This is a genomic window from Streptomyces sp. DT224, assembly GCF_049844595.1.
Taxonomy (GTDB): domain Bacteria; phylum Actinomycetota; class Actinomycetes; order Streptomycetales; family Streptomycetaceae; genus Streptomyces.
This window is the reverse complement of record NZ_JBNCLI010000010.1, coordinates 1-113,919: the sequence shown is the minus strand read 5'-3', so window position 1 is coordinate 113,919 and position 113,919 is coordinate 1. Positions and strand designations below refer to the sequence as shown.

Annotated in this window: 98 protein-coding genes, 1 pseudogene and 1 riboswitch (1 of these 100 only partly in view); of the genes and pseudogenes, 60 read left to right on the top strand and 39 right to left on the bottom strand. The window is 72.3% G+C overall.

The window, feature by feature from the left end:
* The 15 genes from ACLQ2N_RS24990 to mmuM all read left to right on the top strand — a co-directional run.
* Positions 1-851, top strand: the 3' portion of a protein-coding gene (locus ACLQ2N_RS24990) for an ABC transporter permease (RefSeq protein WP_425816381.1). Its footprint begins 157 nt before the window's first position; 851 of the gene's 1,008 nt are visible here — the last part of the coding sequence; its start codon lies beyond the left edge, outside the window; it ends in the stop codon at positions 849-851.
* Positions 848-1,795, top strand: coding sequence for a carbohydrate ABC transporter permease (locus ACLQ2N_RS24985; RefSeq protein ID WP_425816380.1), 948 nt, complete (start codon positions 848-850; stop codon positions 1,793-1,795). Before ACLQ2N_RS24990 ends, ACLQ2N_RS24985 begins: the two co-directional genes overlap by 4 nt.
* Before the next feature lie 51 nt (positions 1,796-1,846).
* Positions 1,847-3,487 (top strand): hypothetical protein, encoded by a 1,641-nt coding sequence (locus ACLQ2N_RS24980; protein ID WP_425816379.1) that lies wholly within the window; start codon positions 1,847-1,849, stop codon positions 3,485-3,487.
* Positions 3,488-3,527: 40 nt separating this feature from the next.
* The gene (locus tag ACLQ2N_RS24975; protein ID WP_425816378.1) at positions 3,528-4,703 is read left to right on the top strand and encodes a Gfo/Idh/MocA family protein; all 1,176 of its coding nucleotides are present in this window, start codon (positions 3,528-3,530) and stop codon (positions 4,701-4,703) included.
* A 280-nt stretch (positions 4,704-4,983) separates the two neighbouring features.
* Positions 4,984-5,982, top strand: a complete 999-nt coding sequence (locus ACLQ2N_RS24970; protein WP_425816377.1) for an MBL fold metallo-hydrolase — start codon at positions 4,984-4,986, stop codon at positions 5,980-5,982.
* Between the two features lie 62 nt (positions 5,983-6,044).
* On the top strand, positions 6,045-7,397 hold the full coding sequence (locus ACLQ2N_RS24965) for an ATP-binding protein (protein ID WP_425816376.1): 1,353 nt from the start codon (positions 6,045-6,047) through the stop codon (positions 7,395-7,397).
* Positions 7,394-7,819, top strand: a complete 426-nt coding sequence (locus ACLQ2N_RS24960; protein WP_073966247.1) for a roadblock/LC7 domain-containing protein — start codon at positions 7,394-7,396, stop codon at positions 7,817-7,819. Before ACLQ2N_RS24965 ends, ACLQ2N_RS24960 begins: the two co-directional genes overlap by 4 nt.
* Entirely contained in the window at positions 7,816-8,169 is a 354-nt protein-coding gene (locus ACLQ2N_RS24955) for a DUF742 domain-containing protein (RefSeq protein WP_018105822.1), read from the top strand. Before ACLQ2N_RS24960 ends, ACLQ2N_RS24955 begins: the two co-directional genes overlap by 4 nt.
* Positions 8,147-8,761: a GTP-binding protein gene (locus ACLQ2N_RS24950; protein WP_018105821.1), complete on the top strand. Its 615-nt coding sequence runs from the start codon at positions 8,147-8,149 to the stop codon at positions 8,759-8,761. The genes ACLQ2N_RS24955 and ACLQ2N_RS24950 overlap by 23 nt, the downstream gene beginning before the upstream one ends.
* Positions 8,758-10,032 carry a cytochrome P450 gene (locus tag ACLQ2N_RS24945; RefSeq protein WP_425816375.1) on the top strand — a complete coding sequence of 425 codons (1,275 nt, stop codon included), beginning with the start codon at positions 8,758-8,760 and terminating at the stop codon, positions 10,030-10,032. The genes ACLQ2N_RS24950 and ACLQ2N_RS24945 overlap by 4 nt, the downstream gene beginning before the upstream one ends.
* Positions 10,033-10,136: 104 nt before the next feature.
* On the top strand, positions 10,137-10,535 hold the full coding sequence (locus ACLQ2N_RS24940) for a cell division protein SepF (protein WP_425816374.1): 399 nt from the start codon (positions 10,137-10,139) through the stop codon (positions 10,533-10,535).
* Positions 10,536-10,544: 9 nt separating this feature from the next.
* A complete protein-coding gene (locus ACLQ2N_RS24935; RefSeq protein ID WP_425816373.1) occupies positions 10,545-10,904 on the top strand; it encodes a nucleotide pyrophosphohydrolase in 360 nt (119 codons plus the stop codon).
* A 146-nt stretch (positions 10,905-11,050) separates the two neighbouring features.
* Positions 11,051-11,587, top strand: a complete 537-nt coding sequence (locus ACLQ2N_RS24930) for a DUF6099 family protein (protein WP_425816372.1) — start codon at positions 11,051-11,053, stop codon at positions 11,585-11,587.
* Between the two features lie 96 nt (positions 11,588-11,683).
* Positions 11,684-12,607 (top strand): LLM class F420-dependent oxidoreductase, encoded by a 924-nt coding sequence (locus tag ACLQ2N_RS24925; RefSeq protein WP_425816371.1) that lies wholly within the window; start codon positions 11,684-11,686, stop codon positions 12,605-12,607.
* A 13-nt stretch (positions 12,608-12,620) separates the two neighbouring features.
* Positions 12,621-13,565, top strand: a complete 945-nt coding sequence (gene mmuM / locus ACLQ2N_RS24920) for a homocysteine S-methyltransferase (RefSeq protein WP_425816370.1) — start codon at positions 12,621-12,623, stop codon at positions 13,563-13,565.
* A gap of 57 nt (positions 13,566-13,622) precedes the next feature.
* Here the strand turns inward: mmuM and ACLQ2N_RS24915 are convergent, their stop codons facing one another.
* Entirely contained in the window at positions 13,623-14,477 is an 855-nt protein-coding gene (locus ACLQ2N_RS24915; RefSeq protein WP_425816369.1) for an RCC1 domain-containing protein, read from the bottom strand.
* Positions 14,478-14,566: 89 nt separating this feature from the next.
* Between ACLQ2N_RS24915 and ACLQ2N_RS24910 the strand changes: the two genes are divergently transcribed.
* The 5 genes from ACLQ2N_RS24910 to ACLQ2N_RS24890 all read left to right on the top strand — a co-directional run bounded on the left by ACLQ2N_RS24910 (position 14,567) and on the right by ACLQ2N_RS24890 (position 22,643).
* A complete protein-coding gene (locus ACLQ2N_RS24910) occupies positions 14,567-16,045 on the top strand; it encodes a 3' terminal RNA ribose 2'-O-methyltransferase Hen1 (RefSeq protein ID WP_425816368.1) in 1,479 nt (492 codons plus the stop codon).
* On the top strand, positions 16,042-18,615 hold the full coding sequence (locus tag ACLQ2N_RS24905; protein ID WP_425816367.1) for a polynucleotide kinase-phosphatase: 2,574 nt from the start codon (positions 16,042-16,044) through the stop codon (positions 18,613-18,615). The genes ACLQ2N_RS24910 and ACLQ2N_RS24905 overlap by 4 nt, the downstream gene beginning before the upstream one ends.
* Before the next feature lie 78 nt (positions 18,616-18,693).
* Positions 18,694-19,926 (top strand): arginine deiminase, encoded by a 1,233-nt coding sequence (locus ACLQ2N_RS24900; protein ID WP_164402028.1) that lies wholly within the window; start codon positions 18,694-18,696, stop codon positions 19,924-19,926.
* Between the two features lie 110 nt (positions 19,927-20,036).
* A complete protein-coding gene (argF, locus tag ACLQ2N_RS24895; protein ID WP_425816366.1) occupies positions 20,037-21,038 on the top strand; it encodes an ornithine carbamoyltransferase in 1,002 nt (333 codons plus the stop codon).
* Between the two features lie 183 nt (positions 21,039-21,221).
* Positions 21,222-22,643: an amino acid permease gene (locus ACLQ2N_RS24890; RefSeq protein ID WP_425816365.1), complete on the top strand. Its 1,422-nt coding sequence runs from the start codon at positions 21,222-21,224 to the stop codon at positions 22,641-22,643.
* Here ACLQ2N_RS24890 and ACLQ2N_RS24885 read toward each other — a convergent pair.
* The gene (locus tag ACLQ2N_RS24885; protein ID WP_425816575.1) at positions 22,640-23,065 is read right to left on the bottom strand and encodes an ATP-binding protein; all 426 of its coding nucleotides are present in this window, start codon (positions 23,063-23,065) and stop codon (positions 22,640-22,642) included. The genes ACLQ2N_RS24890 and ACLQ2N_RS24885 overlap by 4 nt on opposite strands.
* A 241-nt stretch (positions 23,066-23,306) precedes the next feature.
* Here ACLQ2N_RS24885 and ACLQ2N_RS24880 point away from each other — a divergent pair, with 241 nt between their 5' ends.
* Together ACLQ2N_RS24880 and ACLQ2N_RS24875 are read left to right on the top strand one after the other, a co-directional pair.
* Positions 23,307-24,134, top strand: a complete 828-nt coding sequence (locus ACLQ2N_RS24880; protein ID WP_425816364.1) for an enoyl-CoA hydratase family protein — start codon at positions 23,307-23,309, stop codon at positions 24,132-24,134.
* On the top strand, positions 24,131-26,470 hold the full coding sequence (locus ACLQ2N_RS24875) for a bifunctional salicylyl-CoA 5-hydroxylase/oxidoreductase (protein ID WP_425816363.1): 2,340 nt from the start codon (positions 24,131-24,133) through the stop codon (positions 26,468-26,470). Before ACLQ2N_RS24880 ends, ACLQ2N_RS24875 begins: the two co-directional genes overlap by 4 nt.
* Here the strand turns inward: ACLQ2N_RS24875 and ACLQ2N_RS24870 are convergent.
* Genes ACLQ2N_RS24870 through ACLQ2N_RS24860 form a run of 3 tightly spaced genes read right to left on the bottom strand, consistent with a single transcriptional unit; the run spans position 26,457 to position 29,383 of the window.
* Entirely contained in the window at positions 26,457-26,888 is a 432-nt protein-coding gene (locus tag ACLQ2N_RS24870) for a hypothetical protein (RefSeq protein ID WP_425816362.1), read from the bottom strand. The genes ACLQ2N_RS24875 and ACLQ2N_RS24870 overlap by 14 nt on opposite strands.
* Positions 26,881-27,726, bottom strand: a complete 846-nt coding sequence (locus tag ACLQ2N_RS24865) for a PaaX family transcriptional regulator C-terminal domain-containing protein (protein WP_425816361.1) — start codon at positions 27,724-27,726, stop codon at positions 26,881-26,883. The genes ACLQ2N_RS24870 and ACLQ2N_RS24865 overlap by 8 nt, the downstream gene beginning before the upstream one ends.
* Positions 27,727-27,730: 4 nt before the next feature.
* Positions 27,731-29,383 (bottom strand): AMP-binding protein, encoded by a 1,653-nt coding sequence (locus ACLQ2N_RS24860; RefSeq protein WP_425816360.1) that lies wholly within the window; start codon positions 29,381-29,383, stop codon positions 27,731-27,733.
* 130 nt (positions 29,384-29,513) lie between these two features.
* Between ACLQ2N_RS24860 and ACLQ2N_RS24855 the strand changes: the two genes are divergently transcribed.
* On the top strand, positions 29,514-30,641 hold the full coding sequence (locus ACLQ2N_RS24855) for an acyl-CoA dehydrogenase family protein (protein WP_425816359.1): 1,128 nt from the start codon (positions 29,514-29,516) through the stop codon (positions 30,639-30,641).
* A complete protein-coding gene (locus ACLQ2N_RS24850) occupies positions 30,638-31,039 on the top strand; it encodes a RidA family protein (RefSeq protein WP_425816358.1) in 402 nt (133 codons plus the stop codon). Before ACLQ2N_RS24855 ends, ACLQ2N_RS24850 begins: the two co-directional genes overlap by 4 nt.
* Before the next feature lie 68 nt (positions 31,040-31,107).
* Here ACLQ2N_RS24850 and ACLQ2N_RS24845 read toward each other — a convergent pair whose 3' ends face one another.
* From ACLQ2N_RS24845 to ACLQ2N_RS24825, 5 genes are read right to left on the bottom strand one after another with little or no spacing between them, the layout of a single operon-like run.
* Positions 31,108-32,241 (bottom strand): FAD-dependent monooxygenase, encoded by a 1,134-nt coding sequence (locus ACLQ2N_RS24845; protein ID WP_425816357.1) that lies wholly within the window; start codon positions 32,239-32,241, stop codon positions 31,108-31,110.
* Positions 32,242-32,298: 57 nt separating this feature from the next.
* The gene (locus ACLQ2N_RS24840) at positions 32,299-32,868 is read right to left on the bottom strand and encodes a GTP-binding protein (RefSeq protein WP_425816356.1); all 570 of its coding nucleotides are present in this window, start codon (positions 32,866-32,868) and stop codon (positions 32,299-32,301) included.
* Positions 32,869-32,874: 6 nt separating this feature from the next.
* A complete protein-coding gene (locus ACLQ2N_RS24835) occupies positions 32,875-33,297 on the bottom strand; it encodes a DUF742 domain-containing protein (RefSeq protein WP_425816355.1) in 423 nt (140 codons plus the stop codon).
* Positions 33,294-33,731: a roadblock/LC7 domain-containing protein gene (locus ACLQ2N_RS24830; RefSeq protein ID WP_425816354.1), complete on the bottom strand. Its 438-nt coding sequence runs from the start codon at positions 33,729-33,731 to the stop codon at positions 33,294-33,296. The genes ACLQ2N_RS24835 and ACLQ2N_RS24830 overlap by 4 nt, the downstream gene beginning before the upstream one ends.
* Positions 33,728-36,457, bottom strand: a complete 2,730-nt coding sequence (locus ACLQ2N_RS24825; RefSeq protein ID WP_425816353.1) for a nitrate- and nitrite sensing domain-containing protein — start codon at positions 36,455-36,457, stop codon at positions 33,728-33,730. Before ACLQ2N_RS24825 ends, ACLQ2N_RS24830 begins: the two co-directional genes overlap by 4 nt.
* Positions 36,458-36,794: 337 nt before the next feature.
* Here ACLQ2N_RS24825 and ACLQ2N_RS24820 point away from each other — a divergent pair, with 337 nt between their 5' ends.
* The 6 genes from ACLQ2N_RS24820 to mnhG are packed head-to-tail and all read left to right on the top strand — an operon-like array spanning position 36,795 to position 43,326.
* Positions 36,795-39,740 carry a Na+/H+ antiporter subunit A gene (locus tag ACLQ2N_RS24820; RefSeq protein ID WP_425816352.1) on the top strand — a complete coding sequence of 982 codons (2,946 nt, stop codon included), beginning with the start codon at positions 36,795-36,797 and terminating at the stop codon, positions 39,738-39,740.
* The gene (locus tag ACLQ2N_RS24815; protein ID WP_425816351.1) at positions 39,737-40,351 is read left to right on the top strand and encodes a Na(+)/H(+) antiporter subunit C; all 615 of its coding nucleotides are present in this window, start codon (positions 39,737-39,739) and stop codon (positions 40,349-40,351) included. Before ACLQ2N_RS24820 ends, ACLQ2N_RS24815 begins: the two co-directional genes overlap by 4 nt.
* Positions 40,348-42,003: a Na+/H+ antiporter subunit D gene (locus ACLQ2N_RS24810; protein ID WP_425816350.1), complete on the top strand. Its 1,656-nt coding sequence runs from the start codon at positions 40,348-40,350 to the stop codon at positions 42,001-42,003. Before ACLQ2N_RS24815 ends, ACLQ2N_RS24810 begins: the two co-directional genes overlap by 4 nt.
* Positions 42,000-42,644 carry a Na+/H+ antiporter subunit E gene (locus ACLQ2N_RS24805; protein ID WP_425816349.1) on the top strand — a complete coding sequence of 215 codons (645 nt, stop codon included), beginning with the start codon at positions 42,000-42,002 and terminating at the stop codon, positions 42,642-42,644. Before ACLQ2N_RS24810 ends, ACLQ2N_RS24805 begins: the two co-directional genes overlap by 4 nt.
* Positions 42,641-42,976 (top strand): monovalent cation/H+ antiporter complex subunit F, encoded by a 336-nt coding sequence (locus tag ACLQ2N_RS24800; protein ID WP_425816348.1) that lies wholly within the window; start codon positions 42,641-42,643, stop codon positions 42,974-42,976. Before ACLQ2N_RS24805 ends, ACLQ2N_RS24800 begins: the two co-directional genes overlap by 4 nt.
* Complete coding sequence (mnhG, locus tag ACLQ2N_RS24795; RefSeq protein WP_425816347.1) at positions 42,973-43,326, top strand: monovalent cation/H(+) antiporter subunit G; 354 nt, start codon at positions 42,973-42,975, stop codon at positions 43,324-43,326. Before ACLQ2N_RS24800 ends, mnhG begins: the two co-directional genes overlap by 4 nt.
* An 18-nt stretch (positions 43,327-43,344) precedes the next feature.
* Here mnhG and ACLQ2N_RS24790 read toward each other — a convergent pair whose 3' ends face one another.
* On the bottom strand, positions 43,345-43,989 hold the full coding sequence (locus ACLQ2N_RS24790; protein WP_425816346.1) for a hypothetical protein: 645 nt from the start codon (positions 43,987-43,989) through the stop codon (positions 43,345-43,347).
* A gap of 175 nt (positions 43,990-44,164) precedes the next feature.
* Here ACLQ2N_RS24790 and ACLQ2N_RS24785 point away from each other — a divergent pair, with 175 nt between their 5' ends.
* Complete coding sequence (locus tag ACLQ2N_RS24785) at positions 44,165-48,238, top strand: molybdopterin-dependent oxidoreductase (RefSeq protein WP_425816345.1); 4,074 nt, start codon at positions 44,165-44,167, stop codon at positions 48,236-48,238.
* 7 nt (positions 48,239-48,245) lie between these two features.
* Here the strand turns inward: ACLQ2N_RS24785 and ACLQ2N_RS24780 are convergent, their stop codons facing one another.
* The gene (locus ACLQ2N_RS24780) at positions 48,246-50,153 is read right to left on the bottom strand and encodes an ABC transporter permease (protein ID WP_425816344.1); all 1,908 of its coding nucleotides are present in this window, start codon (positions 50,151-50,153) and stop codon (positions 48,246-48,248) included.
* Between the two features lie 18 nt (positions 50,154-50,171).
* A complete protein-coding gene (modA, locus tag ACLQ2N_RS24775) occupies positions 50,172-50,939 on the bottom strand; it encodes a molybdate ABC transporter substrate-binding protein (protein ID WP_425816343.1) in 768 nt (255 codons plus the stop codon).
* 174 nt (positions 50,940-51,113) lie between these two features.
* Here modA and cbiE point away from each other — a divergent pair, with 174 nt between their 5' ends.
* Both cbiE and cobM read left to right on the top strand, forming a co-directional pair.
* Positions 51,114-52,379 (top strand): precorrin-6y C5,15-methyltransferase (decarboxylating) subunit CbiE, encoded by a 1,266-nt coding sequence (gene cbiE / locus ACLQ2N_RS24770; protein ID WP_425816342.1) that lies wholly within the window; start codon positions 51,114-51,116, stop codon positions 52,377-52,379.
* Positions 52,376-53,125 (top strand): precorrin-4 C(11)-methyltransferase, encoded by a 750-nt coding sequence (cobM, locus tag ACLQ2N_RS24765; RefSeq protein ID WP_164399711.1) that lies wholly within the window; start codon positions 52,376-52,378, stop codon positions 53,123-53,125. The genes cbiE and cobM overlap by 4 nt, the downstream gene beginning before the upstream one ends.
* 16 nt (positions 53,126-53,141) lie before the next feature.
* Here cobM and ACLQ2N_RS24760 read toward each other — a convergent pair whose 3' ends face one another.
* On the bottom strand, positions 53,142-54,257 hold the full coding sequence (locus ACLQ2N_RS24760) for a cobalt-precorrin-5B (C(1))-methyltransferase (RefSeq protein ID WP_425816341.1): 1,116 nt from the start codon (positions 54,255-54,257) through the stop codon (positions 53,142-53,144).
* Positions 54,258-54,268: 11 nt separating this feature from the next.
* On the opposite strand from ACLQ2N_RS24760, the gene ACLQ2N_RS24755 reads away from it, so the two are divergent.
* Complete coding sequence (locus tag ACLQ2N_RS24755; protein WP_425816340.1) at positions 54,269-55,027, top strand: cobalt-precorrin-6A reductase; 759 nt, start codon at positions 54,269-54,271, stop codon at positions 55,025-55,027.
* Here the strand turns inward: ACLQ2N_RS24755 and ACLQ2N_RS24750 are convergent.
* Genes ACLQ2N_RS24750 through cobG form a run of 3 tightly spaced genes read right to left on the bottom strand, consistent with a single transcriptional unit; the run spans position 55,012 to position 58,579 of the window.
* On the bottom strand, positions 55,012-56,568 hold the full coding sequence (locus ACLQ2N_RS24750) for a precorrin-2 C(20)-methyltransferase (RefSeq protein ID WP_425816339.1): 1,557 nt from the start codon (positions 56,566-56,568) through the stop codon (positions 55,012-55,014). The two genes, ACLQ2N_RS24755 and ACLQ2N_RS24750, sit on opposite strands and share 16 nt — an antisense overlap.
* Entirely contained in the window at positions 56,565-57,191 is a 627-nt protein-coding gene (locus ACLQ2N_RS24745) for a precorrin-8X methylmutase (protein ID WP_425816338.1), read from the bottom strand. Before ACLQ2N_RS24745 ends, ACLQ2N_RS24750 begins: the two co-directional genes overlap by 4 nt.
* A 56-nt stretch (positions 57,192-57,247) precedes the next feature.
* Positions 57,248-58,579, bottom strand: a complete 1,332-nt coding sequence (cobG, locus tag ACLQ2N_RS24740; RefSeq protein ID WP_425816574.1) for a precorrin-3B synthase — start codon at positions 58,577-58,579, stop codon at positions 57,248-57,250.
* Positions 58,580-58,707: 128 nt separating this feature from the next.
* A riboswitch (cobalamin riboswitch) is annotated at positions 58,708-58,784 on the top strand.
* An 84-nt stretch (positions 58,785-58,868) separates the two neighbouring features.
* Here cobG and cobN point away from each other — a divergent pair.
* Positions 58,869-62,528: a cobaltochelatase subunit CobN gene (gene cobN / locus ACLQ2N_RS24735; RefSeq protein WP_425816337.1), complete on the top strand. Its 3,660-nt coding sequence runs from the start codon at positions 58,869-58,871 to the stop codon at positions 62,526-62,528.
* A 4-nt stretch (positions 62,529-62,532) separates the two neighbouring features.
* On the opposite strand, the gene ACLQ2N_RS24730 is transcribed toward cobN, so the two are convergent.
* From ACLQ2N_RS24730 to ACLQ2N_RS24720, 3 genes are all read right to left on the bottom strand, one after another.
* Entirely contained in the window at positions 62,533-63,228 is a 696-nt protein-coding gene (locus ACLQ2N_RS24730; protein WP_425816336.1) for a L,D-transpeptidase, read from the bottom strand.
* 101 nt (positions 63,229-63,329) lie between these two features.
* The gene (locus ACLQ2N_RS24725) at positions 63,330-65,489 is read right to left on the bottom strand and encodes a SpaA isopeptide-forming pilin-related protein (RefSeq protein ID WP_425816335.1); all 2,160 of its coding nucleotides are present in this window, start codon (positions 65,487-65,489) and stop codon (positions 63,330-63,332) included.
* A gap of 131 nt (positions 65,490-65,620) precedes the next feature.
* Positions 65,621-66,583 (bottom strand): helix-turn-helix domain-containing protein, encoded by a 963-nt coding sequence (locus ACLQ2N_RS24720; RefSeq protein WP_425816334.1) that lies wholly within the window; start codon positions 66,581-66,583, stop codon positions 65,621-65,623.
* A 351-nt stretch (positions 66,584-66,934) separates the two neighbouring features.
* Between ACLQ2N_RS24720 and ACLQ2N_RS24715 the strand changes: the two genes are divergently transcribed.
* Positions 66,935-67,378, top strand: coding sequence for a peptidoglycan-binding domain-containing protein (locus ACLQ2N_RS24715; protein ID WP_425816333.1), 444 nt, complete (start codon positions 66,935-66,937; stop codon positions 67,376-67,378).
* A 287-nt stretch (positions 67,379-67,665) separates the two neighbouring features.
* On the opposite strand, the gene ACLQ2N_RS24710 is transcribed toward ACLQ2N_RS24715, so the two are convergent.
* The gene (locus ACLQ2N_RS24710; protein WP_425816332.1) at positions 67,666-68,001 is read right to left on the bottom strand and encodes a lysine transporter LysE; all 336 of its coding nucleotides are present in this window, start codon (positions 67,999-68,001) and stop codon (positions 67,666-67,668) included.
* Between the two features lie 406 nt (positions 68,002-68,407).
* Between ACLQ2N_RS24710 and ACLQ2N_RS24705 the strand changes: the two genes are divergently transcribed.
* Positions 68,408-68,617, top strand: coding sequence for a peptidoglycan-binding domain-containing protein (locus ACLQ2N_RS24705; protein ID WP_425816331.1), 210 nt, complete (start codon positions 68,408-68,410; stop codon positions 68,615-68,617).
* A 78-nt stretch (positions 68,618-68,695) separates the two neighbouring features.
* Here the strand turns inward: ACLQ2N_RS24705 and ACLQ2N_RS24700 are convergent, their stop codons facing one another.
* From ACLQ2N_RS24700 to ACLQ2N_RS24690, 3 genes are all read right to left on the bottom strand, one after another.
* The gene (locus ACLQ2N_RS24700; protein ID WP_425816330.1) at positions 68,696-68,884 is read right to left on the bottom strand and encodes a DUF397 domain-containing protein; all 189 of its coding nucleotides are present in this window, start codon (positions 68,882-68,884) and stop codon (positions 68,696-68,698) included.
* 130 nt (positions 68,885-69,014) lie between these two features.
* Complete coding sequence (locus ACLQ2N_RS24695; RefSeq protein ID WP_425816329.1) at positions 69,015-69,203, bottom strand: DUF397 domain-containing protein; 189 nt, start codon at positions 69,201-69,203, stop codon at positions 69,015-69,017.
* The gene (locus ACLQ2N_RS24690) at positions 69,200-70,054 is read right to left on the bottom strand and encodes a helix-turn-helix domain-containing protein (RefSeq protein WP_425816328.1); all 855 of its coding nucleotides are present in this window, start codon (positions 70,052-70,054) and stop codon (positions 69,200-69,202) included. Before ACLQ2N_RS24690 ends, ACLQ2N_RS24695 begins: the two co-directional genes overlap by 4 nt.
* A gap of 123 nt (positions 70,055-70,177) precedes the next feature.
* On the opposite strand from ACLQ2N_RS24690, the gene ACLQ2N_RS24685 reads away from it, so the two are divergent.
* From ACLQ2N_RS24685 to ACLQ2N_RS24675, 3 genes are all read left to right on the top strand, one after another.
* On the top strand, positions 70,178-70,666 hold the full coding sequence (locus ACLQ2N_RS24685) for an ATP-binding protein (protein WP_425816327.1): 489 nt from the start codon (positions 70,178-70,180) through the stop codon (positions 70,664-70,666).
* A 72-nt stretch (positions 70,667-70,738) separates the two neighbouring features.
* A complete protein-coding gene (locus tag ACLQ2N_RS24680) occupies positions 70,739-71,497 on the top strand; it encodes a MerR family transcriptional regulator (RefSeq protein WP_425816326.1) in 759 nt (252 codons plus the stop codon).
* Between the two features lie 86 nt (positions 71,498-71,583).
* Positions 71,584-72,123 carry a putative immunity protein gene (locus tag ACLQ2N_RS24675; RefSeq protein ID WP_425816325.1) on the top strand — a complete coding sequence of 180 codons (540 nt, stop codon included), beginning with the start codon at positions 71,584-71,586 and terminating at the stop codon, positions 72,121-72,123.
* A 19-nt stretch (positions 72,124-72,142) separates the two neighbouring features.
* On the opposite strand, the gene ACLQ2N_RS24670 is transcribed toward ACLQ2N_RS24675, so the two are convergent.
* The gene (locus tag ACLQ2N_RS24670) at positions 72,143-73,558 is read right to left on the bottom strand and encodes a lamin tail domain-containing protein (RefSeq protein WP_425816324.1); all 1,416 of its coding nucleotides are present in this window, start codon (positions 73,556-73,558) and stop codon (positions 72,143-72,145) included.
* Positions 73,559-73,830: 272 nt separating this feature from the next.
* Between ACLQ2N_RS24670 and ACLQ2N_RS24665 the strand changes: the two genes are divergently transcribed.
* The 5 genes from ACLQ2N_RS24665 (at position 73,831) to ACLQ2N_RS24645 (ending at position 82,605) form a co-directional block, all read left to right on the top strand.
* On the top strand, positions 73,831-74,259 hold the full coding sequence (locus ACLQ2N_RS24665; protein ID WP_425816323.1) for a hypothetical protein: 429 nt from the start codon (positions 73,831-73,833) through the stop codon (positions 74,257-74,259).
* Between the two features lie 153 nt (positions 74,260-74,412).
* On the top strand, positions 74,413-75,999 hold the full coding sequence (locus ACLQ2N_RS24660; RefSeq protein WP_425816322.1) for a TIGR02677 family protein: 1,587 nt from the start codon (positions 74,413-74,415) through the stop codon (positions 75,997-75,999).
* Positions 75,996-77,240, top strand: coding sequence for a TIGR02678 family protein (locus tag ACLQ2N_RS24655; protein ID WP_425816321.1), 1,245 nt, complete (start codon positions 75,996-75,998; stop codon positions 77,238-77,240). The genes ACLQ2N_RS24660 and ACLQ2N_RS24655 overlap by 4 nt, the downstream gene beginning before the upstream one ends.
* Positions 77,237-81,379 (top strand): TIGR02680 family protein, encoded by a 4,143-nt coding sequence (locus ACLQ2N_RS24650; protein WP_425816320.1) that lies wholly within the window; start codon positions 77,237-77,239, stop codon positions 81,377-81,379. Before ACLQ2N_RS24655 ends, ACLQ2N_RS24650 begins: the two co-directional genes overlap by 4 nt.
* Entirely contained in the window at positions 81,370-82,605 is a 1,236-nt protein-coding gene (locus tag ACLQ2N_RS24645) for a TIGR02679 family protein (RefSeq protein WP_425816319.1), read from the top strand. Before ACLQ2N_RS24650 ends, ACLQ2N_RS24645 begins: the two co-directional genes overlap by 10 nt.
* Positions 82,606-82,666: 61 nt before the next feature.
* On the opposite strand, the pseudogene ACLQ2N_RS24640 reads toward ACLQ2N_RS24645, so the two are convergent.
* Both ACLQ2N_RS24640 and ACLQ2N_RS24635 read right to left on the bottom strand, forming a co-directional pair.
* A pseudogene (locus ACLQ2N_RS24640) lies at positions 82,667-82,879 on the bottom strand (hypothetical protein); the annotation flags it as partial.
* The gene (locus ACLQ2N_RS24635; protein WP_425816318.1) at positions 82,876-83,139 is read right to left on the bottom strand and encodes a hypothetical protein; all 264 of its coding nucleotides are present in this window, start codon (positions 83,137-83,139) and stop codon (positions 82,876-82,878) included. The gene ACLQ2N_RS24635 and the pseudogene ACLQ2N_RS24640, both read right to left, overlap by 4 nt.
* A 180-nt stretch (positions 83,140-83,319) precedes the next feature.
* Between ACLQ2N_RS24635 and ACLQ2N_RS24630 the strand changes: the two genes are divergently transcribed.
* The gene (locus tag ACLQ2N_RS24630; RefSeq protein WP_425816317.1) at positions 83,320-84,162 is read left to right on the top strand and encodes a helix-turn-helix domain-containing protein; all 843 of its coding nucleotides are present in this window, start codon (positions 83,320-83,322) and stop codon (positions 84,160-84,162) included.
* On the top strand, positions 84,144-84,353 hold the full coding sequence (locus ACLQ2N_RS24625) for a DUF397 domain-containing protein (RefSeq protein WP_425816316.1): 210 nt from the start codon (positions 84,144-84,146) through the stop codon (positions 84,351-84,353). The genes ACLQ2N_RS24630 and ACLQ2N_RS24625 overlap by 19 nt, the downstream gene beginning before the upstream one ends.
* Positions 84,354-84,597: 244 nt before the next feature.
* Here ACLQ2N_RS24625 and ACLQ2N_RS24620 read toward each other — a convergent pair whose 3' ends face one another.
* Positions 84,598-85,965: an MFS transporter gene (locus ACLQ2N_RS24620; RefSeq protein ID WP_425816315.1), complete on the bottom strand. Its 1,368-nt coding sequence runs from the start codon at positions 85,963-85,965 to the stop codon at positions 84,598-84,600.
* A 65-nt stretch (positions 85,966-86,030) separates the two neighbouring features.
* Here ACLQ2N_RS24620 and ACLQ2N_RS24615 point away from each other — a divergent pair, with 65 nt between their 5' ends.
* The gene (locus tag ACLQ2N_RS24615) at positions 86,031-86,783 is read left to right on the top strand and encodes an ArsR/SmtB family transcription factor (RefSeq protein WP_425816314.1); all 753 of its coding nucleotides are present in this window, start codon (positions 86,031-86,033) and stop codon (positions 86,781-86,783) included.
* A gap of 1,039 nt (positions 86,784-87,822) precedes the next feature.
* Here ACLQ2N_RS24615 and ACLQ2N_RS24610 read toward each other — a convergent pair.
* Complete coding sequence (locus tag ACLQ2N_RS24610; RefSeq protein WP_425816313.1) at positions 87,823-88,401, bottom strand: Dps family protein; 579 nt, start codon at positions 88,399-88,401, stop codon at positions 87,823-87,825.
* 243 nt (positions 88,402-88,644) lie between these two features.
* On the opposite strand from ACLQ2N_RS24610, the gene ACLQ2N_RS24605 reads away from it, so the two are divergent.
* The gene (locus ACLQ2N_RS24605) at positions 88,645-90,012 is read left to right on the top strand and encodes a dihydrolipoyl dehydrogenase family protein (RefSeq protein WP_425816312.1); all 1,368 of its coding nucleotides are present in this window, start codon (positions 88,645-88,647) and stop codon (positions 90,010-90,012) included.
* A gap of 359 nt (positions 90,013-90,371) precedes the next feature.
* On the opposite strand, the gene ACLQ2N_RS24600 is transcribed toward ACLQ2N_RS24605, so the two are convergent.
* Both ACLQ2N_RS24600 and ACLQ2N_RS24595 read right to left on the bottom strand, forming a co-directional pair.
* Positions 90,372-91,094 (bottom strand): alpha/beta fold hydrolase, encoded by a 723-nt coding sequence (locus tag ACLQ2N_RS24600; protein ID WP_425816311.1) that lies wholly within the window; start codon positions 91,092-91,094, stop codon positions 90,372-90,374.
* A 46-nt stretch (positions 91,095-91,140) separates the two neighbouring features.
* Positions 91,141-92,112 (bottom strand): alpha/beta hydrolase, encoded by a 972-nt coding sequence (locus ACLQ2N_RS24595; protein WP_425816310.1) that lies wholly within the window; start codon positions 92,110-92,112, stop codon positions 91,141-91,143.
* Between the two features lie 440 nt (positions 92,113-92,552).
* On the opposite strand from ACLQ2N_RS24595, the gene ACLQ2N_RS24590 reads away from it, so the two are divergent.
* The 5 genes from ACLQ2N_RS24590 to ACLQ2N_RS24570 all read left to right on the top strand — a co-directional run bounded on the left by ACLQ2N_RS24590 (position 92,553) and on the right by ACLQ2N_RS24570 (position 98,438).
* Entirely contained in the window at positions 92,553-94,430 is a 1,878-nt protein-coding gene (locus tag ACLQ2N_RS24590; protein ID WP_425816309.1) for an amidohydrolase, read from the top strand.
* A 126-nt stretch (positions 94,431-94,556) separates the two neighbouring features.
* Positions 94,557-95,219 (top strand): hydrolase, encoded by a 663-nt coding sequence (locus tag ACLQ2N_RS24585; protein WP_425816308.1) that lies wholly within the window; start codon positions 94,557-94,559, stop codon positions 95,217-95,219.
* Between the two features lie 45 nt (positions 95,220-95,264).
* Positions 95,265-95,789, top strand: a complete 525-nt coding sequence (locus ACLQ2N_RS24580; protein ID WP_425816307.1) for a DoxX family protein — start codon at positions 95,265-95,267, stop codon at positions 95,787-95,789.
* Positions 95,770-96,507: a YoaK family protein gene (locus ACLQ2N_RS24575; protein ID WP_425816306.1), complete on the top strand. Its 738-nt coding sequence runs from the start codon at positions 95,770-95,772 to the stop codon at positions 96,505-96,507. Before ACLQ2N_RS24580 ends, ACLQ2N_RS24575 begins: the two co-directional genes overlap by 20 nt.
* Before the next feature lie 215 nt (positions 96,508-96,722).
* Complete coding sequence (locus ACLQ2N_RS24570; protein WP_425816305.1) at positions 96,723-98,438, top strand: MFS transporter; 1,716 nt, start codon at positions 96,723-96,725, stop codon at positions 98,436-98,438.
* 79 nt (positions 98,439-98,517) lie between these two features.
* Here ACLQ2N_RS24570 and ACLQ2N_RS24565 read toward each other — a convergent pair whose 3' ends face one another.
* From ACLQ2N_RS24565 to ACLQ2N_RS24555, 3 genes are all read right to left on the bottom strand, one after another.
* Positions 98,518-100,851 carry an ATP-binding protein gene (locus ACLQ2N_RS24565; RefSeq protein ID WP_425816304.1) on the bottom strand — a complete coding sequence of 778 codons (2,334 nt, stop codon included), beginning with the start codon at positions 100,849-100,851 and terminating at the stop codon, positions 98,518-98,520.
* A gap of 149 nt (positions 100,852-101,000) precedes the next feature.
* Entirely contained in the window at positions 101,001-101,342 is a 342-nt protein-coding gene (locus tag ACLQ2N_RS24560) for a GNAT family N-acetyltransferase (RefSeq protein ID WP_425816303.1), read from the bottom strand.
* A 10-nt stretch (positions 101,343-101,352) separates the two neighbouring features.
* Positions 101,353-102,333, bottom strand: coding sequence for a pirin family protein (locus ACLQ2N_RS24555; RefSeq protein ID WP_425816302.1), 981 nt, complete (start codon positions 102,331-102,333; stop codon positions 101,353-101,355).
* A 119-nt stretch (positions 102,334-102,452) separates the two neighbouring features.
* Here ACLQ2N_RS24555 and ACLQ2N_RS24550 point away from each other — a divergent pair, with 119 nt between their 5' ends.
* Both ACLQ2N_RS24550 and ACLQ2N_RS24545 read left to right on the top strand, forming a co-directional pair.
* Positions 102,453-102,959: a carboxymuconolactone decarboxylase family protein gene (locus ACLQ2N_RS24550; RefSeq protein WP_425816301.1), complete on the top strand. Its 507-nt coding sequence runs from the start codon at positions 102,453-102,455 to the stop codon at positions 102,957-102,959.
* 267 nt (positions 102,960-103,226) lie between these two features.
* Entirely contained in the window at positions 103,227-105,470 is a 2,244-nt protein-coding gene (locus ACLQ2N_RS24545) for a helix-turn-helix domain-containing protein (RefSeq protein ID WP_425816300.1), read from the top strand.
* 137 nt (positions 105,471-105,607) lie between these two features.
* On the opposite strand, the gene ACLQ2N_RS24540 is transcribed toward ACLQ2N_RS24545, so the two are convergent.
* The 5 genes from ACLQ2N_RS24540 to ACLQ2N_RS24520 all read right to left on the bottom strand — a co-directional run bounded on the left by ACLQ2N_RS24540 (position 105,608) and on the right by ACLQ2N_RS24520 (position 110,805).
* The gene (locus ACLQ2N_RS24540; RefSeq protein ID WP_425816299.1) at positions 105,608-106,597 is read right to left on the bottom strand and encodes an alpha/beta hydrolase; all 990 of its coding nucleotides are present in this window, start codon (positions 106,595-106,597) and stop codon (positions 105,608-105,610) included.
* 163 nt (positions 106,598-106,760) lie between these two features.
* Positions 106,761-107,810, bottom strand: coding sequence for a helix-turn-helix domain-containing protein (locus ACLQ2N_RS24535; protein WP_425816298.1), 1,050 nt, complete (start codon positions 107,808-107,810; stop codon positions 106,761-106,763).
* 372 nt (positions 107,811-108,182) lie between these two features.
* Positions 108,183-109,154: an SMP-30/gluconolactonase/LRE family protein gene (locus ACLQ2N_RS24530; RefSeq protein WP_425816297.1), complete on the bottom strand. Its 972-nt coding sequence runs from the start codon at positions 109,152-109,154 to the stop codon at positions 108,183-108,185.
* Positions 109,155-109,613: 459 nt separating this feature from the next.
* A complete protein-coding gene (locus ACLQ2N_RS24525; protein WP_425816296.1) occupies positions 109,614-110,273 on the bottom strand; it encodes an alpha/beta hydrolase in 660 nt (219 codons plus the stop codon).
* A gap of 100 nt (positions 110,274-110,373) precedes the next feature.
* Positions 110,374-110,805 carry a hypothetical protein gene (locus ACLQ2N_RS24520; RefSeq protein WP_425816295.1) on the bottom strand — a complete coding sequence of 144 codons (432 nt, stop codon included), beginning with the start codon at positions 110,803-110,805 and terminating at the stop codon, positions 110,374-110,376.
* Between the two features lie 336 nt (positions 110,806-111,141).
* Between ACLQ2N_RS24520 and ACLQ2N_RS24515 the strand changes: the two genes are divergently transcribed.
* From ACLQ2N_RS24515 to ACLQ2N_RS24500, 4 genes are all read left to right on the top strand, one after another.
* Positions 111,142-111,534: an SsgA family sporulation/cell division regulator gene (locus tag ACLQ2N_RS24515; RefSeq protein ID WP_425816294.1), complete on the top strand. Its 393-nt coding sequence runs from the start codon at positions 111,142-111,144 to the stop codon at positions 111,532-111,534.
* 131 nt (positions 111,535-111,665) lie between these two features.
* Positions 111,666-112,763 (top strand): LLM class flavin-dependent oxidoreductase, encoded by a 1,098-nt coding sequence (locus tag ACLQ2N_RS24510; RefSeq protein ID WP_425816293.1) that lies wholly within the window; start codon positions 111,666-111,668, stop codon positions 112,761-112,763.
* Positions 112,760-113,440 (top strand): CE1759 family FMN reductase, encoded by a 681-nt coding sequence (locus ACLQ2N_RS24505; protein ID WP_425816292.1) that lies wholly within the window; start codon positions 112,760-112,762, stop codon positions 113,438-113,440. The genes ACLQ2N_RS24510 and ACLQ2N_RS24505 overlap by 4 nt, the downstream gene beginning before the upstream one ends.
* Positions 113,437-113,799 (top strand): WhiB family transcriptional regulator, encoded by a 363-nt coding sequence (locus tag ACLQ2N_RS24500; RefSeq protein ID WP_425816291.1) that lies wholly within the window; start codon positions 113,437-113,439, stop codon positions 113,797-113,799. Before ACLQ2N_RS24505 ends, ACLQ2N_RS24500 begins: the two co-directional genes overlap by 4 nt.
* The last annotated feature ends 120 nt before the right edge of the window (positions 113,800-113,919 follow it).

The window sequence follows — 113,919 nt, the reverse complement described above, 5'->3', positions numbered from 1 at the left end:
TGCCCGGCGTGCTGTACTTCGTCCTCTTCTTCTACCTGCCGCTCGCGGGCAACGTCATCGCCTTCCAGGACTACCAGCCGTTCCTGGGCTTCAAGCAGAGCCCGTTCGTCGGGATGGCGAACTTCACCGCGCTGCTGGCCGAGCCCGACTTCTGGAGCGCGGTGTCCAACACCCTCCAGATCACGGCGATCCAGCTCCTCCTGTACTTCCCGGCACCGATCGCCCTGGCCCTGCTGCTCAACTCGCTCATCAGCGAGAAGATCAAGCGGTTCATCCAGACCGTCGTGTACCTCCCGCACTTCCTCTCCTGGGTCGTCGTCGTCGCGATGTTCAAGCAGGTGCTCGGCGGCGCCGGTTCGGTCACCACGCTCCTCATGGAGCACGGGGTGAGCATCGGCAACGTGATGACCGACCCCGGGACCTTCAAGTTCCTCATCACCGCGCAGGCCATCTGGAAGGACTGCGGCTGGGGCACGATCATCTTCCTGGCGTCCATCGCCTCGATCGACATGGGCCAGTACGAGTCCGCCGCCATGGACGGCGCCGGCTGGCTCCGTCGGATCTGGCACATCACGCTGCCCGGCATCCGGCCGGTCATCCTGATGCTGCTCATCCTGCGGCTCGGCGACATCCTGTCGGTCGGCTTCGAGCAGATCCTGCTCCAGCGCGACGCCGTCGGCCCGGACGCCGCCGAGGTCATGGACACCTACGTCTACTTCCACGGCGTCGTGGACGGCGACTGGGGCATGAGCACCGCCGCCGGACTGATGAAGGGCGTCATCGGATTCGCCCTCATCCTCGCCGCCAACAAGCTGGCCCACCGCTTCGGCGAGCAGGGAGTGTACCGATGAGTCAGTCCGTCGCGACCCGGCTGCGCGCCGCCCGGTCCGGGGCCGCCCGCCCCCGCAAGTCCAACGGCCGCCCGCCGTGGATGGAGCGCCCCCACTGGTACGGGCAGGGCGCCAAGGGCCTCGCGCTCGTCGTGCTGACCGTGATCGTGCTCTACCCGTTCCTCCTCGCCATCGGCACCAGCCTCGCGGGCCGCGAGGAGCTGAACGCCAACGGCGGCTACGTGCTGATCCCGCACCACCCGACGCTGGAGGCGTACCGCGTCATCCTGTCCGGGGGCGTGGTCACCCGGGCCGCGGTGGTGTCCATCTTCATCACGCTGATCGGCACCGCGCTCAGCCTGGCCTGCACGGTGATGATCGCGTACGGCACCTCGCGCCCCGGCACGGTCCTCGCCAAGCCGATCCTGCTCCTGGTGCTCGGCACGTTCCTGTTCGCGCCCGGCATCATCCCGACGTACCTCGCCGTCCAGCAGTTCCACATGCTGGACACGTACGCCTCACTGATCCTTCCGGTCCTGCTGAACGCCTTCAACATCGTGGTGGTCCGCTCGTTCTTCCAGAGCATTCCGGAGGAGCTGTACGACGCGGCGCGCATCGACGGCGCCAACGAGGTCACGGTCCTCTTCCGGATCGTCCTCCCGCTGTCGAAGGCGGTCCTCGCCGTGGTCGGCCTCTTCTACGCCGTCGGGTACTGGAACAGCTTCTTCAACGCGGTGCTGTACCTCAACGACTCCAGCAAGTTCCCCATCCAGGTGATCCTGCGGAGCTACGTCCTCAACGGGCAGAGCATCAACGCCTCCGCGATGGGCGTCCACTCCATCCCGCCCGCGACCTCCCTGCAGATGGCCGTGCTGATCATCGCCATCGTGCCCATCTTCTGCGTCTACCCCTTCCTGCAGAAGTTCTTCGTCAAGGGCGTCCTCACCGGGGCGATCAAGGGCTGACCCGCCCGCCCCGCACCACCGCCCCGCACGCCACCCACTTCAAGGAGCCCCATGTCCACCCACCTGTCCCGACGCGGTTTCATGGGCGCCGCGGGAATCGCCGGCCTCACCGTCGCGGGTCTCGCGACCCTGAGCGCCTGCGGCAGCGGCGCCACGGTCAGCAAGGGCGGCGCCAAGGCGTCGGCCAAGCTCAAGCTCCCGACGTACGTGGCGGCCCAGACCGCCCCCGCCGACCTCGCGGGCAACGCGGCGGGCCTCGACGCGACCTACCTGCGCTACCCCAAGAAGCTCACCAAGTCCGTCGCGAAGACCCCCGGCGACGGCAGCCGCATCACCGCCCTCACCGAGACGTTCACCACCCCCGCCCCGCCGCAGGCCAAGAACGCCTACTGGCAGGAGCTGAACAAGCGCCTCGGCGCCCGGTTCGACATGACGATCGTCGTGGACCAGGGCACCGACGCGTACCTCACGAAGTTCAACGCGATGATGGCCGGCGGCGACATACCCGACCTCGTCTGGTTCCCGCCGAACCAGGGCATCCAGCGCGTGCCCGAACTCCTGGACGCCAAGTTCCACGACCTCACCCCCTACCTGTCGGGCGACGCGGTCAAGGCGTACCCCAACCTGGCGAACCTGCCGACCACCGCCTGGAAGACCGCCGTCGTCAACGGCAAGATCCGCGGCGTCACCGTCGCCTACGGCTCCATGGGCCAGGTCTACGTCGTCAACCAGGACTTCTGGAAGCCGGTCGGCGGCGCCGAGTTCACCAGCGCCGAGGACTTCCTCGCCAAGGGCAGGGAACTGCTGGACGTCAAGCGCAACAAGTACGTCCTGGAACCGGCGTACGTGAACCACATCGCCCAGTTCGCCCAGTGGTTCGGCGCCCCCAGCGCCTGGCGACTGGAGGGCGGCAAGCTGACGCACCAGTACGAGACGGAGGAGTACCAGGAGGCCCTGGCCTTCGCCGTCAAGTGCGCCGAGGCCAAACTCTTCTGGCCGGACCCCAACCTCAGCACCACCATGGAGAAGATGGCCCAGGGCTCCCTCGGCGCCTACGTCCAGTCCTTCCCCAGCTTCCTGGTCGACGCCAAGACGTACGACTTCCCGTTCGGCGTCATCGTGCCGTTCGCCGCCAAGGAAGGCGCCACACCGCACTACAACATGGGCTACGGCTCCGTCGGCTACACCGCCATCAACAAGAAGGCCGACGACAAGCGCGTCAAGATGCTGCTGCGCGTCCTGGACTACCTGGCCGCCCCCTTCGGTACGGAGGAGCGCCTCTTCCTCGACAACGGCATCGAGGGCAAGCACTGGAACCGCACCTCCGGCGGGGACGTCAAGCTCACCGCCAAGGGCAACTCCGAGGCCGTCACCACCGCGATGCCGCTGGCCTTCCTCGCCGCCGGACCCGAGTACATCTACCTTCCGGGCCGCGGCGAACTGGCCGGAAAGATCCACGGCTGGCAGGAGGATCTGCTCAAGATCGCCCAGACCAACCCGACCAGCGGCCACTTCTCGGACACGTCCACCAGCAAGAGCCCGTCACTCACCACCGCCATGAGCGATATCCAGCTGGACATCGTCGCCGGCCGGAAGCCGATCTCCGCCTTCAAGGACGAGCTGCGCAAGTGGCGCTCCGGCGGCGGCGACAAGATGCGCGCCGAGTTCGAGGCGTCGCTCGCCGGCAAGTAACCCTCTGTCCGCACGACCCGCACCAAATGAAGGGACTCCCGTGTCAGACCTGCGACTCGGCGTCATCGGGCTCGGCCTGCGCCGGTCCATCGCGATGGCGGCCCACCACCCCGGCAAGGGGTCGGCGATCACCGCCGTCTGCGACCTCGACCCGGAGGTGCGCAGCCGCGAGGCCGAGCGCTTCGGCGCCGAGATCGCGGTCGAGGACTACAAGCTGCTCCTCGGCCGGGACGACCTGGACGCGATCATCGTCGCGACCCCGGACGACACCCACGAGGTCATCGCCATCGACGCCCTGAGGGCCGGCAAGGCGGTCTTCGTGGAGAAGCCGCTCGGCATCTCCGTCGAGAGCTGCGACAACATCCTGCGCGCCGCGTACGAGACCGGCACCCGGCTCTACGTCGGCCACAACATGCGCCACATGGGCGTCGTCCGGCTGATGCGCGACATCATCGCGCGCGGCGACATCGGCGAGCCCAAGGCCGTCTGGGTGCGCCACTTCGTGGGCTACGGCGGCGACTACTACTTCAAGGACTGGCACGCCGACCGCACCCGCACCACCGGCCTGCTGCTCCAGAAGGCCGCACATGACATCGACGTGCTGCACTGGCTGGCCGGGGGCTACACGCAGCGCGTCAACGCCCTGGGCGACCTGCTCGTCTACGGGAACCTGCCGCGCCGCGAGCCGGACACCCCGCGCCCCGAGAACTGGCTGCGCGAGTTCGACTGGCCGCCGACGGCCCGCAAGGACCTGCACCACATCGTGGACGTCGAGGACGTCTCGGTGATGAACATGCAGCTCGACAACGGCGTCGTGGCCGCCTACCAGCAGTGCCACTTCACCCCCGACTACTGGCGCAACTACACGGTCATCGGCACCGAGGGCCGGCTGGAGAACTTCGGCGACGGACCCGGCGACGAGGTCAAGGTCTGGAACACTGGCCCCAGCGGCTACCGCGCCGACGCCGACATCACCTACCGGGTGCCCGAGGCGAAGGGCTCCCACGGCGGCGGCGACAGCCGGATCATGCAGGAGTTCGTCCGGTTCGTCCGCGAAGGGGGAGTCACCGACACCTCCCCGGTCGCCGCCCGGATGAGCGTCGCCGCCGGCGTCCTCGCGACCCGCTCCCTGCGCGAGGGCGGCGCCCCCCACGAGGTGCCGCCCCTGGACCCCGAGCTGATCGCGTACTTCGAACGCGGCCAGGTCCGCTCCTGACGCTCCGGCCGCCTGAGCCACGGGTCCCCGGCACACCGCTCCAAGCGGTCGCGCCGGGGACCTTTTGGCGTCTCTTTTCGGCCATGCTCAGTGGGTAATCGGCCCCTTCCGGTTTGACGGCGCCGTATCCCGTAATAGTGACGAAGGTGTTTCGAAGTGGTGTCGTACGGTCACCGCCCGACAGTCCGCGCGGTGGGTCAAGGTCTATTTCAAGCCAATCACATGCCCATCTGACCGGGCTCGAACGCGCGACCGGGAACCGGTCGGCATAATCGCGTCCATGTCGATCACGGGTGGGGATGTCGTTGACCTTGGCAGGGGCCTGTACGCCTGGCTCCCGCCGAAGCGTGGCTGGGGGCTGGCCAACTGCGGCCTGCTCGTCTCGCCCCGTGGCGCGCTGTGGATCGACACGCCGTACGACCCGGTGCTCGCCGGCCAGTTCCTCGCCGAGTCCTCCAAGCGGCTGCCGGACGGCGTCACCATCGACCGGGTGATCGTCACGCACGCCAACGGCGACCACTTCTGGGGCGCGGGCGTGCTCCCGGACGCCGAGATCATCGTGACCCGCGAGGCCCGGGAGCACATCCACTACGAGCCCTCGCCGCAGCAGCAGCACGCGCTCGTCACCGGCGGCGACCCGGCGACCCCCCTCGGGGCCTACCTCGCCCGCCACTTCGGCCCGTTCGACTGGTCGCAGACCGAACCCGTCCGGCCGACCACCTACTTCACGGGCGAGCTCGAACTGAGCCTCGGCGACTACCCGGTGCAGATCACCTCGCTCGCGCCCGCGCACACCACCGGCGACCTGATGGTCCACCTGCCCGCCCAGTCCACCGTGTTCAGCGGCGACATCATCTTCTCGTCGTCCCCCGAGCAGCCCGGCGACCACCCGATCCACTGGGAAGGCCCGCTGAGCAACATCATCGGGGCCTGCGAGCAGGTGCTGGCCACCGGCGCCGAAACGATCGTCCCCGGCCACGGCCCCGTCCTCGACCGGGCCGGCGTCCGCGAGCACATCACGTACCTCGAATACATCCGCGAGCGCGCCCACACCCTGCACGCCGCGGGCGTCCCCTCCATCGACGCCGCCCGCCAGGTCATCGCCGAGGGCCGCTACCCCGGACTCGGCCTCCCCGAGCGGCTGGTGGTGACCATCGGCAGCGAATACCGGCAGCTCGACGGCTCGGAGCGGCCCAGCGTCGTCCAGGTCATGACCGACGTCGCCACCGTCGCACACGAAGTGGAGCAGGTCAGTGAGCCGGCAGGCAGCGCGGGCTGACCGCGCGGTTCTGCCGCGCGCGCGACGGCGAACCGATCCGACGAGAGAAACGCGGTAACGGCATGGCATGGATCGTCGCACTGATCGCCGTCGTCGCGGCAGCGGTGGGCTTCACGCGCGCCTACCGGACCGGCCTCTCCGAGCAGCAGGCCGTCACCCGCGCCGAACTCGCCGAACGTCAGGCCAAGGCCGCCGAGGCCCGCACCGCCGCCCTCCTGGACGAGATCCGGCAGCTCGCGCGCCGGCGCATACCCGCCGCCGCCCTCGCCCTCTCCCACCCCAGCGCCACCGTCCCCGGACTGCGCGAGGCGGCCGAGGTCGACGGCGGCGCCGCCCTCCTGCTCACCGAGGCCGTCCAGGCCGCGCGGACCGCCGTCCTCGAAGAGCGCGGACGCGTCGACGCCGCGGCCCGCGCCGCGATGCGCGGCACCTCCGCCAAGATCCAGTCGCTGCTGAACCAGTCCCAGCAGCTGCTGCACGAGCTCCAGCACGAGTACGACGACCCGCGCATCCTCCAGCTCGACTTCCGCAACGAACTCGCGCTGCGCCGCACCCAGTCCACCGCCGTCCTGTGCGACGCCTGGCCCGGCCTCGCCCGCCAGAGCTCCCCGCTGGTCGAGATCGTCCTCGGCGCCCAGTCCCGCGTCGCCGGCTACGAGCGGATCAAGGTCTCCAACCACCTGCGCGACGAACGCCTCGCGCTCGCCGCCCGCGCCGCCGAACCCCTCGCCATCGCCCTGGCCGAACTCCTCGCCAACGCCACCGCGTACTCGCACCCCGACACCGACGTCCAGGTCACCGTCCAGCAGAGCGGCGGCCGGGGTGCGTTCCTCGTCGTGGACGACGCCGGCATCGGCATGGACGAGGACGCCCTCGAACGGGCCCGCGCCCTGCTCGCCGGACCCGCCGAAGTCCTGCTCACCGAGCTGGGCGACCCGCCGCAGACCGGCTTCGCGGTCGTCGGCCGGCTCGTCGTGCAGTACGGCTTCGAGTGCCACATCGAGGCGTCCCCGTTCGGCGGCATGCGGACCATCCTGCGCGTCCCGGCCCACCTGCTCACCGTGCTGGACGAGGACCGGAACCTCTCCGCCCTCGCCCCCGCCCCCGTGGCGGCCGCCGCCCCGGCCCAGCCCGCCCCGACCGCACCGGACACCCCCGCGCCGGACGCCGCCGAGCCCTCCGGACTGCCCAGCCGGCGCCGGCGGACACCGCGCCGCACCCCCGCCGAGGCCACCGCCGCCCGGGCCGCCGAGCCGTCCGCCGACCGGATGTCCCGTACACCGGAGGCGGCAGGGGCTTCCTGGGCGGCCCTCCAGCAGGGCACCCTCAACGGCAGGAGCGTCACCGGGCGGCCGCCCGCACCGGACACCGGCGCCCCCGACCACCAGGACGACCAAGGAGACGACGAGAAGTGAGCGCCCCCAGCCCCACCTCAGGCGACCTCGCATGGGTGCTGACCCCGCTGCTTGAGCTGCCCGGAGTCCAGCACGCCGTCGTCGCCACCGGCGACGGCCTGGTCGAAGGCGCGTCCCCCGGACTCGACCGGGCCTCCGGCGAACGGGTCGCCGCGATGACGGCCACCCTGCACGCCGCCGCCCGCGCCTTCACGACCGCCTTCACCGACGCCGAGGCCCCGCAACTGGCCCAGACCGTCGTGGAATCGGACCTGGGCTTCGCCATCGTCGTACCGGCCGGCCGCAACACCACCCTCGCCCTGTTCGCCGAACCCGGCGCCAAACTCGGCGACATCGCCTACCAGATGCAGGTCCAGGTCACCGCGCTCACCCGGGCGATGCACGCACCCGCCCGCCAACCGGACACCGCCGCCCGGCCATGACCCCCGGCCCAGCACGCCGCCTGATTCCCGCCTATCTGGTCACCGGCGGCCGGTCCCGCCCCGCCGGCCCCGCCCTCGACCGGCTCGCCGTACTCGTACGCACCGACGCGCCCGTGCCCGACGACGCCGGAACCCAGGCCCGCAGACTCTGCGACCTGCTGGAACCGGGTGCCCTCACCGTCGTCGAGTGCGCGGCCCACCTGGACCTGCCGGTCAGTGCCACCGTCTTCCTGGCCACGGACCTCGCGGCCACCGGACTACTGCTCACCCGACCGCCGATACCCAGTGCCGGGCAGATCGACAGGTCGCTTGTCGAGAGGCTGCTCGATGGACTCCGCTCCCTCCCCTGACCGGACCGGCGTCGGCTATCTGCCGGCCGCCGCCAGGACCCTGATGAAACTCGTCGTCACGGGTCCCTTCGGCGTGGGCAAGACCACCCTCATCCGCACCCTCTCGGAGATCGCCACCCTCCACACCGAGGAGGCGATGACCCAGTCCAGCACCCGCGTCGACTCCACCGCCGGACTCCCCGACAAGACCACCACCACGGTCGCCATCGACTTCGGCCGCCTCACCGTCCCCGACGACCTCGTGCTCTACATGTTCGGCACACCCGGCCAGGAACGGTTCCTGCCGCTGTGGGAGGACATCGCCCGCGGCGCCCTCGGCGCACTCGTCCTCGTCGACACCCGGCGGCTCGCCGACTCCTTCGCCGTGATGGACATGGTCGAGGAGCAGGGACTGCCGTACGCCGTCGCGGTGAACCGTTTCCCCGACGCCCCCGCACACAGCGACGAGGTCCTGCGCAAGCACCTGGACCTGGACGACACCACTCCGCTCGTCCAGTGCGACGCGCGTGAGCGGCGCGGCAGCATCGACGCCCTGATCGCACTCGCCGAACACGTGCTGACCCGCATGCCGCAGCCCGAGGACGCCTCATGACCACGTACGCATCACCGCCGCAGCCCCTCGCGCTGTTCGGCCCGGCCTTCGCGGCCGACCCGCAGGGCCACTACCGCGCCCTGCGCGAGCACGGGCCGCTCGCGCCGGTGCGGATCGCCCCCGACGTCGAGGCGCTGCTCGTCACGGACTACCAGGCCGCCATCGACCTGCTCCGCGACACCCACACCTTCAGCAAGGACCCGCGCGCCTGGCAGGCGACCGTCCCGCCGGACTCGCCCGTGCTGCCCGTGCTCGGCCACCGCCCCACCGCCCTGTTCAGCGACGGCGCGGTGCACGCCCGCTACCGCGAGGCCATCAACGACAGCCTCGCGCTCATCGAACCGCACGTCCTGCGCGCCGAGGTCGCCCGCGTCGCCCGCCAGCTCATCGGCCGGTTCGCCGCGACCGGCAGCGGCGACGTCATCGCCCAGTACGCCCGCCGGCTCCCCATGCACATCTTCGTCACCTGGTTCGGCGCCGACCCCAAGGACGGCGAACGGATCGTGGACGGGGTCGCCGGGATGATGAACTCGGCCGCCGACGCCGCCGCCGCGTACGCCGACCTGGTCGACGTCGTCACCCGCCTCGTCGCCGACCGGCGCGCCCGGCCGCGCCGCGACCTGACCTCGTACTTCCTCGCCCACCCGGCGGGGCTCGACAACGACGAGACGGTACGGCAGATCACCCTGGTGATGAGCGCCGGCAACGACCCGATGACCAACCTCATCGGCAACGCCACGCTCCACATGCTGACCGACGAACGCTACGCGGGCTCCCTGCACGGTGGCGCGATGACCGCCCACGAGGCGATCAACGAGGTGCTGTGGCGCGACCCGCCGATCGCCAACCTGGCGGCCCACTACCCGCGCCACGACACGGAGTTCCACGGCGTACGGCTGCGCGCCGGACAGCTCGTCCTGGTCTCCTACGCCGCCGCCAACTCCCAGTCCCCGCCGCCCGTATCCGACGACGGCGTCCGGTCCGGGGCCAGCGCCCATCTCGCCTGGTCGGCAGGGCCCCACCGCTGCCCCGCCAAGCAGCCGGCCCTGCTCATCGCGATGACCGCCATCGAACAGCTCACCAGCCTCCTGTGCGACGCGGAGCTGGCCGTGGCACCGGACGAACTGCTCTGGCGTCCCGGCCCGTTCCACCGCGCGCTGGCCCATCTCCCGATCCGCTTCACCCCGCTGGACACCACCGCCGCTCCGAGCGGCGCCATCACGGTCGCTGACCCGTCGGACGTGATTCCGGCGGCGGCAATCGAGGCCTGAGCCGTGTCGCTCGTAGGCCGAACGGGTGAGGGAGGGGACAATCGCCCGATGAACAGTGAGCGCAGCCGGCACAACGCCGACCGATGTGCGGACGGGGTGGTCCGGTGAGCAGGTACGACAGGTACGACGTCACGGACGAGCAGTGGGAAGGGCTGGCCCAGGTCGTACCGCTGCGCAGCCGCAACGAGTGGCCCTCCCGGGTGGACCACCGCGCCGTCCGGGACGAGCCGGAGCCGGCCGAGCAGCGGCGCATGGTCGTCCTGCGGGTCCAGGTGTTCGCGGACGCCCGCGAGGTCGCGGAATACCTGGTCGCCCAGGTGCCGGTGCTGCTCGACCTGACCAGCGCGGAGGGCGACGTGGCCAAGCGCATCCTGGACTTCGCCAGCGGTGTCGTCTTCGGGCTCGGCAGCGGCATGCACCGGGTGGACCGCAACGTCTTCCTGCTGTCGCCCGCCGGCATGGAGGTCGAGGGCGTCACGGCGGCCGGGGTGCCGGGGGCGTAGGACGAGCACGTGACCGAACTCGACGTACGGACCCTCCAGCGGCGGCTCGCCGCCTTCGCGGACGCGCGCGACTGGGGGCAGTACCACACCCCGAAGAACCTGGCATCGGCGCTGAGCGTGGAGGCCGCCGAACTGGTCGAGATCTTCCAGTGGCTGACGCCCGAGCAGTCGGCGCGGGTCATGGAGGATCCGGCGACCGCGCCCCGCGTGGCGGACGAGGTCGCGGACGTGCTCGCGTATCTCCTCCAGTTCTGCGAGGCGCTGGGCATCGACGCCTTGTCGGCACTCGCGGCCAAGATCGAACGGAACGAGTCGCGCTTTCCGGTCCCGGAATCGACCGCCAGTCAAGATCGTCACTCTTCGGAGTGATCGACTTGTACACATTCGATTGAGTGTCCACAGATTTCCGAAATCCTCTGGCGTTCCGGTGCGGTGGCCCTCACTGTGGGTAATGAACGTGGTGAGCGGGTTTTCCGCGGCGAAGAGTGGGTTTTCGCGTCGAACGGGGGCAGTCGATGGAAGCGGAACGGCTGGTAGCGGTCATCAGGCAGGCGCTGGCACAGAGCCGGGGCACACCGGACATCATCGCCGAGGCGTGGCAGGCGCAGGCCCTGGCCCAGGCGGTCGGCAGTCGGCTGGCGGCCGGCGGTCCCAGGGAACTGCGGGCCGAGGCGGGCGCCCTCAGCGAGATCGGGGGCAGGACCGGCGGCGCGCTCGACCACCCGGCGGCCCGCGCCGGGGTGGCCCGCGCGGCGCGGCTGACGGAGGTCGCCGATCCCCGCGCGGCCCTGACGGGCCTGGCCGCGCTGCTCGGTGAGGTCGGTATAGCCCTGGTCGGAGTGGCGTGCGCGACCGATGAGCAGGGCCTGTACTGGCAGTGCATGGAGGCGATCGACGCCGCCGACGAGTCCACGGACCGGGTCCGCTCCATGCTCCGTCTCCTCGACGAGCGGGAGCGCGAGCGGCGGGAGGAACTGGAGCGCGGCCGGGAGCGGGACGGCCCGCACGGGGTCCTGCACGGCCCGGTGGGCCCGGTGACCGGTATCCAGTGAGCGCACCGCCCTCCGCTACGCCCTCCGCGGCCGCGACTCCACGCGGACGGTGCCCCGGAGAAGGGCGGGCGGCGCGCGCGGGTGCAGGATGGAGGCATGGATCTTCGCATTTTCACCGAGCCCCAGCAGGGGGCGAGCTACGACACCCTGCTCACCGTCGCCAAGGCCACCGAGGACCTCGGCTTCGACGCCTTCTACCGGTCCGACCACTATCTGCGCATGGGGCAGGGCGACGGCCTGCCCGGCCCCACGGACGCCTGGATCACGCTGGCCGGGCTGGCCCGAGAGACCAAGCGCATCCGCCTCGGCACGCTGATGACCGCGGGCACCTTCCGGCTCCCCGGCGTCCTCGCCATCCAGGTCGCGCAGGTCGACCAGATGTCCGGCGGCCGGGTCGAACTGGGCCTGGGAGCGGGCTGGTTCGAGGAGGAGCACAAGGCGTACGGCATCCCCTTCCCGAAGGAGAAGTTCGGCCGCCTGGAGGAGCAGCTCGCCATCGTCACCGGGCTGTGGGCGACCGAGGTCGGCAAGACGTTCAGCTTTGACGGCACGTACTACCAGCTGACGGACTCGCCCGCGCTGCCCAAGCCGACGCAGGCCAAGGTGCCGGTGCTCATCGGCGGACACGGTGCCAAGCGCACCCCGCGTCTCGCCGCCCAGTACGCCGACGAGTTCAACATCCCGTTCGCCTCGCTGGAGGACAGCGAGAAGCAGTTCGGCCGGGTCCGGGAGGCGGCCGAGGCGGCGGGCCGCAAGCCGGACGACCTGGTGTACTCCAACGCGCTGGTCGTCTGCGTCGGCCGGGACGACGCGGAGGTCGCGCGCCGGGCCGAAGCCATCGGCCGCGACGTGGTGGAGCTGAAGGCGAACGGGCTCGCGGGGTCGCCCGCCGAGGTGGTCGACAAGATCGGGCGGTTCGCGGCGATCGGGGCGTCGCGGATCTACCTCCAGGTGCTCGACCTGGACGACCTGGACCACCTGGAACTGATCTCCTCCCAGGTCCAGTCCCAGCTGGGCTGAGAGCGGGGTCGCGATGACACCCGGGCCCGGCCGCCCTCTGGCCGCCGCGCTGGCCGAAGGCACGCTCGTCCTCGACGGCGGGCTCTCCAACCAGTTGGAGGCGCAGGGCTGCGATCTGTCCGACGCCCTGTGGTCCGCCCGGCTGCTCGCCGACGGACCCGGGCAGATCGAGGCCGCCCACACGGCGTACGTGCGGGCGGGGGCCCAGGTGCTCATCACGGCCAGCTACCAGGCGAGCTACGAGGGTTTCGAGCGGCGCGGAATCGGGCGGGAGGAGGCGGCCGGGCTCTTCGCCCGCAGCGTGGAGCTGGCCCGCCGGGCGGCCGCCACGGTCGACCGGGACGTCTGGGTGGCGGCCTCGGTAGGCCCGTACGGGGCGGTGACGGCGGACGGCGCGGAGTACCGGGGCCGCTACGGGCTCACCGTCCGGGAGCTGGAACGCTTCCACCGCCCCCGGATCGAGGCGCTGGCCGCCGCCGGGCCGGACGCGCTGGCCCTGGAGACGGTGCCGGACCTGGACGAGGCGCGGGCGCTGCTGCGGGTGGCCGGAGAGTGCGGGCTGCCGGTGTGGCTCTCCTACACCGTGGACGGCGGCCGGACCCGGGCCGGCCAGCCGCTGGACGAGGCGTTCGCCCTGGCCCGGGCGCACGACGAGGTGATCGCGGTCGGCGTCAACTGCTGCGACCCGGCCGACGCGGAGGCCGCCGCGAGGGTGGCGGTCCGGGCGACCGGCAAGCCGGCCGTGGTCTACCCGAACAGCGGCGAGCGCTGGGATGCGGGGGACGGTGCCTGGACCGGGACGGCCACGTTCACCCCGGGGCGGGCGGCGTCCTGGCAGCAGGCGGGCGCACGGCTCATCGGCGGCTGCTGCCGGGTGGGCCCGGAGGCGATCGCGAGGCTGGCGGCCGCGCGGCGCGGTGCGTCCGGGGGCCCCGAGGGGGGAGCCGGGGCGGGGTGACGCCGCGTGGGCCCGCGCGGGGGTGCCGGTCGGCGTCGGGGGGCGTGGCCCGCGGGGTCACCGCAGGCGGATGCCGGACCAGGTGGCGACCTCGCACTGCCCGTCCGCGTTGTTCCCCGTGCTGACGACCGTGCCGTCGGTCCGCAGGCCGAGCGTGTGCGTCGAGCCCGCCGCCACGGCGACGATGTCGCGCCAGCCGCCGACCTCGCACTGTCCGCGGCTGTTGTCGCCCACCGCGAGGACCCGTCCGGAGGAGGTGACACCGACGGTGTGGCAGCTGCCCGCGTCCAGCCCCACCACGTCCGCCCACGCACCCACCTCGCACGCGCCGTTCGCCCGGTCGCCGGTGGCCAGGGCGCGTCCGTCGGCTCCGAGGCCGACGGTGTGGAGATACCCGGCCGAGACGGCAGCCAGGCCGCGCCATTCCGCCACGGCGCACTGCCCGCGCCGGTTGTTCCCCGTGGCCACCGCGGAACCGTCGGCCCGGACGCCGACCGAGTGCCAGTCACCGCACGAGAGGGCGACCACCTCGCGCCACGGCCCCACCTCGCACTGCCCTTCCGCGCACCGGCCCGCCGCCAGCACGCGGCCGTTCCCGAGCAGCCCGAGCGTGCGGCGCCAGCCCGCGGCCACGGCCGTGACGCCTCGCCAGCCGGAGACGTCGCACTGCCCGTCGCCGTTCCACCCCGTCGCCAGCACCGTGCCGTCCGAACGGAGGCCCACCGTATGGGACCTGCCCGTGTTCCTCGCGGTGTGGACGTTGCCCGCCGCGACCGAGACAACCCGGTCCCACAGGCCGACCCGGCACTCGGCGGTCGTGAGCGTGCCGCCCGCCGCGCGCACGGTGCCGTCCCGGCGCAGGCCGACCGAGTGACGCCGCGCGGCGGCCAGCACCGACGGGCGGATGAGCATGGCGCCTCCTGGAAGCTCGGTGGGAGCACGTGTGGCGGGACACGGAAATTGCCTGGTGGGAGGTGAGCGGGCGGATCATACTCACACGTGTGTTCCTGACGATCAGTACTACCGGCTCCCCGGAACGTCCCGCCACCGACCTCGGGTTTCTGCTGCACAAGCATCCCGAGCGGGCGCAGGCGTTCTCCACCTCCCATGGCACCGCGCACGTCTTCTATCCCGAGGCTTCCGCGGAGCGCTGCACGGCTGCCCTGCTGCTGGAGGTCGATCCCATCGCGCTGGTGCGCAAGGGGAAGGGCAAGGGCCGGGGCGGGGCGCCCGACGCGGCGCTCGCGCAGTACGTCAACGACCGCCCCTACGCGGCATCCTCGCTGCTGTCCGTCGCGATGAGCACCGTCTTCAAGTCCGCGCTGAGCGGTGCCTGCAAGGCGATGCCCGAGCGGGCGGCGGCCCCCATGGAGCTGCGGATCGAAGTGCCCGCCCTGCCGGCCCGTGGTGGTGCCGAGCTGGTGCGCAAGCTCTTCGGTCCGCTCGGATGGACGCGGGTGGAGGCGGAGCCCGTACCGCTGGACGAGACGTTCCCGGAGTGGGGCGACTCGCGGTACGTACGGCTCGTCCTCGAAGGCGAGCTGCGGCTCGCCGACGCGCTGCGCCAGCTGTACGTGCTGCTGCCGGTCCTCGACGACGCCAAGCACTACTGGGTGGCGCCCGACGAGGTGGACAAGCTGCTGCGCGCGGGTGAGGGGTGGCTCGCGGAGCACCCCGAGCACAAGCTCATCACCAGCCGGTACCTGGCGCGGCGCTGGGGGCTCACCCGGCAGGCGATGGAGCGGCTGGAACTGGTGCGGCTCGCGGAGGCGGACGACCTCGACGTCGAGAGCGTCGACAACGCCGTGGACGAGGGCTCCGACACCGAGGAGCGGCCGGTGCCGCTGGCCGTGCACCGCCGCGACGCGATCCTCGCCGCGCTCACCGCCGCCGGAGCCGGCCGCGTGCTCGACCTGGGCTGCGGACAGGGGCAGTTGGTGCAGGCGCTGCTGAAGGACCCGCGCTTCACGGAGATCGTCGGCCTCGACGTGTCCATGCGCGCCCTGACGATCGCCTCGCGCCGGCTGAAGCTGGACCGGATGGGGGAGCGGCAGGCGGCCCGCGTGACGCTGCGCCAGGGCTCCCTGACCTACACGGACAAGCGGCTCAAGGGATACGACGCCGCGGTGCTCAGCGAGGTCATCGAGCACCTGGACCCGGAGCGGCTGCCCGCCCTGGAGTTCGCCGTGTTCGGCTCCGCCCGTCCCCGCACGGTCCTCGTGACGACGCCCAACGTCGAGTACAACGTCCGCTGGGAGACCCTTCCGGCCGGCCACACCCGCCACGGCGACCACCGCTTCGAGTGGACCCGGGCCGAATTCCGGTCCTGGGCCGAGGCGGTGGCCGCACGGCACGGGTACGGCGTGGAGTACGTGCCCATCGGCCCGGACGACCCCGAGGTCGGCCCGCCCACCCAGATGGCTGTGTTCAGCACCGGCACCACCACCGACGAGACCCAGAAGGAGGCGAAAGCCGCATGACCACCAACGAAACCGGGCGCGCCCCGCGCACCCTCCCCGTCACCGACCTCTCCCTCGTCGTGCTCGTCGGGGCCAGCGGGTCCGGCAAGTCCACCTTCGCCCGGCGGCACTTCAAGCCGACCGAGGTCATCTCCTCGGACTTCTGCCGTGGCCTCGTCGCCGACGACGAGAACGACCAGAGCGCCAGCAAGGACGCCTTCGACGTCCTGCACTACATCGCGGGCAAGCGCCTCGCCGCCGGCCGGCTGACCGTCGTGGACGCCACGAACGTGCAGCCGGAGGCCCGGCGCCAGCTCGTGCGCGTGGCCCGGGAGTACGACGTGCTGCCCATCGCCATCGTGCTCGACCTGCCCGAAGAGGTCTGCCTCGCCCGCAACGCGGCCCGCCCGGACCGCGCCGACATGCCCCGCCACGTCATCCAGCGCCACCGCCGCGAGCTGCGCCGCTCCCTGCGCGGCCTGGAGCGCGAGGGCTTCCGCAAGGTGCACATCCTGCGCTCCGAGGAGGAGGCCGAGCAGGCCGAAGTGGTCCTGGAGCGCCGCTACAACGACCTGCGCCACCTCACCGGGCCGTTCGACATCATCGGCGACATCCACGGCTGCCGCTCCGAGCTGGACACCCTCCTCGGCAAGCTGGGGTACGTGGACGGCGCCCACCCCGAGGGCCGCACCGCGGTCTTCGTCGGCGACCTCGTCGACCGCGGCCCCGACAGCCCCGGCGTCCTGCGCCGCGTGATGTCGATGGTCGCCGACGGGAACGCGCTGTGCGTCCCCGGCAACCACGAGAACAAGCTCGGCCGCTACCTCAAGGGCCGCAAGGTACAGCTGACCCACGGCCTCGCCGAGACCGTCGAGCAGCTGGAACGGGAGGACGCGAAGGACCCCGACTTCCGCAAGCAGGTCGGCGCGTTCATCGACGGGCTCGTCAGCCACTACGTGCTGGACGGCGGCCGGCTCGTCGTCTGCCACGCCGGGCTGCCCGAGAAGTACCACGGCCGCACCTCCGGCCGGGTCCGCTCGCACGCGCTGTACGGGGAGACCACCGGCGAGACCGACGAGTTCGGGCTGCCCGTGCGCTACCCGTGGGCGGAGGACTACCGGGGCAGCGCCGCCGTGGTCTACGGCCACACGCCCGTGCCCACCACCTCGTGGATCAACAACACCATCTGCCTGGACACCGGTGCCGTCTTCGGCGGGAAGATGACCGCGCTGCGCTGGCCGGAGCGCGAGCTCGTCGACGTACCGGCGGAGCAGGTCTGGTACGAGCCGGTGAAACCGCTGGAGACGGAGGCGCCCGGGGGCCGGGAGGGCCGGCCGCTGGACCTGGACGACGTGCAGGGCCGCCGGATCGTGGAGACCCGGCACATGGGCCGCCTCGCCGTCCGCGAGGAGAACGCGGCCGCCGCCCTGGAGGTCATGAGCCGGTTCGCGGTCGACCCCCGGCTGCTGCCCTACCTGCCGCCGACCATGGCGCCCACCGCCACCTCGCGGGAGGAGGGCTACCTGGAGCACCCGGCCGAGGCGTTCGGCGAGTACCGGGCGGCCGGCGTGGCGAAGGTCGTGTGCGAGGAGAAGCACATGGGCTCCCGCGCCGTGGCCCTGGTCTGCAAGGACGCCGTCGCGGCCCGGGAGCGCTTCGGGACCGCGGACACCGGCGACGGCGGGCCCACCGGCGCGCTGTACACCCGCACCGGCCGCCCGTTCCTGGACGACTCCGCGCTCACCGAGGCGGTGCTCGGGCGGCTGCGCGCGGCCGTGACCGCGGCCGGGCTGTGGGACGAGTGGGGCACCGACTGGGTGCTGCTCGACGCCGAGCTGATGCCCTGGTCCCTGAAGGCGCGCGGCCTGCTCCGCTCGCAGTACGCGGCCGTGGGCGCCGCCTCCGGCGCCGTGTTCCCCGCCGCCACCGGGGCCCTCGCGGCAGCCGCCGCGCGCGGCGTCGACCTGGGCGCGCTCGCGGACCGGCAGCGGGAGCGGGCCGAGGACGCCGCCGCGTTCACGCGGGCGTACCGCCGCTACTGCTGGGGCACCGAGGGGCTGGACGGGGTGCGCCTCGCACCGTTCCAGATCCTCGCCGTACAGGGCCGCTCCCTCGCCTCCGTACCGCACGACGAGCAGCTGGCCTGGCTGGACCGGCTGGTGGAGCACGACCCCACCGGGCTGCTCCAGGTCACCCGGCGGCTCGTCGTGGACACCGCCGACGAGGCGTCGGTCCGGGCGGGCACCGACTGGTGGCTGGAGATGACCGGCCGGGGCGGCGAGGGCATGGTCGTCAAGCCGCTCGGCGCGCTCGTCCGGGACGGCAAGGGACGCCTGGTGCAGCCCGGGATCAAGGTGCGCGGCCGGGAGTACCTGCGGATCATCTACGGTCCCGAGTACACCCGCCCGGACAATCTGGACCGGCTGCGCGGCCGCTTCCTCGGCCACAAGCGCTCGCTGGCCCTGCGCGAGTACGCCCTCGGCCTGGAGGCCCTGGACCGGCTCGCGGACGGGGAGCCGCTGTGGCGGGTCCACGAAGCGGTGTTCGCCGTCCTGGCGCTGGAGTCGGAGCCGGTGGACCCCCGGCTCTGACAACGCGTCGGGCCGGGCCGGCCAAACAGGCTGGCGATTCGCCGGGTGAACGGCGCGCCGCGCGGTGAGGATGTGGGCATGGGATTCCATGTCGACTCCGAGGCCGGGCGGCTGCGCCGCGTCATCCTGCACCGCCCCGATCTGGAACTGAAACGGCTCACGCCGAGCAACAAGGACGCGCTGCTCTTCGACGACGTGCTCTGGGTGCGCCGGGCCCGGCAGGAGCACGACGGGTTCGCGGACGTGCTGCGCGACCGGGGCGTCGAGGTGCACCTCTTCGGCGACCTGCTGCGCGAGGCGCTGGAGATCCCGGTCGCCCGGCGCCTCGTGCTGGACCGGGTCTTCGCCGAGAAGGAGTACGGCCCGCTCGCCACCGAGCACCTGCGGGCCGCCTTCGAGGAGTTGACCGCGGCCGAGCTGTGCGAGGCGTTGGTCGGCGGGATGACCAAGCGGGAGTTCCTGGAACGGCACGAGGAGCCGGTCTCGGTGCGCTTCCACGTCATGGACCTGGACGACTTCCTGCTCGGGCCGCTCCCCAACCACCTGTTCACCCGGGACACCTCGGCGTGGATCTACGACGGCGTCTCGATCAACGCCATGCGCTGGCCCGCCCGGCAGCGCGAGACGGTCCACTTCGAGGCGATCTACCGTCACCACCCGCTGTTCACCGGGCCGGAGGCGGGCGCCTTCCACCACTGGTCCGAGGGGCAGGACGACTACCCCTCCACCATCGAGGGCGGTGACGTCCTCGTCATCGGCAACGGCGCCGTGCTCATCGGGATGAGCGAGCGCACCACCCCGCAGGCCGTGGAGATGCTGGCCCGGGGGCTCTTCGACGCCGGCTCGGCCCGGACCATCGTGGCGCTGGACATGCCGAAGAGCCGGGCCTTCATGCACCTGGACACCGTGATGACGATGGTCGACGGGGACACCTTCACCAAGTACGCGGGCCTCGGCATGCTCCGCTCGTACACGATCGAGCCCGGCGACGGGCCGCGCGACCTCAAGGTCACCGACCACCCGCCCGAGCAGATGCACACCGCCATCGCCCGGGCGCTCGGTCTCGGCTCGATCCGGGTGCTCACCGCGACGCAGGACGTGCACGCGGCCGAGCGGGAGCAGTGGGACGACGGCTGCAACGTGCTGGCCGTCGAACCCGGGGTCGTCGTCGCGTACGAGCGCAACGCCACCACCAACACGCATCTGCGCCGGCAGGGCATCGAGGTCATCGAGATCCGGGGCAGCGAGCTGGGCCGGGGCCGGGGCGGTCCGCGCTGCATGAGCTGCCCGGTCGTACGGGACGCGGTCTGACGGGCGGCGGGGCCCGTACCGCACGACGGGACTGTATAGCGATGCATTGCGTCGTATAGGGTTCCAGCGTTACGGTATGCGTCCCCTCGCCCGACCCAGGAGCAGTCACCATGGCCATAGACCTCGCAGGCCGCCACTTCCTCAAGGAGCTGGACTTCACGGCCGCGGAGTTCCGCGGTCTGATCGAGCTGGCCGCCGAGCTCAAGGCCGCCAAGAAGTCGGGCACGGAGACGCAGCGGCTGCGCGGCCGGAACATCGCGCTGATCTTCGAGAAGACGTCGACCCGCACCCGGTGCGCGTTCGAGGTCGCCGCCGCCGATCAGGGCGCCTCGACCACCTACCTCGACCCCTCCGGCTCCCAGATGGGGCACAAGGAGTCGGTCAAGGACACCGCGCGCGTCCTCGGCCGGATGTTCGACGGGATCGAGTACCGGGGCGACAGCCAGGCGGCCGTCGAGGAACTGGCGGCGTACGCCGGAGTGCCGGTCTTCAACGGGCTGACCGACGACTGGCACCCGACCCAGATGCTCGCCGACGTGCTGACGATGACCGAGCACAGCGAGAAGCCGCTGGAGGAGATCGCCTTCGCCTACCTCGGTGACGCCCGCTTCAACATGGGCAACTCCTACCTCGTCACCGGCGCCCTGCTCGGCATGGACGTGCGCATCGTCGCGCCCAAGGCGTACTGGCCGGCCGAGACGGTCGTCGCCGAGGCCCGCGCGCTCGCCGAGAAGTCCGGCGCACGGGTCACGCTCACCGAGGACGTGGCCGAGGGGGTGCGCGGCGCGGACTTCGTCGCCACCGACGTCTGGGTCTCGATGGGCGAGCCCAAGGAGGTCTGGGACGCCCGCATCGCCGCCCTCGTGCCGTACGCCGTCACGATGGACGTCCTGCGGGCCACCGGGAACGCCGGGGTGAAGTTCATGCACTGCCTGCCCGCGTACCACGACCTCGGCACCGGGGTGGCGCGCGAGATCCACGAGCGGCACGGGCTGAGTGAGCTGGAGGTCACCGACGAGGTCTTCGAGTCCGAGCACTCCGTGGTCTTCGACGAGGCGGAGAACCGCATGCACACGATCAAGGCCGTGCTCGTGGCGACGATGGCGGATTAGGGCCTGTCCGGCGTCCGCATGGTCATGCATCCAATTGGGTGAATATGCGGACAGGTGTCTATGATGGTGCCGATTGGTGGGGTTCGAGCTCGCACGCTCGAACCCCCTTTTCGTGCGTGCGACGGCCCCCACCGCCCGATCCGCGCCTCCCCCCACGCGTACCACCGGAAATGAGACACCGCCGTGAGCCCTCTGCGCCTTCCCGGCCCCCCGCACCGCGTCAAGGACCCGCACCGGCTGATCGCCGAATCGGGTGCCGACCTGGAGGGGCACGGCCTCAAGCGCACCATGGGCCTGTTCCAGCTGGTGTGCTTCGGAGTCGGCGCGGTCGTCGGGACCGGCATCTTCGTGGGCCTGTCCGACAGCGTGGCGGAGGCCGGGCCCGCCGTCGTGGTCTCCTTCGTCCTCGCGGCCGTCACCTGCGTCTTCACGGCGTTCTCGTTCGCCGAGCTGGGCAGCGCCATTCCCGTCTCCGGCAGCTCGTACTCCTTCGCCTACGCCACGCTCGGCGAACGCCTCGCCTTCCTCGTCGGCTGGTGCCTGCTCCTGGAGTACGGCGTCTCGGTCTCCGCCGTCGCGGTCGGCTGGAGCCAGTACGTCAACGAACTGCTCGACAGCCTCTTCGGCCACCAGCTGCCCGCCGCGCTCTCCGCCGGACCGGCGGACGGCGGCGTGATCAACCTGCCCGCCGTGATCGTGGTCATGATGGCCGCGACGCTGCTGGTGCGCGGTGTACGGGAGAGCGCGACCGCCACCGCCGCGATGGCCGTCCTCAAGCTGGTCGTCCTGGCCATGTTCTGCGTGATCGCGTTCACCGCGTTCGAGCGCGGCAACCTCGCCCCGTTCGCCACCCATGGCGCGGGCGGCGTCACGGCGGGCGCGTCGCTGGCGTTCTTCTCGTACATCGGCTTCGACGCGATCACCACGGCGGGGGAGGAGGTCAAGAACCCCCGGCGCAACATCCCGCTCGCGATCATGATCTGCATCGGCCTGGTCACGCTGCTCTACTGCGCGGTCGCCCTGGCCGCGATCGGCGCGCTCGGCCCGGACGCCGTCGCCGACAAGCCCGCCGCGCTCTCGCTCATCGTCGACCAGGTCACCGGCTCGTCCGTGGGCGGCGGGATCATCGCCTTCGGCGCGGTCGTGGCCATCGCCTCGGTGGTCCTCGCGGTGATGTACGGGCAGACCCGCATCCTGATGTCGATGTCCCGCGACGGCCTGGTCCCGAGGGTCTTCGAGCGGGTTTCACCGCGCACCGCGACCCCGGTCGCCAACACCTGGATCGTCGCCGTCGTCTTCGCGGTCCCGGCGGCCTTCTCCTCGCTCGACATGGTGGTGAACCTGACCACCATCGGCACACTCGCCACCATGGTCGCCGTCAATGCCGCCGTCCTCGTGCTGCGCCGCCGCAACCCCGAGGTCCGCGGCTCCTTCCGGGTCCCGCTCTACCCGCTGAGCCCGCTCATCGGGATCGGTTTCTGCGTTTATCTGATGTACGGCACCGGCTGGACGACCTGGGTGCAGTTCGCCGTGTTCCTCGCGGCCGGCGCCCTCGTGTACGCGGTCTACGGGCACCGCCGCTCCAGGCTGGCCCAGGGCTCCTAAGGCTGTACGGGCGGCAGCCGGAACCAGACCGCCTTGCCGCGCCCGGCCGGGCGGTGACCGCAGGACGAGCTGAGCGTGCGGATCAGCAGCAGCCCCCGGCCGTGCTCCTGCCACGGGTCCGGTACGTCATCGGGCCCGGGGCGGGACAGGTCGCCGGGCGGGGCGGGATCCCCGTCGTGCACCTCCACCTGGCAGCCGGCCGGAAGCAGCTCGACCACCAGCTCTATGGGCTCGTCGCCCGGGGTGTGCTCCACCGCGTTGGCGACCAGCTCGGCGGTGAGCAGTTCGGCGGTGTCGCTGTCGGCGGGGGCGTCGATGTCCGTCAGCACCGAGCGGATCAGCGCGCGGGCGATCGGCACGGCGGCCGTGGAGTGCGGCAGGGAGATGCGCCAGGAGGGGGTTGGCGGTCCGTCGGGGGGCACGAGGGTTCCGTTCACGTGAGCGTGGGGGTCCTGGGCTCAGACGGTCCGCGCTCAAGACTTCTTCGCCCCCACCTTACGAAGCGGCGCGACAGGGACAAGAGCCTCGCGTCCGGGACCTTGGGGACATTCGTCACTGGACCCGGCGACGCGCGCCGATGTATCGCGTACTCGTGACGGCAGTCACACAACGGTGATAAATTCGGGGTCAGGCAGCAGCGACGGCTGAAGGGGACACCCCGCCATGAGCCCGTTCACCGGCTCCGCACCGCGTACGCAGCACTGGCGCCACCTGCGGGTCACCGTCGAGGACGGCGTCGCCACCGTCACCCTCGCCCGCCCCGAGAAACTCAACGCCCTGACCTTCGGCGCCTACGCCGACCTCCGCGACCTGCTGGCCGAGCTGGCCCGGGAGCGCTCCGTGCGGGCGCTGGTCCTGGCCGGTGAGGGGCGCGGCTTCTGCTCCGGCGGCGACGTGGACGAGATCATCGGCGCGACCCTGGCCATGGACACCGCCCAGCTCCTGGACTTCAACCGGATGACCGGCCAGGTCGTCCGCGCGGTCCGCGAGTGCCCCTTCCCCGTCATCGCCTCGGTGCACGGGGTGGCCGCCGGGGCCGGCGCCGTCCTCGCCCTCGCCGCCGACTTCCGCGTCGCCGACCCCACCGCCCGGTTCGCCTTCCTCTTCACCCGGGTCGGGCTCTCCGGCGGCGACATGGGCGCGGCCTATCTGCTGCCCCGGGTCGTCGGCCTCGGACACGCCACCCGGCTCCTGATGCTCGGGGAACCCGTCCGCGCCCCCGAGGCCGAGCGGATCGGCCTGATCAGCGAGCTCACCGACGAGGGCGACGCCGACAAGGCCGCCGCCGGGCTCGCCCGCCGCCTCGCGGACGGGCCCGCGCTCGCCCTCGCCCAGACCAAGGCGCTGCTCACCGCCGAGCTGGACATGCCGCTGGCCGCCGCCGTCGAGATGGACGCCGCGACCCAGGCCCTCCTGATGCACGGCGAGGACTACGCCGAATTCCACGCCGCGTTCAGCGAGAAGCGGCCGCCCGCCTGGCGGGGCAGATGACCGCCGCCGGCCCGCACCGGATCGCGGTCATCGGCGGTGGCCCCGGCGGGCTCTACGCGGCGGCGCTGCTCAAACGCCTCGGCCCGGACCGCGAGATCACCCTCTGGGAGCGCAACGCCCCCGACGACACCTTCGGCTTCGGCGTCGTCCTCTCCGACGAGACCCTCGGCGGCATCGAGCACGCCGACCCGGTCGTGCACCGCGCCCTCCAGCGCGAGTTCGTCCGCTGGGACGACATCGACATCGTGCACCGGGGCCGCACCCAGACCTCCGGCGGCCACGGCTTCGCCGCCCTCGGCCGCCGCCGGCTCCTGGAGATCCTGCACGAACGCTGCGCCGGGCTCGGCGTCGGCCTCCGCTTCCGTACGCAGGCCCCGCCCGCCGCCGAACTCGCCGCCACGCACGACCTGGTCATCGCCGCCGACGGCGTGCACAGCGCCACCCGCGACGCCCACGCGGACAGCTTCCGGCCCCGGATCACCGGACACCGCTGCCGTTACATCTGGCTCGCCGCCGATTTCGCCCTGGACGCCTTCCGCTTCGAGATCGCGGAGACCCCGTACGGCGTGATGCAGCTGCACGCCTACCCGTTCGCCCGCCCGTCGCCCGACCACCGCCCCACAACGGGGCCCTTCGGGCCGCTGAATAATTCCGGCGCCTCGACCGTCATCGTCGAAATGCGCGAGGAGGTCTGGCGGGCGGCCGGCTTCGACGTACCCGACCCGGCCGAGTCGATCGGCCAGTGCGCCAAGGTCTTCGCGAACGCCCTCGGCGGCCGCCCCCTGCGCTCCAACAACTCCGCCTGGCTCACCTTCCGTACCGTCGTCAACGCGCACTGGTCGCACGGGAACACCGTCCTCATCGGGGACGCCGCGCACACCGCGCACTTCTCCATCGGCTCCGGCACCAAGCTCGCCGTGGAGGACGCCCTCGCGCTCGCCGCCTGTATCGAGGAGCAGCCCTCGCTGCCCGCCGCACTCGCCGCGTACGAGAGCGAGCGGCGGCCCGTCGTGGAGTCGACGCAGCGCGCGGCGGCGGCCAGCCTGCGCTGGTTCGAGGAGCTGGGCCGGCACGTGGACCAGCCGCCCCGGCAGTTCGCGTTCAACCTCCTCACCCGCAGCCGCCGCGTCACCCACGACAACCTCCGGCTGCGCGATCCGGCGTTCACGGCCGGGGTGGAGGAGGAGTTCGGCTGCCCGCCGGGCACCCCGCCGATGTTCACGCCGCTGCGGTTGCGCGGCCTGGAACTGCGCAACCGCGTCGTCGTCTCGCCGATGGACATGTACTCGGCCTCCGACGGGGTCCCCGGCGACTTCCACCTCGTCCACCTCGGCGCACGGGCGCTGGGCGGCGCCGGGCTCGTCATGACGGAGATGGTCTGCGTCAGCCCCGAGGGCCGCATCACCCCCGGCTGCACCGGCCTCTACACCGACGAACAGGCGGCCGCCTGGACCCGGGTCGCCGATTTCGTGCACACCGCGTCCCCGGGCACCGCCCTCGGCGTCCAGCTCGGCCACTCAGGCCGCAAGGGCTCCACCAAGCTCATGTGGGAGGGCATCGACCAGCCCCTGGACCACGGCAACTGGCCGGTGACCGCCGCCTCGCCGCTGCCGTACGCGCCCGGGGTCAACCAGGTCCCGCACGCCCTGGACCGGGCCGGTCTGGACGAGGTCCGGGAGCAGTTCGCCGCCGCCGCCCGGCGCGCCGACGCCTGCGGGTTCGACCTGCTCGAACTGCACTGCGCGCACGGCTATCTGCTCTCCGGCTTCCTCTCGCCGCTCAGCAACCACCGCACCGACGCCTACGGCGGGCCGCTCGCCCACCGCCTCCGCTTCCCCCTGGAGGTGTTCGACGCGGTCCGCGAGCTGTGGCCGGACGACCGGCCGATGACCGTCCGGATCTCCGCCACCGACTGGGCGGAGGGCGGCACCACCGCCGAGGACGCCGTGGAGATCGCCCGCGCGTTCGTCGCGCACGGGGCCGACGCGATCGACGTCTCCACCGGCCAGGTCGTCCCCGGCGAGCGGCCCGAGTACGGACGGTCCTACCAGACCCCGTACGCCGACCGCATCCGCAACACCCTGTGCGTGCCGGTGATCGCGGTCGGCGCGATCTCCTCCTGGGACGACGTCAACTCTCTGCTCCTCGCGGGCCGCGCCGACCTCTGCGCCCTGGCCCGCCCCCACCTCTACGACCCGCACTGGACGCTCCACGCGGCGGCCGCACAGGGCTACACCGGTCCGGGCGCCCCCTGGCCCCTCCCGTACCGCGCGGGCAGCCGCACCCCGCCCACGGGCCGTACCGACGCGCCGAAACCGCGCCTCACCCTGGGGTGACCGGCAGGCACTCGTGGCACAGGCACGGGTCCGGGTGCGGGGCGGCGTGGTGGGTGTTCCGGCCCAGGCGCGCCACGCGCTCCAGCAGCTCGGCCAGCTCCGTGGCCTCCTCCCGGGTGCGGGTCGCGTGGCCGGGGCACCGCCGGAGCACGGCGGGGGAGTACACCAACTGGGGCCGGAACGTGTGCAGATGACGCGTGCCGGTGTCGATGGTGATCCAGTGACCGGTGTGCCGGCCGTGGCCGACCGCCGTCAGCTGCTCGTTGCCCATCCCGGGATGGGTGTCCACCACGTAGACCTTCGCGCCCGGCCGGAACGCCTTGGTGCCGGAGCGGAACTCCTGGCCCAGCTCCCCGTACCGCCGCCACCGCACGACGTTCGCCGCGACCAGCCAGCGCGGCTCGGGACCCTCAGCCACGGCCCGGCTCCGCGCCGGCCACCAGCCGGGCCGCGCACTTTGCCCCCGCGTCCCGCAGCCGCTCGTGCAGCCCCCGGAACACCTCGGCCGACCGGGCACCCGGCCACCCCTCGGGCAGCAGCTCCCGGGGCAGCCCCGGGTCGGCGTAGGGCACCCGGCGCCAGGAGTCCAGCGCCGTCAGGTAGTCCCGGTAGGCCGCCTCGGGGTCCGCCGCCGCGTCGCCGCGCGCCTTCCAGGCCCTGAGCACCGGTTCATGGCGGTCCAGGAAGCCGTGGTGGAGCCGGGCCACCGCCGCCAGGTCCCACCAGCGGGCCACGGCCTCCCGCGTCGCGCTGAAGCCCAGGTGGTCGCCCCGGAACAGATCGACGTACGGGGCGAGTCCCAGCCGCTCCAGGGTGTGCCGGGTCTCGTCGTACAGCCCCGCCGGGGCGATCCACACCCCGGGGGCCGCGGTGCCGAAACCGAGCCGGGCCAGGCGCGAGCGCAGCAGGTGCCGTTTGTGGCGCTCCGCCTCGGGCACCGAGAACACCGCCAGCACCCAGCCGTCCGCCAGCGGCGGGTCCGGGTGGCGGTAGATGCGCCGGTCGCCGTCGTCCAGGAGCTGGCGGGCGTCCGCCGACAGCGCGTATCCGGCCGCCCCGTCCGCCGTGCGCGCGGCGACGAGCAGCCCGCGCCGCTTCAGCCGGGAGACGGACGAGCGTACGGCGGGGGCGTCCACGCCGACGGCACCGAGCAGCCGGACCAGTCCGGCCACCGGCATCGGCCCGTCGCCGGGGGTGCGGCCGTACGCCCCGTACAGGGTGACGATCAGCGAACGGGGGGTGTGCGGTTCGACCATGTGATCATTCTCGGTCCGGAGCGGACCCGGCCGCACCGGATTCGTCCCCGCGGAGCCTGAACCGTTGCAGTTTCCCCGTGGCGGTACGGGGAAGCGCCGGCAGGAACGTGATGCTGCGGGGGCACTTGTGCGGGGCCAGCTCCGCCCGCATGAACGTCCGCAGCTCGTCCGCCGTCAGCGCGGAGCCCTCCCGTGGCACCACGTACGCCGCCACGATCCGGCCGCGCAGCTCGTCCGGCTGCCCCACCACCGCCGCCTCCGCCACGTCCGGGTGGCGCAGCAGGGCCTCTTCGACCTCGGGCCCCGCGATGTTGTACCCGGAGGAGATGATCATGTCGTCGGCGCGGGCCACGTAACGGAAGTAGCCGTCCGCGTCGCGCACATAGGTGTCGCCGGTGATGTTCCAGCCGTGCCGCACGTAGGCGCGCTGCCGTTCGTCCGCGAGGTAGCGGCAGCCGACCGGGCCGCGCACGGCGAGCAGGCCGGGCTCCCCGTCCGGCACGGGCGCGCCGTCGGCGTCCACCACGCGGGCCTGCCAGCCGGGGACCGGGACGCCCGTGGTGCCGGGGCGGATCGCGTCGTCGGCGGCCGAGACGAAGATGTGCAGCAGCTCGGTCGCGCCGATGCCGTTGATGATCCGCAGCCCGGTCCGCTCGTGCCAGGCGTGCCAGGTCGCCTCCGGCAGGTTCTCGCCCGCCGAGACACAGCGGCGCAGCGCCGACAGGTCGTACCCGTCGAGCTGGTCCAGCATCACCCGGTAGGCGGTCGGCGCGGTGAACAGCACCGAGACCCGGTGCTCCGCCAGGGCGGGCAGCAGCTGCTTGGGGCCCGCCTGCTCCAGCAGCAGCGCGGACGCCCCCGCCCGCAGGGGGAAGACCACCAGGCCCCCGAGGCCGAAGGTGAAACCGAGCGGCGGACTGCCCGCGAACACGTCGTCGGGGCCGGGCCGCAGGAGGTGCCGCGAGAAGGTGTCGGCGACGGCCAGCACATCGCGGTGCAGGTGCATGCAGCCCTTGGGCCGGCCGGTGGTGCCCGAGGTGAACGCGATCAGCGCCACGTCGTCCGACGCGGTGTCCACCGCCCGGTAGGGGCCCGGCCGGGCGGCGGCCAGCCGCAGCAGGTCGTCCGGCGCCCCACCCCCGTACGCCGTGATCCGCAGCCCGGGCACCTCCGCCTGCGCCAGGTCCTCGACCGACCGCGCGTCGCACAGGGCGTGGCTCACCCGGGCGATCGAGCAGATGGCGGCCAGTTCGGACGCCCGCTGCCGCGCCAGTACGGTGACGGCGACCGCGCCCGCCTTCAGGACCGCCAGCCAGCAGGCGGCCAGACGGGGCGTGGTCGGGCCGCGCAGCAGGACCCGGTTGCCGGGGACGACCCCCAGGTCCGAGGTGAGGACATGGGCGATCCGGTCGACCAGGCCGCGCAGCTCCCCGTAACTCAGCACCCCGCCGTCCGGCGTGCGGAAGGCGGGGCGGTCGGGGCCGAGGCGGTCGGCCGTGCGGTCCAGGAGCTCGGCGGCGCAGTTGAGCCGGTCCGGGTAGCGCAGCTCGGGCAGGTCGAAGAGCAGGTCCGGCCACTGCTCCACGGGAGGCAGGTGCTCCCTGGCGAAGCCGTCGATGTGCGCCGAGGTCTTCGGGTCCGTGGTGTTCGGGTCCATGAAGGATCGCCCCCTTGTAGCCCCCTTGCCGCTCCTGGAGCGTATCGTTTGGGTGACGGTAGTCAACGGTCCGCGATAAAGATGCTCAGGTGCAATCGATTCGACGGGATTCGACCAGAGAGGCGCCGGTATGACGGCATTCTCGCTCGATCCGGCACAGACCGCATGGTGCGAGGAACTGCGCACCCTGGCCCGTGACCGGCTCGCCCCGCTCGCCGCCGGGGGCGAGCCGGGGCACGTCAACCGCCCGCTGCTCGCCGCCCTCGGCGAGCTGGGCCTCCTCGACCGGCTGTTCGGCTCGGGCGCCCTCGACCTCTGCCTGCTGCGCGAATCGCTCGCCCGGGGCTGTACCGAGGCCGAGACCGCCCTCGCGCTCCAGGGCCTCGGCGGCTTCCCCGTGCTCCGGTCGGGCACCCCCGCCCAGCGCGAGCGATGGCTCCCCGGGGTCCGCGCGGGCCGCCACGTCGCCGCCTTCGCGCTCAGCGAGCCGGGCGCGGGCTCCGACGCGGGAGCCCTGGCGCTCGACGCTGCCCCGGACTCCGGCGGCTGGCGCCTGACCGGCGAGAAGTGCTGGATCTCCAACGCGCCGGAGGCCGACTTCTACACGGTCTTCGCCCGCACGACCCCGGGCGCCCGGGCCCGTGGCGTCACCGCGTTCCTCGTCCCCGCCGACCGTGCCGGGCTGACCGGCACCGCCCTGGACATGCTCTCCCCGCACCCGATCGGGGCCCTGGCCTTCGACGGGGTCCGGGTCACCCCCGACGACCTGCTCGGCGAGCCGGACCGGGGCTTCGCGGTCGCCATGGGCACCTTGAATTTCTTCCGCCCCAGCGTCGGCGCCTTCGCCCTCGGGATGGCCCGGGCCGCGCTCGACGCCACCGTGGAGCACACCGCCACCCGGACCGCCTTCGGCGCGCCCCTGTCCGCCCTCCAGGCGGTGTCGCACCAGGTCGCCGAGATGGCCACCCGCACCGAAGCCGCCCGGCTGCTGGTCCACGCGGCCGCCGCCGCCCACGACGCCGGGGAGCCCGGGGTGCCGCGCCGGGCCGCCATGGCGAAGCTGTACGCGACGGAGACCGCGCAGTTCGTCGTGGACACCGCCGTCCAGCTGCACGGCGCCCGAGCCCTGCAACGGGGCCATCTGCTCGAACACCTCTACCGGGAGGTCCGCGCCCCGCGCATCTACGAGGGCGCCAGCGAGGTCCAGCGCACGATCATCGCCAAGGAGCTGTACGCGAACCGGGAGGGGACCGCATGAGCCCGATCCACCGCGTCAACCCGCACGAACTCTCGCCCGCCTCCGGCTTCTCGCACGCGGTCACCGCGACCGGCGGCCGGCTTGTCTTCCTGGCCGGGCAGACCGCCCTCGACCAGCACGGCGCGGTCGTCGGCGACACCCTGCCCGAGCAGTTCGCGACCGCCCTGGGCAACCTCCTCACCGCCCTGCGCGCGGCGGGCGGCTCCCCGGCGGACCTGGCCCGGGTCACGGTGTACGCCACCGACGTCGCCGACTACCGGGCCCACGCCCCGGAACTGGGCCGGATCTGGCGCCGGCTGGCCGGCCGCGACTACCCGGCCATGGCGGTCATCGGCGCGGCCCGGCTCTGGGACGAGCAGGCACGGGTCGAGATCGACGGCATCGCGGTCCTGCCCTGAGCGGCGTACGCCCCCGCCGGTCCCGGAAACCGGGCGCGGCGGGGGCGTATCGAAACGGACCGGGCGGATCAGTAGGGCTGCACCAGCACGTGCGCCGCGCCGGGGATGCCGATCTTCAGCAGCTCGTCCTCCTCCGGCGTCGTCTCCCCGCCCGTCTCCTGCTTCAGGACCGCACGCGAGATCGCCTGCACCCACATGGCGCGCGGACGGCGCCGCGCCTCCCACGCGTCCAGGGCCGCGTCGACGTCCGCCTCGGCGTCCAGCGACTCGGCGAGCACCAGCGCGTCCTCCACGGCCATCGCCGCCCCCTGAGCGATGTGCGGGGTGCTCGCGTGCGCCGCGTCACCGGCCAGGACCACCCGGCCGACGTGCCACGGCTCCTCGACCGTCACCTGGGAGATCCGGGAGTAGACGACCGCCTCCGGCCCGGCGATCTGGGCCAGCGCCTCGGCGACCGGCCCCGAGAACATCGCCAGCCGCTCCCTCAGCTGCTCGTGCGCCTTGTCCGGGTCCGGCCGGAAGTCCTCGTCCGCCGCGAAGACCGAGCCCAGGTACATCAGCTCGTCGGTGATCGGGGTGAGCAGCGCCTTGGCGGCCTGGCCCGCGGTGCCCATCACGACACCCCGCACCTGCTCCTGGCGGGGCACGGTGACGCGCCAGTTGGCGAAGCCCGTGTACTGGGGGGTGTAGCGGTCCCCGTACAGCCGGGTGCGCAGCGGCGAGCCGATGCCGTCGAAGCCGACGACGAGGTCCCAGCGGCCGGCCGAGCCGTCGGACAGGGTGACGTCGGCGCCGTCACCGTCGTCGGTGAGCTCCGTGATGGTCGCGCCGAACCGGATCTTCGCGCCGGCCGAGGTGGCCGCCGCGTTCAGCACCCGGGCCAGCGCGGGGCGGGGGATGCCGTTGTTGGACGGGGCGTCGCCCATGCGCGGCTGCGGTATCTCGGCCAGGGTGTTGCCGGCCGGGTCCGCGATGGTCAGGACCTCCCACTCGAAGCCCGCTGCCAGGCAGTCCTCCAGCACCCCGATCTCCCGCATCACGTGCAGGGCGTTCGACGGCTGGATGATGCCGACGCCGAGGGCGTCGAGCTCGTCGCGGAGCTCGGCCACCTCGACGGTGTGGCCCCGCCGGGCCAGGGCGGTGGCGAGCGTCAGCCCGCCGATGCCGCCGCCGTGGATCAGGACGCGCAGAGGTGTTGCCATGTCGGATCTCTCCAGAGCGAGAAAGTAAGGGAGGGAAGGTGAGGGGACGGGCCGGGGTCAGCCCGCCGCCACGGGCAGGCTCATCAGGTGGTCCACGAGGGCCAGCAGCACATCCCGGCCGAAGGGCCGCTCGCGTACGTCGCCGACCAGCAGCGGCACGTGCGGGTCCAGGTCCAGGGCGGCCCTGATCTCGTCCGTGGTGCGGGTGTTGTGCCCGTAGAAGCAGTTGATCGCGACGACGAACGGGATGTCCCGGCTCTCGAAGAAGTCGATCGAGGCGAAGCTGGTCTCGAGGCGCCGGGTGTCGGCGATCACGACCCCGCCGAGGGCCCCGTTGACCAGGTCGTTCCACATGAACCAGAAGCGCTCCTGGCCCGGTGTGCCGAACAGGTAGACGACGAGGTCCTGGCTGACCGTGATCCGGCCGAAGTCCAGGGCCACGGTCGTCGTGTCCTTCTGGCCGACGCCGGCCAGGTCGTCCACGCCGATGCTGGCCGTGGTCAGAAGTTCCTCGGTGCGCAGCGGGGCGACCTCGCTGACGGCCCCCACGAGGGTGGTCTTGCCGACGCCGAAACCGCCGGCTATCAGGATCTTGACGGCGGCGGGAGCCGCCTGACTGATGGTCATCTTGGGTCAGAGTCTCCGGAGTCCGTCGCGAACAGCGGCCAGTACGCCCATGTCGGCGCCGCCGGACGCCCGGGCCACCGAGAGCGGGGCCCGGGCGATCAGGAGGCCGGTGCCGACCAGATCCGCCAGGAGGATCTTGGTCACCGAGATCGGCAGATCGAGGTCCGAGGCGACCTCGGCGACCGCCGCGGGCCGCCGGCAGCGGTCCAGGATCAGCCGGTGCTCCGGCTGGAGCCTGCCCGGGCGGGCCGCCGCACCGTGCTCGTCCCGCGGATCGTGCGCGGTCGTGAGCACGGTGATGAGGGTGAGGTCGTCCCGGTCGGGGGCCGTCCGGCCGCGGGTGATGGTGTACGGGCGCACCATCGTCCCCGCGGCGTCCTCGCCGTCGTCCTCGAAATCCCCCTGCCCGTAAGGCCAGTGGCCGGTCACGCCCGCGGCCTGTCCCCGGCGCCGAAGGCGTCGAAGTCGTCCCGCGCCGGGGTGCTGAGCTTCTGGCCGACCTGGAGTACGAGGTTGTGCATGGCGAGCGACATGATCTCGGCGTCCACCTCCTGGGAGGCGATGACGGCCAGGTGGGTCCCCTGGCCCGCCGAGATGATGAAGAGCCACAGGTCCGCCAGTTCCACGATCACCTGGTGGACGCCACCGCCGTTGAAGAGCTGGCCCACACCGCGGGCCAGGCTCTGCTGCCCGGTGCAGATCGCGGCCAGCCGCTCGGCGTCGGACCGCTCGACGGTGCGCGAGTGGCTCACCACCAGCCCGTCGTCCGAGAGCAGGACGGCGTTGATGGTCTCGGCCACCGAGTCGACCAGACCGTCGAGAAGCCAGTCGAGATCCTGGCGAGTGGCGGTTGTGCGTGTCATGTCCGTTCTTCTCTCGTGAGGTCGGGCTGCGTCGGCGGCTCGTCGGTGGCGCGGGCGGCCCGGGAGCGGCGCTGGAATGCTCCGATGGCCGCACCCGCGCGGTGCGGGGCGGTCCGGGGCGGCGGGTCCTCGGCCCTGACCCGCGGCCGGGCCGCGGCGGCCGGTGCGGCCGGGTCGACCCGCAGCTCGTCGGCGAGGCTCGCCTGACGCACCCGGCGCGGCAACGGCGGCTCCCCGCCGGGCCCGGCCGGAAGACCGGGTCCCGGCGCGGGCTCCGAAAGCCGCACGGGCTGTGCCGGTTGCACGGGCTGTGCGGGCCGGGAGGGCTGAGCGGCGTGCCCGACGTGTCCCGGGTGCCCCGCGGCCGGTTCCGGCTGCGGGGGGAGGGACACCGGGAAGCCGTCCGCGTCCAGCTCGCCCGTCAGATACGTGTCCGGGTAGGGCCGCGGCGGCACGCCGTACGGATCCGAGGGCTCCGGATACGCATGGTGCGCGACCGGGTACTGCCCCTGGGTCGTCATATAGGGCTGCTCGCCGTCCGTGTACGCACCCTGGTACGGGGCCTCGTCCTGCCGGGCGCCCCCGTAGGTCTCCTCCAGGTGCCCGTACGCATGCCCGTCCGTACCGGCGTACGGGGCCTCGGGAGCGGGTTCGAAAGCGGGTTCCGGCGCGGCCGTGCCCGGCGCGTGCAGGGCGGTGACCCCGGCGAGGGCCCTGCCCCGGCCCCGGCTGGGCAGCGCGTCGGTGTCCCGGAGCGGGGCCGGGGCCTGGACGGGCTCCTCGGCCTCGGGGGCGGGGACGGCCACCGGGCCGGCGTGCGGGCCGGGAACGGTGAGCGCGTCCGGGACCAGCACGACGACGCGGGTGCCGCCGAACGCCGAGTGGCGGAACTCCACCCGCAGGCCGTGCTGGTCGGCGAGGCGCGCGATCACGTACAGGCCGAGGCGGATGTCGTCGGCGTGGGCCAGCACGTCCATCCGGGGCGGCCGGCTCATCAGCTCGTTGGCCGCGGCGAGCTGGTCCTCCTCCATGCCGAGCCCGCGGTCCTCGACCTCGATGGCCAGGCCCCGGCTCACCTGGGCGGCTCTGACCTCGACGGGGCTGGGCGGCCGGGAGAAGGTGAGGGCGTTCTCGATCAGCTCCGCCAGTACGTGGGAGACCGGGCCCACGGCCCGCGCGGCGAGCCACGGGGAGCCGTCCAGGTCCAGCACCACGCGCTGGTAGTCCTGCACCTCGCCCTGGGCGGAGCGCATGACGTCCAGCAGCGGTACGGGCTTGCGCCAGCGCCGGTGCGGGGAGCCGCCCGCGAGGATGACCAGGTTCTCCTCGTACCGCCTCAGGCGGGCGGTGAGGTGGTCGAGGTCGAAGAGGCCGTCCAGCACCTCGGGGTCCTCGTGCGTGCGCTCCAGCTCGTCCAGTTTCTTCAGCTGCTGGCCGATGAGCTGCTGGGTGCGGCGGGCGATGCGCTGGAGCAGCCGCTCGAAGCCGCGGTGCTGGTCGGCCTGGCCGACGGCGGCGCGCAGGGCGCTGGTGCGGGCCAGGTCGAGCGCGTGGCCGAGCTGGGCCAGCTCGTCCTTCGCGCCGGGCTCGCCGCCGTCCCCGATCGCCCGGGCCTCGGCCTCGACGTCGATGCGCTCGCCCTTGCCGAGCCGTTCGACCACGTCGGGCAGCGCCTTCTCCAGCTCCTCGGCCCGCTCCTGGAGCCGGCTGATCCGGCGGCGCAGGGTGCGCGAGAGCCGCCAGCTGAACCAGATGACCGCGACGACGGCGGCGAGGCCGACGACCGTGGTCAGGACGACCTTGATCAGGAGGGAGACGACACTGTCCTTGCCCTCCGCGACCACCCCGTCGGTGCGGGCCTCCATCAGCGCGACCAGCTGGGGCGTGAGCTCGTCCATGGCGCCGCGCCAGTCCGCCTCCTTCGTGCCCAGGGCGACGGAGCCGGACGCGTCCGGGGCGGCCGGGCGCAACACCTGGGCCTCCACCCGGGTCTTGGCCTTCCAGGCGGCAGAGCCGAAGACCTCCTGCCACTGGGCCTTCTCGTCGGCCGGGAGATAGGGGACGACCTTGGTCGTGTACTGGAACGACTGGGCGGAGACGGCCTGCCGGACCTCCTGGAGGTCCCCGGTGCTCAGCCTGCCCTTCGTCCAGCCCCGGGCGAGCAGGGCGTCCGAGCGGGAGATCATCTCCTTGGCCCAGAACACGTCCACCAACGGCTGCGAGAGCGTGGTGATCCGGCCGTTGTCGACATGGCTGAGGGCGGTGAAGAGCCTCAGGTCGACGGCGATCAGATCCGTGTAGTAGCGGTACACGGCCTTCTGCTGGTCGTTGTCGCCCTCGTCCACGAGGGCCCGCTGGGCCGGGAGTTGGGTGATCGCCGTACGGGCTTCGCCGACCGCGTCCCGTATCTCGCCGGGGGCGTCGTCGGTGTCCGTGTCGGACAGCGACTGGAAGCTGGTGATCGCCTTGTCGGTCAGCTTGCGCTGCTTGCGCAGGGCGTCGGTGACCCCTCCTCCGCGGGCCAGCGCCTCGGCGCTGAGCCGCCGCTCCTCCTGGAGGTTGTAGTACACGATGTTGGACGGCTGGCCGGCCTTCTGGGCCAACTGCCCTTGAGCCGCTTGCTTCTGGAAGTCGAGCAGAGTCTGACCACTGGTGACGGCCCAGAGGGCGGCCAGGGCAACACCGGGGACTACGGCCAGTACGAGCAGGGCCGTCCGCAGCGCCATTGTGGTCGAGCTGCTCCGCCGTGACGCGCGCGTGCGCAGGGCATGCTCCTTGACGTGGTACCGACCTCACGGTCGGTCAAATCCGTTGAGAACCAGGACGGGTAGATAGTAGTCACAGTGCAAAAATGAAGAGGAAGTGGGCTCACATGTTCAACATCTGTCGAGCACATGATCACCATGAACCGGTGACGCCCCCTCCGATGTGACGGGACGCCCGGGGTGCGGCGGGTCGGACGGGTGAAGCGGCGCCGGGGATATATCTGTATTTAGTGCCCTCTGTCCGCTCGGTAGCCCGCCAGACCCCGCCGCCCGCCGCCGCACCCCGCCGCCCCGCCGCATGACCGCGCTCATCGTCGCCCACTTCCTCCTCGCGGCCTTCGCGCGCCCGCTGGTGCGACGGCTGGGCGCGCGCGCCTTCCTCGTCCTGGCACTGCCGCCCGCCGCCACCACCTGCTGGGCGTTCACCCGGTGGGAGACGGCCGCGTCCGGCTCCTCGGTCGACTGGTCCTGGGCCTGGATGCCCGACTACGGCGTCTCCGTGGACCTGCGCCTCGACGCGCTCGCCGAACTCATGGTGCTGCTCGCGTCCGGCGTCGGCACGCTCGTCCTGGTGTACTGCGCCTCCTACTTCAGCGACACGACACCCCGGCTGGCCGGCTTCGCCGGGAACCTGCTCGCGTTCGCGGGCGCGATGCTCGCCCTCGTCCTCAGCGACGACCTGATCTCCCTCTACGTCTTCTGGGAGCTCACCACCGTCTTCTCGTACCTCCTCATCGGATACGACAGCGAGCAGCGCCACAGCAGACGTTCCGCGCTCCAGGCGCTGACCGTCACCACGCTCGGCGGCCTCGCCATGCTCATCGGCTTCCTGATCCTCGGTCAGGAGGCCGGGACCTACCGCATCTCCACGATCCTCGCCGACCCGCCCCCGGCGACCGGCGCCGTCCAGGCCGCCGTCCTGCTCGTCCTGTGCGGGGCCCTGTCCAAGTCGGCGGTCTGGCCGTTCAGCCTCTGGCTGCCCAACGCCATGGCCGCGCCCACCCCCGTCAGCGCCTATCTGCACGCTGCCGCGATGGTCAAGGCCGGGGTGTACCTGGTCGCCCGGTTCGCCCCCGCCTTCGCCGACGTGCCCGGCTGGCGGCCCGTGGTGATGGTCTTCGGCGCCGCGACCATGCTCCTCGGCGGCTGGCGCGCCCTCAGGCTCAACGACCTGAAGATCGTCCTCGCCTACGGCACCGTCAGCCAGCTCGGCTTCCTCACCCTCCTCGCGGGCGTCGGCAATCGCGACGCCGCGCTCGCCGCCGCCGTCATGATCCTCGCCCACGCCCTCTTCAAGGCCCCGCTCTTCCTCGTCACCGGCATCGTGGACCACGCCGCCGGCACCCGTGACCTGCGCAAGCTCTCCGGCGTGGGACGCGCCCTGCCCCAGGTGTGCGCCGTCGCCGTGCTCGCCGCCGCCTCGATGGCCGCCCTGCCCCCGCTGCTCGGCTTTGCCGCGAAGGAGTCGGCGTTCGAGGCGCTGCTGCACGGCGACACGGCCGACCGCTGGGCGCTCGGCATCTCGGTCGCGGGCTCGGCGCTCACCGTGGCCTACACCGCCCGGTTCCTCTGGGGCGGCTTCCTGCGCAAACCGGGGGTCGCCGACACCCCCGTGCACCGGGTCGGCCCGGCCTTCCTCGCCGCGCCCGCCGCCCTCGCCCTCTGCGGGCTCGTCCTCGGTCCCGGCGTCGGCTGGACCGACCGGCTGCTCAGCGCCTACGCCGACGCCTTCCCGGCCCCCGCCCACCCGTACCACCTCGCGCTCTGGCACGGCTGGGGCACCGCCCTCCTCCTCTCCGCCGCCGCCACCGCGGGCGGCGCGGTCCTCTTCGCCGCGCGCGACCGGGTCGCCCGGCTCTCCCGGCGCATCGCCTGGCCCACCGCCGACGGCGTCTTCGGCCAGCTGCTCCTGGGCCTGGAACGCCTCTCGCTCCAGGCCACCGGCTTCGTCCAGCGCGGCTCCCTCTCCGTGTACCTCGCGACGACCCTGCTGGTGATGCTCGCCGGACAGCTCGCCGTGCTCATCGCCGACCGCCCCTGGCAGGGTGCGTCCGCGCCCCGGCTCTGGGACGTCCCGCTCCAGGGCGCCGTCGCCGCCCTCACCTGCGCGGCGGCCCTTCTCTGCCTCACCGTCAGACGCCGCATGAAGGCCGTGGTGCTGGCCGGACTCACCGGCTACGGGACCGCCCTGCTGTTCGTCGTCCAGGGCGGCCCGGACCTGGCGCTCACCCAGTTCTGCGTCGAAACCGTGTCGATGATCGTGTTCGTGCTGGTCCTGCGGCGGATGCCGGTGCACTTCCAGGAGTCCGTGAGCACCTGGCGGCGGGCGGTGCGCGTCCCGGTCGCCCTGGCCGCCGCGGCGACCCTCGGCGTGGTGGTCTGGGTCGCCGCCGCCGCGCGCACCGCGTCCCCGGCGGGCGCCGCCATGGTCGAGGAGACCGCCCACCACGGCCTCAAGGACGTCGTCGCCACCATCCTCGTCGACCTCCGCGCCTGGGACACCATGGGGGAGTCCGCCGTACTCGCCGCCGCCGCGATCGGCGTCACCAGTCTCATCTACCTGCACCGTCGCGCCGAGGGGACGGCGGCCACCGAGCTGCGGGGCCGCACCGCCGAGGGGGCGGCGGCCGCCGAACTACGGGGCCGCACCGCCTGGTCCGTGACCGCCGAGCCGCTGACCGGCGTTCCCCAGGGGGACGAGGGCGCGCCCGAGCGCGGCTGGCTGGCGGCCGGCGCCACGCTGGCGCCCGAGCACCGGTCCGTCGTCTTCGAGGTGGTGACGCGGCTGCTGTTCCACCCGATCCTGGTGCTCTCGGTGTACCTGCTGTTCTGCGCCGAGAACATGCCGGGCGGCGGCTTCGTCGGCGGCCTGGTCGCGGGCCTCGCCCTGATCACCCGCTACCTCGCGGGCGGGCGCTTCGAACTCGCCGAGGCCGCGCCCCTGCAGCCCGGCCTCTTCACCGGGCTCGGCCTCTTCGTCTCCACCGGGGTCGCCCTGATCGGCCTCTCCGACGGAACGGTCCTGCACGCCTGGACGTACCACGGCCACCTGCCGCTCATCGGCGACTTCGAGTTCGGCACCCCGGTGATCTTCGACTGCGGGGTCTACCTGCTGGTCCTCGGCGTCGTCCTCGACATCGTGCGGGCCCTCGGCGCCAAGATCGACCGGCAGATCGAGCGCGCCGCCGCCGAGAAGGCCGCCGCCCGCCGGGCCGGACCGGAGACCGGGGAGGCCACCCCGTGACCGTCAGCGCCTCGCTCCTGGCCACCGCGGCGGTCCTCTGCGCGGTCGGCGGCATCCTCATGCTGACCCGGCCCCTCACCCGCATCCTGCTCGGCGCGGTCATCGCCGGCAACGGCATCAACCTGTTCATCCTGTCCGCCACCGGCACGGCCGGCCGCGAACCCCTGCTGTACGGCGTCGACCTCGCCCGGGTCACCGACCCGCTGCCCCAGGCCATCGCGCTCACCGCGATCGTCATCACCCTGGCCACCACCGCGTTCCTGCTCGCCATGGCCTACCGCGGCCACCAGCTGACCGGCACCGACGAGGTCCACGACGACCTGGAGGACCGCCGCATCGTCCTGCGCGCCGAGGTGCTGGACGAGCGCGACGAACTGCGCGCGCGGTTCCGGGCCGACGGCGACCGCAGCGCCGGTGCGCGCCGCGCCTACCGCGACGAACGCCGCCGCCTGCGGGCCCGGCTGCGCGCCGACCGCGCCCTCCAGGCCCGGGGCCGCGACGCCACCGGCGACCTGTGGCACGACGTCCTGGGCGCGGACCCGGAGGACTACGCGAAGAGCGCCGAGGACCCGCAGGGGCCCGGAACCCACGACCCGGGAGGCACCGGATGAACGCCCTCGTCCCGCTGCCGGTGCTGCTGCCGCTCTGCGCGACCGGCCTGAGCCTCGCCTTCGGCACCCGGCTCAAGCAGATCCAGCGCTTCATCAGCGTGGCCGTGCTCACCGCCGTACTCGGCCTCTCGGTCGCCCTGATGATCGCCGCCGACACCGACGGACCGCTGTCCGTGCACCTCGGGGACTTCGCGCCGCCGCTCGGCATCACCCTGGTCGCCGACCGGCTCTCCGGGCTGATGCTGACGGTCTCCTCGGCCATTACCCTGTGCGTCCTCGGCTACTCCCTGGGCCAGGGCATGGCGGACCGGGACGAGGAGACACCCGTGGCCGTCTTCCACCCCGCCTACCTCATCCTCGTCGCCGGGGTCTCGTGCACCTTCCTCGCCGGTGACCTGGTCAACCTCTACGTCGGCTTCGAGATCATGCTCGTCGCCAGCTTCGTCCTGCTGACCCTCGGCGGCACCGGCCCGCGCATCCGGGCGGGCTCCACGTACGTGATCATCTCGCTGTTCTCCTCGATGCTCTTCCTGACCGCCATCGCCATGACGTACGCGGCGACCGGCACCGCCAACTTCGCCCAGCTCGCCGAGCGCCTGGGCACGCTGCCGCTGGGCGTCCAGACCCTGATCCAGGCCATGCTGCTGACGGTCTTCGCCATCAAGGCGGCCGTCTTCCCGCTCGCCGCCTGGCTCCCCGACTCCTACCCGACCGCGCCCGCCCCCGTCACCGCCGTCTTCGCCGGACTGCTCACCAAGGTCGGCGTCTACTGCATGCTGCGCACCGAGACCCTGCTCTTCCCCGGCAACCGGCTCGGCGACCTGCTGATGGCGGCGGCCCTCGCCTCGATGATCGTCGGCATCCTGGGAGCCGTCGCCCAGACCGACCTCAAGCGACTGCTCTCCTTCACCCTCATCAGCCACATCGGCTACATGGTCTTCGGCATCGGCCTCGCCACCCGGCAGGCGTACGGCGGTGCGATCGTCTACGTCGTCCACCACATCACCGTCCAGACCACGCTGTTCCTGGTCGCCGGGCTGATCGAACGCCGGACCGGCACCACGGAGCTCACCCGGATCGGCGGCATCGCCCGGGCCGCTCCCGCCCTCGCCGTCCTCTTCTTCGTGCCCGCGATGAACCTCGCCGGCATCCCGCCGCTGTCCGGCTTCATCGGCAAGCTGGGCCTCATGCGCGCCGGCGTCGCCGACGGCGGGGTGTGGGCCTGGATCCTCGTCGCCGGCGCGACCATGACCAGCCTCCTCACGCTGTACGTGATGGCCAAGGTCTGGAACCTCGCCTTCTGGCGGGCCGAGCCGCCGGGCCAGGCCGCCGCCGGCACGGTCCTGGAATCGGACGACGACAGCGACGACGACGACGCCGACGAGGGCCCCGACCGGATGGCCGGCACCGGCGACGAAGGCGTCCGCATCCGCCACCAGCCCGCCGGGCTCGCCGTCGCCGCCACGCTCCACGGCCACGCCGTCACCACCACCGGCGTGCTGCCCCGCCCGATGACCTGGGCGACGGCCGCCGCGGTCGGACTCGGCCTCGCCTTCACCGTGTTCGCCGGCCCGCTCACCTCGTACACCGACCGCGCCGCCGCCGAACTCCTCGCCCGCACGCCGTACACCCAGGAGGTGCTGGGCCCGTGAAACGCCTCGTCACCGTCTCCTTCCGGAACAAGGACCTGCCGCCGTTGAGCGCCGCGTTCGGCGCAGGCCGCCGGAGGGTGCTCGACCTGCCGCTCATCGCCTGGCTCACCGTCATCTGGGTGCTGCTCTGGTCCAGCCTGAACTGGGCGAACGTGCTGACCGGGGCCGTGGTCGCGGTGGTCGTCTGCCTGGCCTTCCCGCTTCCCAAGGTCGACCTGGGGCTGCGGCTGCACCCCTGGGGCATCCTGCGGCTCGCCGGCTATCTCCTCTACGACATGTACACCTCCGGAGTGAAGGTCACCCGGCAGATCCACGACCGCCGTTCGCGCCGGGCCGCCGTCATCGCCGTACCGCTGCGCTGCCGCTCGGACCTGATGCTCGCCGCGACCGCCGTCACCGTGCAGAACGTGCCCGACGGGTCGGTGGTCGAGGTGCGCCGCGCCACCGCCACCGTCTTCCTGCACGTTCTGGACGCGGGCGACCCCGCCGAACTGGAAGCCGCGCGGCGCTCGGTCTGGCGCCTGGAGGAGCTGACCGTACGCGCCTTCGGCACCCGCGACGAGATCGAGCGGGTCGCCGCCCCGCCCCCGCGGGCACCGCACACCGGCCGGCCGCCGGGAGACCAGGAGGACGGCCGATGAGCGCTCCCCAGACCGTGGACCGGGTGCTGCTCGTGGCGGCCGTCGTCCTGATCCTCGTCGCCGGCGCACTGCTGCTCGCACGCATCTGGCGCGGCCCCTCGATGCTCGACCGGGCCATCGCCCTCGACGTCTGCGCCGCGCTCATCATCGCCGGACTCGGCGCCAAATCGGCGTTCGCCCGCGACCCGTTCTACTTCCCGATCATGCTGGTCCTCGCCTTCCTCGGCTTCACCGGCTCGGTCGGCATCGCGCGCTTCATCGCGGTACGCGACCGGCCGCCGGGCCATCGGTACGGGGAGCGGGCCCGGAAGGACGGGGAGGAGAGGCCATGAGCGTCTGGCTCCAGATCCTGGACACGGCGGGTGCGGCGCTGGTGCTGCTCGGCGCCGCGATCTGCCTGCTCGGCGTCGTGGGCATGCTGCGCCTGCCGGACGTCCTCTCCCGCAGCCACGCCGCGACCAAGCCGCAGGCGCTCGGCATGCTCATCGTGCTCGCCGGGGTCGCGCTGCGGCTGCGCAGCGGCATGGACCTCGCGACCCTGGCGCTGATCGGCTTCTTCCAGCTGATGACCGGCCCGGTCGCCGCGCACCTGGTCGCCCGCTCCGCGTACCGGACGGGGCAGGTCGACCACACGGAACTGCTCTTCGACGACCTGGACGAACAGCTCACCGAGGAGACGTAGGGCGTGTCCGGCCGCGGTTCAGCCCGTGAGGAACGCGCCTTCGCGGCAGGCGCGACAGACGAAGACGTAGGCGAGCTGGCCGCCGAGGTTCATGGAGGTCTCCCGGGTGAGCCCCTCCTCCAGATGGGCCGCGAACTCCATCGTGCCGGAGCAGGAGGGGCACGCGGGCACCCGGTCGTCCTCCAGGTAGGAGGGACTGCCTCCGAGCGATCCGAGCACTTCCCGCTGCTTCCCGAACCGTTCGCCGGGTTCCCGCTTCCAGCCGGCGCGGCCGATGTCGTACGCGTCGGGATCGACGCCGTCGTCGCGGTCCTCCGGGTCGACCGTCACCACCTGTGTGCGGATGGCCGAGACGGCGGGCAGGAGCGTCAGCCCCGTCTCCGGCACGGCCACCGGCCGCAGGCCCTCACGGGGGAACAGGTGGACCCGGTTGGCGCTGGACCCGGCAGCCCAGAACTCGCACGCGCCGGGGTCGTTCTGGCACACGAACACCGACAGGACGCCGTCCTCGACGGGCAGGTGCGCGAAGAACTGCAACGGCCCTCCACAGCCGCACACGGGCCAGGTGAAGCCCGCGGGAGCCAGGGGCACGCCGCCGGTACGCGGAACGTCGGAGTCGGCCGCCGCGGTGCCGTCGTGGATCATCAGGGTCGTCTGCATCATGGTGAGAGGCTACGGGCGGCCACTGACAGAGGGAGCCGGCGCGGCTGCCTTCTCACACCGGCCGCCCGCCCGGTGTGCGACGAGCGTTACCGCCCATGATCGGCCGGTGGCACACCGGCGTAACCGCGCCTTCCTACCGTCGGAGCACGATCCGATTTCACGGAAGGTCTCCCCGGTGCCCCCACAGAGCTCGTCGGCCGACGCCACTCAGGTCCGTACGGTCTGCTCGTACTGCGGGGTGGGCTGCGGCATGGTCCTCGACATCGCGCCCGGGCCCGACGGAGGCCGTACGGTCCTCAAGGCGTCGGGCGACAAGGCCCACCCCGCCAACGCCGGGCGGCTCTGCACCAAGGGCGCGACCACCGCCGACATGCTCGCCGCGCCCGGCCGGCTGACCACCGCCCTGGTGCGGCCGGAGCGCGGCGCGGAGCCCGTGCCGGTGGGCGTGGACGAGGCGGTCGCGTCCACCGCGCGGCGGCTGCGGGCGGTCATCGACACGCACGGACCGGACGCCGTCGCCTTCTACGTGTCCGGGCAGCTGGGCCTGGAGGCGCAGTACCTCGCGAACAAGCTGGCCAAGGGGTTCGTCCGCACCAACCGCGTCGAGTCCAACTCGCGGCTGTGCATGGCGAGCGCGGGCAGCGGCTACAAGCTGTCGCTCGGCGCCGACGGGCCGCCCGGCTCCTACGACGACCTGGACCGCGCGGACGTCTTCCTCGTCATCGGCTCCAACATGGCCGACTGCCACCCGATCCTCTTCCTGCGCCTCCTGGACCGCGTCAAGGCGGGCGCCAAGCTGATCGTCGTGGACCCCCGGCGCACCGCCACCGCCGACAAGGCCGACCTCTTCCTGCGGATCAACCCCGGCACCGACCTGGCCCTCCTCAACGGCCTCCTGCACCTGCTCCACGCGAACGGGCACACCGACCCCGCGTTCATCGCCGCGCACACCGAGGGCTGGGAGGCGATGCCGGAGTTCCTCGCCGACTACCCGCCCGCCGAAGTCGCCCGGATCACCGGCATCCCGGAGGCCGACCTGCGCCTGGCCGCCCGGTGGATCGGCGAGGCGGGGGAGTGGACCAGCTGCTGGACCATGGGGCTCAACCAGTCCACTCACGGCACCTGGAACACCAACGCGCTGATCAACCTGCACCTGGCGACCGGCGCGATCTGCCGCCCCGGCAGCGGCCCGCTCTCGCTCACCGGCCAGCCCAACGCGATGGGCGGGCGCGAGATGGGCTACATGGGCCCCGGGCTGCCCGGTCAGCGCTCACTCCTGGACGACGAGGACCGCGCCTTCACCGAGAAGCTGTGGGGGCTCGACCCGGGCACCCTGCGCAAGGACGAGTGCGGCCGGGGGACGGTCGAGATGTTCGAGCGGATGGCGGCCGGTGACATCAAGGCGTGCTGGATCATCTGCACCAACCCCGTCGCCTCCGTCGCCAACCGCCGCACCGTCATCGAGGCCCTGGAGGCCGCCGAACTCGTCATCACCCAGGACGTGTTCGCCGACACCGAGACCAACGCCTACGCCGACGTCGTCCTGCCCGGCGCCCTGTGGAGCGAGACGGAGGGCGTACTCGTCAACAGCGAACGCAACCTCACCCTCGCCCGCCCGGCCGTCGAGCCACCCGGCGAAGCCCTCGCGGACTGGCGGATCATCGCCCGTGTCGCCTGCGCGATGGGGTACGAGGACGCCTTCACGTACGACAGCGCCGAGGAGGTCTTCGAGGAGATCAAGCGCGCCGCCAACCCCCGCACCGGCTACGACCTGCGGGGCGTGACGTACGAACGGCTGCGCACCGCCCCCGTCCAGTGGCCCGCGCCCACCGCCGACGGCCCGGACCGCAACCCCGTCCGCTATGTCACCCCGGACGGCGGCGGACCGGTCTTCCCGACGCCGACCGGACGCGCCCGCTTCTTCGCCCGCCCCCACGTCCCGGCGGCCGAGATGCCGGACGACGACTACCCCTTCCTGCTCAACACCGGCCGGGTCCAGCACCAGTGGCACACCCTCACCAAAACCGGCAAGGTCGCCAAGCTCAACCGGCTGAACCCCGGCCCGTTCGTGGAGGTGCACCCCGAGGACGCGGCACGCCTCGGGATCGCGGAGGGCGACGCGGTGGAGGTCGAGTCCCGGCGCGGGCGGGCCGTGCTGCCGGCCGTGGTCACCGACCGGGTGGCCCCGGGCTGCTGCTTCGCGCCCTTCCACTGGAACGACCTGTTCGGCGAGTACCTCAGCGTCAACGCGGTGACCGGCGACGCCGTGGACCCGGTCTCCTACCAGCCGGAGTTCAAGGTGTGCGCGGTGACGCTGACGAAGGTGGCGGCGGCGCCCGTGCCCGTCGTCGCGCCGATGGAAGCCGCGACCCCGCCCGCTCCGGAAACCGCCGCCGTCTTCGGCCTGGAGACCGCCCCGCCCCCGGTCCTCGCCGAGCACGAGCGCCAGTACCTCGTCGGGTTCCTCGCCGGGCTGCCCCTCGGCGCCCCCGGCGTCCCCGTCCTGCCGCCCGGCGCGCCCTTCAGCGCCGAGCACGCGCGCTGGGTCAACGGCGTCCTGGCCGGTATGTACTCGCGCACCGGGACGCCCGCCGACGCCCCCGCGCCCGCCCCCGCCGAGGCCCCCGGCCGCGAGGTCGTCGTGCTGTGGGCCTCGCAGACCGGCAACGCCGAGGAGTTCGCCGTCGCCACCGCCGACCGGCTCACCGCCACGGGCCACCGCACCCGGCTCCTCGGCATGGACCAGGCCGACCCGCGCGCCCTGCCGCCCGCCGCCGACCTCCTCCTGATCACCAGCACCTTCGGGGACGGCGACGCGCCCGACAACGGCACCGGGTTCTGGGAGGCCCTGACGGCGGCGGACCTCCCGCCCCTGGACGGCAGGCGGTACGCCGTACTGGCCTTCGGCGACTCCTCGTACGACGACTTCTGCGGGCACGGGCGGCGGCTCGACCGGCGCCTGGACGAGCTGGGAGCCGTCCGCCTCGCCCCGCGTACCGACTGCGAACCCGACTACGAACCGTCCGCGCTGGGCTGGCTCGACCAGGTCCTCGCCGGGCTCACCGCCCCGCCGGCCGAACCCGCTCCCGCGCCTCCGCCCGCCCCGGCGCCCGCCCCGGTCCGCACCCCGAGGCCCGCCCCCGTCACCGCCCGGCTGGCCGGCAACCGGCTGCTCGGGCTGCCCGGCTCCGGCAAGGAGGTCCGCCGGTTCACCTTCGACACCAGCGGCACCGGGACCGCGCTCGACTACGCGGCCGGCGACGCGCTTGGCGTCCACGCCGTCAACCATCCGGACCTGGTGGCCGAATGGCTCTCCGTCACCGGCCTGGACGCCGACGCCGAGATCGAGGTCGGCGGCCTCGGCGGACTCCGGCTCGGCGACGCGCTCCACACCCACCTGGACATCACCCGCCTCACCCCCGCCCTGCTCGGCTTCGTCACCGAACACACCGGAGACCGGGACCTGAAGAAGATGCTGCGGCCCGACAACAAGGGCGAGCTGGCCCGCTGGTCCTGGGGCCGCCAGGCCGTCGACGTCCTCGCCGAATACCCGGTCAAGGCCACCCCCGACGAGTGGGCCGGCATCCTCAAGCCGCTCCAGCCCCGCCTGTACTCGATATCGTCCAGCCCGCTCACCGACCCCGACCGCCTCTCCCTGACGGTCTCCGTCGTCCGCTACGAGAACACCCACGGCCGCCCGCGCGCCGGGGTCTGCTCGCCCTTCCTCGCGGACGCCGGCCCCGACACCCGCGTCCCGGTCTTCGTCCGCCGCGCCCCGCACTTCCGGCCACCGGCCCGCCCCGACGCACCGATGGTCATGGTCGGCCCCGGGACCGGCGTCGCCCCCTTCATCGGCTTCCTGGAGGAGCGCCGGGCCCGCCGCGACCCCGGCCCCAACTGGCTGTTCTTCGGAGAGCAGCACCGGGCCACCGACTTCTACTACGAGGAGGAGCTGACGTCCTTCCTCGCCGACGGGACCCTCACCCGCCTGGACACCGCCTTCTCGCGCGACCAGCGCGCCAAGGTCTACGTGCAGGACCGGATGCGCGAGCACGGCGCCAAACTGTGGTCCTGGCTGCGTGACGGCGCCCACTTCTACGTGTGCGGTGACGCGGCCCGGATGGCGAAGGACGTCGACCGGGCGCTGCGCGACATCGCCGTCGCCCACGGCGGGCTCGACCCGGAGGCCGCCGCCCTCTACGTGAAGCAGCTCGCCGCCGACAAGCGGTACCTCCGGGACGTCTACTGATCCCCGTTCAGAGCGCCACGAGCGTCACTTCGGTCGCCTTCACGCTGGTCCATACCGCCACCCCGTCCGCGAGGGACAGCTCGGCGGCGGCCTGCGGAGTGATCTCGGCGACCAGGTCCGGCGCGTGCTCCGAACCCACCAGCACCCGGAGACGGCTCCCGCCCGCCGTGATCTCGCGCACCGTTCCCGGCCACACGTTGCGCGGGCTCCCGCCGGGCTTCTCGCGGTGTACGGAGACGGCCTCGGGCGCGATGACCGCCAGCGCGGGCGCCCCGGGGGGCAGCGGGTCGGCAGCGACGAGGTGACCGCCGCCCGAGGGCTCCAGGCCGTCGGCGGTGGCGGTGCCGGGCCAGGCGTTGCGGCCCAGCATCCGGGCGACCCAGGGCGAGCGCGGGTGCCGGGTCACCTCGGCGGGCGGGGCGTCCTGGAGCGCACGGCCGTCCTCCAGGACGAGGACCCGGTCGGCGAGCGCGACGGCCTCCACGGGGTCGTGCGTCACGATGAGGCAGACGCCGCCGAACCCGTCGAGATGGCGGCGCAGGGTGTGCCGGACCCGGGACCGGGTCGTCTGGTCGAGCGCGGCGAGCGGTTCGTCCAGCAGCAGCAGGCGCGGACGGGCGGCCAGCGCGCGGGCCAGCGCGACGCGCTGGGCCTGGCCGCCGGAGACCTGGGCGGGGCGGCGCGCGGCCAGGTGCCCGACCCCGAGCCGGTCCAGCCACTCCTGGGCGGTGCGGCGGGCCTCGGCGCGCGGCACGCCCCGGGCGCGCAGCCCGTAAGCGGTGTTGGCGAGGGTGCTCAGGTGCGGGAACAGCGCGCCGTCCTGCGGGACCCAGGCGATGCCCCGGCGGTGGGCGGGCAGGGCGGTGACGTCGGTGCCGCCCAGGAGGATCCGGGCGTGGCCGCGCGGGGTGAGGCCGAGCAGGGCACGCAGCAGGGTCGTCTTGCCGGCGCCGTTCGGGCCGACGACGGCGATGGTGGTCCCGGCCTCCGCGTCGAGCGTCAGCTCGTCGAAGCCGGTGACCTCCGCGCGCAGGGACCAGAGTTCGCCGTCGGACGGCGCCGGGAGAGGCTGCTCGCGTACGGGTGCGGAGTCGTCGTCGCCGGCCTCCCGCCGCGTGCGCTCCGGCGGGGTGCCCGTCCACCGCCCCCGCAGCGCGAGGAGCACCGCCATGGCGATGACGAGCAGCAGCAGGGACACCGAGGTCGCGGCCTCCGGGTCGTCCTGGAGCAGCAGATAGACCTGGAGGGGCAGGGTCTGCGTGGTGCCGGGGAGGTTGCCCGCGAAGGTGATGGTCGCCCCGAACTCGCCGAGCGCCCGCGCCCAGGTCAGCGCCGCTCCGGCGGCCAGCCCGGGAGCGACCATCGGCAGGGTGACCGTGAAGAACACCCGGACCGGCGAAGCCCCCAGGGAGGCCGCGGTCTCCTCGTAACGGGGGCGCAGCCCGCCGAGCGCGCCCTCCAGGCTGATGACCAGGAACGGCATGGCGACGAAGGTCGCCGCGAGCACCGCGCCGGAGGTGTGGAACGGCAGCGTGATCCCGAACCAGTCCTCCAGCCACGGCCCCAGCAGCCCCCGGCGGCCGAAGCCGAGGAGCAGGGCGACCCCGCCGACCGTGGGCGGCAGCACCATCGGCAGCAGCACCAGCGAGCGGACGAAGACCTTGCCCGGGAAGTCGACCCGGGCCAGCAGCCACGCCAGCGGCACCCCCAGGACGAGGGAGAGGGCCAGCGCCCAGCCGGAGACGATCAGCGACAGCGTCAGCGCCCGGGTGGTGGACTCGCCGGTGAGGTGGGTGGCCAGCTCGCCCCACGAGGTCCGGGCCAGGATGCCGGCCAGCGGCAGCAGCAGGAACGCGACGGCCAGGAGCGCGGGCAGGGCCAGCACGAGCGGCGCGCGGCCACGGAGTCGGTTCATCGGCGTTCCTTGTCCACGCTACGGCTGCTGGAAGCCCGCACCGGTCAGGATCCTCCGTGCCTCGGGCGAGGACAGCCACTCTACGAACGCCTCGGCCGCCGCGCCGTGCTCGCTGGTCTTCAGCGTCGCCGCCGGGTACGAGGCGACGGCGTTCTGCTCGTCCGGGATGTCGACCGAGTCGACCTTGCCCGCGGCCGAGGCGACATCGGTCCGGTATACGAGCCCGGCGTCCGCCTCGCCGAGTTGGACCTTGCTGAGCACCGCGCGCACGTTGGGCTCCTGCGAGACCGGCTTCACGGTGATCTTCTGGGCGTCCAGGATCTGCTCGCTGTACCGGCCCACCGGCACCTCGGGCGCGGCGAGGACCACCTTCAGCCCGGTGTCCGCGAGGTCCCTGACGTTCCGGACCTGCTTCGGGTTGCCCTGGCCGGTGGCGATGACCAGGCGGTTCTTCGCGATGACCGTCGGGGTGCCGGTCTCCGGCCCCAGGCCGTCCATCGTCTTCGTGTCGGCGGTGACCAGCGCGTCGGCGGGGGCGCCCTGCCTGACCTGCGCGGCCAGCTCCTGCGACCCGGCGAAGGAGAACGTCACCTTCGTGCCCGGGTGCTCCTTCTCGTACGCCGCACCTGCCTCCTTGAACACGTCGGTGAGCGAGGACGCGGCGAGGACGGTGAGGTCGGCGGCGGTGTCCTCGGTGTCGTCGTTTCCGCCGCAGGCGGTGAGGGGCGTGAGCAGGCCGACGACGAGCGCCACGGCGGCGCGCCGCTGGGTGGAAGCAGGAGTCATGGAGAGCAGCATGTGCCAAAGAGTATGGGTGATCACATCGCATTTGCAGCTCTTCATGGGAAAACACGTGGCAGATGCGGTGCTCCCTGGAGGAAGCTCCCAGCCGCCTCCGGGCCGCCCGCGACCGGCCAGTAGAGTCGGGTGCGCCAGCCCCCGAGACCCGAGGTACCGTCCGTGACCCCCGAGCATCCCCGCCCGCCCGCAGTCACCGTGGTCGGGATCGGAGCCGACGGATGGGCCGGGCTCGCCGGACCGGCGCGCGCGGCACTGACGGACGCCCAGGTCCTCATCGGCGCCGGCCGGCAACTCGGCCTCCTGCCACCGGAGTGCGCGGGCACCCGCGTGCCCTGGCCCTCCCCCCTGCGCCCCGCAGTCCCCGGCCTGCTCGCCGCCCATGCGGGCCGCCGCATCGCCGTCCTGGCCAGCGGCGACCCCATGTTCTACGGAATCGGCCGGGCCCTCACCGAAGTCCTCGGCGCCGACCGGCTGCACGTCCTGCCGCACCCCTCGTCCGTCTCCTACGCCTGCGCCCGCGTCGGCTGGCCGCTGGAGGACACCGAGGTCGTCACCCTCGTCGGCCGCCCCGCCGCGCGGCTCGCCGCCGCCCTCCACGAAGGGCGCCGGCTCCTCGTCCTCAGCGCCGACGCCACCACCCCGGCCACGGTCGCCGCACTGCTGCGCGACCACGGCTTCGGGCCCAGCCGCATGCGGGTCCTGGAACAGCTCGGCGGCGAGGACGAGGCGTGCGCCGAGGGCACGGCGGACACCTGGGACCACCCGGCCGGGGACCCGCTCAACGTCGTCGCCGTCGAGTGCCGGGCCGCCCCGGGGACGCTGCGCCTCGGCGCCGTACCTGGCCTGCCGGACGAGGTGTACGCGCACGACGGGCAGTTGACAAAGCGTCACATCAGGGCAGCCACCCTCGGCGTGCTCGCCCCCGCCCCCGGCGAACTCCTCTGGGACATCGGCGGCGGCTCCGGCTCCATCGCCATCGAGTGGATGCGCGTCCACCCCTCCTGCCGGGCGGTCACCGTCGAGCGCGACCCCGTGCGCGCGGCGCGCATCGCGGAGAACGCCGACCGGCTCGGCGTGCCCGGCCTCCGCGTCGTCACCGGCCGCGCACCCGACTGCCTGGACCAACTCCCGCAGCCGGCCGCCGTGTTCATCGGCGGCGGCCTCACCGCACCCGGCCTGCTCGACACCTGCCTCGCCGCGCTTCCGCCCGGCGGCCGGCTGGTCGCCAACACGGTCACCCTGGAGTCCGAGGCGCTGCTCGCCGCCCAGCACAAGGCGCACGGCGGGGAGTTGGCACGCCTCGCCGTCGCGCACGCCGTGCCGGTCGGCACGTTCACCGGCTGGCGCCAGGCCATGCCCGTCACCCAGTGGTCCGTACGCAAGCCCACCACGGCCCCCGCACAATCCTCAGGAGACGACAGATGACCGTGTACTTCATCGGCGCGGGCCCCGGCGCCGCCGACCTGATCACGGTGCGCGGCGCGCGCACGCTCGCCGCCTGCCGGGTGTGCCTGTACGCGGGCAGCCTGGTGCCCCGCGAGCTCCTGGCCGAGTGCCCGGACGACGCCCGCCTGGTGGACACCGCGCAGCTCGACATCGACGCGATCACCGCCGAACTCGTCGCCGCGCACCGGGCCGGGCACGACGTGGCGCGACTGCACTCCGGCGACCCCTCGGTGTTCAGCGCGGTCAACGAGCAGATGCGGCGCCTGGACGAGGCGGGCGTGCCGTACGAGGTGGTCCCGGGCGTGCCCGCGTTCGCCGCCGCGGCGGCGGCCCTCAAGCGCGAGCTGACCGTGCCGACCGTGGGCCAGACCGTCATCCTGACCCGGATAGCCCAACGGGCCACCGCCATGCCCGAGGGCGAGGACCTGGCGACGCTCGGCCGCAGCGGCGCGCTGATCGTCCTGCACCTGGCCGCCCGTTACGTGGACCGCGTCGTCGAGGAACTGCTGCCCCACTACGGGGCCGACTGCCCGGCCGCCGTCGTCGCGATGGCCTCACGCCCCGACGAACTCGTCCTGCGCGGCACCCTGGACGACATCGCCGCACAGGTGAAGGCCGCGGGCGTCATCCGTACCGCCGTGATCATGGTCGGGCGCACCCTGGGCGCCGAGCAGTTCCACGACAGCCACCTCTACTCGCCCGCCCGCGACCGCCACACCTGCTGAGCCCCGCCCGGGCGGGTCAGCGTACGGAGCTGCGCCCCACCACCGCCCCCGCCCGGTCGACGCAGATCACGTCCACGGCCACCGGCGCGCCCCGCAGCACCGACAGCGCCTGGTCCCGCGCCGCCACGGCCACCAGCTCGCCCAGCGGCACCCCGCGCGCCTGGCACAGCTGAAGTGCGGCGAGCCCGGTGTTGGCGACGGCGATCTCGGCGGCCAGGGCCTCGTCGGCGCCGCCGCGCCGGGCGAGCTCCGCCAGGTACACCTTGTCGACCTGGGAGCGCCCCGAGTGCAGGTCCAGATGGCCGGCGGCGAGCTTCGACAGCTTGGCGAACCCGCCGCAGACGGTCAGCCGGTCCACCGGATGCCGGCGCACGTACTTGAGCACCGCGCCCGCGAAGTCGCCCATGTCCAGCAGCGCGATCTCCGGCAGCCCGTACTCGGCGACCACCGTCTTCTCCGAGGTGGACCCCGTGCACCCGGCGACATGGGTCTGCCCGGCCGCGCGCGCCACGTCCACGCCCCGGCGGATCGAGTCGATCCACGCCGAGCAGGAGTACGGCACCACGACCCCGGTCGTGCCCAGGATCGAGAGCCCGCCCAGGATGCCCAGGCGCGGGTTCCAGGTGGAGCGGGCGATCTCCTCGCCGTGGTCCACGCCGACCGTCACCTCGACGTCCCCGGACCCGCCGTGCGCCGCCGCGACCTCCGCGACGTGGTCCCGGATCATCTGGCGCGGCACCGGGTTCACCGCCGGTTCGCCGACCTCCAGCGGCAGCCCCGGCAGGGTCACCGTGCCCACGCCGGGCCCGGCCCGGAACACCACGCCCGAGCCCGGCGGGAGCGCCCGCACGCTCACCCGCACCAGGGCGCCGTGCGTCACGTCGGGGTCGTCGCCCGCGTCCTTCACCACGCCCGCCGTCGCCCGCCCGTCGCCCAGCTCCTCCACGGCCAGCGCGAACGCCGGGGTCTGGCCCCGGGGCAGCGTGATCGTCACCGGGTCCGGGAAGTCCCCGCTCAGCAGCGCCGTGTACGCGGCCGTCGCGGCGGCGGTCGCGCAGGCGCCGGTCGTCCAGCCGGGCCGCAGACCGGTGTGCTTGAGTTGGGCGCCGCGCCCGCCTTTCGCCTCACTCATGGATGGTCCCTGTGCACGTACTGATTCTGGGCGGGACGACGGAGGCCCGTCGGCTCGCCGAGCTCCTGGTGGCCGAGCTGCCCGCCGGGAGCAGGGTCACCAGCTCGCTCGCGGGCCGGGTCGCCCGGCCGAAGCTGCCGCCCGGGGAGGTCCGGGTCGGGGGCTTCGGCGGAGCCGACGGACTCGCGGACTGGCTCCGCTCGCACCGGGTGCACGCACTCATCGACGCCACCCATCCTTTCGCCGGGACGATCACCTTCAACGCGGCCGCCGCGGCCGCCGCCGCCCATGTTCCCCTGCTCATGCTGCGCCGGCCCGGCTGGGTGCCCGGGGACGGCGACGACTGGCACCCGGTCGGCTCCCTTGCCGAGGCGGCCGACGCCCTGCCCGCGCTGGGACGGCGCGTCTTCCTCACCACGGGCCGCATGGGACTCGCCGCCTTCGCGGGCCTGGACGACCTGTGGTTCCTGACGCGGTCCGTGGACGCCCCGGAACCGCCGTACCCGGCCCGGATGGAGACACTGCTCGACCGGGGCCCCTTCACCCTGGAAGGCGAGCGCGAGCTGATCCGCCGCCACCGCGTCGACGTCCTCGTCACCAAGGACAGCGGGGGCGCCGCGACCGCCCCCAAGCTGACCGCCGCCCGCGAGGCCGGCATCCCCGTGGTCGTCGTCCGCCGGCCGCCGGTCCCCGAGGGGGGCGCGGTGGCCGGCACCCCGGAAGAGGCCCTGGCCCGGCTGCACCGGATGACGGATCAGCCCTCCGGGTAGCGGCGCGGCGTCCACACGATCTGTGTGCCGTCCCCCCGTCGCCCCCACCGGGTCTGCGACGACCCGACGATCAGGATCGTGCGCATGTCCACCTCGGCCGGATCGAGGTCCGCCAGCCGCACGGTCCGTACGCTCTCGGACGGCCCGCCGACGTCCCGGCCGAGGACCACGGGCGTGTCCGGCGAGCGGTGTTCGAGGAGCAGGTCCCGCGCCTTGCCGACCTGCCAGGTCCGGCTCCGCGAACCCGGGTTGTACAGCGCGAGCACCAGGTCCGCCGAGGCGGCGGCGGACAGCCGGCGCGCCACGACCTCCCACGGTTTGAGCCGGTCCGACAGCGAGACCGTCGCGTAGTCGTGGCCCAGCGGCGCGCCCGCCCGGGCCGCCGCCGCGTTCGCCGCCGTCACTCCGGGCAGCACCCGCACCGGCACGTCCGCGTACTCCTCCTGCGACGCGACTTCGAGCACCGCCGTCGCCATGGCGAAGACCCCCGGGTCCCCGCCGGACACCACGGCGACCCGCCGCCCGCGCCGGGCCAGGTCGAGCGCGAACTCCGCCCGCTCCGACTCCACCTTGTTGTCCGAGCCGTGTCGTACCTGCCCCGGCCGGACCGGCACCCGGTCCAGGTACGTCGTGTAGCCGACCAGGTCGTCCGCCCCCGCCAGCGCCCCGCGCGTCTCGGGCGTCAGCCACAGCGGACCGGCCGGACCGGTGCCGACGACGGTCACCGCACCGTCGCCCGGGGCGCGTTCCGGGCGGGCGTCGATCCGGCTCGGCAGGACGGCGACCGCGAAGTACGGCACCGAACCGGCGTCCGTCTCCGCCAGCTCGCCCAGCCGCTCACCGGCCATCGTGGCGCGTTCCACATAGCGGGCCTCGGGCAGCCGGCCCGACGCCTCGAACGCGCGGCGCACGGCGGGGAAGGTGCGGCCCAGCTTCATCACCACGGCCGCGTCGGTCGCGGCCAGCCTGGCCGTCAGCTCCTCCTCGGGCAGGGTGCCGGGCAGGATCGTCAGGACCTCCTCGCCCTCCGCGAGCGGGGTCCCGAGCCGCGCTGCGGCCGCGCTGACCGAGGTCACCCCGGGGATCACCTCGGTCGGGTAGCGGTCGGCCAGCCGCTTGTGCATGTGCATGTACGAGCCGTAGAACATCGGGTCGCCCTCGGCGAGCACGGCGACCGTGCGCCCCGCTTCCAGGTGGACCGCGAGCCGGGCCGCCGCCTCGGTGTAGAAGTCCTCCATCGCGCCCCGGTAGCCGCCGGGATGGTCCGTGGTCTCCGTGGTGACCGGGTAGACCAGGGCTTCTTCGATGTGGTCGGCGCGCAGGTGCTTCGCCGCGATGGACCGGGCGATGGACCGGCCGTGCCGGGCGCTGTGGTAGGCCACGACGTCCGCCTCGGCGATGACCTCGACCGCGCGCAGGGTCATCAGGGCGGGGTCGCCGGGGCCGAGCCCGACGCCGTAGAGCCGTCCCGCCGGCCGCGCGCCCGGCTGTCCCGTCCGCTCCTCGCCCGGCTGTGCCGTCTGCTGCTCGCTCACGGTCAATCTTCCTCGCTGGCGATGGCGTTGAGCGCGGCGGCCGCGATGGCGCTGCCCCCGCGCCGGCCGCGCACGATGAGGTGGTCGAGGCCGGACGGATGGGCGGCCAGGGCGTCCTTGGACTCGGCGGCGCCGACGAACCCGACCGGGACACCGATGACGGCGGCGGGGCGCGGGGCCCCCTCCTCGATCATTTCGAGCAGCCGGAACAGGGCGGTCGGCGCGTTCCCGACGGCCACGACCGCCCCGTCGAGCCGGTCCCGCCACAGTTCGAGGGCGGCCGCCGAGCGGGTCGTGCCCAGCCCCGCCGCGAGCCCGGGCACCGCCGGGTCGGACAGGGTGCACACCACCTCGTTGTCCGCGGGCAGCCGCTTGCGGGTGACCCCGCTGGCGACCATCGCCACGTCGCACAGGATGGGCGCGCCGGCCCGCAGCGCCGCGCGGGCGCGGGCGACCGCGTCGGGCGTGTAGCCGAGGTCGCGTACGAGGTCGACCATCCCGCAGGCGTGGATCATCCGGACCGCGACCTGGCTCACGTCCGCGGGCAGCCCGGCGAGGTCCGCCTCCGCCCGGATGGTGGCGAAGGACTGGCGATAGATGGCCGGTCCGTCCTTCTCGTACTCGTACACAGTGGTGTCGCTCTCTTCTCAGGGCGGGGGTCGGACAGGAAAGGGTGGGGAGGAGATCAGGTGTGGGGGGCACGGGCCGCCGCCACGGCGGCGGCCGGCGCGGCGGGGTCGTCGGCGACGCGCACCGGGACCCCGCGCTCGCCGTCCCGCACGACGGACACCCGGTAGCCGCCGTCCGGGCAGGCGACGACGTCGACCCACGCACCGCGCGGGTGCCCGCACCGCCGCTCGCACCCGGACCAGTGGACGGGCAGGGCGCGGTCGGGCGATCCGGCCCGGGAAGCCGCCGCCGCGTCACCCCGCACATCGGCCCGGGACTTCGCGCACCCCGGCCGCCCGATGCACGCGGTCACCCCGGACCACGGCGAGCCGGGTCCGGTGACGAGACCCGCCGCCTCCAACGCATCGAGCGCCTCGGACGCCCGCCCCCGCCGGAGACCGGGCACGACGACTCCGCGCCACGGGGTGAGCCGCAGTTCGCCGGTGCCGTGGTCCCGGGCGAGGTCCGTCAGCGCCCGCCACCGGACCGCGTCCGCCCGCCCGAGGGGCAGCCCGACCGACAGCGCGTCGGTGCCGCCGGGCCCCGCCACCACCCCGAGCACCGGGGGAGTCCCACCCGGCACCGGTACGGTCGCGCGGGCCACGGGCAGCCCGGCCGCACCCAGCCGCCGTACCACCTCGTCGAGCAACGGCCCGGCGCCCCCGGGCAGGTCGCCCACCCGCCACGCGCCGGAACCGGAAGCGTCCGCCATGGACAGGAACACCGTCGCCGCCAGCAACGCGGCGCGCGGCGCCTCGTCACCCGGAATCCGCGCCACCGCCGCCGACGCCCCGATCCGCAGCTCCGCGTCCCCGTCCGCCCGCGCCCGCAGCGTCACATCCGCGCCCAGCGCGTCCACATCGCCCCGCCCGTCGTCCAGCGCGAACAGGAACCGGCCCGACAGGCCGGCCGCCTCCTCGCTCGCGCACACCAGCGCGTCCAGCGCGGACAGCCACGGGCGGAGATCGCGCTCGCCGCGACCGTCGAGCCCGGCCAGCGGAGAGGCCACCACGTTGCGGACCCGCTCATGCCGCGCGGAGGGCAAAAGTCCCCTTTCACGCATCCGGGAGGCCAGTTCGCCCCCGCACTCCGCGCCCAGGCCCCGCAGCTGCACATTGCCGCGCGAAGTGAGATGCAGCTCACCATCGCCCAGCTCCACGGCCAACTCCCGGAGCCCGTCCGCCTGGTCCGCGCTCAGCACCCCACCGGGCACCCGGACCCGTGCCAACGCCCCGTCGTCCGCCCGGTGCAGGCGCAGCGCACCGGGGCAGGCGTCGCCGCGGGACCGGAAACGGGCGTCGTCGGGCTGGGCGAAAGGGGGGGCTGGGGGAGGCATGGCGGCGAGCATACCGACCATCTCATCCGATCCGTATGACCCGTCGGGCTCCCCGGCCCGTACTATGCCTGCGGGGCCCGTCTTCGCGGACGGACCCCGGCGGACCTCCGGGTCCGCCGTCGCCACAGACGGCGACAGGGGAGGAAGCCCGGTGCGATTCCGGCGCGGTCCCGCCACTGTGAGCCCGGCCCCACCAGGCCGGGCGAGTCAGGAACTCCCTTCCCCGCACGTTCGGCAGGTCCGAGCAGGGGAACCCGACACCGCCCGGGGCGTGGACACCCCGAGGAAGGCCAGACGCCGCATGATCCTGCTCCTGTCGACGTCCGACACCGACCTGCTCAGCGCCCGCGCCTCCGACGGACCGGTCCGCTACCGGTACGCGAACCCCTCCCGCCTCCCGCTCCAGGACCTGCCCGCCCTCCTGGACGGCACCGACCTCGTCGTCGTACGCCTCCTCGGCGGCATCCGCGCCTGGCAGGAGGGCCTCGACCACCTGCTCGCCACCGGCCGCCCCGTCGTCGTCCTCACCGGCGAACAGGCCCCCGACGCCCAGCTGATGGCCGCGTCCACCGTGCCCATCGGGATCGCCGCCGAGGCCCACGCCTACCTCGCGCACGGCGGCCCCGCCAACCTGGACCAGCTCGCCCGGTTCCTCTCCGACACCGTCCTGCTCACCGGCCACGGCTTCGAACCGCCCGCCGCCGCACCGTCCTGGGGCCCGCTGGAGCGCACACCCCGGGCGGCCGGGGACGGCGCCCCCACGGTGGCCGTGCTCTACTACCGCGCCCACCACATGAGCGGCAACACCGCGTTCATCGAGACCCTGTGCCGGGCCGTCGAGGCCCAGGGTGCCCGCGCCCTCCCGCTGTACGTCGCCTCGCTGCGCAGTCCGGAACCCGAGCTCATCGAGACCCTGCGCGGCGCCGACGCGATCGTCACCACCGTCCTCGCGGCCGGCGGCACCCGGCCCGCCGAGGCGTCGGCCGGCGGCGACGACGAGTCCTGGGACGCGGGCGCGCTCACCGCGCTCGACGTGCCGATCCTCCAGGCGCTCTGCCTCACCGGCTCCCGTACCGACTGGGAGGGCAACGACGAGGGCGTCTCCCCGCTCGACGCCGCCAGCCAGATCGCCGTGCCCGAGTTCGACGGCCGCCTGATCACCGTCCCGTTCTCCTTCAAGGAGATCGACGAGGACGGCCTGCCCGCCTACGTCGCCGACGACGAACGCGCCGCCCGGGTGGCCGGCATCGCCGTACGGCACGCCCGGCTGCGCCACATCCCGAACGCCGAGAAGCGCGTCGCGCTCGTGCTGTCCGCGTACCCGACCAAGCACTCCCGTATCGGCAACGCCGTCGGGCTCGACACCCCGGCCAGCGCGGTCGCCCTGCTGCGCCGACTGCGCGAGGAGGGCTACGACTTCGGTACGGAGGAGGTCCCCGGCCTCGCCTCCGGCGACGGCGACGAGCTGATCTACGCCCTCATCGAGGCGGGCGGCCACGACCAGGCATGGCTCACCGAGGAACAGCTCGCCCGCAACCCGGTCCGCATCCCCGCCGCCGACTACCGCCGCTGGTACGCCACCCTCCCCGCCGAACTCCGCGAGGCCGTCGAGGAGCACTGGGGCCCGCCGCCCGGCGAGATGTTCGTGGACCGCTCCCGCAACCCGGAGGGCGACATCGTCCTCGCCGCCCTGCGCCGGGGCAACCTGCTCATCCTCATCCAGCCGCCGCGCGGCTTCGGCGAGAACCCGATCGCGATCTACCACGACCCGGACCTGCCGCCGTCGCACCACTACCTGGCCGCCTACCGCTGGATCGCCGCCCGCGCCGACGACAACGGCTTCGGCGCCGACGCGATGGTCCACCTCGGCAAGCACGGCAACCTGGAATGGCTCCCCGGCAAGAACGCGGGCCTGTCCGCCGCCTGCGGCCCGGACGCGGCGCTCGGCGACCTCCCGCTGGTCTACCCGTTCCTCGTCAACGACCCGGGCGAGGGCACCCAGGCCAAGCGCCGGGCACACGCCACGCTCGTGGACCACCTCGTCCCGCCGATGGCCCGGGCCGACAGCTACGGGGACATCGCCCGCCTCGAACAACTCCTGGACGAGCACGCCCAGATCGCCGCCATGGACCCGGCCAAGCTGCCGGCCGTCCGCGCCCAGATCTGGACCCTGATCCAGGCCGCGAAGCTCGACCACGACCTGGGCGTCGAGGACCGCCCGGAGGACGAGGGCTTCGACGACTTCATCATGCATCTCGACGGCTGGCTCTGCGAGATCAAGGATGTCCAGATCCGCGACGGCCTCCACGTCCTGGGCGCCGCGCCGACCGGGGCCGCCCGCGTCAACCTGATCCTGGCCATCCTCCGGGCCCGCCAGATCTGGGGCGGCACGACGTCCCTGCCGGGCCTGCGCGAGGCGTTGGGCCTGGACGAGTCGTCGCCGAACCGCACGGACGCGGACGCGGTGGAGGAGGAGGCGCGGGCCCTGGTCCAGGCGATGGAGGACGCGGGCTGGGAGCGCTCGGCCGTGGCTGCGGTCGCCACATCCGTTGCCGGTTCGTCGGCACGGGGCTCCGCCCCGGACCCCGCTGCTCAACCGCCGCAGGGGCTTGACTCCGTCGCCGCCATCCTCGACTTCGCCGCCCAGGAGGTCGCCCCCCGCCTGGCCGGGACCACAGAAGAACTGGACCACTGCGTCCACGCCCTGAACGGCGGATTCGTCCCCGCGGGCCCCTCCGGCTCACCCCTCCGCGGACTCGTCAACGTCCTCCCCACCGGCCGCAACTTCTACTCCGTGGACCCCAAGGCCGTCCCCTCCCGGCTCGCCTGGGAGACCGGCCAGGCCCTCGCCGACTCACTCCTCACCCGCTACCGCGCGGACAACGGCGACTGGCCGGTGTCCGTCGGCCTCTCCCTCTGGGGCACGAGCGCCATGCGCACCGCCGGCGACGACGTCGCCGAGGCGTTCGCCCTGCTCGGCATCCGCCCGGTCTGGGACGACGCCTCCCGGCGCGTCACCGGACTGGAGGCGATCCCGGCCGAGGAGCTCGGCCGTCCCCGCATCGACGTCACCCTCCGCATCAGCGGCTTCTTCCGCGACGCGTTCCCGCACACCATCGGCCTCCTGGACGACGCCGTGCGCCTGGCCGCCTCACTGGACGAACCCGCCGAGCTCAACCACGTACGGGCGCACACCCAGGCCGACCTGGCCGAGCACGGGGACGAGCGCCGGGCCACCACCCGTATCTTCGGCTCGCGCCCCGGCACGTACGGCGCCGGGCTGCTCCAGCTCATCGACTCCCGCGACTGGCGCACCGACGCCGACCTCGCCGAGGTCTACACGACGTGGGGCGGCTACGCCTACGGCCGCGACCTGGACGGCTGCCCGGCCCGGGAGGAGATGGAGACCGCGTACAAGCGCATCGCGGTCGCCGCGAAGAACACCGACACCCGCGAGCACGACATCGCGGACTCCGACGACTACTTCCAGTACCACGGGGGAATGGTCGCCACGGTCCGCGCGCTGAGGGGCACCGCCCCGGAGGCGTACATCGGGGACTCGACCCGCCCCGAGACGGTCCGCACGCGCACGCTCACCGAGGAGACCTCCCGCGTCTTCCGCGCCCGCGTCGTCAACCCCAAGTGGATCGAGGCGATGCGCCGCCACGGCTACAAGGGAGCCTTCGAGCTGGCCGCGACCGTCGACTACCTCTTCGGCTACGACGCCACGACGGGCGTGGTCGCGGACTGGATGTACGACAAGCTGACCGAGACCTACGTCCTGGACCCGGCCAACCGCGCCTTCCTCGAACAGGCCAACCCGTGGGCCCTGCACGGCATCGCGGAACGCCTCCTGGAAGCGGAGTCGCGCGGCATGTGGGCCAAGCCCGACCCGGCGGTGCTCGAAGCGCTGCGCCAGGTGTTCCTGGAGACGGAAGGAAACCTGGAGGGCGAGGAGTAGAGCGTCAGCCGGCGGTGCCGGGCTTCACACCCCAGACGTAGACGACATCGTCGAGCGCGAGCAGATCCCACAGCTTCGCCGCGTCGTCCACCGTCAGGTTGACGCAGCCCGCCGACCCGCCCCCGTCGTACAGGTCGCCCGGGTGCCCGTGCAGCGCCTGACCGCCGTCGAAGAACTGCGCGTACGGCATGGGGGCGTCGTCGTAGAGGTCGGAGACGTGGTCGCGGTCGCGCCAGTAGACGGTGTGCCGGCCGGGCCGCGTCTCCTCCGCGTCGCGGCCGGTACGGATGGGCACGGGCCCGAAGACGACCTTCTTGCCCTTCTGCACCCACAGCAGTTGGCGGTCCATGTCCACGCAGGTCACCCGGCCGCTCTCGACGGGGCAGTTCCCGGCGGCGTTCGGGTCCGGTGCGGCCTCGACCACGAGCATCGCGCGATACGTGCCGAGGTCGGCGAACCCGTCGGGGTGCGGGCGGCCCCGCTCGGTCTGGAAGGACCGGATCGCCCGGCAGTCGGCGTCGGACTGGCGGCCGTCCACGGGCAGCTTGAGGTGGGTCTCCAGTTGGCGCTGGTACGGTCCGGCCGGCGCGGTGCACGCGGCGTCGCGGCCGGGCGACGCGGCCGAGGGGGCCGCGGTGCAGAGCAGCGCCATGGCCGCCGTGGCGACGGCGGCACCGATGAGGCGGTGGGGACGGGACACGGCCGGACCTCCTGCGGGGGATCAAAGCGGAAGCTGTACTGCCGAGCCAATCAGCACAACGCCCGGCCGCCCACGAGTGGGCGGCCGGGCGGGTGACCGTGTCAGCCGCGAGCGGCCTTGTGCGTGTCGTCCTTGCAGTCCTTGCCCTTGCACGGCTCACCGCGGTGGTTGGCCAGCTCCACGGTGACGCCCTCCTCGCTGTTCTCCTCCGTCACCTCGTACGGCCCCGAGACGGGGTTCGCCGGAAGCACGTAGCCCTCCGGGACGGCGATCTCGCGGAGGTAGTACTCACCGAGCGGAAGGTCGTCGAAGGCGCACTGCCCGTCCTGGTCGGTCGAGCAGCCGGCGTCCGCGAGGGTGTCGGGGTTCGCCCCGCCCGTCTGGAGGCCGGGCACGTCGTTGCTCTCGCGCCACAGCTCGAAGACGGCCCCGGGCAGCGGCTCCCCGTTCTTCGCGTCCGTCTTGTCGAGCGTCAGCGAACCGGTCACGGGCGGCGTGGTCTCCTCGCTGTTGACGGCTTCGGCCTGGACGCCGTCCTCGGCGTTGTCCTCGGTGAGGGTGAGCGGCCCGAAGACGTTGGGGTCGGGGAGGTCGTAGCCGTCCGGGGCCGCCGTCTCGCGCCAGTAGTAGGTGCCCGGGACCGTGGTCGCGGTGCAGATGCCGTTCGCCGGGGTGGTGCAGTCGGAGACGTGGGTGTCGGGGTTGATGCCGACCGTCTGAAGGCCGGGCGTGTCGTTGGTCTCGCGCCACAGCTCGAAGTCGGCCCCGGCGAGCGGCTCACCGGTCTCGGCGTCGGTCTTGTGGACGCGGACCTCACCGGTCACGGGCGGCACGGGGGTCTGGCTGTTGACGGCTTCGGCCTGGACGCCCTGGTCCGCGTTGTCCTCGGTCAGGACGAGCGGCCCGAAGACGTTCGGGTCGGGCAGCTCGTAGCCGTCCGGGGCCGCGGTCTCGCGCCAGTAGTACGTACCCACGGTCGTGGTCTCGGAGCAGACACCGTTCGCCGGAGTGGTGCAGTCGGTGACGAGGGTGTCGGGGTCGGCGCCGTCGGTCTGGAGGCCGGGCACGTCATTGCTCTCGCGCCACAGGTCGAAGTCGGCTCCGGCCAGCGGGTCACCGGTCTCGGCGTCGGTCTTCAGCACGCTCACCGCGCCCGTCACCGGCTGCGGACCACCGCAGTCCGGGAGGTCGCCGTTGAACGGGTAGGCGTGGAACTCCACCCCGGCGCTCTCGCTGGTGTGGGTGAGCGAACCGGTGGTGAAGAACCTGCCGTTCATGCCGGGCAGGCTCACGGTGCTCATGGACGCCTGCTCGCCCACCAGCACGCTGCCCTGGAACTGCCCGGACCCCACGAAGGACGCCGTGGTGGCGTCGGGCAGGTTCCACAGCAGCCGCTCGCGGTACTGGCCCAGCGTGTCGCTCCCGCTGGTGGTGTTGCTGACCCGGTTCTCCCCGACCACGTTGACCAGGATCGTCGCGTCGTCGGGGATGCCCGTGAACTCGATGGACTGGCTTCCGTTGGGGGAGTTCGGATTGACCAGGTCGAAGTCGACGTTGAACACCTGGAGAGCGGACGTCCCGTCGCCGGTGAACAGCGTCCGGTAGCCCTCGTTGACCGCGGTCCCGGTCGGCGTCCGGGTCTCGCCGTCCGGCCGCGCGTAACACTGGCTGGCCGCCGTGAGCTCGTCGCGCAGGCCCGCGTACGGGGCCGTCGTGTCGTCGTCCTGGATGGTCCTCCCGGTGACGGTCCCGGACAGCGCGCCCGCGTAGCGCACGGTGCCCAGTTCGTCGACGAGGCCGCCCGTCGTGTCCAGGGTCTGCCCGGCGGCGATGGTCACGTCCCCGCCGGCGGCCAGGAAGTCCGATTCGACGGGCGGCGCGACGCGCGACCCCACCCCGACGATCCCGAGGTTGTACAGGCTGCTCCCCTGCGTGTCCTTGTTCTGGTCGAAGTCGTCGAGCACGACGACCCGGCCCTCGGCCTCCGCCGCACGCCCCCGGACGAAGAAGTCGTCGCCCACGAAGATGTTGATCGCGTCGTCGCGACCGGCGATCGGTCCGTTGTTGACGTCGGGGAACGGGTCGGGGCAGTCGCCCGGCACGCACGGCCCGAGACCGCCGGGCAGGGTGGCGGCGGCGGCCGGCGTCGCGCCCAGACCGAAGGTGAAGGCGGGGACGACGGCCGCCAGGACGGCACAGGCCGCACCCGTGGTGCGGGCGCGCGAGCGCAGCGCGGTCAGGCGCTTGGGCATGGGTTTCATGACGGCATCCTGGGCACCCCCGGCCCCCGCTCCGCGCGCGCGACACGGCCGTTGCGCCGGGCGGCGGGACGGGGCCACCCGGACGGAGGGCCGCTGTCCGTCCAAGCGGCCGGGGAACCGGACCGGCGGACTCACCCGCGCCGGTGGTGCTGATCCCTCCAGGCCCGTGGCGACATCCCGTACGCGCCCTTGAAGACCTTGCTGAAGTGGGCGGCGTTCACGAAACCCCAGCTCCGCCCGATCGCCGCCACGGTCCGCGCCCGTCCGCCCGGCCCGGCCAGCTCCCGCTTGCACGCCTCCAGACGCCGGGCCCGTATCCAGTCCCCGAGACCGATCCCCGCCCGGGACAGCACGGTGTACAGATGCCGTACGGAGATGCCGTGCGCGGCCGCGATCCGCGCCGCCGACAGGTCGGGCTCGGCCAGATGCTCCCGCATGTAGTGCGTGATCCGCAGGGCGAGCGTCGCCTCCATCGGCTCCTTCGCCGTCGCGGCGTCCCTGTGCCGGGAGGCCAGGACGGCGCGCAGCAACTCCATGCTGGGCGCCAGCACGGCCTCGGCGCGGTCGCTGCGGTGCAGCTCGTCGCTCCGGGCGAGCTGCGAGAAGTACGTGTACGCCAGCCGTGCGAGCGGGTCCCCGGCGCCGAACGTGAGCGTGGCGGTGTCCCGGATCAGCCGGTCGGGCAGCGCGAGCGCGGAGAGGGGCAGCCGCAGGAAGTGGTGGTCCACCCCTTCGTCGAAGAGCAGCGTGTACGGGGCGTTCGACCGGAACACCGCGAACTCACCCGGCCCGATGACGCATTCACGCCCGTTCTGCGCGCCCATGCTGGTGCCCGTCACCTGAAGGCTGAGGAAGAGCGAGGGCTCCTCGTCCTTCCGCACCAGCTGCTCGGTCCGCCGCAACGTCACCGCCGTCGACCGGGCCGAAGACACCCTCAACGCTCCGACCGCCCTCACGTCCATCCGGGCCCGGATCTCCCCGTCGGGTGCCCGGTGATCGATGTCCACCGGCACCACGGAGTCCCACACGGCGTGCCGGATGATCTCCTCGCGGTCCTGCGGCGGTATGTACGCGGTGTCCAGCGCCGGACTCATGTGCGCCCCCTCGACATGAACGGTCCGAGAAAAGTGTGGAGTACACGCTCCCACGGTGCAACGGCTGTGACAGGCGGGGGACATGACGCGGATGCACGCGGGACAAAGGACTCCGCACACACGGCAAAGTCCCGCGGCCCCGATGCCCCCAGGCCGTATCATGCCGACCGGCGTCCGGCGTGCACAACTGGCACAGACATGCGCGCATACAGCACAGTCGGGCTTTGATCCGCCGACTAATCTCCTCGATCGCAGCGCCGCGTGAAGCGTTCGGAAAGCCCTCACGGGCCCTGCGAGAACAGTGCCGGAATCGAGCACGTCGGTAAGTGACGTCGTCACGAGGGGATCTGCATGTCAAGGAGCTGGATCAGAACCATCAGGTCGGCCGGACTGGTGGCGGCGATGGCCGCCGGCCTACTCGGCGGTGTCGCGGCCACGCCGAGCGTGGCGGCCTCCCATGAATGTGATCGCCAGGAACCCATCACCAAGAACGGCACGTACGTGTTCTATGTGCCCTTCCAGTACGAGCCGATTCACCAGAGCGGCTGCCTCGTGCACAAGGGAGCGGTCGGCGGCGAAGTCAAGGCCATCCAGCGTTCCCTCACCAGGTGCTACGGCCGAGACATCGTGGTGGACGGCGTGTTCGGTGACAAGACCTTCGCGGCCCTGAAGCGCGTCCAGGCACAGATCGGTGTCACCGCCGACGGCGTGTACGGCCCGAAAACCCGTGACGCCATGGTGTGGCCGCGCTTCCGCGTCAGCACCGGGCAGTTCGTCAACTGCGTGAGCTGGTGACAACACAGGACAGGACAGATCACGCCATCAGCGGGGCAGGGCCGGAGGATCGCGATCCTCCGGCCCTGCCCCGTTCGTCTTCCTCAACACGACAGGACAGCAGGTTGAGACGCAGCGAGTACCGGCCCCACCGGGTGCTCGCGACCATGGCCGTCGCCCTGGCGGGCCCGCCAACGCATCAGCGTCCTGTTCGCCATGCTCCGCGAGGGCACCTTCTACGAGTCACGCGTCCCCGAAACAGCTACCGCATGACCGGCCTCGGACTTGCGTAGCTGAACCAAACGGCCTCACAGGCAGTCGCATCCTGTGGAGTAGAGCAGCAGGAAGAGGGCCGTCATGGCGGTCACAGTGAAACCGACAGCGGTCAGGGCTGCGAGGCCCCGACGGCGCCCCCTCGCGGGAGTGCGGAAGGTCTGCCAGGCGCCGTGGGCGAGGAGGAGGCTGAGCAGCCCAGCCCCCGCGATGGTGAAGCGTGGGCTGAGGGACCAGCTCAGGTAGGCGATCAGAGCCAGGCAGCCGAGCAGGGCACAGGCGAGCAGGCTGAGGATCACCTCGGCGACGGCTTCTCCCAGCGTCTCGACCAGGAAGTCGCCGACGCCTTTCGCTGCCCTGCGGACCCCCATGACGCTCCTCCCTCTTGCGTCGATGGCCCCGAGCGGGGCCTGGTATGGAGGACCCCCGCCGAGCCGGAATGGTTGCCGGGGTGCTCAAGAGTCGCCGACTGCGGCACACGGTCACACCTTGACGAAGGACATAGAGGCACCCCCTAGGAGAAGAGAACTTGTCATGAACACCCGCACACGACGGCTGAAGTCCTCCGGTGCGGTGACCCTCGCGGCTGGGAGCGCTGCTCGGCGGCGCCCTCGTCTGGGCGCCCACGGCGGCGGCGGTGGCGCCGACGTGCACCGGTGTCAACAACGATTACGAGGGAGCCAACGTGCGTTCGATTCCATGGGGATTCGATACGGCTGCGGGTAGGTACACGAGCGCCTGCACACTGCATCGCATCAGGGGGCTACCGGCGCAGGCGTGAAGGCGCTCCAGCGAAACATCAATGCCTGCTACGGCGCGAGCCTGGCCATGGACGGCAAGTTCGGCGCGGCCACGTTCGCGGCGGTGAAGTCCGTGCAGCGCCGCGTAGGCGTCACCGTCGACGGCAAGTACGGTCCGCAGACCCACAAGGCCATGAAGTGGGGCCACTGGAACAAGACGACGGCCGAGTTCGCCGGTTGCTGGTAGGACGGCGCGGGTAGGACGAGAGCCCTGCCGGTCCGAAGCGGACCGGCAGGGCTCTCGTGCGTACAAGCGCTGCCCGTACTACTTCGCCGTGGCGAGTCCGACGAACCCGGCCCAGGCGTTCTGCGATACCCGGAGGACGGGCCCGGCCGCGTCCTTGGAGTCACGGACGTGCACGGCTCCGGCGCCGGTCGCGACCTCGACGCACTGGCCGCCCTCGGCTCCGCTGTAGCTGCTCTTGAACCACGCGAGGGAATCGGTCGTGTCCATGGCTCTCCCAACAGCATTCATAATTCGGCAGGTTGACCATTGATGGACCCATGTCGGGTCCGCGCAGGCGAGAGCCCCGCTGGTCCATCGCGGACCGGCAGGGCTCTCGTGCGTACAAGCGCTGCCCGTACTACTTCGCCGCGGCGAGTCCGACGAACCCGGCCCAGGCGTTCTGCGACACGCGGAGGACAGGCCCGGCCGCGTCCTTGGAGTCACGGACGTGCACGGCTCCGGCGCCGGTCGCGACCTCGACGCAGTCACCACCCTCCGCTCCGCTGTAGCTGCTCTTGATCCAGGCGAGGGGCTCAGCGTTGTTCATAGCTCTCCCAGCAACTTCTCGATGAACGCCAGTGACTCTCGCGGGGTGAGAGCCTGCGATCGGATGATCCCATAGCGCGCTGCGGCGAGCGCAGCCTGCTTCGGGTCCGTCTCCAGTGAACTCGTGCCCTGTGCCTCGACGTACAGGAACTTCTTGCCGTCCTCGCGAGTGACGACGGTGAACGGCCCGTCCACACCCGAGTTCTCCACGGAGTCGAGCGGCATGACCTGAAGCTCGACGTTCCGTCGCTGGCCGATCAGGAGGAGGTGCTCCAACTGGCCTCGCAGCACCTCGGTGCCGCCGAACTTCCGGCGAAGTACCGACTCGCACATGACGAAGCTCAGGAGCGGCGCGGGGCGGCGGTCGAAGATCTCCTGCCGGGCCAGCCGTGCCGTCACCCGCTGTTCGATGATCTCCGCGTCGAGAACAGGGCGCCGGAGAGCGAGAACCGCCCGCATGTATTCCTCTGTCTGGAGGAGCCCCTTCACGACCAGCGTGTCGTACGACAGCAGCTCGATCGCCTGCTTCTCCAACTGCGCCATGCCCTGGAAGAACACCGGGTACTGCGCCTTCTCCACCGGCTCCTTCCACACCGCCAGCAGGTTGTCCGCGCCCAGCTCCTTGTCCGCCTTGTCGATCGCCCTCGGCGGCGGGATCCTCCGGCCCTGCTCGAAGGAGGCGATGGTGGACGCCGAGTACCCCAGGCGTCGGCCCAGCTCGTCCCGCTGCATGCCCGCCCGTACGCGTAAGGTCTTCAGGCTCTGCCCGAAGGCGATGACCACGTCCTGGCCCGCCTTGTCCGCCGCCTGGGCCCCGTCCATCCCCCCGGGCTCCACCCGTTCAGCCGTCATCGCACCCTGTCTCGCTCGCTCGCGCCGTGTTCCACGTACTGGTGCCGACAGCGCGCGTACAAGGAGATCGCGTCGGTGCGTCACCACTGGTCACGCTACGCCACTGCGAGGACTCTCGTAGTCATGACGAGCAACATCGACAGCCCCCACCGCACCACGCAACCCACCCACAACTTCCCCCACTTGGGCACCCCGAGCTTCGACATGAGGTTCACCTCCACGCCCCGGGGCGCCCGGCTGGCCCGCCGCCTGTCGGCGGTGCGGCTGGACGCGTGGGGGCTGCCGTACGGGACGGAGCCGCACGAGGCGGTCGTCCTGATCACGGCCGAGCTGACGGCGAACGCGGTGCGGCACGGGCACGTGCCGGGGCGGGACTTCCACCTGCTGCTGCGCCTCGTGGAGCGGCCCGGTCCGACCGCGCGGATCGAGGTGACCGACACCCGGGGCGAACAGGTCCCGCCCCGCTCCGGCAAGCTCCCCGCCGCCGGCCTCGCGGACGACGGGCGCGGCCTGGTGCTGGTCGAGGGCCTGGCCACGCGCTGGGGCTGGTATCCCAGGGCGCAGGCGCCCGGTAAGACAGTGTGGGCGGAGTACGGCTTGCCGTTGACGTAACGGAAGCTTCTACGGTCGTGGGACAGGGCCGGAAACACCGGCCCGGTACGGCGCAAGCGTGGGGAGACGGCGATGGAATGGCCGACCGCCGAGGTGGTGCGGATGTCGGGAGTGACCGCTCGGACGCTGCGGCACTACGACGCGATCGGACTCCTGCCGCCCGCCCGGACGGGGGCGGGCGGGCTCCGGTACTACGGCGAGCGCCAGCTCCTGCGGCTCCAGCAGATCCTGGTCCTGCGGGAGCTGGGGCTCGGGCTGGAGGACATCGGCCGCGTCCTGGCGGAGCAGGTCGACGCCGTGGAGGCCCTGCGCGGCCACCACCGGCGGCTCCTGGCCGAACGGGACCGGCTCGACACGCTGGCCACCACCGTCTCGCGCACGATCGCCGAACTGGAACAGTCCAGGAAGGACGACGCACCCATGACCATCAACCGACCGGAGAACCTCTTCGAGGGCGTACAGCCGGACCAGTATCAGGAGAGCCTGCGCGACTTCCCCGCCCACGCCGAGCGGGTCGCCCAGCACGTCGACGGAATGAGCCCGGAGGACATCGAGGCCGGCCAGCGCGACCGGACGGCCCGGATGATCCGCCTCGCCGAACTCCGGGCCGCCGGGCACGCGGCGGACTCCGCGCCGGTCCAGGCCGAGATCGAGGCCCACTACCGGCTGCTGTCCGCCCTGCGCCCGGTCACCGCCGAAGAGCACCGGGCCATGGGCCGCTCCGTCGTGGACAACCCCGACTGGCGCGCCGCCTACGAGGCGATCGCCCCCGGCCTCGCCGCGTTCCAGCGCGACGCCATCGAGGCGTACACGGCGGACCGCCTCGGCTGAGCACGGACGGGGGGCCGCCCCGGCGGAGGGGGCGGCCCCTCGGAGCCGTAACGCCAGACGCGGGCCAATGTGCGACGATCGCCCGAATGACGGGCGTGAGCGGGGATTTCGAGCTGTCCATGGCCGAGCTGCGCGTCGTGGCGCGGTACGCCGCCGAGGCGGCGCAAGGCGTTCTGGCGGTGTTCGAGGACGCCCACCCCGACGACGGCAGGCCGCGTGCCGCCCTCGCGGCGGCCCGGGAGTTCATCGACGGCGCGCCCCGGACCAGGCTCCAGCGCGTCACGTCGATGGACGCCCACCGCGCGGCGAAGGAGGCGGCCACCGAAGCCGCCCGGCTGGCCGCGCAGGCGGCGGGCGACGCCGCGTCCGCCGCCTACCTGCACCCCCTCGCGAAAGCCCACCAGGTCGGCCACATCCTGCGGGCCGCCGCGAACGCGGCCCGCATCGCGGAGATCGCGGCGGGGGAGGACCCCGGGGCGGCGGACCGGGCGCTCGAAGTGGCCCGCGAACGGGCCACCCCCGCCCTGATCGACGTCCTCCGCCGCTACCCGCTCGCGCCCGGCGGCAGGAGCCGCGCCGCGCACCTCATGGCCGCGCTGGACGCCTCCCTCCGCCGGGTGCTGTGACGCGTGCCCGTGCCTCCGCTCAGCAGCTGACGCTGCCCCGCCGCAGCGCGTGCCCGCCGTCGTTCGCGTCGTCCGACCAGTACACCGGCTTCGACCCCGATACGCACTCGTCCGCGCCGGACAGCGCGAAGCCCTCGTTGTTGTAATCCGGCATGCCGGACGGGCGGTTGTACGCCGCCGTCGGCGCGAACGCCCCCGTCGCGTTGACGGCCAGGGTCTGGTGCCGGCCGTCGCACGTGTCGTCGCAGACCGCCCAGAGCCTGGACGCCTGGGGCTCCCACTGGAGCTCCATCACACCGGACAGACCGCTGCTGAAGGAGGCGATCCGGGTGTACGAGCCGGAGTCGGCCAGGACGTACCCGTACACCATGCCCGTGCCTTCGACGCCGACGAAGAACACCCCGCCGCTGTGCGAGGCGTAGTGGGCCGGGTCGTACGCCGCACCCGTCGCCGCGTCCTTGAAACCGGACCCGGTCAGCGCGCTGTCCGGGATCCAGGTCACCGCTTCCAGGCCGAGATTGGAGCCGGTCGACGGGAGGTCGGAGGTGAGGTTCCATTCCCTGGTGGCCGTCAGGGACGAGCCCGTACCGCTCACGTCGTACCGCAGCACGGACAGGCGGCTCGTGCCCGAGGCGTCCCCGTTGCGCTCGCTCGCGACGAAGATCCCGCCGGCGGCCGCGGTGACCCCCTCACTGTCCGGGCTGCCGGAGCCGCCCGGGAAGCGCAGGGTCTTGCCGGAGGACCAGCCGCTCGCGGTGTCCGGCTTCCAGCCGCCGGACCCGTCCCGCACCAGGCGCCACAGCGTGCCGCTGTTCTGCGCCGCCCACAGCACCCCGCCGTCCTGGTACAGCCCGCTCAGGTCCTCGCCGAACACGTTCGAGCCGTCCGCGGTGGCGACCGCGCTGCCTCCGGGCCACGCCGCGGGAGCCGTCGAGCCCCCGCCCGTACCGCAGTCGTTCGCGGCGCCGAGCGTCACCGCGTCAGCCTGCCGGAACGCCCCCGTGCCGTCGGCGCAGCGCGACCAGGACGGGTCCGAGTGCGCGCTCCACGAGAAGCCGTCCACCTGCGTCTTGCCGTCGGCCAGGTACAGCCGGGCCTGGTCGGCCGACCCGAGACCGAAGGCGCCGCTGACGTCGAAGGCCCGGAAGCCGCCCGGCGCCAGCATGGTCCCGGAGGGGATTTTGTACGAGTGGCCCGCGTCGTCGTCCTTCAGGATCCAGCCCGACACGTCGACCGACGAGGCGCCCTTGTTGTAGAGCTCGACCGAGTCGTTGACGCCGCCGGTGGTCACCACCTCGTTGATACGGACCTCGTCCGCCGGGGCTGCCTGCGCCACCGGCGCCCCGGTCAGCGCCCCGGCGGCCAGCAGCGGCGCGGCGACGAGAAAACGGGCGAGGGCGCGGGGCCGCCGTGGGCGGGAGGGCGATGTGGTCACGGAATCCATCCTGGGGTCGTGAGGAGGTGGGCCGCCCGACGGTCTCGGCCCCGGCCGAACGGAATGCCGTCCCCCGGAAGGACGGCCCGGGAACGCCAGGCGAATTTCTGGGCGCCCGCCGCCGAGACCCGCTCGTAGGGCGTGCGCCGGCCGTTCTCGATCGATGGTGGACGTGACCAACGAGCCGCGCCGGGGCCGGATCGAGCGGCGAGGACCCGCACCTCACCACCGTCGGCCGACGCCGGCTTCCGGAGATGACTACTCTCATGGGCATGTCATCTCAAGGACGCAACGCCGGGGCCGCCGTCTGGATCGTGCTGGCGGTGCTCAGCATGGTCACAGCGGTGATCTTCGGTGCGGTCGCGATGGACGCGGCCTCGAAGGTCTCCGACGAGACGGTGGTCGGGACCAGCGGCTCGCTCAGTCCTTTCGAGGACGCGCGCTGCGTCGTCGAGCAGAAGGGGACTCCGCCCGACCAGCCCTTCCAGAAGTGCTACTTCGAACACGCGGCGGAGACCGAAGAGGCCGCAGCGCTCTGGGAGCGGGAGATCGCGGTCCGCCAGTCGAAGACGCAGGTCAAGGGCTACCTGGCGATCGTCTTCGGGCTGGTGGGCGTGGTCTTCGCGGTCTTCGCCGCCGTGCCCGCGGGCGCCAGGCGCACGGAGCCCGCACCGGCGCCGCCTCCCGCGCCGTTGGCGTGAGCCGAGGCCAGGAGATCCTGGTCGGCCACGATCATACCTCCGAGGCGCGAGCCGGAGCGGCAGGACCGGGCACTCTCCACACACCGGCGCCAACCGGGCACGTGGCCCGGTTTCCGGTCCGGGGCCGCCGCAGCCACGGCACAATGGCAGGTGATGACCAGCACCACCGCGCCAGGCCACGGGCCGGACGAATTCAGTCCCTTCGCCCACCTCACCGTGCAGAACACCCCTCTCTACCGTCAGGTGATGAGGGCGTTCGTCATGGCCAAGGAACACTTCGCCGTGCATCTGCGTCCCGAAGACGTGTACGCCGCACTGCCCGGGGACGTGCGCCCCGGTGAGCTCGACGGGGTCGTCAAGGCACTGGACAAGCTGGTCGAGTGGGGGAATCTGCGCGCCGACCCCGACACCGGGCGGGTCAGCGCCGTCGAGGACTTCTACCGCAAACGCTTCATCTACCAGCTGACCCGGGCGGGGGAGGCGGCCGAGGAAGCCCTCGCCGCCTATGACGAGGCGCTCGGGAGGCGAGGAGCCCTTCAGGCCATCGCGCTGCACGACATCGTCACGCAGCTGCGCGCTCTGCTCGTGCTCACCGCCGACGAACAGCCGGACCCCGGCAAGACCTACCTCGCGTTCGACGCGCTCGCCAGCCGGTTCGCCGCTCTCGCCGACAACGCGCGCGCTTTCATGAGTTCGCTGCAGCGGACCATCGACCTGCACGAGGTGGAGGAAGAGGTCTTCCTCGCGTACAAGGACCGCCTCATCCAGTACCTGGAACGCTTCATCCAGGACCTGATCACCTTGGGCGGACGCATCGCGCAGCTCATCCTGGAGCTGGAGGACTCCGGCAGGATCGAGGTCCTGCTCAGGGCCGCCGCCGGGCGGGAAGCGGCCGACGCCGCGCCGGAGGACGCGGAGCCCGCCGCACGGACGGCCTACGCCCACTGGGCGGGCCGCTGGGACGGGCTGGCGGCGTGGTTCCTCAGCCGGAACGGACGCGAGTCGCAGGCCCGACTCCTGCGTGGCCGTGCGCTGGGCGCCATCCCGCAGATGCTGGCCGTCGTCCGGGTGCTGGGGGAGCGCCGGGCCGGCCGGTCGGACCGCTCCGCGGACTTCCGCACCCTCGCCCGCTGGTTCGCCGAGGCCCCCGACGACGCGTCGCGCCACCAGCTGTGGCGGGCGGCCTTCGGGCTCCACCCCGCCCGGCACCTCACGGTCGACGCGGACACGCTTGCCGCCCGCCGGGCCGCACCGGTGCCCGCCGCGACGCCCTGGGCCGCCGCGGAGCCGCTGCGGATCAGCCCCCAGCTGCGCCGCACCGGAAGCTACGAGCGGCGGGGCAAGCCTCGCAAGGTCGAGGACCGCCGGGAGCGGCGTCGCCGCCTCGCCGAGGTGGCGGCCGAACAGGTCGCCGAGATCGCCGCCGCCCGCGACCGGCTCGTCACCGACGGAGCGGTCAGGCTGTCCGAACTCGGCGAGCTCGACCCGGTCTCCTTCGGTCTCTTCCTGCAACTGCTCGGTGACGCACTGGCCACCTGGCGGCCCGGAATGCGGCGCACCGTGGCCACCAGCAACGACGGTTCCATGGAGATCAGGCTCAGCGCCCTGGCCGAGGGGCCGCAGGCGGTGGTCCGTACGCCCTCGGGGACGTTCCACGGGCCGGATCACCTCATCGAGATCGTCGACCTGACCACCGACGATGACAGCGACGCGCCTGTGTACGGAGGAAGCGGACGATGACGACGCCACCGGCGGAAGTGCTCGACGGGCAGCACGCCACCGAGCTGCGGAAGGCCGCCCGCGCCCTGCTGAAACAGCCGCTCCTCCTGGCCCACGGAAAGCACGCCGACGAGTTCCGGCTCGTGCGACGGCACGCCTCCGAACTCCGCGACTGGTTCGACCGCAACACCGGCTGGCCCCTCCACGTGGACGCCGAGACCGCCAGGCTGCGCAAGATCCCCGGCGTGCTCCACGACGCCACGCACCCCGCACGCGAGACGACCCGCGCCGCCGCCCCCTTCACCCGCCGCCGCTATGTCCTGCTCTGTCTGGCCCTGGCGGCCCTGGAGCGCGGCGAGTCCCAGATCGCTCTCGGCCGTCTCGCCGACCAGGTCGTCCTCGACGCCACCGACCCCGGGCTCGTCGCGTCGGGCATCCACTTCACCCTCGACCGCCGGGAGGAGCGCCTCGACCTCGCGGCCGTGGTACGGCTCCTGCTCGACCTCGGCGTGCTGCGCCGGGTCGCCGGAGACGAGGACGCTTACGTGAACGGGGCGGGCGACGTGCTCTACGACGTCGAACGCCGGGTCCTGGCCGGGCTGCTCGCGACCCGTCGGGGGCCCTCCACCGTGCAGGCCGAGGACACCGCCGACCGGCTGGAGCAGCTCGTCGCCGAAACCGCCCTCGACAGTGAGGAGCTCCGCTTCCGCGCGATGCGGCACGCACTCACCCGCAGACTCCTGGACGATCCGGTGCTCTACTACGACGAGCTGAGCGATGCCGAACTCGGCTACCTCACCAGGCAGCGGGGGTTCCTCACAGCCCGGGTGGCCGAGCTGACGGGCCTGGTGGCCGAGATCCGTGCCGAAGGCATCGCCATGGTCGACCCCGAGGACGACCTCACCGACGTACGGATGCCCGAGCAGGGCACCCACGGCCACATCACCCTGCTGCTCGCCGAGTACCTGGCGGAGGAGGGCCGGCCCGTCACCACCCGCCGGCTCGCCGAGCGGGTGCGGGAACTCGCCCTCGTACACGGCACCTTCTGGTCCAAGGCCGCGCGGGAGCCGGGCGCGGAGGCCGAGCTCGTCGAGCAGGCCGTAGCCCGGCTCGCCGCCCTCGGCCTGGTCTCCCGGACCGCCGACGCCGCCGAGCCCCGCCCCGCGCTGGCCCGCTACGCGGTCGGCGAAGCCGTCGTACTCGAACCAGGCACACCCGGCGGCGCGCGCATGCCGGCTCAGCGAAAGGCCGGCCCGGCGTGACCCACCCGCTTCCCGAACCCCTCCGCACCCGCTGGCAGCCCCTGCGGATCGGGCTCGTCGACCTCTTCCACTACGACGTGGAGGAGTTCCACTTCCGTGACGGACGACTGTTGCTGCGCGGCAACAACGGCACCGGCAAGTCCAAGGTGCTCGCGCTCACCCTGCCCTTCCTGCTCGACGGCGACCTGAGCCCGCGACGGGTGGAGCCGGACGGTGACCCCGGCAAGCGGATGGAATGGAACCTCCTCCTCGGCGGCGAGCACCCGCACACCGAGCGCCTCGGCTACACCTGGATCGAGTTCGGCCGACTCGACGCGAGCACCGGGGAGAGCCACTTCCGCACGCTGCTGTGCGGACTGAAGGCAGTGAGCGGACGCGGGATCGCCCGGCACTGGTACGCGGTCACCAGCCGCCGCGTGCAGCACGGCCCCGGCGCACCGGTGGAGGGGTTCCTCGGCCTGGTCGACGCCACCGGTACGGCCCTGACCAGAGACCGCCTGGTCGAAGCCGTCGCCGGCCACGGCATGGTGTACGACCAGGCCAAGACCTACCGCCGGGCCGTGGACGAGGCCCTCTTCGGGCTCGGCGAGCAGCGGTACGGCGCCCTGGTCGACCTGCTCGTCCAGTTGCGCCAGCCCCAGCTGTCCAAGCGCCCCAACGAGGCAGCCCTCTCCCGCGCACTCACCGAGGCCCTGCCCCCGGTGGACCAGGCCGTGATCGCCGACGTGGCCGAGGCGTTCCGCTCACTCGACGAGGAGAAGACCGAACTGGCGGCCGCCTCAGCCGCGGAGCGCGCCGCCGCCGGATTCCTGGAGCACTACCGGCGCTACGCACGCGTCGCCACCCGCCGCCGCGCCAGGCTGCCACGCACCGAGCACTCCCGTTACGAGCAACGCCAACGGGACCTCGCCGAGGCGCAGGCCCAGCAGGCCGGGGCCGAGGAGGAGCGGCAGGCGGCGGCCGAACTGATCGCGGAGCTGGACGAGCGGCAGAACCGGCTGCGCGCCCAGGACGCGGCGCTGCGGGAGAGCCCCGAGATGCGCAGCGCCGAGAACCTCGAACAGGCACACCACGAGGTGGAGCGCACGGCGCGTGCGGCAGAGCGGGCCCGGAGCGACCGGGACCAGGCGGTGCGGCTTCACCGCAAGGGCCTGGAACGGCTCGGTGCCGCCGAGAACCGGTTGCGGACAGCTGACCGGCACGCCCGGGAAACCTATCGGCAGGCGGGCGAGGTCGCGGCAGTCGCCCGAGTCGTCCTGCCGGGGAACGTCCTGCCGGACGAAGGACCCGCCCCGAGCGAACTGCGCCGCACGGTCGAGGAGGCCGTGGAGCGGGGCCGGCGTGCGCTCACCCATGTGACGGACCTCGCCAGGGCCGCCGCCCGCGCCGCGGAGGAGCGGCGCTCGCTGGCCGTCCGGCTGGACGAGGCCGATGCGGACCGGTCCGCGGCCGCGGCGGAGCTGGGCCGGGCGGAGGACGACGTGGTGCGCGCCGGGCGGGCGCTGCTGGACGAAGTCCGCACCCGCGCCCGTGGCTGGACCGAACTCGCCTACGCGGACGAGCCCGGCCTGCTGGACGAACTCCAGGAGTGGGTGGGCCGCCTCCATGGGCCGTACCCGGCGCGGGTCGAGGCCCTGCGCGCCCACAGCGCCGCATCCGCGCGGCTGGCCGAACAGGCTGCCGCCGCCGGCCGGCGCCGGGCCGAACTCACCGGGCAGGCCGACGCGCTGCGACAGGAACTGACCGCGCTGGAGGCCGGCGGGCGCCGTCCGCCGCAGCCGCCGCGCACCCGCACCCCCGGTCTGCGCGAGCGGCTGGCGGGCGCTCCTCTGTGGCGGCTGGTGGACTTCGCGGACGGGCTGCCCGAAGCGGAACGCGCCGGCCTGGAGGCCGCCTTGGAGGCGTCCGGAATGCTCGACGCCTGGGTGCTGCCGAGCGGTGCGGCCCTCGCCGCAGGCACCCGCGAGGTGCTGCTCGCTCCGGGCGGAGGCCCGGTACGGGGCGCGTCGCTCGCGCATCTGCTGCGCCCGGCGGTGGACCACGGGGACGCCGGGGCCGCGGCCGTGGGCGAGAAGACCGTGGACCGGCTGCTCGCCGCGATCGGCGCCGGGCCGGAGGGCGGAGCCGGAACCTGGGCCGCCGTCGACGGGCGCTTCCGGGTGGGCGCGCTGACCGGCCGGTGGGCCAAAGCCACCGCCGAGTACATCGGTGAGGGCGCGCGGGAGGCTGCCCGGCGGGCCCGGATGGACGTCGTGCGCCGCGAACTCGCCATTCTGCGGGGCGAACTGGAGACCCTCGCGGAACTGGCCGACACGGTGGCCGCCCGCCGCAGTGCGCTGGACGCGGAGGTGGCGGACGTACCGGAAGAAACCGGCCTCACCCGGGCACACGAACGCGCGGCAGCGGCCGCGGAGGCCCTGCGCCGGACTGGTGAACGTCGTGAGAAGCGCGCAGCGGCCTTCCGGGAGTCGGCTGCGCGGAGCGAGTCGGCGGCGGCGGAGCTCGCCCGGACCGCCGAGGACTTGAGCATGCCGGACGACGAGGAAGGACTGACGGCGGTACGTGACGCTCTCGGCGCGCTCGCCGAGGTGCTGGCCGGCCTCTGGCCCGCCCTGCGTGAACGCGGTGAGGCCGGCGCCCAGGTCGCGGACGAGCGTACCGAGGCCGGGCAGGCCGCCGAGCGTGCCTCAGAGCTTACGGAGCGCGCGAAGGACGCGGAGGACGAGGCGGCGGCCGCCGGCGAACGCTTCAGCACCTTGCGTTCCACGGTGGGCGCCGCCGTCGACGAGCTTCAGCGCATGCTGGTGCGGACCGCGGAGGCGTCGCGCACGTGCGAGACCGAGCAGCGGGCCGCCCGCCGGCGCCATGCCGAAGCCGACCGGGCGGCAAGCAAGGCCGAAGGCCGCATCGAGCAGCTGCACGAAGGGCTGCGAGAGGCGGCCGAAGCGCGTACCGAGGCCATTGCCGCGCTCCAGCGGTTCACCGACACCGGGCTGATGACGGTGGCGGTGCCTGACATCGAGGTGCCGGCCGTGGACGGCGGCACGTGGGCCGCCACCCCTGCCATCGCGCTGGCCCGTGCCGTCGACGCGGCGCTGGCGTCCACCGACGACTCCGACAGCGCCTGGGAACGGGTGCAACGCAAGCTCAGCGAGGAGTTCAAGACCCTCCAGGACACCCTGTCCCGGCACGGGCACCGGGCCTCCGCCCGGATGGTGGAGCACGGCATGGTCGTCGACATCACCTACCAGGGCCGTGAGCGGTCCGTACCGGACCTGGCCGCGGCACTGGCCGTCGAGGTCGGCGAACTGGCGCGCATCCTGTCCGCACGCGAGCGGGAGATTCTGGAGACCCATCTGGTCACGGAGGTCGCGGGGACGCTCCAGGAACTGATCGGCGCGGCCGAGCGGCAGGTACGGGACATGAACGTCGAACTGGAGGAGCGGCCGACCTCCACCGGCATGCGACTGAGGCTGGTGTGGCGGGCATCCCGCAAGGCCCCCGCCGGGCTCGCCAAGGCCAGGGAGCGGCTGCGCCGGTCGGCCGACGTCTGGTCCGCCGAGGACCGCGCGGCCGTGGGCGAGTTCCTCCAGGAGCAGATCGCTCGCCAGCACACCGATGACGCCTCGGGCAGCTGGCTCGACCATCTCACCGCCGCGCTGGACTACCGGACCTGGCACGAGTTCGGGGTCGAGCGGCATCAGCAGGGCCGCTGGATCCCGGCCACGGGCCCCGCCTCCGGCGGCGAGCGGGTGCTCGCCGTGTCGGTGCCGCTGTTCGCCGCCGCGTCCTCCCACTACGCGAGTGCGGGCAGCCCGTACGCGCCGCGCCTGGTCACCCTCGACGAGGCGTTCGCCGGGGTGGACGACGACTCCCGCGCGAAGTGCCTGGGCCTGCTGCACGCCTTCGACCTCGACGTCGTGATGACGAGTGAGCGCGAGTGGGCCTGCTACCCACAGGTGCCCGGCATCGCCATCGCCCAGCTGTCGCGGATCGACGAGGTCGCGGCGGTGCTCGTCACCCGGTGGGAGTGGGACGGTACGCGCAGGCGGCGCGGCCCGGACCCGGAGCAGCCCGCGCACGCGGTTGCCGCGCCCCGGCCCGGGCAGGCCGACGCGTCGGAGCCTCTGTGGACCTGACCCCCGCGACGGTCGACGACATACGACTGCGCAGACTCCTCGGCGCTCCCGGCCTCCGCTGGCTGGTCGAGCGGGCGCGCCGACGCCTGGAGCGCGGGCAGCCGCTCACCGGCCCGGTAGCACTGACCTCACCCACGGAAGACCAACGGGTGGCCGCCGAAAGGCTCTTGGGCCGTGCGCCGGGCGGCGGACGGTCCTTGTCCGTGCGCCTCGACGCGGTGGACGACGTGCTGCGCCGCTCCGGCGTCAGCCCGGCCGGACTGGCCGCAGCCGTGGTGGCGCTCACCGGGCCGGTCACCCTCCTCGGCGACGCGCGCGCCGAGGAACAGCGGGCCTGGACGCGGGCATACGCCCCGCTCGACGCGCTGGCGGACGAGGTCCCCGCCCTCCAGGGCTGGGCCGAACGGGTCCGGAACGACGGGCTGGCACGGCGCCTCGCCGGAACCCCCGACGCGGCCGCCGACCTGCTCGGCCGTGCCGCCACCGTCATGAGGGCCCTCCCGCTGGAGCCGCCGGTGTCGCTTCCCTCGTTCGCCTCCCGGCTCCTCGGCAGTGCGCACGCGCTCGACGACGGAACTCCGCTCTGCACGCTCGCCCTTTCCGGCATCCGGGCGCTGACCGGCGTCCCCGACGCGGGTGGCGCCCAGGGGCGGCGCGAGGCGTGGGCATCGGTGGGCCTGCTGCGCGACGAGCTGTCCTCGACCGTGCTCGCCCTGAATCTGCGGGGCACGCCCGCCCTGGACTGGATGGCCGACGCGGGTGAACCCGCCGTGCTGACCCTGCGGCAACTGACCCGTTGCCCGCCCAGCTCGGCACCGCCGGTGGTCCGGATCTGCGAGAACCCGGCGGTGCTCGCCGCAGCCGCCGACACGTACGGCACCCGGTGCGCACCCCTGGTCTGCCTCCAGGGCCAGCCGTCCGCCGCCGCCCTGGTTCTCCTGAACCATCTCCACACGCACGGCAGCCGCTTCCAGTACCACGGCGACTTCGACTGGGGAGGTCTCCGCATCGCCGCCGCCCTGCTGCGACGGGTCCCCTGGAGCCCGTGGCGCTACACCGCCGACGACTACCGCGCCGCCGTGGACACGCGGCCCGCCGGACCGCCCCTCACCGGGGTCAGGGCCGAGGCGCCGTGGGACCCGGGGCTTCCGGACGCGTTGCAGGAGGCGGGGGTGCGGGTGGAGGAGGAGGCGGTGCTGGACGATCTGCTGGCCGATCTCGGGTGAGTCGGGGGGCCGGGGGGTCTGCACGCGGGGAGCCCCGTATGCCGCCGACACCGCGGCCGGTACGGCTGCGGGCGTTGGCGTCGGCGACGCGGGCGCTCAGCAGCTCGGCGGGGTCGAGCGGTCGCAGCCGGGCCGGATCGGCGTCCCACTCGCGGCCACCGCCGAGCGGGCGGAGCTGGAGCCAGGGGCCTTCGTGACCCATCACCAGGCCCACCCGGCCGCTCCCGGCGTCGTGCACGGCCGTCCCGACGCGAGGGACGCCGGCGTCGGTCACCCGGCCGCCCCGTTCCTGATCACTTCGGCGAGGGCGTGTGCCACGGGGGCGGAGCAGATGCCGAGGTTGACGAGGGCGTAATCGGCCGGCCGCGCGCGGCCGTCGCCCTCCGCGTCCGGCCACGGCGTGCGTACGTCCATCGCGGGCAGCTGGATACCGGCGGTGGTCAGGGCGGCAGCGAGGTCGTCGCGCGCGGCCAGTGCTTCCTGGATCTTGGGTGACCTGCGGGGGAGGGACGGCCTCTGCGACGGCGAGGTCATGGCGTGCCTTCTTCCTTCGGCTGTTCTTTCGTGGATTCCTCTGTCCGACCCACTCGCCCGCTACTACGGTGCGTGAGGGGCCTGTTACGAGAATGGCCCCGTCAGAGGTGTGACACACGCGGGGCGGAGGGTGCCTCCCCGGCGGGTGAGCCACGTTCCACACGTTCCACGGAGGGCGCGATGCCGACGAGGCGGGCGGTCACAGGCCGCAGCAGGGAGCCACGGGCACGGTTCGCGGAGGAGCTGCGCCACCTGCGTACCGCGCGCGGCGACAGCTTGCGGCAGCTCGGCGAACGGCTGGGCTGGGACTGGTCGTTGTTCGGGAAGATGGAGAAGGGCGAGACGGTCGGCGGCCCGGAGGTGGTGGAGGCGCTCGACCAGCACTACGGGACGCCGGGGCTGCTGCTGGCGCTGTGGGAGCTGGCCATCAGCGACCAGACGCAGTTCAAGGAGCGGTACCGGCGGTACATGGCCCTGGAGGCGGAAGCGACGAGCCTGTGGCATTTCTCGGTGAGTGTCGTGCCGGGTCTGTTGCAGACACCCGGTTACGCACGGGAGTTGCTTGCGGCCGGTGGTTTCAAGGGTGTTGCCCTGGACCAGCAGGTCGAGGCGAGGATGGGTCGGCAGAATCTGCTGACGGGGGATGACCCGCCGCCCTTCCGCACCATTCTGTCGGAGGCGGCGCTTCGGACGCCGCTGCGGGATGCGGCCGAGTGGCGGGGGCAATTGGAGCGTCTCGCCGAGGCGGGGGGACAGGGTGACGTAGCCGTCCAAGTGCTGCCCCAGAGTGCGGGCACCCATGGGCTGGTCAGCACCGATGTCTGGTTCCTTCGATTGCCCGGAGGGCGCCCGGTCGCGTACACGGAGAACGCTTACTGGGGTGAACTCATCGAGGAGAGCGCCAAGGTCGAGCGTTTGCAGCGAGCCTACGATGTGGTGCGCGACCTGGCCCTCTCCCCATCCGAGTCGCGGAAGTTCATCATGCGCATCTTGGAGGAAATGTCGTGCAGCCCATCGATTTGAGCGCTACCACGTGGCGCAAGAGCAGCCACAGCAATCCCGACGGTGGTGCATGTATTGAGGTCTCCGATGATTTCGCCGCCATCGTCCCCGTTCGGGACAGCAAGAACCCGCACGGTCCTGCCCTCACCTTCACTGCGGCCGACTGGTCGTCCTTCGTCTCCGCCGTGAAGGACGGAGCGGTGGGCGCCTGAGCTGCCACGCGCGAGACGGCCCCGTTGACGGCGATCCGACAACGGGGCCGTCGCCGGGTGGCAGGCCGCGTACGGTGGTCATGGCCGGACGGGATGATCCCCGGGGCTCCGCGTTCGCACATGTCAAGCGATGCAAGCCCCTGACGGCCCCGGCGGGAGCCGCGCGAAAGGGCGACGCGTACAACATGAGTGAGTCTCGATCAGGCGCATACGACCCTCTGGGGTCAAGGGCTGTTGCGGTGAGTCAAGAGGATCGGCGTCGCCGGCTTCGCCCGACGCCGAGGCAGAGCAGGCCGGCGAGGACGAAGAGGACTGCTGAACCTATGAACAGGGCAGTCGCGTGGGAGCTGAAGCCGGGCGCGGTTGCGGACCCGGCGACGGCGGCGAAGATCGCGATGCCGAGCGCTCCGCCGGTCTGCCGGGCTGTGTTGCTCGCACCGGAGGCGAGTCCGGGTGCGCCGGGTGTGGCCTTCAGCGCTGCCGCGACGATCGCCGGCGTGAGAATGCCGAGGCCGGTGCCCCACAGGGCGAGGAAGAATGCCAGGACGATGTAGCCGGTTCCGGTGTTGGTGAGGCCGGCGGCTGTCCCGGCCATTCCGGCTGCGGCGACGAGCAGGCCGAGAGCGGCGGTGCGCCATACGCCGATGCGAGTGGAGAGCCGCCCTGCTGGTGCTCCGAGGAGCGGTAGCGGCAGCATCGCGGGGAGCGTCAGAAGACCTGCGGAGAGCGGGTCCAGTTGGTGCACGTCCTGGAAGACCTGTGTCAACAGGAACAGCCCTCCCAGCGTGCACAGGTTCATCAGTCCGGCCACCAGGGACGCCAGACCGAGCGGGCGTCGCGCCTCGCGGGGTACCGGGAGCAGCGGTCGTGGCACCCGCCGCTCGATGACGAGCAAGGCCGCCAGCGCGCAGGCGGCAACCGCCGCGAACAGCACCGCCGACAGCGGCGCGGCGGGAGCCTGGATGATCGCGGTGACGAAGCAGGCCAGCGCGGCCACGAGCAGCGCAGCGCCCGTCCAGTCCACGTTGCGTGCCGATTGCTGCCGTGGAGTGGACCTCGGCAGCCGGACGACCGGCACGAATGCGAGCGCGATGGCCGGGACGCTCAGCCAGAACACCGCCCGCCATCCGGTGGCCTGGACCAGGAGCCCGCCGATGACGGGGCCTGCCGGGAGGGCGGCCCCGCCGATCGCCGCCCACACCCCGACGAGCCGGTTCCGGGACGTCTCGTCCGGGCTGTTGTCGACGAGGAGCGCGAGCGTGCCCGGCAGCATCAAGGCCGCGCCGACGCCCTGGGCTGCGCGTGCCGCGACGAGCACGCCGATGGTCGGTGCCAGGGCGCACAGCGCGGACGCGCCACCGAAGCCGATGAGGCCGAGCAGGACGACTCTGCGGTGGCCGATGAGGTCACCGATCGCGCCGGAGGCCAGCAGGAGCGCAGCCAGTGGCACCGAGTAGGCGTCCACCGTCCACGCCAGTCCGCTGCTTCCCGCGTGCAGCTCAGCGCCGATCTGCGGGAGCGCGACGTTGACGACGGTCACGTCGAGCAGGACGAGGAAGTAGCCGCCGCACAGTGCAAGGGTCAGAGGCCATCGGGAAGGATTTCGTGCCATGCTCCCTATCCTCGGCCTGGGACGTTTCAGCGGGCGTCGAAGCATTTTGCTCGTAGTGTCGAGGTATGAGCCAGGATCGGAATTCACCGGGTGAGCTGGACATCGCCGGCGTCGCCTCGGCCTTCGCTGATCCCAGACGCGCCCGTGTGCTGATGGCGCTGGCCGATGGGCGTGCGCTCCCTGCCGGACGCCTTGCCCAGGAGGCAGGCGTGTCCGCGTCCACGATCAGCAACCACCTGACGGTGCTGCTGAACCACGAGCTGGTCGCCGTCGAGCAGCAGGGTCGCCACCGCTATTACCGCCTGGCGACCGACGATGTCGAGGGAGTCCTGGAAGCTCTCGCTCGCCTCGCGCCACGTACGCCGATCACTTCCCTGCGTGCCCACACCCGCGCCCATGCGGTGCGGAGCGCGCGGACCTGCTACCGCCATCTGGCCGGGGAGGCCGGCGTTGACCTGTTCCAGCGGTTCATCACGGCCGGCTGGGTCGCCGGAGGCGATGGGCTCCACCACCCGCAGACCACGGGTGACCGGCTCTCCTCATCGGGGAAAGGCGACCAGTACCGGCTCACCGCCGACGGAGCCGAGTCGTTGGTGGCGTGGGGCGTACCGCCCGAGCGGCTCTCGACCGTGCGACCGCTGCGCTACTGCATCGACTGGACCGAGCAGGCGCATCACCTCGCAGGGCCGCTCGGCACAGCGATCACCGACAGACTCTTCGAGCTCGGCTGGATCACGCGAGGCCCAGTCCCACGTAGCGTCAACATCACCGCTGACGGAGCAGCGAACCTGGCGGCATGGCCGTCACCTCCTCGCTGATATCGACGCCGGATCGCCGGTCGCACTCCGTCAATAACGTCCCGACCAGCAAAATCTGGGCCACAACGCCTTCTCCGGGTACCTCGAACCGACCCGAGGCCACCGTCGAGACGCTGGTCGACGGCAGCTAAGGACGTCATCATCCGCGGCGGCGTCAGTGTGTACCCGAGGGTGGCGGAGTAGGTCCGTCGTCGTCCCGGCTGACGGTGCGACGGTGGAAGGCCGGGCGATCATCGAGTGGGCGAAGGTCCACTTCTGCTGCCACAAGTGCCCGCGTGGCTGGAGGCCACCGACAGCCTGCCGTCGGGTCAACGGGATGGTGCGGGTGGCACAGGCCATCGGGGGCGGACCCCTTGGGACGGTCTGCTGTCGCAGCCTGTTCCGCTTGGCCGGGAGGACTGGCGGTCGTGACGCTCGTCTGACGCTCCGAGCGCCCGCACGCGGGACGGTCAGCGGACAATATGCCTCTGAACTGGGCTTTTTCGCGACTCGTCCAGGCCGACATCTGTCCGATGACCCATCACGTGAAGACGCGGTGCTCGGGAGTCGTCTCTCCTGCTCCACAATCCCAGAGAGGTCCCAGAGACTCCCTCACACCCCACCCCACCTCGCATGTGCACAGGTCAGAAGGGGTGTGACGGTGCCTCTTCTGCAGGCCTTCAGATGTCCCGGAAGGGAGCAGTCGCTCAGCTGACCTGCAGGAACGATCGACAATCAGCCTCTGACCTGGGCAAATGGTCTTTCGGTTGCTTCACGCCTGTGCCCCTTGATGCGGCCGAAAGCCCCAGAGGGCTCCCAAGGAGACCAGACGTTCTTTCCAGGTCATGCGGGCTGTGCCGCGCGGCGTCTGCCGGCGTGGCGGCCGCGGCAGCGGGGCGCAGCAGACAGCGGCGGCAGGAAGACCTGCTGCTCCTCGTGTGGGCGACGCCATGCCAATTGCGGCGGTGTCTGCGGTGCTCTCCTGGCTGGTGACGAACTGGTGGGTGCTCGTCGTACTGGGAGCGTGCGCGACGGAGGCACCGACGCCCGGCAGTGCCCGTCAGGCGCGGACGAGTGGGGTGTCGACCAGATGCTCGGCGAGGAACCAGGTCTGCAGCTCCCCGGTCCTGATGACCTGTGAGACCAGCAGGTCGTTCGTGCCGTCGTCACCGCGCTCGATGGTCCGGGCGGCGGCGTCGTGGGCGTCGATCAGGATGGCCTCGTGAGCTTCCAGCAGCCGTGCCAGCATGGCGGGCACTTCCTCCACCCCGTCCGGCGGCCGCGGAATCGACGTGATCTCCGCGACGTGCCTGGCATCGCCCACCGCGACTCCGCCCAGGGACTGGACGCGTTCGGCGAGGGTGTCGATGAGTTCGAGCTGCTCCCCTGCGTGCTTGTCCAGGACCAGGTGCAGTTGATAGAAGGTCGCGCCGCGCATCAGCCAGTGATGCTTCTTGTAGAGCCCGTAGAGGATCTGCGTATCAGCCAGGGCCTTGTTCAGGCGCTGGCAGGAGTACATCCGCGCCTCGTAGGAAAGGCCGATCGGGAACTGCTTGACCGTGCCGAACTCCTGGATCACCGCGCCCTTCTGGTGCAACCGCGGCTGGCTGCTGCTCACGGGCTTGGAACTGGTGGTCATGGTCTTCCTCCTGCGCTGCCGTGCTGTGCGTATTCGGGTGACGCTAGACACCCGGCCGGAGTGCGCCTTGCCGGTCAGCGCACGCAGTGGCGTCCGCCAGCGCACTGGTGCAGCGTCCCGTGTGCGTCGTTCGCTCTCGGACAAGCCCCCGTGCGCCGTCGGAAACGGGTTCCCGGCCGACCCGCTCTAGCCTCGGGACGCCCCACGCACGCGTGGAGCGCGAAAACCCATGAGAGGCACGCAATGAGTGCGCATATGCAGGCGGATGTGGTCGTCGTCGGACTGGGGCCGGGGGGCGAGTACGTCGCGGGCGCCCTGGCCGAGGCCGGCCTGGACGTGGTGGGGGTCGAGGCGGAACTGGTCGGCGGTGAGTGTCCCTACTGGGCGTGCGTGCCCAGCAAGATGATGACGCGGGCCGGGAACCTGCTCGCCGAGGCGGGCCGGGTGTCCGCCCTCGCCGGCGAGGCGGTCGTGACTCCGGACTGGGGCAGGGTCGCCGGCCGCATCCGTGACGAGGCGACCGACGACTGGGACGACCGGGTGGCCGCCGGCCGTCTCGCGGCCAAGGGCTGTCGGCTGGTCCGGGGACGGGGCCGCCTCTCCGGGCCCCGCCGGGTGACGGTCGGCGACCGTACATGGGAAGCGCGGCGCGGTGTCGTGCTGGCCACCGGCACCCGGCCCCGGGTGCCCCCGGTACGGGGACTCGCGGCCACGCCGTACTGGACCAACAGGGACGCCATGGCCGCCAGGGAACTGCCCGCGTCGATGGCCGTTCTCGGCGGGGGAGCCATCGGTGCCGAACTCGCCCAGGTGTTCGCCCGGTTCACGTGTGCGGCCACCGTGATCGAGGGACAGGACCGACTGCTGGCGCAGGAGGAACCGGAAGCCGGGGAACTGGCCGCGGAGGTTCTGCGGGCGGACGGGGTCACCGTACTCACGGGCGCCCGGGCCCAGCAGGTCAGCCACGACGGCACCGCGTTCACCATAAGCCTGGGTGACGGCGCGGAGCCGCTGCGTGCCGAACGGCTCCTGGTCGCCGCTGGGCGCCGCGCCGACCTGACCGCGCTGGCCGTCGACACGGTGGGGCTGGATCCCGCGGCGGGGGCCGTCCCCACCGACGGGCAGATGCGGGCCGGGGAGGGGCTGTGGGCGGTGGGAGACATCACCGGCCGTGGCGCCTTCACCCACGTGTCGATGTACCAGGCGCAGATCGCCGTGAGGGACATCCTCGGGGAACCCGGTCCCGACGCCGACTACCGGGCGCTGCCCCGCGTCACGTTCACCGACCCGGAGATCGGGGCCGTCGGGTTGACCGAGCAGCAGGCGCGAGCACGGGGGCTGCGCGTGCGCACCAGTGTGCTGACCATCGCCTCCTCCACCCGCGGATGGATTCACGGGCCGGGCAACGAAGGGTTCATCAAGCTCGTCGAGGACGCCGACCGGGGCGTACTGGTCGGCGCGACCTCGGCGGGTCCCGCGGGAGGCGAGGTGCTCTACGGGTTGAATGTGGCCGTCCACGCCGCCGTACCCGTCGACCGGCTCCAGCACATGATCTACACGTACCCGACCTTCCACCGAACGGTCGAGGCCGCGCTCGGAGCCCTCCGCTGAGTCACCACCCGATCGCCTGGGCGTCCCTGACCGGGCGACGGCAGACCACGGCCGAATGGACCCCGCCCCCCGGCGCCGCGCTCGGTGTCCGGCCGGTTGCCTGCTCCCGCCACCAGCGCTCGCCATCGGTGCGCCGCAGGCGGTTCCCATCGTGGTGGTCACGGTGGAACGCGGATGCGAGAGGACGCGGCGAGATCTCGTGCACGCTCAAGAGCGAAGGGCCGTGGGGGCGGGGGGCCCGCGGCCGGCGGCCCGGCCGGCGCGGGGGGGGCGCCGGCTCTTTGCGGGCCCCGCTCCTGGGGGGGGGGGGGGGGGGCCCCCCCCGGGGGGCGGGCCCCCCAGGGCCCTTCGCCGCTTCGTCAGCTCGTGGCGCGCACCGCGTCACGGATCAGAGCGGCGACCTCCTTGGGCCGGGAGACGGCCACTGCGTGTGAGGCGCCCTCGATCTCGACGATCGTCGCGCCGGCCCGCTTCGCACCGAAACGCTCGACCTCCGGGTTGATCGCCTGGTCCGCGCCGGCCACGAGTGCCCAGGAGGGCTTGGTCCGCCACGCGGCTGCCGAGGCCGTCTCCGTGAACGCGGAAGCGGCCAGCGGACGCTGGGTCGTCGCCAGGACCTCGGTAACGGCGGCCGGAACGTCGGCGGCGAAGATGTCCGGGAACGCCTCGGCCTTGATGGTGACCTCGACCGCGGGCTCCGCCCCCTCCACGGGGTACGTCTCCTCCTTCAGGTTGCTGACGAGCGGCGAAAGGGGGAAGCGCCCCTGCAACTCGCCCAGGCTCTCGCCCTTTTCGGTGACATAGGCCGCCACGTAGACGAGCCCGACGACGTTCTTGGTGGCGCCTGCCACGGAGATGACCGCCCCGCCGTAGGAGTGGCCGACGAGCACGACGGGACCATCGATCTGAGCGGCCACGGAGGCGATGTACGCGGCGTCGGACTCCAGGCCGCGCAGCGGGTTCGGCGGCGCCACCACGGAGATGCCGTCGTTCTGCAGTTCCGCGATGACCCCCGTCCAACTGGCTGCGTCCGCGAAGGCACCGTGCACGAGAACTGCGGTGGCGAGGGGAGACGTGGTCATGTCGGGCGATTCTCCTTGTTGGGTGGGTGTACGAGAGGGGCTGGTGTCAGCCGGAGTGGAGCGCGGTGCGCAAGGTGCCGATGGCCAGCGTGATCGCCGTCTCGGCGGCGTGGGTTCCGCGGAGTGCGTTGAGCATCACGAAGTCGTGGATGACGCCCTGGAACCGGACGGCGGTGACCGGGACGCCGGCCTCACGGAGCTTGTTGGCATATGCCTCGCCCTCGTCGCGCAGGACGTCCGCTTCGCCGGTGATGACCAGAGCCGGGGGCAGGCCGGTGAGCTGGTCGGTGGTGGCCCGCAGCGGGGAGGCGGTGATCTGGGCGCGGTCCGCCTCGTCGGCGGTGTACTGGTCCCAGAACCACTGCATGCCGTCGCGGCGCAGGAAGTAGCCCTCCGCGAACTGGCGGTAGGAGCCGGTGTCGAAGTTCGCGTCGGTGACCGGGTAGAACAGCACCTGCTGCACGAGGGGGACGTCGCCGCGCTTCTTGGCCATCAGGGTCAGCGCGGCGCTCATGTTGCCGCCGACGGAGTCGCCGGCGACGGCCAGCCGCGAGCCGTCCAGTTCCTTGGACGCGCCCTGCTGTACGACCCACTTCGCGACCGCGTAGTTCTGCTCGATGGCTACCGGGTAACGGGCCTCGGGGGACAGGTCGTACTCGGGGAAGACCACGGCGGCGTTCGCGCCGACGGCGAGTTCCCGTACGAGACGGTCGTGGGTGTGGGCGTTGCCGAAGACCCAGCCCGCGCCGTGGATGTAGAGGATGACGGGCAGAGGTCCTTCCGCGCCCGCGGGGCGCACGATGCGTGCGCGGACGCTGCCTGTCGGACCACCCGGCGCGGTGATCCACTCCTCGTCGATCAAGGGCTTGTCGGTCTCGCCCGACTGCACCTCGTCGACGGCCTTGCGCCCCTCTGCGGGCGGCAGGTCGAAGAGGTAGGGCGGATTGGCGGTGGCTTCGGCGAAAGCGGCTGCTGCCGGCTCCAGCACCGGCTGAACCGGCTCGACGGCATCAGACATTGTGGTTCTCCTGGGATACGTGGAATGCGCCGGGCTTTCCGGCAGGGCGAGGCGACCGGGGGCAGACACAGATATCTGCGGGGCCGTCGCTCCGCACATTAAGGCACCGAACGCGGCGGAGATTGACCACCAGCGCACTGGTGCTGAACTCACAGCGCATGGAGAGGAGGGCAGTGCGCTCGAGGAACGATTCCAGTGCACTGCCGGGACACTCGGACCCTTGCGCTCCAAATAGCCTGATGGCGAAGAAGTCGGGGGCCGCCGGGGTCCGGGCCTGCGTTTTGCACGAGAGCCCGCCCGGAATCCACTTCGGCGGGGTATGGGCGCGGTGAGTGCGAGTTTCTCCGGTCCTCTCCGCTCGTTTCCCTCTCCCGTCGGAAGTCGATGCAAACGAAATCGACGCTGTTCACGCCTCAGGAGGTTGTCGAAAGGTGTCCACGATGCCGGTCGGTGGGCTGGTTCCCAGCGCCACCGACAACCCCGCGGACCTCGTTGTCCGCAATGCGAAGATTCATACGGGCGACCCGGGTCGCCCGAAGGCCGAGTCGATAGCCGTACGCGACGGTGTCGTCATCGTCGTCGGCGACGACAAGGACGTGGCTCCGCACGTCGGCCCGGCCACGAAGGTGGTCGACGCCCTCGGCCGCCGGATGATTCCCGGCCTCAACGACTCCCACCTCCACGTCATCCGGGGCGGACTCAACTACGTACTCGAGCTGCGCTGGGACGGCGTTCGCACCCTGCGCCAAGGGCTGGCGATGCTGCGCGAACAGGCGGCGCGGACGCCGAAGGGCCAGTGGGTGCGCGTGGTCGGCGGGTGGTCGGCCGAGCAGTTCGCCGAACGGCGGCTGCCGACCGTCGCCGAACTGAACGCCGCCGCGCCGGACACGCCGGTGTTCGTCCTGCACCTGTACCAGTCGGCGGTGCTCAACCGGGCGGCTCTCAAGGCCGCCGGATACACCAGGGACACGCCCGACCCGAAGGGCGGCCAGATCGTGCGGGGCCGGGACGGCGAGCCCACGGGCATGCTGCTGGCCGCCCCGAGCGCCCTGATCCTGTATTCGACGCTGGCCAAGGCGCCTGTGCTGGAGGGTGAGGACAGGAAGACCTCCACCCGTCATTTCCTGCGCGAACTCAACAGATTCGGGCTCACATCGGCGATCGACGCGGCGGGCGGATTCCAGAACTTCCCCGACAACTACAGCACGGTCGTCGAACTGGCCAAGGCCGGTCAGCTGTCGCTGCGCATCGCCTATCACCTTTTCCCGCAGACCGCCGGCCAGGAAATCGAGGACCTTGCCCGCTGGATCGAAATGGCCCGGCCCGAGGACGGAGATGAATGGCTGCGCCTCAACGGCGCAGGAGAGAATCTCACCTGGGCGGCGGCCGATTTCGAGAACTTCAACCAGCCGCGGCCGCAGCTCGCCGCTTACGAATCGGAATTCGAGAAGGCTGTACGGCTCCTCATGGAGAACGGCTGGGGATTCCGGCTGCACGCTACATATGACGAGACCATTCGCCGCGACCTCGCCGTATTCGAGAAGCTTTCCGCAGAAGGACTGTTCCCGGCCGGAAACCGGTGGCTGTTCGACCATGCGGAGACCGTTTCCGCAGACAGTCTCGACCGCATCGCGGCTCTTGGCGGCGCGATGTCGGTCCAGAACCGGCTGTCGTTCCAGGGCGAGGCGTTCGTCAGCCGCTACGGCCCCGGCGCGGCCGCGGACGCCCCACCGGTCCGGGCCATGCTGGAGCGCGGCCTGACGGTCGGAGCCGGCACCGACGCCACGCGGGTCTCCACCTACAACCCGTGGATCGCCCTGCACTGGCTGGTCACCGGCCGGACCGTCAGCGACCTGGTCGTCCGCCCGCCGCACAACCGGGTCGACCGGCAGGCGGCGCTGGCGATGTTCACCGAGGCGGGTGCCTCCCTGACCGGCGAGGAGGGCCTCAAGGGCGTCCTGCGGCCGGGCTTCCTCGGCGACTTCGCGGTCCTGTCCGAGGACTACTTCGCCGTGCCCGAGCCGGAGATCCCCCACATCGAGTCCCTGTTGACGGTCGTCGGCGGCCGGATCGTCTACGCCGCCGCCGAGTACGAGGGCCTCGACGAACAGCTTCCGCCGGTCAGTCCCCGGTGGAGCCCGGTCGCACACTTCGGTGGTTACCAGGCCACGCCGGGCACGGGCCTGTCGGGCTCCCGCCAGGCCGAGTTGCTCGGCCAGGCCGCCGCCGAGTCGGAGCAGCACCGCCAGTGGCGCGCCCGCCGCGGCCTGGCCCCGGAAACCGAGAGCACGTTCTTCGACCCCTGCTTCTCGCTCTGAACTTCCGGGAGGGGCCCGGCCACGAACCGCCCCTCCCGGTACACCACCCAATCCGCGCCGTCCACGGACGGTCGCCCACCACAGCGGTCACCTGACCGCTCACCCACCCATCGAAAGGTTCTTCCCATGGTCACCATCTCCGACGTCACCGCGGCCCCCAGCATCGACCTGCTGACCCCCGACAACTGCGCCGTGCTGTTCGTGGACCACCAGCCGCAGATGTTCTTCGGCACCGGCAGCGGCGACCGCACCGCGATCATCAACTCCACCCTGGGCCTGGCGAAGGCCGCCAAGGTCTTCGACGTGCCGGTCGTGCTGAGCACCGTGGCGGCCGAGTCCTTCTCCGGACCGATCATGCCGCAGCTGGCCGCGGTCTTCCCCGGGCAGGAGATCATCGACCGCACCACGATGAACGCCTGGGAGGACGTCGCCTTCGTCGAGGCCGTCAAGACGACCGGCCGCAAGAAGCTCGTCATCGCGGGGCTGTGGACCGAGGTCTGCGTCGTACTCCCCGCCCTTTCCGCGATCTCTCAGGGGTACGAGGTCTACGTGGTCACCGACGCTTCCGGCGGTGTCAGCCCGCAGGCGCACGAACACGCCATTCAGCGCATGGTGCAGGGCGGCGCGATTCCGGTCACCTGGGTGCAGGTGCTGCTCGAGCTCCAGCGTGACTGGGCGCGGACCGAGTCGTACGTCCCCGTCACGGAGGTCGTGAAGGAGCACGGCGGCGCCTACGGCCTCGGGCTCGTCTACGCGCAGGCGGTCATGGGCGCCCACGCCGCCGGCTGACCTCGTCACACGGATATCCGGAACGTCAGGAACAGGCAGGAACGAATGAACACCGGACTATTGGTCCTCCGGCTGGTGGTGGGCCTCCTCATCGCCGGGCATGGAGTGCAGAAGGTCAGTTTCCGGCTGGACGGCAACGGTCTGGCGGGCGGAACCGCGGAGTTCCGGCACGACGGCTTCCGGGGCGGCCGGCTCACGGCGCTTGCCGCGGGCGCGGGCCAGATCGGCGCAGGCCTGTTCCTGGCGTCCGGACTGCTCACCCCCGCGGCGGCGATGGCCGCCGTGGGAGTGATGACGGTCGCCGGCACCGTCAAATGGCACAACGGGCTGTGGGTGCAGAACGACGGCTACGAGTACCCGATGGTTCTCGTCGTGGCCTCAGCGGTGCTGGCCCTGACCGGCCCGGGCCGCTGGTCGGCCGACAACCTCCTCGGGCTGACCCCCTGGCCGTCGTGGATCTGCCTGGCGGCCATCGGCATCGGCCTGGCCAGCGGACTGCTCACCCGCGTGGTACTGCACCGCCCGCCCGCCCCCGGTGAGAGGATCCCGCATGTACAAGCTGCTGACTGACGCCGCCCGCACGCTGGTCCCTCCGAAGGGGGACCGGCACGGCCCGCTGCCGCCGCTGATGCTGACGCTGACCGTGGTGACGGGGCTGGTCGACGCAGTGAGCTATCTGTCGCTCGGGCACGTCTTCGTGGCCAACATGACCGGCAACGTGGTCTTCCTGGGGTTCGCACTGGCGGGTGCCCAGACGCTGTCCGCGTCGGCGTCCGTCGTGTCGATGACCGCCTTCCTCGCCGGCGCGCTGGCGGGGGGCCGGTTCGGCACCCGGTTCGCGACACATCGTGGGCGGCTGCTGACCATGGCCACGGCACTGCAGGCGGTTCTCGTGGCGGCGGCCGTCATCACGGCTGCCGCCTCCGACGGCAGGATGACCACCACCGTCCAGTACACCCTGATCGTGCTCCTCGGCCTCGCCATGGGGATGCAGAACGCGGTCGCCCGGCGGCTCGGCGTCCCGGACCTCACCACGACCGTGCTGACGCTGACCCTGACGGGGCTGGCCGCGGACTCCAGCCGAGCCGGTGGGTCGGCGCCCCGGCCCGCCCGACGGATCCTGTCCGTGCTGGCCATGTTCCTGGGAGCGCTCGGCGGTGGCCTGGTCCTGCTGCACGCCGAGTTCGCCCTCACCCTGGGCCTGGCGCTGCTACTGCTCGTGATGACCTCCGCTGCCGCCCATCGCCTCTCGGGCTCCGACGCCGCCTGGACCCGGCCGCCGTCGTGAACGCGGCGCCGGCCCCCACCCGCATCGCGGGTGGGGGCCGACGCACGTCCCGGCGTAGCTCGTCGAGTTCACTGCGCCCAGGGGCCACAGACAGTGCGTTCTCAGTCAACCGGCTCGCACCGGCCGCTCCTACATTGGCCATCGGCTACGCCCGTACGGCGCCTGGGACATTGCCGGATGCCGGGCGCCTCTCCCCGATTCCGGCCTGGACCAGCATGAGCGCGATACCGTCAGCGAAAGACCGCCGTCCGGCCCCGGCCCCGGGTTCGGCCTGGGCCCCGTTCGCCGCGCGCGTCTTCCGCGCCCTGTGGATCGCGCAGCTGGTCTCCAACATCGGCAGCTGGATGCAGACAGTGGGCGCGCAGTGGCTGCTGGTCGGGCACAGCGCCGCACTGGTGACCCTCGTGCAGACGGCTTCCAGTCTCCCTGTCGTGCTGCTGGCCCTGCCCTCGGGCGTACTGGCCGACCGCTACGACCGCCGCAAGCTGCTGCTGGCCGCGCAGTTCGCCATGCTCGCCGTTTCCACAGCGCTTGCCGTGCTGGCCTTCGCGGGCGCGCTCACTCCTGGGCTGCTGCTCGGCCTCACCTTCCTGCGGGGGTGCGGCACCGCTCTGATGGGACCGGCCTGGCAGGCGATCCAGCCGGAGCTCGTGGACCGCCGCGAGCTGGGACAGGCGGCCGCGCTCGGCGCCGTCAACATGAACCTCGCCCGCGCCCTCGGCCCGGCACTCGGTGGAGCGGTGGTCGCGGCAGCGGGCGCGGGCTGGGTCTTCGCCTTCAACGCCGCGTCCTACCTCGGCATCGCGGCCGTTCTCATCCTCTGGCGGCGTTCCCCGGTCCAAGAGCCCGTGGCCCGGGGCGAGAGACTCTGGACGGCCCTCGACGCCGGCCGCCGCTACGTCTGGTACGCGCCCGGCGTCCGTCGGGTCCTGTGGCGGACAGTGCTGTTCATCCCCGGCGGCGCCGCGCTGTGGTCGCTGCTTCCCCTGGTGGCGAGCCGTTCCCTGGGCTTGGGCTCGGGAGGGTACGGGGTGCTGCTCGGCGCAGTCGGTGTCGGCGCCGTGGGCGGAGCCTTCGTCCTGCCCGCCGTGCGTCGCGCTCTCGGCGCCAACGGCACTCTCTCCGCGGGCGCCGTCGTCTTCGCCGGGGTGCTGGCGCTCCTGGCCACGACGCGGACCCCCTGGCTCGCGGTGGTCGCCCTGCTGCCGGCCGGTGTGGCCTGGATCGGTGTGCTGTCGACCCTCAACGCGGCTGTTCAGACGAGGCTGCCGGGCTGGGTCAGGGCCCGGGGACTCGCCGTCTACCTCCTGGTGTTCCAGGGCGGTCAGGCGCTGGCGGCACCCGTGTGGGGCGCGCTGGCCGACGGTCCCGGGCTGACCGTCTCCCTCCTGGCCGGCAGCGGGCTGCTCCTGGCCGGCGCGGTGGCGGCGTGGCGGCGGCCGCTGCACGGCATGGATGGCATCGACCCGACTCCGTCCGATCACTGGCCCGTTCCGCCCTTGGTGTTCGAGCCCGGACTCTCCGACGGCCCCGTGCTGGTCTCCGTGGTGTACCGGGTCGACCGATCGAACAGCGCCGCCTTCACCGCTTGCATGGAGCGCGTGGCCCGTTCGCGTCGGCGCACGGGAGCCGTCACGTGGGGCCTCTTCCAGGACGGCGCCGATCCGGAGCGATTCGTCGAGAACTACCTGGTCGGCTCGTGGCAGGGGCATCTCGCCCAGCACCACAGCAGACTCACGGCCACCGATCACCGTGACGAGGAGCGGGCCCGCCGTCTGCTGGTGGAGGGCACCGCACCGGAGGTGACCCACGCCTTCGATGCCGCCGCGGGGCCCGTGGTCCCCGGGACGGAGAAGAGGGCCGGGGTGGCGACGCTCACCGGACGGGGTGAGGACGAGGAGCCGGTCCTCGGCGCCGGTCGCGATGGCTGACAAACCAGGACCCGGGCCGTCGGGCGCGCGTGTGGCCCGGCCCCCGAGTCCTGCCTCCGGCAGCAGGCATGGGCTTGGCCTACTCGGTTCCGGTCGTACGGCAGCCCGCCTGGCCTTGCTCCGCGGACGGTTCCCGGTGGGTGCCGAGCTCAGCGAGGCGATCGCGGGCGCCGGCGAGGCTGCTGGGGTCGGCTGCCTTGCCGAGGGACACAGCGCGGGTGAAGGCGGTGCGGGCCTCGTCGCGGCGGCCGGCGGCCCGCAGGGCGTCACCGAGCCGGACCAGGGTGCGGCTCTCCAGACCGTGGTTACCGCTGTCCCGCCAGAGGTCCGCGGCGGAGCGCAGGTGCTCGGCGGCCTCGGACCAGTCCTCAAGCGCCGTGTGGGCGAGGCCGATGTTCATCTCCAGCGTCGTACGGGTGAACGCGGCGATATGCGGTTCGATGCGGTCACCGGCCTGATCGAGGAAGGCCAGGGTGCGCACGATCTCCGTGATGGATTCCTCGTGCCGGCCCCCCAGGGAGAGGTTCTGGGCGGTGCTGCTCCTGGCCTGGAGGGTGCCGTGGAGGTCACCGACGGCTTCGAAGAGCCTGGCTGTCTCGCGGTTGTGCCGCGCCGCCGCGGCGTGGTCGCCGAGCAGACCGAGGGCCCAGGCACTGTAGTAGTGGGACCAGCCCTGCTGCGGGAGGTCTTCGGCGCGCTGGGCGGCGGCGAGGGCCTGGGCGGAGCGCTCGACGCTGTCGCGGTGGCGGCCCTCGCAGATCAGCAGGGCCCAGGCGTGGTAGTTCAGTTGGGTGGCTTCGACGAGCGGGTCCCCGAGCGCCTGGGCGCTTCGGACGGCGGTTCGGAAGACCTCGGGCCAGTGCCCCCAGAAGATCCACTGGTCGGAGAACCAGTGCAGGGCCTCGGCGACCTCCACGACGGTGGCGTGGTCCCCTGCCGCGGCGGCCGCGTGAAGGGCAGCGAGCCAGTTGTTGCCTTCGGCCTGGAGCCACCTGCGGGCGTGTTCGGCGGTGGACAGGTCGACGGTGCCCTGCCAGGAGGGGGGCGGGGCGCCGTGGTCGGGTTCGTACCAGCGCCCGGCCACGACCGCGGTGTCGAGCAGCCAGCGGTGCAATGCCGACCGGGCCGCCTCGGCGTTCCCGTCGGGCTCCTCGGCCTGCAGCCGGCTGCGGGCGTACAGGCGCAGCAGGTCGTGGAAGCGGTAGCGGTCCTGGTCGGTTCCCAGCAGTCCGGTCTCGACCAGTTCCTCGAGGGTGTCCTCGGTGTCGAACAGTGACTGCCCGGTCAGCTGGGCGGCACCGGCGGCGCCGACATCGGGGCCGTCGACCAGGGCCAGCAGCCGGAACAGGCGGGCTGCTTTGGGGGTGAGCTGGCGGTAGGACAGCTCGAAGGCCGCCGAGAGATGCAGGTCACCGGCGGTCAGGGTGTCCAGGCGGCGCTCTTCGAGCGCGAGACGGTCGGCGAGGCGGCGTACGGTCCAGCCGGTGCGGGTGGCGAGCCAGTTTCCCGCCACACGCAGGGCCAGCGGCAGATGCGCACACCGCTGGGCGACCTCGGCGAGCGCGGTCGGGTCGGCATCCGCGCGCTCCTGGCCGACCAACGTGGTCAGGAAGGTGGCGGCTTCCGCGGGGGAGAGCTCGCCGAGGGGCAGGCGGTGGACGCATTCCAGGCCGGTGAGCATCCTTCGACTGGTGATCATCACCATTCCCGCGCCGGCGCTCGGCAGGAGCGGGCGGACCTGCGCTTCGTCGCGGGCGTTGTCCAGCACGAGCAGGCAGCAGCGTTCAGCCAGCGCCTGCCGGTACAGCTCAGGGTGGCCCTGCGGGCCGGCCTTGGCCAGGTCCCGGTCCGCCACCCCCAGCGCCTTCAGGACACGGAGTATCAGCTCGGCCGGACCGGGAGGGGCGTCGTCCATGCCGCGCAGGTCGACCATGAGCTGCCCATCGGAAAAGCGGTCGGCCAGCGCTCGGGCGGCGTGCAGTGCCAGAGTGGTCTTGCCCGTCCCCGGAGGTCCGGGAAGCGCCACTACCACCGGCTGTCCGGAGGCTGCCTGGTCGGCCAGTGCCGTCAGCCGTGTCAGCTCCGCCTCCCGGCCGACGAAGTGGTGGATGCCGCGCGGGAAGGCGCGCACGCCGACCGTGCTGTGGCGGGGTTGACGGCCCGTCCGTGCGGCGGCCAGCAGACGCTCCCGCTCCGCCTCGCCCAGCCCCAGCCCGTCCGCCAGCGCGGCGACCGTTCCCCGCTGTGGAGTCGCCCGTCGCCCCCGCTCGAGATCCCCGATCCCGCGGACACTCACCCCCGACGCCTCCGCCAGCGCCTCGATCGTCAGAGTCGCCTTCAACCGCGACTGCCGCAACAGCGCCCCGAACTCCTCACCACCCGCGTCGGCCACCGACTCCACCTGTTCCCTCACGTCGTCCGGGTCCGAACCGCCGGCCCGAACAACACGGGGCGTCCTGCGGCGAGGAAGACTCTACGGCGGCCGACCAGGAGCGCCGGGCCGCGGTTCCGCGAGCGCACGCGGCAGGAGGAGGGGGGGGGAGGGCGGCGGCGGCGCGGCGGTCAGTGTCGCAGCTCGGCCTCCAGCCACTGCAGGACTTCGGGGGTCACCGGGTCGGTGATGTCGGCGAACTCCTCGTGCTTCCTGAGGAACTTCGCGACGTACGGGCAGACCGGCACGATGCGCTTGCCGTAGGCGCGTACGTCGGTCAGGGCCTGCTGCACGAGTGTCGCGGCCAAGCCCTGTCCGGCGAAGGCGTCGTCGATCTCCGTGTGGTAGAAAACACGCTGGTCATCCCGGTCCCGGTAGGCGGTGAGGCCTGCCTTCGCGCTGTCGACCAGGATCTCGTAACGGTGCTTGGCGTGCACTCGCCGGACAGTGGGAGCGGCGGCGGGCTGGGTCATGGTGTGCCTTTCAGTGACGTGTCGGGTTGGTGCGCGGTGCGAGGGTGGCGTTCGGCAGGGCGGGCGCGGGCAGACGGTCGCCGTCGTACGCTGCGACGCTGCCGAACCGGTCGGACGCGTTCTGCCACGCCGTCCGGGCTTCCGCGATGTCTTCGTGGCTGCGTCCGATGAAGTTCCACCACATGACGATCTGTTCTTCGAACGGTGTCCCGCCGAGCAGGACCGTCCGGGCGGGGGCGTCCGTCTCGTTCGTCAGTGTCAGTGTGTCGTTTCCCGTGCGCAGGTATCCGAGTTCCGTCGGCCGGAGGGGTGTTCCGGAGAGTCGGACGTCTCCCCGGTCGACCAGCAGTCCGTACTCGAAGGCGGGGTCCACCGGGAGCGTCGTCGTGGAGCGTGGTGCGAGGAGGAGTTCGGCGCCGAGCAGGGGAGTGAACGTCCGCACCGGAGAGGTGTCGCCGGCCAGAGACCCGAGGAACACGCTGATTTCCGCCCCGCCCACCCGGACCGGGCTCGGCACGTAATGCCGGAAGTCACGGCCGGTGTGCTGGTGTTCTCCGGGCAGAGCCACCCATAGCTGCACGCCGTGCAGGACCGTGGTGCGGGTGGTGGAGACTTCCGTGTGGCTGATGCCGTGACCGCCGGTCATGAGGTTCAGCTCACCGGGCCGTACCAGCGCGTGGGTGCCCATGCTGTCGCGGTGTTCGATCTCTCCGCTGAACAGCCAGCTCACGGTTTGCAGGCCGGTGTGGGGGTGGGGAGCGACGTCCATGCCGCCGGTGTCGGCGACGTCGTCGGGGCCGTAGTGGTCGATGAAACACCAGGCCCCGATCAGCGTGCGGGCACGCTGCGGCAGCGTCCGGCGGACCGTCATCGCTCTCGGGCCGCCCAACGGGACGTCCCGCGCGGTCAGCACGTCGACCTGCGAGGCGCTCTCGCCGTGCTCCGCGGCACCCCCGAGCAGGCCGGTGGGATCCGTGTCGACGTTACTCATCGCACTCCCTCTCACGCGAAGATAATTTCATATTCAACAATAATGCTGATAGTAAGTCCATGTCCTGCCTTCGCTCGGCAGACCGAGCGAGGGCGCAAGCGGCCCCGAAGGAGCCCACGTTGAGTCACACCGCAGCAGTCCCCGCGAGCCGCCGGGTCTTCATCGACAAGCAGAGCCCCAAGGCCTACCGTGCGCTGGTCGCGGCGGCCGAAGCGGTCCGCGCGGTCGCCGACGAGGCGGGCCTGGACCGCCGCTTGGTGGAGCTGATCAACCTCCGCGTCTCCCAGCTCAACGGCTGCGCCTTCTGCCTCGACGTGCACACGAGGGCCGCGCTGCGCGCCGGCGAGTCCGTCCAGCGGCTGGGCGTGCTGGCTGCGTGGCGCGATACCGGACTCTTCACGGAGCGGGAGCGCGCGGCACTCGCCCTGGCGGAGTCGACCACCGATCCGGCGGACGCGACCGCACAGGACAGTGCGTACGAATCGGCTCGCCAGGTCCTCGACGACGATGAGATCTCCGCGGTGATCTGGGTGGCGATCACCATCAACGCGTTCAACCGGGTCTCCGTCCTGAGCAAGCACCACGTCCGCAGGATCCCCTCGACAACCGGATCGCCGAGTGAATGATCACCACCTCGTTCGTGGGTGAACACCGTCCGGACGACGGTAGGGCGGCCGGGGAAGGGGCCTTGCCCGTCGGTGCACCACATGTGGCCTGTCCGTGCCTGGGGGAGGTGGCCAGGACGCTGCGGCCCCGCATTCCGTGGACCTGCCGACGGGCCCACGGCCTCCGTCCGCTCATCACGGCGCTGGGACTTCGGCACCCCGGCTCGGAGCCCGTGACCTGGAGAAACACGCCGTATTATTCCGTCGGGGGAGAAGGAGGGGGCGGTCGTGTCCGAGAAGTCGTTCGCGGTGGTGCTACGGGGTCTGCGGCAGCGGAGCCGTTTGACGATGGAAGGGCTGGCCGACGTCTCGGGCGTGAGCGTCCGGGCGATCGGCGACATGGAGCGGGGGCGCAGCCGGGTTCCGCAGCGACGCACGGTGGTGGCGCTGGCGGAAGGGCTGGGGCTGGCGGACGCGGAGCTGGAGTCGCTGCTCGTCGCGGCGCGGGCGGCGCGTTCGACGCGCGCGATGGCGAGGACCGCCGTGCCACGGCTTGTGGGGGACTTCACGGGGCGTGATCGTGAGCTGGCGCGGCTGACAGAGGCCGCAGCACGCTCAGGCGCGGGCGTCGGGGTGTCGGTCTCGGTCGTCTCGGGTCCTCCGGGGTGCGGGAAGACGGCGCTGGCGCTCAAGGCGGCAGCGGACCTGGCAGGAGACTTCCCTGACGGGTGCTTCGTGGTCGACCTGCACGGGGTGGAGGGCCCGTTGGACCCGGGTGAGGCAATGCTGAAGCTGCTGAGAGCCCTCGGCGTGCCCGACCGACGGCTGGCGCAGGAGGATCCGCAGGGTCGTGCGGGACTGCTGAGGGTGCTGTTGGCTGAGCGCAGGTGCCTGGTGGTCCTGGACAACGCCCGCGACGAGGGACAGGTCCGGCCGTTGCTGCCCGGCGGAGGCCGGAGTCTGGTAGTGGTCACCAGCCGGCGGCCCTTGACCGGGTTGGAGGACGTCGACCGGCTGGCGCTGTCGGAGATGGCGCAGCCGGAGGCGGTCGAGTTGCTGCGCCGGATCCTGGGCGAGGCGCGCGCCGACGCCGAAGCGGAGGCCGTGGCGCGGGTCGCGGAACTGTGCGGACGTCTGCCGTTGGCCTTGCGGGTGGCGGGAAACTGGCTGACGGTCCGGTCCGGGTGGAACGTTGACCATCTGGTCCGTCGCCTCACCGACGAGGAGCGCCGGCTGGGTGCCCTGGTCGCGGGTGATGTGCGGGTGGAGGCGGCGTTCGAACTCTCCTACCGGCAGCTGACCGGCCAGGCCGCCCGGATGCTGCGGCTACTGAGCCTGGTCCCGGGGCCGGACATGACCGCCGCCTACGGAGCGGCGCTGACCGCGACGGGCGTCTTCGAGGCCGAGGACGTGATGGAGGAGCTGATCGAGGCCGGCCTGGTGCAGGCCACCTACACAGGGCGCTACCAACTGCACGACCTTCTCAGACTCTTCGCCCGCGCCCATCTTTCTCGCGAGGAGGAACCCGCAGAGCGGGAGGCGGCCGAGGATCGGCTGCGGACCTGGCTGCTGGAGACGGCCGCGGTCGCCGGCCGCTGGTACAAGCCCGGGTACGGGGCGCCGCCGCCCTCCTGGCAAGGACTGGTTTCGCTGGAGAGTGCCGAACAGGCCCGGGACTGGCTCCAGAGCGAGGCCCACGCCTGGCTTGCCGCGCTGCGCGGCGCCGCCCAAAGGAATGAGCACGCCCTGGTCGTGGAGACCGCCGACGCCATGGGATGGTTCTGCGGCGTATGGGTCTGGGCCCATTGGACCGAGGTCTTCCGTCTGTCCAGCGAAGCCGCCGCCGCACTCGACGCCCCGTACCTGCGGGCTGTCCACCTCAACTACTGCGCCTGGGCCCTGAGCATCTGCGAGCACAGGGACCGGGAAGCCATCGAACGGGCCGACGAAGCGCTGGAATTCGCCCGCCGCGCCCAGGACGCCACCCAGCAGGCGTGGGCGCTGATGTACGCGGTGACTCCGCACCGGCGGTTCGGCGAGCTCCAGGAGGGATTCGACAAGGTGCGCGCCGCCGCCGACCTGTTCGAAGCCGCCGGTGATCACGATGGCTGGATCGGAGCCATAGGCGTCTACGGAGGCTGCCTGCGCGACCTCGACCGTGCCGAGGAAGCCCTGGTCCAGCACGAGCGCGTCATCACTTTCCTCGATGCGCCCGAATGCCCGGTGACCGGGCACGCCGCCGACACCTACCGTGCCATTGCGACCGGCGCCCTCGGTCACGACTACGCCGCTCTGGGGCGATGGCACGAGGCCGCCGAGTTCTATCGGGAAACGGTGGATCAGGCCCACCGCACCGGCCAGACCATCCTGGAGGGCCTCACGCTCCTGGGTCTGGGTGAGGCGCTGAACGAGCTGGGAGAAGCCGAGGAAGCCCGCTCCTGCTTCCGTCAGGTCCTCGCACTCAAGGACGCGGCCGACAGCAGCCACCTGAGGACAGCACAGGAACTCCTGGACGCGCACCCCGCCGAGTGAGCGACACCGGGCCGGGCGCCGCCCGTAGGGGTCCGTATCTCCGTCCCGCAACCGCACCCCACGCCCCCGGCACCGCCCGCTCGCGTACGGGGAAGACCTCCGCGCACCCGCGTCCACCTGGCCCGGAGCGGAGGCGATCAGCCGCGGTGCCGGTGCAGGGCGACGTGCACGGTGTCGAGGGCCTGGGTGAGAGCCGCACGGGCGGCGTCCGTGTTGCGCAGCGGATCCAGCAGCATGAAGCCGTGGACCGTCCCGTGGTACCGCATGGAGACCACCGAGACTCCGGCCGCCCGGAGCTTCGCCGCATAGGCCTCGCCCTCGTCTCGCAGCACGTCCGCCTCGCTGGTGACCACCAGCGCGGGAGGGAGCCCGGTGAGTTGCTCAAGGGTCGCCTTCAGCGGTGACGCGGTGGCCTCGTCGCGCTGCCGCGCATCGGGCAGGTACTGGTCCCAGAACCAGCGCATGGTCTCGCGGCCGAGGAAGTAGCCCCTGGCGAACCGCTGGTACGAGGGAGTGTCGAAGTCGGCGTCGGTGATGGGGCAGAGCAGCACCTGCTGCAGCAGCCGCACCCCGCCGCGCTCCTTGGCGAGGAGGGTCAGCGCCGCCACCAGGTTGCCGCCGGCCGAGTCGCCCACGGCGGCCATCCGGCTCCCGTCCAGACCGATCTCGCCGCCTCGTTCGCAGATCCATTTCGCGACCGCGTAGCACTGCTCGATGGCGACCGGATACCGCGCCTCGGGGGCGCGTTCGTATTCGACGAAGACCACAGCCGCGTCCGTACCGAGGGCGAACGCGCGCACCAGACGCTCATGGGTGCGGGCATCACCCAGGACCCAGCCCAGCCCGTGCAGGAACAGCACCACCGGGATTCTGCCGACGCTGTCGGCGGGCTTGACCACCTTCACCCGTACGTGACCGGTCGGCCCGCCCGGCAGTGCGAACCACTCCGTGGAGGTGTCCTGCTCCTGTGGCGGTCCGTCCTCGCCCTGCAGCCGGACCAGGTCCAGACGGACCTGTTCCAGGTCCGTGTCGCGCCCCGGCGGAGGGCAGGCGTGCCTGTCCACGAACGCTCGCGTGGGGTGGTCCAGGACCGGCTGCCGAAGGGGCGAGCGAGGGAGGTCGGTCACACGGTCTCCTGCCGAGAGGGCCAAGGGAAGAACTTGGAGGAAGGGGGTGGGCGGCACACCGCATCATGGTCGCCGGGCGGGGAAGCGATGGTGCGGCTGCCGGGCCGGGACAGACGCCCGCCGGGGGGGCGCGGGGCAGCCGGCACGGCTCCGAGCGGGCACCCTACCCCCTGGCAGGCGCAAGGTCGGCCCCCGGCCGGCCGGCCGGCGCGGACGAGGGCGCGGGTCTGCCCGCGGGAGATGGTGCGATGCCGCCCTGGGGGGTGCGCAGGTCCCGCCACTCACGGGGGGAGACGCCGTAGACGGCGCGGAAGACGCGGCTGAAGTGTGCGGGGTTGACGAAGCCCCACCGCTGGGCGACGGCGGAGACGGTCGGGGCTGTCCTGCCCCGGCGGGCCAGTTCGCGGCCGCACTCCTCCAGGCGCCGCTTCTGGATGAGCCGCCCGACCGTGGTCCCCTCGCCTTCGAACAGCCGGTGGAGGTACCGGGTGGAGATCCGGTGCGCCCGGGCGATGCTCTCCGGCGACAGGTCCGGGTCACCCAGGTGCCGGTTGATGTGGTCGCGGACGCGCAGGAGCAGATGGCTGCGCGCGGTGTCCTCGGCCTCCGTGCCGCTCGGGTGGGCCCGCTCGGTGATCAGGGTGGCGAACAGGTCGACGACATTGCCTGCCAACCGGTCCGCGACGGCCGGCGGGTAGGCGTCCGGCGAGGCGGCCAGGGATGCCAGGAACGGGAGCAGTACCGCGCCGAAGCCGTGGCGGGTGCCGATGGCGTGGCCGGTGACCTCCCGGAGGTCGCTGTCCGGCACGCCCAGCATGCGGCGGGGCAGTTGGAAGACGTGGGTGGCGAACCGCTGCGGGTAGTCGAAGGAGTACGGTCGGCTCCTGTCGCACACCACGAGGTCTCCCTCACCCACCTCGGCCCGCCGGCCGTCCTGGATGAAGGTGGCCGTGCCCGATATCTGCACACCGACGGCCACCAGAGCCTCGGACGAGCGGGCGATCAGTGCCGGAGTGCGGCTGACGTGCTCCGCGTCGGCCTCCATGCTGGAGACCTGGAGGTACCCGAGCCGGTTGGTGGCGATCCGGGCGTCGAAGAGGCCGTCGCCGTGCGGGGTGACGGCCACCGGCACGAGCGTCCTGTTCACCGCATCGTTCCAGTAGGCGACCCTGTCCTGGTCCGGCACCGAGGTGGTCGTCAACACCGAGCTCAATTTGCTCCTCTTTCAGGGAAGTGACTCAAGGGCTGCAACGGACGGCTGGCCCCCCGGAAGGCAGGGCCGGCGCCCGGCAGGACCGGGCGGCTCGTTGTACGGGCAGCGACTTCGCTGGGAGCGCGACCGGCCTGCTTGCGCGCGGTCCGGGGGGTTCTCGCCCGCGAACACAGCCAACCAGGGGAGCACTTCGGTCTCCAGGCAGAACCACAGGCAGAAATGGCGGGAGCGGACAGCGGCATCCGGTGCGGTGCGGTGCGGACCGGGTGCGGTGCAGAGGGCGCCATGAGGCGAGAAGAGGTCCTGCCGCGCCGGACAGGACATCCGGTCGTCCGGCGGAGGCGGCCCTGCGGTGGGCCGCCTCCGCTGCCCTTACCTGCCAGGGGTGATCCGGGCCGAGAGGATGTTGGGGTCCTGGTTCGTGGAGTAGGCGCCGCTGGCGATGGATGCCTTGGTGCCTCGTACGGCAAGGGACGTCGGGTTCTCCAGACCATCGGCAGCCGTCAGCACCACGGTGTGAGTGCCGTCGGGCCTGACCAGGACGACCTCGTTGTCCGCGTTGATCGCGGCCATCAGGGTGTCGCCTGGGCCGGTGAACGCGAAGTCGTCGATGTTCACCAGGCCGGCGGCACGGGTATCGACTCGGCCGGCAACGCCGTGGCGGGTCAGCGGGATGCGTAGCACAGTGCCCTTGTCCAGGTTGGACACCCAGGCGGCACCGTTGTGGATCTTGATGCCGTTGGCTCCCAGGAACCCGGCGGCTTCCAGCTCGGGTGCGGTGGCCCAAGGGCTGGGGGTGCCCCCGGCGGTGGGCACCCGCCAGATGGTGCCCAGGGCCGAGTCGGCCACGTAGAGCCGGCCGCTGTGCCGGTCGAGGGCCAGGCCGTTGGGCAAGCTGTCGGCAGGGAGCGCGGCGATGCGCTCCGCCGTGCCGCCGGGGCGCAGGCGCCACACGCCGGTCAGGTCGCTGCTGCCGGTGGCGTACGAGAAGTACAGCGTTCCGTCATCGGTCCGGACGATGCCGCCCAGGAAGGGCGAGGCCAGGACGGGAGTGCCGGCGCCGGCCGATGGCGCCGGCAGGGTCGCGAGGACGTGCACTCGGCCGGTGGGGGTGATGCGGGCGACCTGGCGACTGAAGGCGAAGGTGACATCGGCGCTGCCGCCGGGTTCCAGGGTGATGTTCTCCGGCCGCTGCCCGTCGGTCATGTCCAGATGCGACACGAAGCGCACGTCGGACACGGGGGCGGTGGCGGCGGTCGCCGCCCCGGCGGTGGTCGCGGCGAGGACAGCCGCCGCGGCCGCGGCCAGAAGGGCGGTCCGCCTGACCTGCATGGTTGTAGCCATTGTCTCTTGCTTTCTCTCGGTTCTGCTTCTCTGCGGGATCGTGCGTGGGGCGGGGCAGCGCGCGCCGGCGTAGAAACGCCGGCGCGGTCCGAAGCCGGCTGTGGCACTGATGACTTCGTCGCCGGAGAGAGCCAGTGCCGCGGCGAGCGGCCCGGGCCGCGGCTGGAGCGCCCGCGAGGACGACATCCCGCGACGGTGGGGGAGCACCCCGGACGGACGGCCGGGAGAAGAAGACCGAGACGGATGACTCAGCCGGGTACGGCCGCGCTGTACCTGCCTCGGTGACTCCTTCGGAGGGCTGCCGTCAGGACACGCGCGCAGACTTCGTCGCGCGGGGCATCCCTGGCACGTGAGTGACTCTAGGAACTGACGGACGGCGCATTTGTCTCTCCGTGCCCTCGTTATGGCCTGCTCGTGCCCATGTACCAGGGCGAGGCGGGAGAAGCGTCGCCGCAGGCATCAACTCGTCGCGCGAACGGCGTCGCGGATCAGGTCCGCCACCGCCGTCGGCCGGGAGACGGCGACCGCGTGGGAAACGCCTTCCAGTTCCACGGTCGTCGCACCGGTCCGCCGGGCTCCGAAGCGCTCGACCTCGGGGTTGATCGCCTGATCCGCGCCGGCCACGAGGGCCCAGCAGGGCTTCGTCCGCCAGGCCGCCGCGGAGGCTGCCTCGGTGAACGTCGCTGCGGCCAAGGGGCGTTGCGATGCCGCCAGCACCCTGGCGACGGACGGGGAGACGTCGGCGGCGAAGACTGAGGGGAATGCCTCCGGGCCGATGGTGACCTTGGTGGCGGTCTTGCCCCCGTCGTCCGTGTAGGTCCACTGCTTCAGGCTGTCGACGAGCGGGGAATTGGGAAAGCGGCCCTGCACCTCGCTCGGGCTTTCACCCTCTTCGAGCGCGTAGGCGGCGACGTAGACGAGTCCGACGACGTTGTCCGCCGTGCCCGCCACCGTGATCAGCGCACCGTCGTAGGAGTGGCCGACCAGGACGACCGGGCCGTCGATCTGCGAGATCAGCGAGGCAAGGTAGGCGGCGTCGCAGGTCAGGCCGCGCAGTGGGTTGGCCAGACACCCGACCGAGGTCGAAGCGGCAGGCGGCGAGCCTGCGCTGCCGTACATGCGTACCCACCGTCGTACCGTCGCCCTGGAACAGTTTGTGCAGGTAGCGGACTGATATGTGGTGGGCGCGCGATCGACTCCGGCGACAGGTCCGGGTCCATCAGGTTCTCTTCGATGTACGACCTATGCGGGCCAGCATCTCGCCGCCGTTCTCGGGGGAACCGGACCGGTAGGGCGCGAGGAGTTCAGCGACGAGCAGTGCGATGACGTCCACGGCGTTGAGGGCGAGCCGCCTGCTGTTCTCCGTTCTCCACAGCCCGTCCTCTCCGATCAGTGCGGCCAGGAACTGCGACACCAGCGCCGCGACGCCGCCGGCCGCGCTGGCCCGTAGGCCCGCCAGGTGCCGTACCTCGGCCTGCGCGCTCCCCAGACAGGAGCAGGGGATGCGGAAGAACACGAACTCGTCGCCGCGCAGGTGCCGGGAGTGCCGAGCGTCGAGGAAGACGAGGTTCCCGGCCGTCGGTGAGGATTCGGCTTCGCTCTTCGAAGACGTCTCCGCCGGTGGGGGCGTTCGAGTCCCAGATACAGGCATGCGTCACCTTCTTTCAAGGACGCCCAGGGAAGCGTTCGGAAGTGCCCGGAATCCGCGTTTCGCAGTATCTCGGCAGCGGTCTGCCCGTACAGCGTCGCGAACCCCTTCCGGATCACTGCTGTCACGGCACTGCGGAGTTGCCGGAACGACTGCCGACGAGGCGGCGGAATTCACGGAGACGTGGGCCGGAGGGCAGTTCTTCCACGGGCAATACTCCGTGCGTTCCCCGTCAACCCGCAGCGGCAGACGGAATTTAGTGTCAGGCGTAGAGAACCGCTTCTGCAATCATCCTTTGGGGCAACCATGGTTCAGCGTCTCAGCACGGTCACATGCCCAGTGACGACGCACGTAAGCGACCTGAAGGGGCTGTCCGCTCCGCTGTCCGCGGACCTGCACTACGACATGGCGGACCCTTATGCCGTGCGCCTTTCCATCGGCGTGCCGATGGAAAGGCCCGTCGACTGGGTGTTCGCCCGCGAGCTGCTGGCCGAGGGGCTGCATCGGCCGACCGGGGACGGTGACGTGGTGGTCATGCCCTGTCGCCACCCGCACCCGGACTCCGTGCGCGTCGTCTTGAGGAACCGCTCCGGCACGGCGCTGGTCGAGATGGCGACTGCGGAGGTTGCCACGTTCCTTCTCCGGACCTTCGTGCTCGTTCCCGAGGGAGCGGAGGGCCGGCACCTGGACCTCAACCGCGCCATCAGTGAACTCACTGGAACAGGCGGCTGACGGAGACGACGGCACGTCGCATCTGGCGAGCACCCAGGACGTGCGCCGCGCCGCGACCGTCACCCCAGCCCGATCGCCCCCCCCAGCCCGTACGAACCCGAGAGGAATTCCGCGTGACCCGGAAGAGCGAAATGACCGCCACACAGTTCGGCGTCTTCACCATCGGTGATGTCACCCCCGACCCGACCACGGGCCGCCCACCGACCGAGCGTGAGCGCATCAAGGCCATGGTCGCGATCGCGCTGAAGGCCGAGGAGGTCGGGCTCGACGTCTTCGCGACCGGCGAGCACCACAACACGCCCTTCGTGCCCTCGTCGCCGACCACGATGCTCGGCTACATCGCGGCGCGCACCGAGCGGCTGATCCTTTCCACCTCCACCACCCTCATCACCACGAACGACCCGGTGAAGATCGCCGAGGACTTCGCGATGCTCCAGCACCTGGCCGACGGCCGGGTGGACCTGATGATGGGGCGCGGCAACACCGGGCCGGTGTACCCGTGGTTCGGCAAGGACATCCGGGAGGGCATCAGCCTCGCCATCGAGAACTACGCCCTGCTCCACCGGCTGTGGCGCGAGGATGTCGTGAGCTGGGAGGGCAAGTTCCGCACACCGCTCCAGAGTTTCACGTCCACGCCCCGCCCGCTGGACGAGGTCGCGCCGTTCGTCTGGCACGGCTCGATCCGCTCCCCGGAGATCGCCGAGCAGGCCGCGTACTACGGCGACGGCTTCTTCCACAACAACATCTTCTGGCCGGCTGACCACACCAGGCGGATGGTCGAGCTCTACCGGAACCGATACGCCCACTACGGGCACGGCACGCCCGAGCAGGCGATCGTCGGCCTCGGCGGGCAGGTGTTCATGCGGAAGAACTCGCAGGAGGCGGTGCGCGAGTTCCGGCCGTACTTCGACAACGCACCGGTGTACGGCCACGGCCCGTCGCTGGAGGAGTTCACCGAGCAGACGCCGCTCACGGTGGGCTCACCGCAGCAAGTGATCGAAAAGACCATGTCGTTTCGTGAGTACGCCGGTGACTACCAGCGTCAACTGTTCCTGATGGACCACGCGGGGCTGCCCTTGAAGACCGTCCTGGAGCAGCTGGACCTGCTCGGCGAGGAGGTCGTGCCGGTGCTGCGCAAGGAGTTCGCGAGGGACCGTCCGGCGAACGTGCCGGACGCGCCGACGCACGCGTCCCTGCGTGCCGCCGCCGAGGCAGGAGTCCGCGCATGAGGCTCGTCGTCGTCTCGGCGGGACTCAGCGTCCCGTCCTCCACCCGGCTGCTCGGCGACCGGCTGGCCGTCGGTGCCGCAGATCGGACCTCGGCGGGCGTGACCGTGGTCGAACTGCGGGACCTGGCGGTGGAGATCGCGCACGACTTCACCAACGGGTTCCCTGGGCGGGCGCTCGGCGCCGCCTTCGACGCGGTGGCGGCGGCCGACGGAATGGTCGTCGTCACACCGGTCTTCTCGGCTTCGTACAGCGGGCTGTTCAAGGCGTTCTTCGACGTGCTGAGCGTGCAGGACGAGGGAGTCCTGGCCGGGAAGCCGGTGCTGATCGCCGCGACGGGTGGCACGGCCCGGCACTCTCTGGTCCTGGACCACGCGCTGCGCCCGCTCTTCACCCACCTCAAGGCGGTCGTCGTCCCGACCGGGGTCTACGCAGCCTCGGAGGACTGGGGTGCCGAAGGGCTCGACGGTCGGATCCAACGGGCCGCGGGCGAACTGGCGGCGCTGATGACCGGGCCCTCGACGGCCGGACGGCCGGCTGGTGAGAGTCCCGCCGTGCTGCCCTTCGAGCAACGACTCGCCGCGCTGAAGCCGCCGACCGGGCAAGTGCGTTCCGCGGTTGTTCCTGCGACCGCCCCTCTCTCATCAGACCCGCGGGCACACGGACGAAGCATCCGATGAAGACACCGTTCAAGCCACAGCGCACGCCACAGGGAAGGCCACAGGGCAAGCCGCAGACCAAGCCCCTCCTGCGGCTGTGGGCTTGGCAGGCCGACGCGGCGTGCCGTGGTGTGGACAGCTCGGTCTTCTACTCGCCGACCGGCGAGAGGGTCCAGGCGCGCCGTAGACGCGAGGAGGCGGCACGCGCCATCTGCCAGCGGTGTCCCGTGATTGATCCCTGTCGACTCTTCGCTATGACAACCGACCAGAGGTTCGGCGTCTGGGGCGGACGAACGGAAGCCGAGCGCCGCTCGACGACCACTCCATCGTCGTCCGCGCGGCGCGCCGCCGCGCACGTGGACAGCTGGGCTGATTCATGACTGACCGGCCTTCGAGGCTCATGACAGCGCACGCCCAGAACTAAGACCGTGTCCTATGTGGCGTGTCGGGCGAGTCGTTTGTAGCAGCAGAGTGCTGCGGCGAGGCCGAGAAAGGCCAGG

Coding starts and splice junctions, on each gene's coding strand:
- ACLQ2N_RS24985 (WP_425816380.1), top strand. CDS start 848: ATGAGTCAGTCCGTCGCGACCCGGCTGCGCGCCGCCCGGTCCGGGGCC.
- ACLQ2N_RS24980 (WP_425816379.1), top strand. CDS start 1,847: ATGTCCACCCACCTGTCCCGACGCGGTTTCATGGGCGCCGCGGGAATC.
- ACLQ2N_RS24970 (WP_425816377.1), top strand. CDS start 4,984: ATGTCGATCACGGGTGGGGATGTCGTTGACCTTGGCAGGGGCCTGTAC.
- ACLQ2N_RS24965 (WP_425816376.1), top strand. CDS start 6,045: ATGGCATGGATCGTCGCACTGATCGCCGTCGTCGCGGCAGCGGTGGGC.
- ACLQ2N_RS24955 (WP_018105822.1), top strand. CDS start 7,816: ATGACCCCCGGCCCAGCACGCCGCCTGATTCCCGCCTATCTGGTCACC.
- ACLQ2N_RS24950 (WP_018105821.1), top strand. CDS start 8,147: ATGGACTCCGCTCCCTCCCCTGACCGGACCGGCGTCGGCTATCTGCCG.
- ACLQ2N_RS24945 (WP_425816375.1), top strand. CDS start 8,758: ATGACCACGTACGCATCACCGCCGCAGCCCCTCGCGCTGTTCGGCCCG.
- ACLQ2N_RS24930 (WP_425816372.1), top strand. CDS start 11,051: ATGGAAGCGGAACGGCTGGTAGCGGTCATCAGGCAGGCGCTGGCACAG.
- ACLQ2N_RS24925 (WP_425816371.1), top strand. CDS start 11,684: ATGGATCTTCGCATTTTCACCGAGCCCCAGCAGGGGGCGAGCTACGAC.
- mmuM (WP_425816370.1), top strand. CDS start 12,621: ATGACACCCGGGCCCGGCCGCCCTCTGGCCGCCGCGCTGGCCGAAGGC.
- ACLQ2N_RS24915 (WP_425816369.1), bottom strand. CDS start 14,477: ATGCTCATCCGCCCGTCGGTGCTGGCCGCCGCGCGGCGTCACTCGGTC.
- ACLQ2N_RS24905 (WP_425816367.1), top strand. CDS start 16,042: ATGACCACCAACGAAACCGGGCGCGCCCCGCGCACCCTCCCCGTCACC.
- ACLQ2N_RS24900 (WP_164402028.1), top strand. CDS start 18,694: ATGGGATTCCATGTCGACTCCGAGGCCGGGCGGCTGCGCCGCGTCATC.
- argF (WP_425816366.1), top strand. CDS start 20,037: ATGGCCATAGACCTCGCAGGCCGCCACTTCCTCAAGGAGCTGGACTTC.
- ACLQ2N_RS24880 (WP_425816364.1), top strand. CDS start 23,307: ATGAGCCCGTTCACCGGCTCCGCACCGCGTACGCAGCACTGGCGCCAC.
- ACLQ2N_RS24875 (WP_425816363.1), top strand. CDS start 24,131: ATGACCGCCGCCGGCCCGCACCGGATCGCGGTCATCGGCGGTGGCCCC.
- ACLQ2N_RS24865 (WP_425816361.1), bottom strand. CDS start 27,726: ATGGTCGAACCGCACACCCCCCGTTCGCTGATCGTCACCCTGTACGGG.
- ACLQ2N_RS24860 (WP_425816360.1), bottom strand. CDS start 29,383: ATGGACCCGAACACCACGGACCCGAAGACCTCGGCGCACATCGACGGC.
- ACLQ2N_RS24855 (WP_425816359.1), top strand. CDS start 29,514: ATGACGGCATTCTCGCTCGATCCGGCACAGACCGCATGGTGCGAGGAA.
- ACLQ2N_RS24850 (WP_425816358.1), top strand. CDS start 30,638: ATGAGCCCGATCCACCGCGTCAACCCGCACGAACTCTCGCCCGCCTCC.
- ACLQ2N_RS24845 (WP_425816357.1), bottom strand. CDS start 32,241: ATGGCAACACCTCTGCGCGTCCTGATCCACGGCGGCGGCATCGGCGGG.
- ACLQ2N_RS24840 (WP_425816356.1), bottom strand. CDS start 32,868: ATGACCATCAGTCAGGCGGCTCCCGCCGCCGTCAAGATCCTGATAGCC.
- ACLQ2N_RS24830 (WP_425816354.1), bottom strand. CDS start 33,731: ATGACACGCACAACCGCCACTCGCCAGGATCTCGACTGGCTTCTCGAC.
- ACLQ2N_RS24825 (WP_425816353.1), bottom strand. CDS start 36,457: ATGGCGCTGCGGACGGCCCTGCTCGTACTGGCCGTAGTCCCCGGTGTT.
- ACLQ2N_RS24820 (WP_425816352.1), top strand. CDS start 36,795: ATGACCGCGCTCATCGTCGCCCACTTCCTCCTCGCGGCCTTCGCGCGC.
- ACLQ2N_RS24810 (WP_425816350.1), top strand. CDS start 40,348: ATGAACGCCCTCGTCCCGCTGCCGGTGCTGCTGCCGCTCTGCGCGACC.
- ACLQ2N_RS24800 (WP_425816348.1), top strand. CDS start 42,641: ATGAGCGCTCCCCAGACCGTGGACCGGGTGCTGCTCGTGGCGGCCGTC.
- mnhG (WP_425816347.1), top strand. CDS start 42,973: ATGAGCGTCTGGCTCCAGATCCTGGACACGGCGGGTGCGGCGCTGGTG.
- ACLQ2N_RS24790 (WP_425816346.1), bottom strand. CDS start 43,989: ATGATGCAGACGACCCTGATGATCCACGACGGCACCGCGGCGGCCGAC.
- ACLQ2N_RS24780 (WP_425816344.1), bottom strand. CDS start 50,153: ATGAACCGACTCCGTGGCCGCGCGCCGCTCGTGCTGGCCCTGCCCGCG.
- modA (WP_425816343.1), bottom strand. CDS start 50,939: ATGACTCCTGCTTCCACCCAGCGGCGCGCCGCCGTGGCGCTCGTCGTC.
- cobM (WP_164399711.1), top strand. CDS start 52,376: ATGACCGTGTACTTCATCGGCGCGGGCCCCGGCGCCGCCGACCTGATC.
- ACLQ2N_RS24760 (WP_425816341.1), bottom strand. CDS start 54,257: ATGAGTGAGGCGAAAGGCGGGCGCGGCGCCCAACTCAAGCACACCGGT.
- cobG (WP_425816574.1), bottom strand. CDS start 58,579: ATGCTCGCCGCCATGCCTCCCCCAGCCCCCCCTTTCGCCCAGCCCGAC.
- cobN (WP_425816337.1), top strand. CDS start 58,869: ATGATCCTGCTCCTGTCGACGTCCGACACCGACCTGCTCAGCGCCCGC.
- ACLQ2N_RS24725 (WP_425816335.1), bottom strand. CDS start 65,489: ATGAAACCCATGCCCAAGCGCCTGACCGCGCTGCGCTCGCGCGCCCGC.
- ACLQ2N_RS24720 (WP_425816334.1), bottom strand. CDS start 66,583: ATGAGTCCGGCGCTGGACACCGCGTACATACCGCCGCAGGACCGCGAG.
- ACLQ2N_RS24715 (WP_425816333.1), top strand. CDS start 66,935: ATGTCAAGGAGCTGGATCAGAACCATCAGGTCGGCCGGACTGGTGGCG.
- ACLQ2N_RS24710 (WP_425816332.1), bottom strand. CDS start 68,001: ATGGGGGTCCGCAGGGCAGCGAAAGGCGTCGGCGACTTCCTGGTCGAG.
- ACLQ2N_RS24700 (WP_425816330.1), bottom strand. CDS start 68,884: ATGGACACGACCGATTCCCTCGCGTGGTTCAAGAGCAGCTACAGCGGA.
- ACLQ2N_RS24695 (WP_425816329.1), bottom strand. CDS start 69,203: ATGAACAACGCTGAGCCCCTCGCCTGGATCAAGAGCAGCTACAGCGGA.
- ACLQ2N_RS24690 (WP_425816328.1), bottom strand. CDS start 70,054: ATGACGGCTGAACGGGTGGAGCCCGGGGGGATGGACGGGGCCCAGGCG.
- ACLQ2N_RS24685 (WP_425816327.1), top strand. CDS start 70,178: ATGACGAGCAACATCGACAGCCCCCACCGCACCACGCAACCCACCCAC.
- ACLQ2N_RS24680 (WP_425816326.1), top strand. CDS start 70,739: ATGGAATGGCCGACCGCCGAGGTGGTGCGGATGTCGGGAGTGACCGCT.
- ACLQ2N_RS24675 (WP_425816325.1), top strand. CDS start 71,584: ATGACGGGCGTGAGCGGGGATTTCGAGCTGTCCATGGCCGAGCTGCGC.
- ACLQ2N_RS24665 (WP_425816323.1), top strand. CDS start 73,831: ATGTCATCTCAAGGACGCAACGCCGGGGCCGCCGTCTGGATCGTGCTG.
- ACLQ2N_RS24660 (WP_425816322.1), top strand. CDS start 74,413: ATGACCAGCACCACCGCGCCAGGCCACGGGCCGGACGAATTCAGTCCC.
- ACLQ2N_RS24655 (WP_425816321.1), top strand. CDS start 75,996: ATGACGACGCCACCGGCGGAAGTGCTCGACGGGCAGCACGCCACCGAG.
- ACLQ2N_RS24635 (WP_425816318.1), bottom strand. CDS start 83,139: ATGACCTCGCCGTCGCAGAGGCCGTCCCTCCCCCGCAGGTCACCCAAG.
- ACLQ2N_RS24630 (WP_425816317.1), top strand. CDS start 83,320: ATGCCGACGAGGCGGGCGGTCACAGGCCGCAGCAGGGAGCCACGGGCA.
- ACLQ2N_RS24620 (WP_425816315.1), bottom strand. CDS start 85,965: ATGGCACGAAATCCTTCCCGATGGCCTCTGACCCTTGCACTGTGCGGC.
- ACLQ2N_RS24615 (WP_425816314.1), top strand. CDS start 86,031: ATGAGCCAGGATCGGAATTCACCGGGTGAGCTGGACATCGCCGGCGTC.
- ACLQ2N_RS24610 (WP_425816313.1), bottom strand. CDS start 88,401: ATGACCACCAGTTCCAAGCCCGTGAGCAGCAGCCAGCCGCGGTTGCAC.
- ACLQ2N_RS24605 (WP_425816312.1), top strand. CDS start 88,645: ATGAGTGCGCATATGCAGGCGGATGTGGTCGTCGTCGGACTGGGGCCG.
- ACLQ2N_RS24600 (WP_425816311.1), bottom strand. CDS start 91,094: ATGACCACGTCTCCCCTCGCCACCGCAGTTCTCGTGCACGGTGCCTTC.
- ACLQ2N_RS24595 (WP_425816310.1), bottom strand. CDS start 92,112: ATGTCTGATGCCGTCGAGCCGGTTCAGCCGGTGCTGGAGCCGGCAGCA.
- ACLQ2N_RS24590 (WP_425816309.1), top strand. CDS start 92,553: ATGCCGGTCGGTGGGCTGGTTCCCAGCGCCACCGACAACCCCGCGGAC.
- ACLQ2N_RS24585 (WP_425816308.1), top strand. CDS start 94,557: ATGGTCACCATCTCCGACGTCACCGCGGCCCCCAGCATCGACCTGCTG.
- ACLQ2N_RS24580 (WP_425816307.1), top strand. CDS start 95,265: ATGAACACCGGACTATTGGTCCTCCGGCTGGTGGTGGGCCTCCTCATC.
- ACLQ2N_RS24575 (WP_425816306.1), top strand. CDS start 95,770: ATGTACAAGCTGCTGACTGACGCCGCCCGCACGCTGGTCCCTCCGAAG.
- ACLQ2N_RS24570 (WP_425816305.1), top strand. CDS start 96,723: ATGAGCGCGATACCGTCAGCGAAAGACCGCCGTCCGGCCCCGGCCCCG.
- ACLQ2N_RS24560 (WP_425816303.1), bottom strand. CDS start 101,342: ATGACCCAGCCCGCCGCCGCTCCCACTGTCCGGCGAGTGCACGCCAAG.
- ACLQ2N_RS24555 (WP_425816302.1), bottom strand. CDS start 102,333: ATGAGTAACGTCGACACGGATCCCACCGGCCTGCTCGGGGGTGCCGCG.
- ACLQ2N_RS24530 (WP_425816297.1), bottom strand. CDS start 109,154: ATGGCTACAACCATGCAGGTCAGGCGGACCGCCCTTCTGGCCGCGGCC.
- ACLQ2N_RS24525 (WP_425816296.1), bottom strand. CDS start 110,273: ATGTACGGCAGCGCAGGCTCGCCGCCTGCCGCTTCGACCTCGGTCGGG.
- ACLQ2N_RS24520 (WP_425816295.1), bottom strand. CDS start 110,805: ATGCCTGTATCTGGGACTCGAACGCCCCCACCGGCGGAGACGTCTTCG.
- ACLQ2N_RS24510 (WP_425816293.1), top strand. CDS start 111,666: ATGACCGCCACACAGTTCGGCGTCTTCACCATCGGTGATGTCACCCCC.
- ACLQ2N_RS24505 (WP_425816292.1), top strand. CDS start 112,760: ATGAGGCTCGTCGTCGTCTCGGCGGGACTCAGCGTCCCGTCCTCCACC.
- ACLQ2N_RS24500 (WP_425816291.1), top strand. CDS start 113,437: ATGAAGACACCGTTCAAGCCACAGCGCACGCCACAGGGAAGGCCACAG.